This is a genomic window from Spirillospora sp. CA-128828, assembly GCF_050945415.1.
GTDB lineage: Bacteria > Actinomycetota > Actinomycetes > Streptosporangiales > Streptosporangiaceae > Spirillospora.
The window spans coordinates 2,166,025-2,280,204 of the sequence record NZ_CP191986.1 but is presented as its reverse complement, the minus strand read 5'-3'; the positions used below and the strand labels follow the sequence as shown (position 1 = coordinate 2,280,204).

Below are 114,180 nucleotides of genomic sequence, written 5' to 3'. Positions count from 1 at the left end.
ACCGCACCGACTTGACCGGGCTGAGCGCCTGGAACCCGAGCCGCGTCACCCATCCGGGCACCGCGAAGCCGCCCAGCAGCCAGTCGGGGACCCGCTCCACGCCCTCGGACGCGAGCCAGCCGGGCAGCCCGAACGGGAGCCCGACGCTCGTGTCGGCCGGGCTCCCGAAGGTCACGACGGACTCGATGCCCTCGCTGCGCCGGTACGCGGCGGCCTGGTAGACGAACATGCCGCCCTGCGAGTACCCGGCGAGGTGCACGTCCCGCCCGGTCAGGGTGCGGATCCGGTCCACGGCGTCGCTGACGGCCAGCACGTGGTCGGTGATCGTCCGCTCAAGGCCGCCCGGCTCCCGCTCGGGCGCCCCGAAGTCCACCACCCAGGGGTCGACGCCGCGTTCACGCAGCACCCGCACCGCGCTGACCCGCGAGGAGATGTCGTACACCTCCGCGGTGATCATCAGCGGCGGGACGAGCAGCATCACCGGCCCGCCGGCCGACTCGGGGAAGTAGTGCCGCAGCCGGTACACCCGCTGCTCGGTCACCACCTCGCACGGGGAGGCGTCCTCGTCGGTGTCGAAGCCCCCGAACCGGGCGACCTCCAGGGCGTTCTGGGCAGTGGACCCTAGGCGTGCACCCAGGCGGAACAGCGTTTTGGCAACCGGCATCGTCGACCTCTCGCAGCGTCAACGCCATGTTGTCCTGTTATCACTCGCTTTAGCAATCAGGGCACGATGCGCGCGCCCTCCAAGTGCCCGCCCTGTAGCCGCTCCCACATGTAGCGGCGGCGCGGCTTGCCGCTGGACGTGCGCTGGATCAGCCCGGTCCCCACGGCGACCGTCAGCTCCACGTCGTCCCCGACCCGCCGGCGCAGCATCTCCCGCACACCGCCGACCCAGGACTCGTCCTGGGTCTCGGCGAACAGGGCGAGCCCCTTCTGCCCGGCGCCCGGGACGCCGACCACGACGATGCGCCCCTTCCCGAGCCCGCTCACCTCGGCGATCTTCGATTCGAGGTCCTCGACGTAGACGGACCGTCCCCGCACCTTGATGCTGTCGCCCATCCGCCCGAGCACGAACAGCTGGCCCTCGTGGAAGAACCCGGCGTCCCCGGTGTAGACCTTCCCGTCCGCGAACCGGGTCGACTTGGCCTCGGCCCCCGCGAAGTACCCCGGGCAGGCCGACGGCCCCCCGACCACGATCTCCCCGAGGAGCCCGTCGGCCAGGGCGCCGCCCTCGTCGTCCACGATGGTGACGGGCACGTCGTCCTCGGGCTTCCCGCACCCGACGACCCAGCCCGCCTTCGCGCCGAGCGACTCGGGCCCGAGCAGGTGCTGATCCAGGATCCGGACGGGTTCCCCGAACGTCAGCGCCTCCGGATCGGGCCGGACCGCCAGCGGGTTGCTCAGCGCGTTGTCCATGGTGACCAGCAGGGTGGTCTCGGCCATCCCGTAGGCGGGCTTGAACATCGTCCGCGCGAACCCGAACGGCTCGACGAGCTGCGCGAAAACCTCCAGCGCATGCGGGTCGATGGGTTCGGCGCCGATCAGCGCCATCTTCCACCCCGACAGGTCGAGCCCTTCCAGCTGCTCCGGCTTGACCCGCCGCGCGCAGTACGCGTAGGCGAACGGCGGCGCCGCCGTGTGGGCCGCCTCCGCGAAGCACCGGATCCACCGTGCCGGGTCCCGGATGAAATGATCCGGCCGCATCAGCTTCAGCGACCCCTGCCGCACGATGGGCGTCAGGAAGCAGCCGATCAGCCCCATGTCGTGGTACAGCGGCAGCCAGGACGCCACCACGTCGTCATCGGCGAACCCGGCCATCCGCGAGATCAGCTCGATGTTGGCCGCCAGGTTCTCCCAGGTGACCATGACGCCGCGCGGCGCGCCGCTGGACCCGGACGTGAACTGCAGCAGCGCCAGTTCCCCGGCGGGCCGGACCTCGGCCTCCGCCGCGGCCTGCCGGGGCCGCCAGGGCCGCCCGCTCATCCCGGCCTCGCCCATGGCCCGTCCCGCGTACTCCGCGAGCCCCTCCGAGGCGACGACCAGCGCCGGGGACGCCTGCCGCAGGATCGCGGCGACGTGCGCGACGTAGTCGTCCCCGTCCTGGAACAGCGGCGGCGTGATCAGGCAGACGGTCGCCCCCGCCGCCCACACGGCGAAGTACGTCTCGATACAGGTGAAATCCGTGGGCAGGATGAGGCAGACGACATCGCCCGGCCGGACGCCCTCCTCGATCAGCGCCCCGGCGGTGCGTCGCGCGGCGGAGGCCAGCTCACCGTAGTCGCGGAACTCCCAGCCGCCGTCGTCGGCCGCCAGGTGAACGCCGCGTCCGGTGTTCGGCTTGTCCAGCCAGTCCCGCAGCGCAGATGGCATCGTGTCCCCTCCGAGGAATGACAGACGTGACTCGCCGGTAACTTCACCAGGACGGCGCGTTCCCCGTCAAATGACGTCTTCCCACAACAAGATGGTCACCGCTCAGCGCCCGACGACACCGCCCGAACCCCCACAAATCGGGCCACGAGCCGCCATCCGAGCAACGCCAGCCCCAGGAACACCGAAGCCACGATCACGAACGCGCCGGCCGTCCCCTGCCCGGAGACGGCCCGCAGCACCATCCCCAAGGCCACGGTGGTCACCCACACACCGACCCCGGCGGGCACCAGCTTTTCCGGCCGCCGCCAAACCCGCCAGGAAGCCCACCCGACAGCAAGCCCACCGAGGAACGGCCAGGCGGTAGTGGCGAACCCACCCAGACTGGCGGCCTCCTCATGCGAAGCCCGCCCGATGGCAACAAAGACGAGCACACAGCAACCATCGAGCACCGCACCCAAGGACCAACGCATCCCCCCAGGCTAAGCGCCACCCGGGGGTCTAGGGGCGGAGCCCCAGGGGCGGGCGGGTGGGGGATGGCGGAGGCACAGGGGGCTCCGGGGGATCGTCCCCCGGGCGAAACGCGAAGGGTCCGCGGGGAAGCCGCAAAGCGGCGACCACACGGACCCCAGACCAGTAGCGGGGGCAGGATTTGAACCTGCGACCTCTGGGTTATGAGCCCAGCGAGCTACCGAACTGCTCCACCCCGCGGTGATGACTCAACTGTATGGGGCTGGGGTGGGTTAGGCAAACCGGTTGGGGGTGGGGCTTGGAGGGCGGCGGTGAGCATGGCGGTGAGGTCGGCGGTGAAGGTGTCGTGGTCGAGGAGGGTGTGGTCGTTCGTGGCGGGGTCGATTCGTTCGGTGCGGTCGGCGAGCGCGGCGGTGAGGAAGGCGATGAGGAGGGAGATGCGTTCGAGGGCGATGGGTTCGGGGAGGGTGGCGCGGCAGGTGGTTTGGAGGTGGCGGAGTTGTTCGCCGAGTGCGGTGTCGTGGAGGAGGGCGGGGAGGCGGTGGTCGCGGATGCGGGCGTGTCCGGCGAGTTGGGCGGTGATGCGGAGGAAGTCGCGGCCTTGTTCGGTGCGGAGTTCGTCGGCGGTGGGCTGGACGATGGCGGCGGTGATGGTGTGGAGGTCGCCGTTGCGGAGGGTGGGGAGGGTGGCGGCGCGGGCGGGTTCCATGCGGGTGATGCCGGCGCGGAGGATGGCTTCGAGGAGGCCGGTGCGGGAGCCGAAGTGGTAGGTGATGGCGGAGTCGTTGGCCTGTCCGGCGAGGGCGACGATGTCGCGGGTGCGGGCGGCGTCGATGCCGTGGGCGGCGAAGAGGCGGGCGCCGGCGCGGATGAGGGCGTCGCGTGTGGCTCTTGCGTCTTTCGGCACCCGGTGATACTAACAGGGGGCGTTAATAACGGCGCCTGTTACAACCGGAGGCCGCGCCATGACGGATGTCTACGACCCGTTCGATCCCGCGTTCCAGGCCGACCCCTATCCGGCGTACAGGCGGCTTCGTGATGACGACCCGGTCCATCGCCATGACGATCCGCCGTTCTGGGCGCTGTCCCGGTTCGACGACATCTGGGCGGCGACGCGTGACGCGGAGGCGTTCTCGTCCGCGCAGGGCCTGACATTCCATCCGGACGAGATCGGCATGCTGGGTCTGGCCCCGACCATCGTGATGCTGGATCCGCCCAGGCACACGGTCCTGCGGCGGCTGATCAGCCACGGTTTCACTCCGCGCCGTATCGGCGCCCTGGAGGACCTTCTCCGCGAGTTCGTCCGCTCCCGGATCACCCTCATGGAACGCAAGGCGGCCGACGGCGTGGCACCGGACCTGCACCGGGACTTCTCCTCGCCCCTGCCGACGTTCGCGCTCGCGCATCTGCTCGGCGTCCCGGAGGCGGACCGGGCACGGTTCGACCCGTGGGTGAGCGCGCTGACGACCTTGCAGGACGACGGCTTCGAGCCGAAGGCGCTGAAGGACGACGCGGCCGCCGCGGTCGCGGAGATGTTCGCCTACTTCACCGACGTGATCGCCGCACGCCGCGCCGATCCGTCCGACGACCTGATCAGCGCTCTGACGGCGGCCGAGGTGGACGGGGAACGCCTCTCCGACTGGGACGTCCTCGGGTTCTGCTTCGTCATGGTCGCGGGCGGCAACGACACGACCGGCAACCTGATCTCGCACGGCGTGGCCCTCCTGGACGGGGATCACGCCCAGCGCGAGCGGCTGGCGGCCGACCCGTCTCTCATCCCGAACGCGCTGCTGGAGTTCTTGCGCATGGAGAGCTCGGTGCAGGCACTGGCCCGGACGACGACACGTCCGGTGACCGTCCACGGGACGGAGATCCCGGAGGGCGAGAAGGTGATGATGCTGTTCGGTTCGGCGAACCGGGACGAGCGCGAGTTCGGTCCGTCCGCCGGGGATCTGGACGTCACCCGGGACATCCCGCGGCATGTGGGCTTCTCCAGCGGCGTCCACTTCTGCATCGGCTCGCACCTGGCGAAGCTCCAGGCCCGCGTCGCGTTCGAAGAGCTGCTGGGCGCGCATCCGGGCATCGGCGTGGACCTGCCGAACGCGCGGCGGATCTCGTCCCCCTTCACCCGTGGCTGGGTCTCGCTCCCAGCCACGGGCATCGGGGCGTGACCGACCGGCCGGCTATCCCATGTGCGGGTACCGGTAGTCGGTCGGCGGCACGAACGTCTCCTTGATGGAGCGCGGCGACGTCCAGCGCAGCAGGTTGAACACGGACCCGGCCTTGTCGTTGGTGCCGGACGCCCGCGCGCCGCCGAACGGCTGCTGCCCGACGACGGCGCCGGTCGGCTTGTCGTTGATGTAGAAGTTGCCGGCGGCGTACCGGAGCACCTCGGCGGTGCGGGCGGCGGCCGCGCGGTCGGTCGCGATGACGGCGCCGGTCAGCGCGTAGTCCGCGATCGACTCCATCTGGGCGAGCATCTCGTCGTACCGGTCGTCCTCGTAGACGTGGACGCCAAGGATCGGCCCGAAGTACTCGGTCCGGAAGATGTCGTTCTCGGGGTCACCGGACACGAGCACGGTCGGCCGCACGAAGTACCCCGCCGAGTCGTCGTACGTCCCGCCGGCCACGACCTCGACGTCCGGGTCGGCCTGGGCGCGGTCGATCGCCGCCTTGCTCTTGGCGAAGGACCGCTCGTCGATGACGGCGCCAATGAAGTTGGACAGGTCGGCGACGTCCCCCATGGTGAGCCCGTCGACCTCGGCGGCCAACTCCTCCTTGAACCCGTCGTCCCAGATGGAGCGCGGGACGTAGGCGCGCGACGCGGCGGAGCACTTCTGTCCCTGGTACTCGAAGGCGCCCCGCACGAGCGCGGTCCTGAGCACGGCCCGGTCGGCGGAGGGGTGCGCGACGACGAAGTCCTTGCCGCCCGTCTCCCCCACGATCCGCGGGTAGCCGCGGAACTTCTCGATGTTGTTCCCGACCGTCTTCCACAGGTGCCGGAACGTCGCGGTCGAGCCGGTGAAATGGATCCCGGCCAGATCGGGATGCTGGAGAAGCACGTCCGACACGGCGAGCCCGTCGCCCGTCACCAGGTTGATGACGCCGGGGGGCAGCCCGGCCTCCTCCAGCAGCCGCATGAGGAGCACGGCCGAGTACGTCTGCGTGGGCGACGGCTTCCAGACCACCACGTTGCCCATCAGCGCGGGCGCGGTCGGCAGGTTCCCGGCGATCGCGGTGAAGTTGAACGGCGTGATCGCGTAGACGAACCCCTCCAGCGGCCGGTGGTCGGACCGGTTCCACACCCCCGGGTCGCTGATCGGCTGCTCGGCGAGGATCCGCCGGGCGAAGTGCACGTTGAACCGCCAGAAGTCGACGAGCTCGCACGGGCTGTCGATCTCCGCCTGCTGGACGGTCTTGGACTGCCCGAGCATCGTCGCGGCCAGCAGCGTCTCGCGCCACGGCCCGGCCAGCAGGTCGGCCGCCCGCAGGAAGATCGCGGCCCGGTCGTCGAAGGACAGCGCCCGCCACGCCGGTGCGGCCTCCAGCGCGGCCGCGACGGCGTCCCGCGCGTCGTCGCGCGTGGCGGTGCCGAACGTCCCGAGGACGGACGCGTGCCGGTGCGGCTGCACGACGGCGACCTTGGCGCCGCCGCCGAGCCGCCGCTCTCCGCCGATCGTCATGGGCAGGTCGATCGGGGCCGCGGCGGTGAGCTCGGCGAGTTTCGCCTCCAGCCGGGCACGCTCGGCGCTGCCCGGCGCATATCCGCGCACCGGCTCGTTCACCGGCGCCGGCACGTTGGTCACTGCGTCCATGGAAAGGGGACCCTCCTTAGCGGGAGACGAACGAACGGAGAAAAAAGACGAGGTTGGCGGGCCGCTCGGCCAGGCGCCGCATGAAGTAGCCGTACCAGTCGGCCCCGTACGGGACGTAGACGCGCATCCGGTGCCCCCCGGCGAGCCGCCTCTGTTCGGCGGCCCGGATCCCGTAGAGCATCTGGAACTCGTACGACGAGGGCGGCCTGTTCGCGGCAAGGGTCAGCGCGATCTCGATGACCCGCGGATCGTGGCTCCCGACCATCGGATACCCGTCCCCCCGCATGAGGAGACGCAGCCCCCGCACATAGGCCCGGTCGATCTCACCCCGGCTCTGGAAGGCCACCGACACGGGCTCCGCATAGGCACCCTTGACGAGACGCACCCGCGAGCCCTCACCCACCAGCTCCCGCAGATCGCCCTCACTGCGCCGCAGCATCGCCTGCACCGCGACCCCGACCCAGGGGAAGTCGCTCCGGAGCTTGCCGAGGCTCTCCAGCGTCGCGTCGACCGTCGTGTGGTCCTCCATGTCGAGCGTGACCGTCATCCCGGCACGTCCGGCGGCGGCGCAGATCTCCCGCGCGTGATCGAGGGCGAGCTCACCGGGCAACGCCTGTCCCAGGGCGGACAGCTTCACGGAGGCATCGGCGCCCTGCGCGAGCCCCTGCTCCTCAAGGGCCGCGAACAACCGCAGATAGGCGTCCCGGGTGGCGACCGCCTGGGCTGGCTCCCGGGTGTGCTCGCCAAGGTGGTCGAGAGTGACCTCAAGCCCTTCCGCCGCCAGCTCCCGCACCACGCCGAGGGCGGCGACGAGATCGTCACCGGCGACGAACCGGTCGACGACTCCCCTGGTCAGGGGCATGGAAGTGACCAGATCGCGCATCCGCCCGCTCCGCGCGGCGGCGAGCAGAAGAGGGCTGGGCATGAGCGCCTCCAACGTCGGGGAACACCTCGCACGTTAGGAGCAGAAACCCTCGCCCCATATAGTCAGATGCCACTTTGAAGACCCACTATCTTCATACAAACGTACGAAGGATTCTCATGGCACCCGACCTCCAGGAAATCGTGGAACAGGCGGCCGACCTCCTCCGCGCGCCGGCGACCCTGGAGGACCGCGACTTCCACCTCGTCGCCTACGCCGCCCACGGCGACACGATCGATCCCGTCCGGACGGCCTCGATCCTGCACCGCCGCGCCACCGAGGCGGTCCGCGCCCGCTTCGAACGGCACGGCATCGCCCGCGCGACGGGCCCCGTCCGCATCCCCGCCGACACGTCACTCGGCCAGCTCGGCCGGCTGTGTCTCCCCGTGCGCTGGAACAACGTCACCTACGGCTACCTGTGGCTCCTGGACGACCAGGAACGCATAACGGACACCCAGGCGACAGAGGCCATCCCCCTCTGCGAACGCGCCGGACTCCTCATGGCCCGCCAGGCCCGCGAACGCGACGACCTGGGCTACAAGGTGGCCGACCTGCTCTCCACCCACCCGGACGTCAGAACCCAGGCCGCCGACGACCTCACGGCTGCCGGAGCGGCCGACCCGCCGCTGACCGTGGCCGTCCTGCGAACCCCGAGCCACGAACCGCTCAACCCGTGGCTGCTCCCCCACTCGGTCCTCACCACCGTCTGGCAGCGGGACCACGTCCTGCTCATCCCCGCCAACGCGCCGGCCACCATCGCCCGCGCCCGCCGCCTCCTGGAGGAACGCAACGCCCCCGTCCAAGCAGGCGTCTACACACCCTGCCCAACGCTGGACGACGTCCACGAAGGCTGGCTCCGAGCCCGAGTAGCGGCCCGGACCGCAGCCCCCGGCGAAACCCGCGACTGGACGTCCCTGGGCGTCCTGCGCCTCCTCCGCACGGCAGGCGACGAAGCCCTGACCCAAACAACACAGACCAAGGGCACCGACCGCCTCCTAGAGCACAAGGACCTGGCCGAGACAGCCCGCACATACCTGGACCTGGCAGGCAACGTCCAGCAAACGGCCAAGACCCTGAACATCCACCGCCAAACCCTCTACCACCGCCTACGCCGCATAGAAGACCTGACGACCCTGATCCTCACTAACGGCCAAGACCGCCTGACCCTCCACCTAGCCCTGACCCTCGCCCAGCACCTGAAGCAGGAAGGAACCTAGGCGTCGGCCAGGCCGGCGTGCTGGGTGCGTAGGTCGCGCTTGAGGATCTTGCCGCTGGGGTTCTTCGGCAGCGAATCCGCCAGCACCACGTACTTGGGCCGCTTGTAGCCCGCGAGCCGCTCTCGCGCATGCGCGAGGACGTCGTCCACACTCAACGCGGTCCCCACCATGGGCACGACGACCGCGGTCACGGCCTCGATCCAGTGCGGGTGGCTGATCCCGAAGACGGCGACCTCGGCCACACCGTCCAGCTCGTAGATGACCTCTTCGACCTCGCGGCTGGCGACGTTCTCGCCACCCGTCTTGATCATGTCCTTCTTCCGGTCGACGACCGAAAGGTAGCCGTCCTCGGTCATGACCCCGAGGTCACCGGAGTGGAACCACCCACCTCGGAACGCCTCGGCGGTCTTCTCCTCGTCGCGGTAGTACCCGAGGGCCGCATGCGGGCTCCGATGGACGATCTCACCGACTTCACCGGGAGGGACGGGCTCGTCGTCGTCGTTCACGAGCATCGTCTCGACGTTGATGGCCGCGCGCCCGGCGCTTCCGGCCCGTTCGAGCTGCTCGTGGGGACGCAGGATGGTCGCGAGCGGCGCCATCTCCGTCTGCCCGTAGAAGTTCCACAACCGCACGTCCGGCAGCCGCCGCATCAGTTCCCGCAGGACCTCCACAGGCATGGCCGAAGCCCCGTAGTACCCCTTCTTCAAAGAGGACAGATCCCGCGTGTCGAAGTCGGGATGGCGCAGCAGCGAGATCCAGACGGTGGGCGGGCAGAACAGCTTGGTGACCTTCTCCCGCTCGATCGTCTCCAGCAACACCGCCGGATCGGGCCCCGGCAGGATGATGCTCGTGGCCCCGAGATAGACGTCGACGGAGAAGAAGCAGTCGAGCTGCGCGCAGTGGTACATCGGCAGCGTGTGCACTTCCACGTCGTCGGCGCTCATCTCGCCGTCGATCACGCAGCTGACGTACTGGCTGACCAGTGAGCGGCTGGACAGCATCACGCCCTTGGGCCGGGATTCGGTCCCCGACGTGTACATGAGCCGCAGTGGATCGTCGTCCCCGACGGGCACCTCGGGAGCCGCGGCGGGCCCTTCACGCCACCAGGCGCCGACGTCCTCCCACCCCTCCCCAGGGGAGGTTCCGGACAGCGGGATCCACCCGCGCACGCCCCCGGCGACATCCGCCGTGGCCAGCGCCTTCTCGGCGGTCGAAGCGAGCCCGTCCTCCGCGACGATCCCGGAAGCCCCGGAATGCCGGAGGATGTAGGCGATCTCCTCCGCGTTGAGCATGAAGTTGACGGGCACGAGCACCCCACCGAGCTTCGCCGTGGCGAAGGCCAGCAAAGCGAACTCCCAGCAGTTGTGGCTGAGCAGCGCCAGCCGGTCCCCCTTACGCAGCCCCCGCGCCGACAGCGCGTGCGCGGCCCGGTTCACAGCGACGTCGAACTCCGAGAACGTGACCCGCAGCTCCCCGCTGATTATGGCTACCTTCAACGGATACCGCCGCGCCGTCCGATGCAGCAGATCCCCAACAGAGTGCTGACGAGCACGAACAACCGACGAGGACATAACCCCACACCCCCACAAAACCCCAGGCAGGACGCGTAAGCCGCGATCCAACCACCCCCAACACCCCCAAACCACCCCCGAAAGGGGGCAAGGGAGTCCACGGCCGAAGCCCCAGGGGCGGACGAACGCCAACCGGAACCCCGCAACAACCCGGGGGTCTAGAGGCGGAGCCCCAGGGGCGGGCGGGCGGGGGATGGCGGCGGCACAGGGGGCTCCGGGGGATCGTCCCCCGGGCGAAATGCGAAGAGTCCCCCTGGAGAGCAGGCAAAGCCTGCGACCAGGAGGACCCTAGGACTAGTAGCGGGGGCAGGATTTGAACCTGCGACCTCTGGGTTATGAGCCCAGCGAGCTACCGAACTGCTCCACCCCGCGGTGATGTCTTAAGTCTATGGCATGGGGCGGAGTGGTCTGTACGGGCGGGGTCATTTGGTGCAGGCGGGGATGGTGCCTTTGCCGCTTGTGAGGGCGTTGAGGGACTGGACGGCGTCGTGGAGGGTGTCGGCGCGGATGAGGCGGAGGCCGTCGGGGCGGGCGCCGGCGGCGTCGGCGCAGTTGTCCTTGGGGGTGAGGAAGACGGTGGCGCCGGCGTTGCGGGCGGCGATCATCTTCTGCTGGATGCCGCCGATGGGGCCGACCTTGCCGTCGGGGGTGATGGTTCCGGTGCCGGCGATGAATTTGCCCTGGGTGATGGGGCCGGGGGTGAGTTTGTCGACGATGGCGAGGGAGAACATGAGGCCTGCGGAGGGGCCGCCGATGTCGCCGATGCTGATGTCGATCTTGAAGGGGAACTTGTACTGGTCGGCGAGGACGACGCCGACGACGGGGCGTTTGCCGGTGGGGTCGGCGACGGTCTTGAGGGTGGCCTTCTGCTCTTTGCCGTCGCGCGTGTAGGTGAGGGTGACCGAGTCGCCGATCTTGTGTTTGGCCATGGAGCCGGTGACCTGGGAGACGCTGGTGACCTTGGCGCCGTCGAGTGCGGTGACCTCGTCGCCGGGTTTGAGGGCGCCGTCGGCGGGGCGTCCTTTCTGGACGCCGTCGATGACGACGCGGGTGGTGACGGGGATGCCGAGTTCGTGGAGGGCGGCGGCTTCGGCGTTCTGCTGGGAGTCCTGCATCGCCCGGGTGTTCTCCTGGTCGACCTGCTTGGGCGACTCGTCCTTGGGGAAGATCGTGTCTTCGGGGACGACGGCGGTGTCGCCGGCGAGCCAGCCGCGCAGGGCGGTGAACAGGTCGATGCGGCCGCCGGGTCCGCCGCGGTAGGTGACGGTGGTGAAGTTGAGGTGGCCCTCGTCGGGGTAGGTCTTGCGGCCGTCGATCCTGATGAGGGGCTGTCCCTTGTCGTTCGTGCCGAGGGTGTTGCTCGTGGGTCCGGGCATGAGCGCCACGTAGGGCACCTGCATGACGGAGCCGATGAGGGCGAGCACGAGGACGAGCACGCTCGCGAGGCTGAGCGTGGCGGCACGACGAGACATGCCGGAAACTCTATGCGGTTCGGGCGGTCAGCAGGCTCCTACCCACTCGTCGCCGCCGTCGGCGAACGTCTGGTGCTTCCAGATGGGCACGGTCGCCTTGAGGTCGTCGATGAGCCGCCGGCAGGCGTCGAACGCTTCGCCGCGGTGGGGGCAGGACGCGGCGACGACGACGGCGATGTCGCCGATCCGCAGGTCACCGACGCGGTGCAGCGCGGCGAGGCCCAGCACGGGGAAGTCGGCGGCGACCTTTTCCATCACGGCGCGGAGTTCACGCTCGACGGTGGGGTGGGAGCTGTAGGAGAGGGCGGTGACGGCGCGGGCGTGGTCGGTGTCGCGGACGGTGCCGACGAAGACGGCGGTGCCGCCGGCGCCGGGGGCGCCGACGGCGGCGTACACCTCGTCCACGGACAGGGGCGTGTCGCGTACGCCGATCAGCCTGATGACGTCTCGGCCGCTTTCCGCAACGCTTTCGCTCACGTCCCGCAGGCTACCCGGCGGGACGGCTATCCCCGCGGCCCGGGTTCGTCGGGTTCGAAGGTGGCGGCGAGGGCTTCGGCGAGGGCGGGGACGAGGTCGGGCCCGGTGAGGACCTCGTCGTCGGCGTCGTGGCGGCGCAGCCGCAGGGCGGAGTGCCGGGCGCCGTCGCGCAGCACGCCGACGATCATGCGCACGTCCTCCCGCTTGGGGTGGGACGAGGCGTATTCGGCGGCCTCGGCCTCGTCTTCGGGGATGTTGTCCTCGGCTTCGGGCGGCAGGACGATCCGTTCCATGACGAGGGCGCAGCCTTCGACGGCGTCGGGCCAGGCGATGGTGGCGAGGGCGTCCTCGACGCTGGCCTGGTCGGGGAGGGACGGCTGTTCGAGTGCGGCGAGGGTGTCCGCGTCGGGGGGCAGGCCGAGCTGGTCGGCGAGGTCGGGTTCGGCGCGGCGCAGTTCGGTGCTGCGGACGAGGGCGTAGATGCGCGGTGCGCTGTCCCAGCCCTCCTGAGCCGAATGACGTTCAAGGTCCAGCACGACTTCTTCCAGAAGACTCACGCGCCCATCTTTCCCCCATTCAGCACGGGGAAATGCGGGAACCCGCGTCCCAGTCGGTAAGTTGCATCTACAGCACCGGCGGGCGGCCGGTGGGCGAGCTCTCGATCGGAGGGGCCACTTGACCTTCCGGACTCCCGGTTTCGGGCGCCGGCTCGGTACCGGACGGACACGGCTGCTGCTACCGGTGCTGGTGGCGCTGGCCGTGCTGCTGGTCGCTTTCATGGTCTTCACCTCGACGTACACGGACCTGCTCTGGTACCGCTCCATCGGATTCTCGTCGGTCTACACGACGCAACTGCAGGCGAAGCTGGTCCTTTTCTTCGGGGCGGGCCTGCTGATGGTGCTGGTGGTGGGCGCGAATGTGGTGGTCGCGTACCGCCTGCGCCCTGCGTACCGGCCGCTGTCGGTGGAGCAGCAGGGGCTGGAGCGGTACCGGGCGGTGATCGATCCGCGGCGGCGGCTGATCGCGGGTGCGCTGCTCGGGGCGCTGGGGGTGCTGACGGGGTCGTCGGTGGCGGGCCAGTGGCCGGTGTGGCTGGCGTTCCTGAACCGGACGCCGTTCGGGGTGAAGGACCCGCAGTTCCACAAGGACGTGTCGTTCTACGTCTTCACGTATCCGTTCCTCCGCCTCGTCCTCGGTGTGATCTTCGCGACGGTGATCCTGTCGATCCTGGCCGCGGTGATGGTGCACTACCTGTACGGGGGGCTTCGGCTGCAGGGGCCGGGCGACAAGGCGAGCCCGCCCGCGCGGGCCCATCTGTCGGTGCTGTTCGGGTTGTTCATCCTGCTGAAGGCGGTCGCGTACTGGTTCGACCGGTACGGGCTGGTCCATTCGGAGCGCGGGGTGGCGACCGGCGCGTCCTACACGGACGTCAACGCGCTGCTGCCCGCGAAGACGATCCTGGCCGTCATCGCGTTGCTGTGCGCCGCGATGTTCTTCAGCAACCTGCTCCGGCGCGGGATGATGCTGCCGGGCGTGGGGTTCACGCTGCTTGTGCTGTCGGCGATCCTGCTGGGCGGCGTGTACCCGCTGCTGATCCAGCAGTTCCAGGTGAAGCCGGACGAACTGGCTAAGGAGCGCCAGTACATCCAGCGCAACATTCAGTTCACGCGGCAGGCGTACGGGGTGGACGGGGCGAAGGTCGTCCCGTACGGGTCGCAGCCGGTGACCGACAAGAAGAAGCTGCAGGAGGAGGCCGACAGCCTGGGCGGCGTGCGCGTCCTAGACCCGAACGTGGTGGGCGAGACGTTCCAGCAACTGCAGCGTCGCCGCCCCTTCTACAGGTTCCCCGACACCCTGGACATCGATCGGTACCCGATCGACGGCAGGACGTATGACACGATCGTCGCGCTTCGCGAGTTGTCCGGGGCGCCGGCGGGGCAGCGCAGCTGGGTGAAGGACCACATGGTCTACACCCACGGCTACGGATTCGTGTCCGCGTTCGGCGACCGGTTCGCCTCCGGCGGGGAACCCCAGTTCGTCACCAACAGCATGCCGGTGTCCCAGACGCAGCAGATCAAGGTGGCGCAGCCGGAGATCTACTTCGGGGAGCGGTCGCCGCGGTACTCGGTCGTCGGCGGGAGCGGCCAGCAGGAGCTGAACTACCCCGACAACAGCCCGTCCGGGCAGCAGAGCAGCACCTATGACGGGCAGGGCGGCGTCTCCATCGACTCGTTCCTGCACAAGCTGCTGTACTCGGCGAAGTTCCAGGACAAGAACCTGCTGCTGTCCGGCGCGATCAACAAGAACGCCCGGATCCTGTACGACCGGTCGCCGCGGGAGATGGTGCACAAGGCCGCCCCGTGGCTGACGCTGGACGGCGACCCGTACCCGGCGGTGGTGAACGGCCGCATCCTGTGGATCGTGGACGGCTACACGACGTCCAACAGCTACCCGTACTCGGAGGAGATGAGCCTCGGGGAGGCCACCCACGACACGATCACCGACACGCGGTCGGCGGTGGCGCGGCAGGCCAACGACCACATCAACTATCTGCGCAACTCGGTGAAGGCCACGGTGGACGCCTACGACGGCACCGTCCACCTGTACCAGTGGGACGAGAACGACCCGATCACCAAGACGTGGATGAAGGTGTTCGACGGCACAGTGCAGCCGCGGACGTCGATCCCGCCGGAGCTGGAGTCCCACTTCCGCTACCCGCAGGACCAGTTCAAGGTGCAGCGGAAGATCCTCACGAAGTACCACGTGACGGACCCGTCGGCGTTCTACAACGGTGAGGGCTTCTGGGAGGTCCCGCAGGACCCGACGGTCAAGGGCAAGCGTCAGCCCCCCTACTACCAGAGCCTCCGCATGCCGGGCGAGGACGCCGCGTCGTTCTCGCTGACGACGGTGTTCAACCCGGTCAACAACCCGCAGCTCGCGGCGTTCATGGCGGTCGGGTCGACACCTGGACGCGACTACGGGCAGATCCAGATCCTGCAGATGCCGCGGAACGCGCAACCGACCGGGCCCGGGCAGGTGCAGAACTCGTTCGAGACGGACACGCAGGTGAAGGGTGACCTGTTCGCGCTGAGACAGGGCGGCACGAAGACCGTGCCGGGCAACCTGCTGACGATCCCCTTCGGGGGGGACCTGCTGTATGTGGAGCCGATGTACACGAAGGCGGCGGGCGGCAAGGAGCAGGAGCCGTACCCGATCCTCGGCAAGATCCTCGTCCGGTACCGCGAGAAGATCGTCGCCGCCGACACGTTCGGCGAGGCGCTGGAGCAGGTCCTCGGCGGGACGAGCACGCCGGCGTCGCCGTCCGGGACGCCGGGCGGTCAGCTGAGCGCGGCGGCGCAGAAGGCGATCAGCGACCTCAACAAGGCCGTGACGGATTACGAGAACGCCCAGAAGAAGGGCGACTACCCGGGCATGGGCGACGCCTGGAAGCGGATCAAGGACGCGCAGGCGGCGCTGACGGCGGCGGGCCAGGCGGCCCCGAAGACCACGCCGAGCCCGGCGCCGTCGGGGTCGCCGTCCCCCTCGGGATCGCCGTCCCCGTCCGGCTCGCCGAGCGCGACACCACCCTCCAGCTGAGGCCGCCGAGGGCTCACCTGCGGCGCTTGCGGGCGCGGCGGATGGCGGCGGCCGCGCCGATCGCGGCGACGGTGGCGCCCGCGGCGGTCGCCATGGTGGCCTCCTTGCCGCCGACGCGGCGGCCGACGACGGCGTGCCGTCCCGCGGTCTCGTCCATCACGGCGCGGAGGGCGGAGGCGTTGTCATAGAGCGGCTTCCAGCCGGCGGCCCGCAGCCGCGCGCAGTCGACGACCCACGGGTAGGCGACGTAGTGCAGGTCGGTGGCGGGCGCCGGGGTCATGCCGAGCCGGTGCAGGCGCTGCGCCATCCCGAAGGTGAGCGCGGCGGGCAGCTCGAAGGTGCGCTTCCCGGTGATCTCGGTGACCTCCTCGGGGCCGAGCCAGCCCTCGCAGCCGACCGCGACGGGCCCGGTCACGTCCTCGGTGACGACGACCTCCAGGGCGGACGCGAGGTCCTCGATATGGCAGAACTGCCAGCCGGGGGTGCTGCCCTTGACCGACAGCAGCCGGGGCGCCTCGAAATGCCGGGTGACGACGGTGTCGACGCCGGGCCCGACGAGCGCGGCGGGACGGACGACGGTGACGTCCAGCCCCGGGTGGGTGAGATGCGCGGTCGCCGCCAGCTCCTCGATCTCCAGGTAGTCGCCGGCGATGGAGGTGCTGGCCTCGGCGAGCAGCGGCGCGTCCTCGCCGAGCGGCACCTCGTTGCCCGGTCCGGCCCCGTACACCATCGCCGAGGTGATCAGGACCACGCGGCGGACGCGGGCGGCAGCGGCGGCGGTGACGACGGTCTGGGCGCCGCGGACGTTGTGGGTGCGCCGCTCGCGGGGGTCCGCGTCGGGCGACCGCTCGATGTCCAGATTGACGATCACGTCGACGTCGGAGAGCCGGTTGGACAGCAGCGGATCCCGGATGTCGACGACACGCCAGGTGACTCCGGGCACGTCCCCCCGGTGCCCGTCGATCGCGACGATCTTGCGGATCTCTTCCCGTTCGGCGAGCCGGGCGGCCAGCAGCCGCCCCGCCCCGATGGCCGCGCCGGTGACGGCGACGACCGGGCCCTTGCTACGCCGAGGGCGAACCTTGCCCGTTGCCACGGAGGTGCCCCCTTCCTTGTGTACGCGACCTTGCCGGGACCGGCTAACGTTGCGGATATGAGCCCATCATGCATCCCAGGGGCAAACCGATGAGTGACACTCCCTTCGGCTTCAACCGTCCCGGCAACGGCGACGACGACGACAAGCCCCAGGATCCGTTCAAGGGCATGGGCGGCGACATGGCGCAGTTCGCCGACATGCTGCACCGGTTCGCGGACATGATCGGTGCGCAGGGTGCGGGCGGCGAGGGCGGCGGCCCCCTGAACTGGGACCTGGCCAAGAACATCGCGCGGCACACGGTGGTGGAGCAGGGCGACCCGTCGGTGGTCGACACCGAGCGGCGCCAGGTCGTGGAGGCGCTCCGGCTGGCCGAGTTGTGGCTTGACGAGCGGACGACGCTGCCCGCCGGCATCCGGACGCCGCAGGCGTGGAGCCGGTCGGAGTGGATCGAGCAGACGCTGCCGGTGTGGGCGAAGGTGTGCGACCCGATCGCGGCCCGCATGGTCGAGTCGATGGGCGGGGCGCTCGGCGGCGGCGAGATCCCCGCCGACATGCAGGCGATGGCGGGCCCGCTGATCGGGATGGTCAAGCAGATGGCCGGGGCGATGGTCGGCGGCCAGGCCGGGCAGGCGCTCGGCGCGCTGGCCCGCGAGGTGACCGGCTCCGCCGACGTGGGGCTGCCGCTGGCGCCGGACGGCGTCGGCGCGCTGCTGCCCGCAGGCGTGGAGGCGTTCGGCGAGGGCTTGGAGGTCTCCGGCGACGAGGTCCGGCTTTATCTGGCGCTGCGGGAGGCGGCGCACCAGCGGCTGTTCGCGCACGTCCCGTGGCTGCGGTCGCACCTGCTGGGCGCGGTCGAGGAGTACGCGCGCGGCATCACGGTCGACCTGTCCGGCATCGAGCAGGCGGTTCAGGGGCTCGACCTGAGCAACCCGGAGGCGCTGCAGGAGGCGCTCGGCGGCGAGATCCAGCTGCAGCCGGAGGAGACGCCGCGGCAGAAGGCGGCGCTGGCCCGGCTGGAGACGACGCTGGCGCTGGTCGAGGGCTGGGTCGACACGGTCGTGAACGAGGCCGCGCAGGGGCGGCTGCCCGGCTCGGTGAAGCTGGCCGAGGCGGTGCGGCGCCGCCGCGCGACCGGCGGCCCGGCGGAGCGGACGTTCGCCACGCTCGTCGGCCTGGAGCTGCGGCCGCGCCGGCTGCGGGAGGCCGCAGCGCTGTGGCGGTCGCTGACCGAGGTGCGCGGCACCCAGGGCCGGGACGCGGTCTGGGACCACCCCGACCTGCTTCCGACGGCGAGCGATCTCGACGACCCGGAGGGCTTCGTCCACGGCCGCGACGAGATCGAGGGCCTGTCCGACCTTGACCTGTCCAACCTCACCAAGGCGCCGGACGAGGACGGCAAGCCGGGCGACGAGCCCGACGCCAAGCCCGGCGACGAGGGGCCCGGCGAGGGGTCCGGTCCGGACGACGGCGGGCGCGCATGAGCCGGTCACGCCGGTCGCGGGTGAGCGGCTGCCGCTACGAGCCGGGTTCGTCCACGAACGCGGTCAGGCGGCGGATCGAGCGCGCCGGCCTGTGCTGGCAGCGGCCGATCGACCAGGAACGCCGGCGCGGCCGGCCCGAGAACTCCCACTACCCGCGCGTCGGCCGCGCATGACGCGCCCGGACGGCGTGTGCGGGCGGCAGGCTTCCAGCACGCGGGTCCGCCCGTGAACGTCCGGCCGGTCGCATCGGAGTCGTTGTACGACGACGCGGTGCGGGTGCTGTCGTCCTGGCAGGCGCCCGATGAGGAGCAGGACAGGCTGCGCGTGGAGTTCCTGCGGCATCTCACGGAGCATCCGGCGGACGGGATGTGGCGGGAGTGCGCGGACGGGCACATCACCGCGAGCACCGCCGTGCTCGACGCGTCCCGGACCCGGGTGCTGCTGACCCTGCACGCGAAGGTCAAGGCGTGGCTTCAGCTGGGCGGGCACTGCGAGCCCGGCGATCTCACGCTCGCGGGCGCGGCGCTGCGGGAGGCGACGGAGGAGTCGGGCATCGCGGGCCTGCGACTGCTGCCCGGGCCCGCCAAGCTGGACCGGCACGCGGTCCGCTGCCACCCGCAGGGGACCTGGCATCTCGACGTCCAGTACGTGGCGATCGCGCCGGACGGGGCCCGGCACGCGGTGTCGGACGAATCGGACGACCTCGGCTGGTTCCCGGTGGACGATCTCCCTGAACCGACCGACGATGCCGTCCGGGACCTGGTGGCGCGGGCGGTCTCGGTAAGTGGCTGACACGCGGCCGGGTGCCCATGCGTGCAGGGCGCGGTGCTCTCTCAGTGGGTGAGAGGGTGGCCCTCCAGGAGGGCCCGGGTGTTCTCCCAGCCTTCCAGGCCCGGGTCGAGAAAGCGCAGGTCGTCGACGGTGCGGAGGCGGTGCCAGCCGGGGCCTTGCGGCATGAGTCCGGGCCGGGGGGCGGCGGCGCGCAGCCGGGCCAGCGCGTCCGGGGTGTCGAGATCGACGTCGTGCAGGGCGGTGGTGAGCCAGCCCGGCAGCGGGAGGCGCGCGGCGAGCGCGACGAGGCCGCGTCCGGCGTTCTCGGCCTGGCAGGCGGCGGAGGGGGCGGAGCCGAGGGCGCGGAAGAGCTTGCCGACCAGCAGCGGAGGCAGGTCGGGGGCGTCCGGCGCGATGATCGCGGCGGCCTCGGCGCCGAGCGCGTGCAGCGCCGCGAACACGCCGGTGAGGGACGGTTCCCGGACGATCGGCGTGCCCGGCCAGGTGACGGCCTCGGCGTCCGGCTGGTCCGGCGGGTCCAGGACGAGCGCGGACGTCACGAGTTCGAGCCCGGCCACGACCTCGTAGGTGTCCTCCAGCAGCGCAAGGCGGAAGTCGTCGGGATCGATCCCGGGCGGAACGTCCGGGGTTCGGGGAGGGCGCGACAGCACCGCGGCGAAGCGCGCCGAGGCGGCGGGCGTCCGGCCGGGGGCGTCGGTCACCCGGCGGCCTCGTGCGGGAACTCCTCGCCGGGGTGCAGGCCGTCGCCGTGGTGGATGCCCGTGACGTCGTCCCCGATGGTGTCCGCTTCGAGCGGCAGGTGGGCGGCGGCGGCGACGCCCTCCAGGTAGCCGCGGGCCCGGTCGGCCTTCGGGTAGTTGCCGACCAGCTCCCAGAAGTCGGCGCCGTGCCCCGGGATGAGCAGATGCGCCAGCTCGTGGACGAGCACGTAGTCGACGACCCAGCCGGGCATGCCGCGCAGCCGGGTGGACAGCCGGATGGTGCCGTCGTCGGGGGTGCAGGATCCCCAGCGGGTGCGCTGGTTGGCGACCCAGCGGACGCTGACCGGGTCGGCTCGGCCGTCCAGGTAGCGGCGGGACAGCTCGCGGGCGCGGGACTGGAGGTGGGCGTCGGTGGGGCGCCGGCGGCGCTCCCTCTCCTCAAGCCGTTCCAGGATGGTCGCGATCCACTGTTCCTCTTCGGCCTTGCTCAGCCTGGACGGAACCATCACCACCACCTTGTCGCCATCGCGGTAGGCGGACACGGTTCGCCGCCGTCGGGCGCTGCGGCGGACCTCAACATTAGGGGGCACGCCAGAACCGTACTCGAAATTTTGCGTCCTCCACAGGGGGTGTTTGACGTTATCGCAGGTCAACCCCTATGTTTTTCACAGTTCTCCAACGGTTTCCACAAACCCGGTGGAGCGTTGCGCGGTGCGCTCCGGCTTTACTCGCCGGTGAATTGCGGGCTGCGCTTCTCGCGTTGCGCGGCGAGCCCTTCGAGCATGTCCATGGACGACATCGTGACCGGCTGGGCGAGGGACTCCCACCGCAGCGCCGACTCCATGTCGGGGTGGCCCCCGTTCGACAGCGCGACCTTGGTGAGCCGGGTCGCGATCGGCGCCTGCGCGGCGATCTTCTCCGCGACGGCGACGGCCTCGGCCAGCACGGCCTCGCGCGGGACGGCCCGGTTGACCAGCCCGTGCTCCGCGGCCTCGGCGCCGGTGAGGACGCGTCCGGCCAGCAGCATCTCGCGGGCCAGCGGCAGCCCGGCCACCTCGGGGAACAGCCAGGTCGCGGCCATGCCGGGGTGCAGGCCGAGCGCGGTGAACGGGGCGAGCAGCTTGGCGTCCTCGGCCGCGTAGCGCAGGTCGCAGGCCAGCGCGAGGCACAGCCCGGCGCCGACGGCGTGGCCGTTGACGGCGGCGATCGTCGGCACCTCCAGGGCGCGGATCGTCAGCCACGTCCGGTAGAACTCCAGCATCCGGTCGCGCAGCGGCGGGACGGCGACGGAACCGGTGTCGGCGAGCCAGGACAGGTTGCCGCCGGAGCTGAACGCGCTGCCCGCGCCGGTCACCACGACGCAGCGCAGGCCCGCGTCGGCGCGGAGTTCCCCGATCGTCTTCTTCCACGCGGCGGTGAGCTCGTCCGACATGGCGTTGCGGCGGCCGGGGTCGTTCAGCGTGAGGACGGCGACGCCGTCGGGGCGGCGTTCCACCGGCAGTACATCGGCAGGCTCTGCGGGCATGGCTGGCACCGTATCGCGCCCGCCGTACCGCCCGCCGCCCGCCCCCGGATGCGTGAGAAAGCGCACACTTACAGCATTCGCCCTGGTCATGTGGCCGGGTTTGCGCGCGAGAAGGGCCTGACTTCCGGTTGGTTGTGGCGTGAACGACAGTCGATCACCGACAATGGTCCGCGTGAGCGATCTTCCCCGCCGCGCGGTGACGCGGTCAGCAAAGCTGGCGTCCCTCCCCATCGGCTTCGCGGGACGCACCGCCCTCGGCATGGGGAAGCGGACCTTCGGCAAGCCGGCCGAGGCCGTCGCGATGGAGATCCAGACCCGCACCGCCGAGCAGCTGTTCAAGGTGCTGGGCGAGCTCAAGGGCGGGGCGATGAAGCTCGGCCAGATGCTGTCGATCTTCGAGGCGGCGCTGCCGCCGGAGATCGCCGGCCCGTACCGCGCGACGCTCACCAGGCTGCAGGAGGCCGCTCCCCCGCTGCCGGCGTCGACCGTCCACACGGTGCTGGAGGAGTTCCTCGGCGAGGAGTGGCGCGACTACTTCGAGTCGTTCGACGACCGGCCGGCCGCCGCCGCGTCCATCGGGCAGGTGCACCGGGCCGTCTGGCACGACGGCCGGGCCGTCGCGGTGAAGGTGCAGTATCCGGGCGCGGGCAAGGCGCTGATCAGCGACTTCAACCAGCTGGCCCGGCTCGGCCGGCTCTTCGGCGTGCTCATGCCCGGCCTGGACGTCAAGGCGATGCTGGCCGAGCTGAAGGAGCGGGTGGCCGAGGAGCTCGACTACACGATCGAGGCCGAGTCGCAGACCCTCTTCCGGGACGCCTATCTGGACGACCCCGACTTCCACATCCCCGAGGTCATCGCCCAGTCCGGCAACATCCTGATCAGCGAGTGGATGGACGGCACCGCCCTCTCGAAGATCATCAGCGACGGGGACCAGGAGACCCGCGACCACGCGGCCCTGCTGTACTGCCGTTTCCTGCTGTCCGGGCCGAAGCGGTCGGGGATGCTGCACGGCGACCCGCATCCCGGCAATTTCCGGCTGCTGGCCGACGGCCGGCTCGGCGTCCTGGACTTCGGCGCCGTCGACCGCATCCCCGGCGGCTTCCAGCGGCGGCTCGGGCTGCTGCTGCGGATCGGCACGATGGCCGACATCGACGAGATCGAGGAGGCGCTGCGCCGGGAGGACTTCATCCGGGAGGGCGTCGAGATCGACGCCGAGTCGCTCCGCGCGTTCCTCGCCCCGATCACCGAGCCGTTCGTCACCGAGACGTTCAAGTTCAACCGGGAGTGGCTGCGGGACATGGCCGCCCGGGTCACCGACCTGCGGCCGTCCAATGTCGTCCGGCAGCTGAACCTGCCGCCCGAATACGTGATCATCCACCGGGTGCTGTCGGCGGGCACCGGCGTGCTGTGCCAGCTGGAGTGCGAGATCCCGGCCCGTGCCGAGTCGCTGAAGTGGGTGCCGGGCTTCGCCGACGACGAGGACGGGGAGCTCGTCACCGGCTGAGCCCCGGAAAGCTCAGCGGGGCCCGCGCACTGATGAGGTGCGCGGGCCCCGCTCTTCGCGCGTCCGGTGAAGTGGGCCACCGGTCGCGCTCCACATGCCCGCCGGGAGGCGTACCGTCCGCCAAACCATCCAAGAAAGGACGGACGGCGGCCTGCGACCGGGCGGACCGGAGGTTCAGTGTCGGTCAGGTTCAGTGCCGCTGCGGCTGCGTGTACGTCTCGCCGCCGGTGGTGGGCGCGAGCAGGACGCGGCGGACGCGCGACGCCCTGGTCCGGGCGTCCCGGCGGGCGCGACGCAGCGCGCGTACCCGTGCGGCCAGCTCGCCCGGCACGGTCTCGGGTATTCGTTCTCTGGACAGGTCCTGGCTGAGCAACGTCATCTCGTTCTCCCCGGCCGCCCGGAGGCGCGGTCCCCGCGCGGGGGCCGCGCCTCCGGGGTCGATTCGGCTGAGCGTGGTGGTCGGCATCGGTTCCTCACACCGCCACTTCGTCGGGACGCGGGTGCTTCCGCGGGCGGCCGCGGGGCCGCTTGCGCGGGACGATCACTCCGCGGACGAAGAGTTCGCCGCCCCAGACGCCCCAGGGCTCCCGGCGCTCGAGCGCCCCGGCGAGGCACTCCTTGCGGAGCGGGCACTCAAGGCACAGCGCCTTGGCGAGTTCGACGTCGGCGGGAGCCTCTGCGAAGAACAGCTCCGGGTCGGTCCGGCACGGAAGCGTGAGGTCCTCCTCGCTCACTGCGAGAGCCCCCTGCATCACAGTCACCCTTGTTCCTCTCGTTGGATCTCAACGGGCGTATCGGTGGGTTGTCTGGGCAAAGAAGAAGGCCGCGGATCCGGTCTGGATCCGCGGCCTGGGGGCTTGCCGGTCGTGGTGCTAAACCGGTCGCCTCCAGGGGTACGGACCCGACACGCCACCCTTGACGGTGACGCCCACGTGGGCCGTGGCCGGAGCCGGGACGCTCATGTCCTCGAGAAGGTGTTCGAAGACACTCCGCCCCTGGTCGTCCTGGATTCGCTGCTCGAAGCGCTGATCGCACGGATTCGTGCCATACCAGTCACGCTGTCGCAGCAGGGACGCCGTGCCTTGGGCGAGGAATTCGCCGGGCATCAGGACGCGGGTCGCCGATGCGCTGGAGATCGAGGCGCCAGGGCACGCGGCGGTCCAGGACGACGCGGATTTGATCAACGTGTTACTCACCGGACTGCACACCACCTTCCTGGCTCCTCGGGCCGGGGCCGGCGGATCCAAGATCCACACCGGTCGGCCGGTTGATTGCTCGCGACGAGCGTACGGGGATTCCGCCGAATCAAGCAAGATATTTTTGACCTGCGGTTTTGTGGGTGAGTTCACCCTCGTCCCGGAGAACCCGCGACGCCTGGCGAGCGTCGAAGCTCACGGGAGCCCCTGCGGAAACGATCATCTCACAGGCGACGGCTCAGCGCCCGTGTCCGGCGTCGGACACCCGGACCAGGCCCTCCTGCATGACGGAGACGACCAGCTCCCCCGCGTGGGTGAACACCTGGCCGCGGGCGAGGCCGCGCGCGCCGCCGGCGAACGGCGTGTCCTGGTAGTACAGCAGCCAGTCGTCGGCGCGGAACGGCCGGTGGAACCACATCGCGTGGTCGAGGCTGGCGCCCATCGTCCGCTTGTCGCCCCAGGCCAGGCCGTGGTTGAGCAGGACGGTGTCGAGCAGCGTCATGTCCGAGGCGTAGGTCATGAGGCAGACGTGCAGCAGCGGGTCGTCCGGCAGCTCGCCGTCCACTTTCAGCCACACCTTCGACTCGGGGGTGGCGAGGGAGGGGTCCTTGGCGGCCTCCCACGTCAGCGGCGTCGCGTGCCGGATGTCGAACGGGCGGCGGCCGACGAACTCGCGCGCGCCGACCTCCCCGAACAGCGGGGCGAGGCGGGTCTGGCCGTCCGGCAGCGTCTCGGGGCCGGGGGCGTCCGGCATCGGGGCCTGGTGGAACGGGCCGTCCTCGGCGATCTGGAACGACGCCGACAGCGTGAAGATCGCCTTGCCGTGCTGGACGGCGGTGACGCGGCGGGTGGTGAAGGACCGCCCGTCGCGGACCCGGTCGACGGTGTAGACGAGCGGGACGAGGGGGTCGCCGGGCCGGATGAAGTAGGCGTGCAGGGAGTGCACCGGCCGGTTCGCGGGGACGGTGCGCCCGGCGGCGACGAGCGCCTGCCCGGCCACCTGCCCCCCGAAGACGCGCTGCCGCCGCTCCTCGGGGCTGCGGCCGCGGAAGATGTCGTTCTCGATCTGTTCCAGGTCGAGCAGGTCCAGCAGTTCCTTCAGCGATTCCTTCACGGCCGCCAGTCTTCCCTATCGCGCGCAGTGAGCCAGGTCTCACCCCAGCACGCGTCAGTGGCCGCAGAGGGTCAGGACGGCGTCGCCGTAGCGGTCGAGTTTGACCTTTCCGACGCCCGGGATGCGGGCCAGCTCTTCCAGCGATTCGGGGCCGTGCTCGGCGATCGCCTGGAGGGTCGCGTCGGTGAACACCACGTACGCGGGGACCTTCTGCTCGGCGGACACCTGGGCCCGCCAGTCCTTGAGCGCGAGCAGGAGTTCCTCGTTCAGCTCGGAGGGGCAGTCCTCGCAGCGGCCGAGCTTGCGTTCGACGGCGGCGGTCAGCGGGCGCCCGCACACGCGGCACGGCTGCGGGCCCTTGGCGGGACGGCGTTTCGACCGGTCGACGGGGGCGGGCGTGTGCGTGGTGGTCTTGCCGGTCAGGCCGTCCAGGAAGCGGGACGGGCGGCGCATCTGCGCGCCGCCGGGTGAGCGGGACAGCGCCCACGACAGATTGAGGTGGACGCGGGCACGCGTCACCCCCACATAGAGCAGGCGGCGTTCTTCCTCGATCTGTTCGGGTGTCTTGGCGTAGATGATGGGCAGCGTGCCTTCGGCGAGCCCGACGAGGAACACCGCGTCCCATTCCAGGCCCTTGGCGGCGTGCAGCGACGCCAGCGTGACGCCCTCCAGCGGCGGCGCGTGCTGTGCGGCGGCGCGTTCCTCCAGTTCGGCGACGAAGTCGGAAAGGCCGGCCTTCGGGTTGTCGGCGGCCATGTCCTCAGCGAGCTGGGCAAGGGCCGCGAGCGACTCCCAGCGCGCGCGGGCCGCGCCCGCGCCCTCCGGCGGCCGGTCGGCGAACCCGGCTCCGGAGAGCACGTGCCGGACGGTCTGTATCAAGCCCATGCCGTCCGTCTCGGCGTCGCCGCCCGCCCGCGCGGCGCCGCGCAGCCGGACCACGGCCTCGCGCACTTCGGGCCGTTCGAAGAAACGCTCCGCGCCGCGCAGCACGTAGGGGACGCCCGCCGCCGCCAGCGCCGACTCGTACGTCTCGGACTGCGCGTTGATCCGGAACAGGATCGCGATCTCCCGCGCGGGGACGCCCTCCTCGATCAGCTTGCGGGCCCGCCGCGCCGCGTCGTCGGCCTCGGCGACCTCGTCGTCGTACTCGTTGAACAGGGGCTCGGGCCCCTGGTCGCGCTGGGCCACCAGCTCCAGCCGGTGCCGGACGCCCTGGGCCTGCCCGATCACCCCGTTCGCCAGCCGGACGACCTGCGGCGTCGACCGGTAGTCGCGGACGAGCTTGACGACCTTCGCGCCCGGGTGCTCGCGGGTGAAGTCGAGCAGGTGGGACGGGGACGCGCCGGTGAACGAGTAGATCGTCTGGTTGGGGTCGCCGACGACGCACAGGTCGTCGCGGTCGCCGAGCCAGGTGTCGAGCAGCATCTTCTGCAACGGGTTGACGTCCTGGAACTCGTCGACCACGAAGTACCGGTACTGCTCGCGGACCTGGCCCGCGACCTCGCGGTGCTCGGTGAGGACGGCCGCGGTCAGCTCCAGCATCCCCTCGAAGTCGAGCAGGTTGCGTTCCCGTCTGAGCTGCTCGTACATCGCGTAGACGCGGGCCACGTCCACGACCTCGGCGGGCGGCCTCCGGCCCGCCTTGACGACCGCGGCCGGGTAGTCCTCGGGGCGGTTCTGGGTGACCTTCGCCCACTCGATCTCGCCCGCGACGTCGCGCAGCTCCGTCCGGCCGAGCGACAGCCGGCACGCCCGCGCCGCGTCCGCCACCAGGCCGATCTTCGAATCGACGATTTTGGGCGGTTCGCCGCCGACGACGCGCGGCCAGAAGTAGGTCAGCTGCCGCAGCGCCGCCGCGTGGAACGTGCGGGCCTGCACGCCCGGCGCGCCGAGCTGCCGGAGCCGGCTGCGCAGCTCCCCCGCCGCCCGTGTGGTGAACGTCACGGCGAGCACCCGCTGCGGCGTCACGACGCCGGTCAGCGTGGCGTAGGCGATCCGGTGCGTGATGGCCCTGGTCTTCCCCGTCCCGGCGCCGGCCAGCACGCACACCGGCCCCTTCACCGCCTCGGCGACCGCCCGCTGCTCGGGGTCGAGTCCCTCCAGCACCGACTCTGCTGACATCCCCCCATACTCGCAGTCCGTCCCACCCGTCTCAGCCATCCCGCCACCTGTGGACAACTCCGGCCGGGAACCCGGCCCCCCGATCGCACGGCGGGCGACGCGGAATGAGAAGCCGGTGTCTACTGTTCTCGGGAGGGCACGGATCGTCCGAACGAACGAGGGAGACGCGGAAGCGATGGCGACGCCGACGACCGACCGGCCCAAGGGCACGGCCGGCCAGCTCACCATGTACACGACGTCCTGGTGCGGGTTCTGCCGCCGGCTGAAGAGCCAGCTGGCCCGCGACGGCATCGAGATGGTCGAGGTCGACATCGAGCGCGACCCCGAGGCCGCCGAATTCGTCATGAGCGTCAACGGCGGCAACCAGACGGTCCCGACGCTCGTCTTCCCCGACGGCACCGCCGCGACCAACCCCAGCGCCAAGGCGGTCAAGGCGAAGCTCGCCTCACTCGCCTGACCCCGCGCCGAGCCCGGCGTCCCCGAGGGGACGCCGGGCTCGCGCGTGTCAGAACGGGGGCATGCCGGGCAGGTCGCCGCCGTACCAGCGCATGATGAGCTGGGCCGCGATGGACAGCGGACCGGGGGAGACGATCTCCTTCGCCTCGATCGCCGTGCGCAGTTCGTCACGGGTGTACCAGGCCGCGTCCAGGATCTCCTCGGGGTCGGGGCGCAGCGGGACGCCGCCGTCCGTCTTCGCGGTGAAGCCGAGCATGAGGCTCTGCGGCAGCGGCCACGGCTGGCTGCCGAGGTAGCGGACGTCCCGGACGGGCAGCCCGACCTCCTCGTTCACCTCCCGCGCCACGGCCTGTTCGAGGGACTCCCCCGGTTCGACGAACCCGGCGAGGATCGAGCGGCGGTCGGCGGGCCACTGCGGGCCGCGGGCCAGCAGGATCCGGTCGGCCTCGTCGGTCACCAGCATGATCACGGCCGGGTCGACGCGCGGGAAGTGCTGCGATCCGTCCTCGGGGCAGACGCGCACGTGCCCGCCGGACGTCACGCGCGTCTCGGTGCCGCACCGCGAGCAGTACCGGTTGGTCGCGTGCCAGTGCTCCAGCGCCACGATGTGGGTGAGCAGGCCGGAGTCCCGGTCGCCGAGGAGGGCGCCGACGTGGCGGAGCCCGGCCGGCCGTGTCCCCTCGATGGCGGGCAGCGGGCCGGGCGCACCGAAGTAGGCGGTGCCGTCGTCGTCCACTCCGAGGAGCCAGCGGTCGCCGTCCGGCGCCTGTTCCGGCGGGACGAAGACGAGCGCGGGACTGGGCTCGTAGGTGACGAGCGACCGGCCGTCCTGGACGACCAGGACGCGCGTCCCAGGGTCGGCCCAGGCCTCGTCCAGCCAGGCGTCGTCGCGGCGGTTCAGCGCGACGCGGTCGAGCGTTCCACGCGCGAGCGCCAGCCATTCAAGGGGGCCGTCGTTCACTTTCATCCTCTCGTTCAGCGCAGCGCGGTGGCGAGTTCTTCCCACAGGTACGCGGCGGCCTCGGCGCCCTTGAGGAGCAGCGGGATCTCGACCTTCTCGTTGGGGGCGTGGATGCGGTCGCCGTCGAGCCCGACCGCCACGAAGATCAGCGGCGCCTCCAGGATGTCGGCGATGTCGGCCTCGGGGCCGCTGCCGCCTTCGCGGGTGAACAGCACGTCGGTGCCGAACGCCCGCTCCATGGCGCGCCGCGCGGCCTTGACGCCGGGCGAGTCGATCGGGGAGAAACAGGGCCGGACGCCGCCGCCCGGGACGCGGACCTCGGCCTCGACGCCGACCGGGACGCGCTCGGCGACCCATGCCCTGAACTGCTCCTGGACCTTGCGGGGGTCCTGGCCGGCGACGAGCCGGAACGAGATCTTGGCGTGCGCCTCGCGGGGGACGATCGTCTTGCCGCCCGGTCCGGTGTGCCCGCCCCACATGCCGTTGATCTCGGCGGTCGGCCGGGCCCAGACGCGTTCGAGGGTCGTGTAGCCCTTCTCTCCGTGCGGGGCGCGGCTGTTCCCGGCGGTGCGCAGCCACTCGTCCTCGTCGAACGGGAGGCGCGCGAACAGGGCCCGCTCCTCGTCCGTCAGCGGGACGACGTCGTCGTAGAAGCCGGGGAGGGTGACGCGCCCGTCGGCGTCGTGCAGGGAGGCGAGCAGGGCGGCCATCGCCTGCAACGGGTTCGCGACGGCACCGCCGAACGAGCCGGAATGCAGGTCGCCGTCCGGGCCGCGCAGGGTGACCTCGGCCTCGGCGAGCCCGCGCATGCCGGTGCACATGGACGGGACGTCGGCCGCCCACATGGTGGTGTCGCTGATGACGACGGCGTCGCAGCCGAGCCGGTCGCGGCGGCTGCGGAGCAGGTCGGCGAAGTGCACCGACCCCGACTCCTCCTCGCCCTCGACGAGCAGCCTGATGGTGACGGGCGGGGCCTGCCGCCCGGACGCGGCGAGCAGCGCGCGGATCCCGAGGGTGTGGAAGAAGATCTGGCCCTTGTCGTCGGACGTGCCGCGCCCGATGAGCCGGTCGCCCTTCTCGACGGGCTTGAACGGCTCGGTCTCCCACTCGTCCAGCGGCTCCACCGGCTGGACGTCGTGGTGGCCGTAGATGAGGACCGTGGGGGCGTCCGGGTCCTCGGAGGGCCATTCGGCGAAGACGGCCGGCAGTCCCGCCGTCTCCCAGACCTCGACGGTGGGGAAGCCCTGCCCGCGCAGGTACTCGGCGAGCCACCCGGCCGACCTGTGCACGTCGGCGGTGTGCGCCGGGTCCCCGGAGATGGACGGGATCGCCAGCCACTCCTTGAGGTCGGCGACGAACCGGTCGCGGTCCGCCTGGATGTAGGCGACTACGTCGTTCACCTGCATGCCCCTTCGCATGTCGTACTGTCGGGCTGAGTCTCTTCCATCCGGGTTCTCCGGACGCCCCCCGCAACGCGCCGGGTTTCGCGAGACAAGAAACTCACAGTAAGGGATCCCGTTGCCTGGTTCCTGGGAGTGGCCTTGATCCTCATCGATCCGCCGCTGTGGCCCGCGCGGGGACGCGTGTGGTCGCACATGGTCAGCGACGTGTCATACGAGGAGCTGCACGCGTTCGCGGCGTCGCTGGGAATGCCCGCGCGGGCGTTCGAGCGCGACCACTACGACGTCCCGTCCGAGTTGTATGAGGCGGCGTTGCTGCAGGGGGCCGAGGCGGTGGGCTGCCAGGAACTGCTTCTGCGGCTGACCAAGGCGGGTCTGCGCCGCCGCAAGGTCTACCGGCCTCGCGGCTAGGGCGGCCTTCCCTCATTCCAAGATCATCGACTGCATGTCGCCACGTCCACCACCTCTGTGGTCAGTACAGCTACGCGTTGAGGAGCAGCAGTTCCGTCCGGATGTTGTTGCGTGCACGTTCCTCGAACCGGTCGTGCGCAATGGACGTGTGGAAGAGCTTGGGCAGCGCCAGGAGGCCGTTGAGCACTTCGGCCCGTCCCGCTTGGAAGAACTCGTCCGGGACGAACGCGTACTCCTCACGGACGGCGGCCGCGTAGGCGGCGTACTGGCCGGGTTCCGCGCCGAGGATCGCGAGGTCGGCGTCGCAGAGGACCTGACCGTTCCGGTCGTCCTCGTCCGGCGCGTGCGTCGTGGTCAGTTCGACGAGCCGGACGACCTGCTCGACGTCCGCCTCCGGGAGGTCCGTGTCGGCGAGCATGCGTGCGGCCAGGCGAGCGCTGCGTTCCTCGTTGTCGGCGCGTTCCGGGTCGTAGACGGCGTCGTGGAACCAGGCGGCCAGCCGGACGACGTCCGGGTCGTCGGCGTGCCCTGCCAGTTCGTCCACGAGGTCGAGGACGGCGGTGAGGTGCTCGCGCGTGTGGTAGCGGCGGTGGGTCTCCCCGTAGCGCTCGTTGAGTTCCGTCCCGATGTGCCGGGTGTGCTTTCCCGCGAGCGCAGTCCACCGGTCGACGAGATCCATGGGCTCATTCTCTCGGATCGGGGCGTCGGTGACGAAGCCGCCGGGGAGGCGGCCCGGGACACGCGATGGCATCGTTCTTGCATGGGGCCCGTGCCCCCGCCACTATGCTGATCACTGCGAATTAGGCAAGGCTTACCTCACTCGCCGCCTGTTCGCCCTCTCGCATTTCCCGCTCACTCGTTGGCCGACTGGAAGGGCCGCTCGTGGCCGCCTCTCTGTACCTGGTCGCCGGGAAGGCCACCGACTCGGTGACCCACGGGTTCCTGCCCGCCGCGGCGCGCCTGGGTCTCGACGTAACGCTCCTGACGGACCGTGCGGAGGCGCATGAGTTCGACGGGCCGGTCGTCGAATGCGACGTCTCCGACTACCGGGAGATCGTCGCCCGCATCGACGGGGAGCCCGCGGCGGTCCTCTCCAACAGCGACTTCCTGCAAGCGCCCGCCGCGCTCGCGGCCGCCTACTTCGGGCTGCCGTCCAAGGACTGGCGCGCGGCGACGCGCGCGAAGAACAAGGCGCTCATGCGGCGGCACCTCGCGTCCATGGACCCGGTCTTCTCGGCGGACGCCGGCCGGGTGCCACCTGACGCGCCGTATCCGCTCGTCGTGAAGCCGCGCGAGGGTGTCGCAAGCGAGGACGTGTTCCTTGTCCGGGACGCTCTGGAACTCGCCACGCGCGTAAAGGAGATCGCAGCGCGCCGCAACGATCCCCTTGTGGCCGAGGAGTATCTGCCGGGCCGCCTCCACACGCTGGAAACGCTGGGCGATGGGCGAGAGCTACGGGTGCTGGGCTCGTTCAGCACGACGCTGTCCCCGCCGCCCTTCTTCGTCGAAGAGCGCCTTGAGTGGACGGCCCCTCCACCAGAGACGCCTCAGGTCCTGCGCCAGTTGGAAGCGCTGGGCATCGGATTCGGGGCGTGTCACACCGAGTTCGTCGTCCACGAGGGTCGCGCCCGCATCATCGAGGTCAACTACCGGCTCATCGGCGACCACTGTGACTTCCTCCTGGCCGACCTGCTTGGCATACCCCTCTTCGAGCAGATTCTGCGGGTCCATCTTGGGGAGAGCCTGCCTGGCTGGACGATTCCTCAGCCGCGTCATGCCGTCGCCGAGCCGGTCATAGCCGACCGCTCCGGCACGCTCACCGCCGCACCCGGGCCGCTGCAAATGGAGGACGGCCATGTCCGGCTCTCCTACCGACCTCAGCGCACAGTCGGCGACACCGTGGCCGTCACCCGCACCAACCGCGATTACCTGGGCACCGTTCGCGCCATTGGTCCCGGCCAGGAGGAGATCAACGCCGCGCTGACCCGGTTCCGCGCGGCCCACAACTGGACGATCACGTGACCGCTGACAGCACCGCGCTGACCCGGTTCCGGGCGGCCCACAACTGGACGATCACGTGACCGCTGACGACGTCGAAGGCCCGCTCGCGGCCGGCGTCCTGGACGCGCTTCTACGCGAGGACTACGCGGGTCTGAGGCGCTTCATCACGGACCGGACCCTGAAGCTTCCCGGCCGTCGTGTGCGCCTCGCCGAGGCGCGCCCGGCCTTTCTCTCCGAACTCGTCGTGGCTCCTGAGGAGCGGTTAAGGCTGAGCGACGTCTTCCACGCCGTCCGCATGGTGGCGGATCCTCGCGACGACACGGCCGCCTTCGAACGCGAATGCCTGGACGCGCTGGCGACGGCCAAGCTCCACGACGACGCGCGCCCGGCCGTGCACCGGCGGCTCGGACGGCTCCCGGACGAGCTGCGGACGGGCCCTGGCACGTTCTACGAGACGCTGGCGGCCTACAACGACCATCCGGTACACCCGACCGGCCGGAGCCGTGCCGGGCTGTCCATGACCGATCTGAGCCGCTACGCGCCGGAGTTCGCCCCGTCGTTCCCGCTGCGCTGGGCTTCGGTACGCCACGCGACCCTCGCCGGGACGCTTCCCGGTTGGTGGCCGACCCCGGCCGACGTGGGCCTGGCCTCGGCCGACGCGCTTTTCCCCGTCCATCCGCTCGCGGTGCGGCAGGTTCGTGCCCGGCCTGGCGTGGTCCTCGCATCCGGCCCGTACCTTCAGGTCACACCCACGCTGTCGATGCGGACCGTGGCCGCCGCGCCTCTCGGCCACCTGAAGATGCCGCTTCCGACCAGCACTCTCGGCCTCCGCAACAAGCGCACCATCATGCCGGGCACCCTCCCGGACGGCGCGCTCGTGGAACGCGTCCTGCGCCAGGTCCTTTTACAAGAACCAGTGCTTCCCGTGCTTCTCGCCGACGAACAGACTTATGGGCACGCCGACGACCCGCTTCTCGGTTACATGGTGCGGCGTTTCCCAGCCGACACTGCCCGCGCGCACGTCGTCCCTGTCGCAGCGCTACTTGCCGAGGCCCCGGACAACGGTTACGTGATCGAACGCTGGGACGTCGAAGCCCTCTTCGGCGCGTACCTGTCAGCGTTGTTCTCCTGGAACGTCACACTGTTCCGCTACGGCATCGCGCTAGAGGCTCACCAGCAGAACGTGGCCCTCGTCTTGGACGACTCGCCACTTCGCCTGCTCATCAAAGACAACGATGGCGCGATGATCGACCCGTCCCGGCTCCGCGAACGTCTCGCCCCGTCCCCCGGCACGGACCCGCGCGACCTCATCGACCGCCGGATGACGACCTCCGACCCCGAAACGCTCGCCCGTGTCTTCGTCACCATCACGCTGCACCTGTGCGCGGCCGCGCCCGCACTGGGCCTGGCCGAGCGTGGCCTGCTCCCGTGGCGCACCGGCCTGCGGATGATCCGGGAGCGGCTCGACGAGGCGCTCGGGCCGGAGGACGCGTTCCTGCGCAGCCGGACACTGGAGGCCGCCACGCTGCCAGGCAAGGCCATGCTCACCGCCGGGACTCTCGTCGACAAGGCGAGGACCGGCGCGGCCGACATCAACAAGCACTACGGCCCACCAGGGCCCAACTACCTACGGGACGCGACGTGCTTCTGACCGAACCCGCCGTCGGCGCCGACGACGCCACCTCCACCGCGCTGCTCAACTGCCTGGTCCGGGAGGTGTGCGCGCCCGAAGAGCAGACGTGGCCGGACGGCGCTCACCTTGTGGTCCGCCTCCCCCGGGCGGGTGTCGTGTTGCGTGCGGGCCTGGCTCGCCCCCCGTCGGGCCCTACCTACCGCCTGTCGCCGCCCTACGAGGAGCGTCGCGGGGACGACTGGATACCCGCTCCGTGGGACAGGCTGGCGAATCTGGTCGCAGGTGAACTGGAACTCGCGACCGGCCGCCCGAACCCCGAATTCCTCACCCAGGTGGACGACAGCCACCGTGCGCTGACCTCCATCATCGCCGGCCGCGCCGAACCCTCGGGCGATCCCTATATCGACTCAGAGCAGTCACTTGTCGCGGGGCACCGTTTCCACCCGTCCCCGAAGGCCCGCCAAGGGTTGCCTGCCGAATGGCTCCGGTACGCACCAGAGACCCGGGCCCGTTTTCGTCCATTGTGGCTGGGCGTCCCGGAGCACCTCATCGCCGAAGAAGGGGACCCGGACGCGTTCGCGGCTCTGGAGGCTCATGGGCCGGCCGCGCCTCGGGGTCGCCGGCTGCTCCCCGTCCATCCTTGGCAGTTCTCCTTGCTGGCGGACAATCCCGTTCTGCGGAAGGCCTTGGCAGACGGCTTGCTGCTCAACCTGGGCGCGTCCGAGACTGACGCGGTCCCCACCTCGTCCGTCCGCACCGCGTATCTGCCGGACGCCGACGTGTTCTGCAAGTTCAGCCTGGACGTGCGCATCACCAACTGCGTCCGCAAGAACGCCTGGTACGAACTGACCGGCGCGATAGCCCTCAATGAGCTACTGCACCCCATCTTCGGAAAGCTGAACTCGACTTTCCTCGCGGAACCCGCTTACCGCAGCCTCACCCTCCCCGACCGCCGCCTGTACGAGGGCCTTGGGGTGATTCTGCGGCAGGGCATCAAGTCTCTACCAGGCACTCCGCTTCTGGCGGGCGCCTTGGCCGACCCCTACAGCGCGTTCCTCGCAGACCTGCCCGCCTTGTCGACCCAGGACGGCGCCCAAGCCTGGTGGGACGCCTACGTAGCCCAAGTTGCGCCGCCCGTACTGAGCGCCTACCTCGACCACGGCATCGTCCTAGAGCCGCACCTTCAGAACGTACTCATCTGCGTGGACGCTGACGGAATGCCGATCCACGCCGCGTTCCGCGACCTGGAAGGCACCAAACTGACCGCAGGACGCTGGGACCTGACGCATCTCCCCGCCCGCGTGACCGATGCCCTCACCTACGGCCCCGAGCGAGGCTGGAACCGAGTCGTCTACTGCCTGCTCGTCAACCACCTCACCGAGATAGCCGCCGCAGTGGCCGACCTCCACCCGTCCCTGGAGGAAACGCTCTGGCGCAGAGCGAGAAAGCATTTCGCCGCCCACGACCACCATCCGCAGGTAAGGGCGTTGCTAGCCGGAGTCCCGCTGCCCGCCAAGGCGAACCTCCGCACCCGCTGGTCCCGGACGGCCGACCGAGGAGCGACCTACGTCCCCGTCCCGAACCCGCTGGCCGCGCCCAGACCGCTATGAACGAATACGCGCTGAACCTCGCCGGCTACCCGGCCTACCTCTACGACCTGCCAGGACTGGAAGCCCACATCCGCGCCGTTCGGGCCACCCTCCCGAACACCGAACTCTTCTACGCCGCCAAGGCCAACCCGGACGCCGAAATCCTCCGGACACTGGCTCCCCACGTGGACGGCATAGAGGTGTCATCCGGCGGCGAACTGGCTCACGTCAGGAAAACTCTGCCCGACATCCGCATCGCCTTCGGCGGCCCAGGCAAAACCCCCGAAGAACTACACCTGGCCGACACACTCAACGTCGACCGCATTCATGTGGAAAGCCCACGCGAACTTTCTCACATAGCCGGACCGGCCAGCGTGCTCCTCCGCGCCAACCTCCCCCTGAACACCCCGAACGCCGCCCTGACCATGAGCGGCCCCTTCGGCATGGATGAGGACGCACTCAACGAATGCGCCCGCCGCATATCGGAGATCCCGCACATCGACCTGCGAGGAGTTCACGCCCACCTGGCCTCCGGCCTGGACGCCCCCGCCATACTGGACCTGGCCGGCCAGATCGCCGATTGGGCGCTCCCCTGGCTGGAGGCCCAAGGCGTCGACGACCCCGAACTGAACATCGGCGGCGGAATGGCCGTCGACTACGCCGACCCCGACGCCCTCTTCGACTGGGCTGACTACGGGCAGAAGCTCCCCGCAAGCCCCACCATCCGCATCGAACCGGGCCGCGCCATAACCGCCTACCACGGCTGGTACGTCACCGACGTCCTAGACGTGAAAACGACCCGAGGCGAGACTTACGTCATCCTCAGAGGCGGCACGCACCACCTGAGAACCCCCGTAACAAAAGGCCACGACCAGCCCTTCAAGGTCCTCACAACAACAGGGCCAGAAAGCCCGGTCACCCTGGTGGGGCAGCTATGCACTCCCAAGGACGTCTTCGCCCGCAACGTCCCCGTCCCGCCCCTGGCCCCCGGCGACATCATCGCCTTCACCATGGCGGGCGCCTACGCGTGGAACATCTCCCACCACGACTTCCTCATGCACCCGAAGCCGAGTTTCCACTACCTCACGGGCGAGGACTGCCATACCAGCGCCAGGACGTAAGGCGCGGACGTCCGGGAAGCTCTCCACGCCCGGTGGCCCACAGCAATGTCGGCCACGGCTCCGTATCGTGCGGCGCGTCCGGAAACAGGCGTCCCAGCACGCGCGCGCAAAGGTCGGCGGGCGGCTTCCAGGGCAGCCCCAGCCCCTCCGCCAGGTCATGGGTGTGGACGACCGTCTCCAGGATTCCCATGGCTGCGAACCCCTCGGCGTCTGCGGCGCCGAAGACATGGTGGGCGCGGACGTCCGGGGAGACGGTGCGGACCATGGCGACCAGCAGCCCGCCGCACGCCTCAAGCACCTGCAGCAGGCCGGCGGGCCCGGCGTCACGGTTCGCATGGATCACGTTCGCGGGACCGCCGGGGCGCCGGCTCTCCCAGACGAACGGCACCTCACCGTCCATGGGCCGCGTCCCCGGCCCCAGCTGAGCGGCGTAGGCGAAGAGGTCGTCGCCGAGGTGCTCGACGGTCTCCCAGCACGTCCATTCGAGTGTCCCGGCCTTGGCGTCCCAGGCGTCGGCGGGGGCCTCGCGCAACGTGGCGACGGCAAGCCGAACGGCCAGGTCGAGATCGTCGGCGGTCACGGCGGCGGTCGGATGCGGCATGACACGACGCTACGCGACGAGTGATCGCCGGCGGTCCGTCAGCCGCCGATCGGGGCGGCCGTTCCGCTCACCTCGATCCCGCCGTCTCCGGGCGGGACGTCCACGAGCAGCCGGCTGGGCCTCCCCATGTCCTCCCCCTGGTGGATGGTGATCCGCGCCGGAGGCCGGACGAGGCCGAGCGAGCGCAGGTATCCGCCGAAGGCCGCCGCGGCGGCACCCGTGGCGGGGTCCTCGACGACTCCGCCGGGTGGGAACGGGTCGCGCGCGTGGAAGACCGTGCCGCCTTCCCGCCAGACGAGGTGGACGGTCGTCCAGCCGAGACGTGCCATGAGGTCGCCGAGCGCCTCCTGGTCGTAGTCGAGGTCGGCGAGCCGCGCACGGGAGGACGCGGCGAGGATCAGATGGTCGTTGCCCGCGTTGGCGATGCGCGGCGGAAGCGCGGCGTCGAGTTGCGCGGCGTCCCAGCGCAGGGCCTCCAGCGCAGCGGCGAGATCGGCTTCGCCGATGTCGCGAACGCTGGGGGTGACGCTGGTGAGGGTGGCGAGGATCCGGCCGTCCGCCTGCCGTGTCTCGACCCCGACCTCTCCGGCCGAGGTGACGAGCCGGAGCCGTCCGGTTCCCTGCCGCTCGGCCAGCGCGACGGCGGTGGCGATCGTCGCGTGCCCGCAGAAGGCGACCTCTGCCAGCGGACTGAAGTATCGGATTCTGTAGCGGCGCTCGCCCGCCTCCCCCTCGTCCAGCAGGAAGGCTGTCTCGGAGTATCCGATCTCGGCGGCGATCTTCTGCATCCGCGCGGCGTCCATCTCCCGTGCGTCCAGGACGACGCCGGCCGGGTTGCCGCCATCTCCGTCCACGTCGAAGGCGGTGTAGCGCAAAGCCGGGTTGTTCATGACGGCAGTCTGCCGCCGCGGCTACCATCGCGTCCAACGATGAATTTTGATGAATCACATCGGGATGATCGATGGAAACGCGTCTTCTGAACAGCTTCCTCACCGTCCTGCGGGCCGGGGGGATCACCGCCGCGGCCGCGGAACTGGGGTTCGTGCAGTCCACGGTCACGACGCACATCCAGACGCTGGAGCGCCTGGTCGGGACGCCGCTGCTCGACCGGCATCCCGCCGGGGTCTCCCCGACCCGCGCCGGTTCGCTGCTCGCCGAGCACGCCCGCCAGATCCTGGACCTGGAAGAGCGGATGCTCGCCGAACTCGCCGCCACCGAGCCGTCCGGCCCGATCCGGCTCTGGGCGCCGGAGTCGGTGTGCGCCTACTGGCTGGCACCGGCCCTGCCCGAGCTGCGCGCGAAGCTCCCGGACGTGAGCCTGTCGCTGTTCCCCGCCGCCACGCGGAAGGCGTTGGCCGCTCTCGCCGACCGCCGCGCCGACCTGGCGCTCGTCCTCGAACCTTCGCTGAACCCGCCGGGCGTCGATCTGGTGGATCTGGGCGTCCAGCAACTGTCTCTTGTCGCCGCGAGCACCAGCGACCTTCCACGGAACCGTCCCGTGACGCCGGCGGAACTGGCCACGACCGGCGTGCTGCTGCTGGAGGAGGGCTGTTCTTACAGCGACGAACTCGCCGGGCTGATCGCCTCGTCCGATCCCACGATGTCCCTGCCCCGCTTCGGCGGCATCGAGGTCGCGAAACGATGCGTCGCCGCAGGCCTCGGCGTGTCGCTGCTCCCGACGGTGACGGTCGCGGACGAACTCGCCGACGGCCGCCTTGTCGAACTGCGGCCACCGGCGGGGCTGGCCGAGCAGCACCTGTGGCTCGCGGAACCTTCGTCCAGATGGCGATCCCCCGCCGTCCAGGCCGTCCACGCGACCCTCACCGCATCGATCCCCCGCTTCTAGCTGACCAGGATCGGGCTCTTGCAGCTGCCCCGCTTGTGAATGGACACCACGACGTAGACCCGGAGGCCCTCCGGCAGGTCCCGGTCCTTCTTCGCGATCGAGGCGCCGCCATTCGGCGGCTTCGGGAGCTTGAGTTCCCAGTTCAGCTCGAAGACGTTCGGCTGGTGCTCGACGTACAGCTTGGCCGTGACCGAGGTGGACGTCGCGTTGAGAAGACCGAAATGCTCTCCCTTGGCGTTGAAGGCCGCGTTCGCGTAAGCGTCGGTCTTCTTCCATTGGCGGGCCACCCCGCCTGAGATACCGCCCGGGTCGCCGTCGTGCGAGTCGCTGTTCCTCACACAATGCCAGCCGCCGGCGGCCGACGCGGGCCCGGCCGTGGACACGACAGTGGCGAGACCGGACGCCGCCACCAATGCCGTGAGCGCAGCCGTGGTTCGCAACTTCATGGAATCTCCCCCATCAGAGAACGTGCCGGTTGTCCGACTAAAGGAGATTGAAATCGCTCCCGCTTCCGCACGGCACCCGCCTTTCAGGCACCGCTTAAACCTGAATGAAACCGGAGCCCGCCGGCACGCAGCCGCGCAACGGGGGCCGGACGTTCCGAGCAGCCCAGTTGGATGGCGCTGACGAAGCGCTGCCCGCACAACCCCGGCCCCGGCCGAACACCAAGCGGCCGCCTAGACGTGATCATTGGTGGACGTAAGCGGTTGTCCTTAGCGATCCTGTCGCCGGGACCGAGCATTCTCGTCGAACGACCCGGCAAGGAGGCCGTGTGACCGCCATCGGGCTACGACCGGCCGCGGCCACCGACAACGAGTTCTGCTTCCAGCTGCACAAGGCCGCCATGGGCGACTACGTCACCGCGCTCTGGGGATGGGACGAACAAGACCAGCGGGACTTTCATGCGCACGCGTTCGACCCCGGCCACTGGCAGATCATCACCGCCGATGGGGACGATGTCGGCGTTCTCAGCGTCGAACACCGTCCCGGCGAGATCTACCTTGGTCGGATCGAGATCCATCCCGCCCATCAAGGACGCGGCATCGGCACCCACCTCGTCACCGCACTGCTGCACCAGGCCGACCGGCAAGGTCAGGACCTGGTCCTGGACGTACTGGCGGTCAACCACCGCGCTTACGCCCTCTACCAGCGACTCGGCCTGCAGGAAGTAGCACGTCACGGCGACGACCAGACCAAGATCAGGATGCGCTACACCCGGCCGTGACCAGAAGTGATCCACAGGTATCGCCCATTGCGCACGGCGTCCTCGACCACGACACCAAGCATTTAACACGGGCTAGTTGGTCGTGGCGGTCGGATGAGTGGACGGGCCGGTGGGGTGGGGACAGGGGCGATCAGCGTCGGTCGGAGCGGACGATGTACCAGGCGCCGGATGGTGTGATCCAGAGAAGGATTCCGGGCCAGACCTGATGGAGTTTCCAGCCCGGTGTCTGCTTCAACCTGTGATGCCGTCTGCAGAGTGGAGCAAGGTTGCATCGGCAGGTGGTGCCGGGCCGCCAGGGAATGGTGTGGTCGATGTCGCATCGATGGACCGGCTGGTTGCAGGTGGGGAACACACAGGTGGCGTGCCGAGCCTCTATTTCCAGGCGCAGTGCGGCGGGCGGTCGATACCCGGGCCGCCCGTGCCGTTCATCGCGCCCTCGGCAGGCGTCGTCACGAGCTCCGGCGAGCTCCTGGTGGATGCGTTGCGCGGCCCGTCGAATGGCGATGGGCAGTCGCTCAGGCTGAACATGGTCACGCACGTGCGCAAGCCGCCGCTCGATCCGGTCGACCAACTCCGACACGAACACACCATCGCCCGCCACGGAACGCCCACCCGGTTCGGCGGCGTCAGCGATGCTCGGAGAGCTAGAAGCCGACTCCGCCGCATCGGTTCGTCCTTCACACCCATGCCCGACGGTGCGGTGGGCGGTCGGGAGGTCATCGGGTGGTGGGGTGAGGAGGGCACGTAGGGCGGCGGGGAGGTCGGCGCCGTACAGGAGTTGGGTGGCGAGGTCGGTGCGGATGAGGTTCAAGGGCCGGGGATCGCCGTCATGTTTGAGGCCTTGCGCGGCAGCAGTGATCTTGTTGAAGATCGCGTGGGCGTCCTCGGCGGCCAGGTCACACAGGGCCAGATCGGTGGTGCCGGACGGGGTGTCCCATATCTCCAGCCGCCGCTGCCGCACCGCTTCACGCTTGCGTTCCTCGACCGCCTCGGGCGCGAGCCGCTCCGCCAGCCGTTTGATCCGGCGGCGGAGTTGCCCGGTGGTCTGGGTGGACGCCTTCTCCAGAGCGGCCGCTTCGACCTTCTCGGCGGCCTCGTCGGGAAGGGTCTCGGTGGCGGCGCTGATAGCGCGGGCCTTGGACAGGTCGATTCGTCCGGCTTCAAGTGCGGCACCGGTGGCGGCCAGTGGGCCGACGAGGCGCTCGGCGAGGTGAACGAGGGTCGCGGCAGCGTTGCCGGTGACGCTCAGGGCCGCGCTGACCTCTTCGGTGACCGCCTCGTGCGCGGACAGAACGCGGTAATCGGGGTCGCCGTCTACTTCGGCGCCGGTACGACGCTGCTGAAGTTCGGCGATGGCGGCCAGTTCGCGGGCCTGGGCCCAGGACGTCTGACGGCGGGCGGCGGCAGCCACCTGGAGAAGTTCGTCGTCCGTGAGGTCGGCGAGGCGTTCCTTCCCGCCGGAAAGACAGATCGCCAATTGAGGGCCAGGCGGGAACCACGTTCGGTCTTGCCATTCACGCTGGCGATCAACGATTTCGCTCGACACTGACACGACGATTCACCCCCCCGACTTCAACTCCCCATAATTATAAGACAATGCAAGGACAATGACGATCCGGCAATCCGGACAAGCAACATTATCCTCACATCTTTTTTCTATAAAGACTAAAAAATCGTGCCTGGTTGCAGTTCCTGATCATCCACCGGTCAGCGCATGGCCGGGGACGGCTCTATCGGAGTAAGTGTGGTTGCTGCAGGTGGACGGCTGAGGTGACCTCTGCAGCACAGCGCGCATGTCTCCAATCCGCCCGGTTGCTGTCACGTTGGTTGCGGTCGTAGGCAGGCGTTTTGTGTCTGGGTGAAGGACAGCGCGGGGTACAGCGGCCAGCGCACGCCATCACCGACAACCCGAGCCACAATCCCTCCTCGCCGCCGCCTTTGCCGCGCGCAGCGCGGCACCGGCAGCAACCACGCACCCAACCGAAACAGAATCACCCATCACCAGCCGACCACCGCAACCAACGTGACAGCAACCGGCGACAAGGGAAACGAGCGCAGCAGCCTTCGGAAGGCCACCTCAGCCGTCCACCCACGGCAACCACACTAAAACCGATAGAAAAAGAGACCCCGGCCACGCACGCGCCGGAAAGGGGCGCGCCAGCCCCAAGGCGACAGCGGCCCTGAGCGCAAACGACACCGCACACCGGCAAATATCTCGCACGAAGCCGGGTATGCCAGACTCGTCCACGCGAGCCCGACACCCCCGAACAGGAGACGCGTGCAGTTGCTTGACCGGGTGCGTTCCGTCGCGAGTCTTGGAGTCAGAGCGACCCGTGCCATGCGGGACGCCGGGGTCATGCGCCCCGTCCGCCCCGATCGGGCTGCGCGGCTTCCGCTCCCCTACGTGCGGTTCGGACCGGTCCCGGCGACGATAGGCGCGATGTCCGCGCTGCGATTCCCCGACCGTACGGCGCTGATCGATGAACGCGGCGCGCTGTCCTACGCGGAACTCGAACAACGAGCAGCGGCGCTGGCCACAGCCCTGAGAAGCCGCCTCGCCGGCACACGAGGCAACGGCAGAGTCGGAGTTCTGTGCCGGAACCACCGGGGCTTTGTTGAGACACTTCTGGCCGCGTCCCGCCTGGGCAATGACGTCGTGTTGCTGAACACCGACTTCTCCGCCACCCAACTGGGACAGGTCGTCCAGCGTGAAGGCATCGAACTACTCGTCCACGACGAGGAATTCGGCCAGACAGTCGACACTTCGAAATTCACCGGAACCCGCCTGATCGCCTGGGCAGAAAACTCCGACACCACCAAGAACACCGGTTCCGAGACGATCGACATCCTGATCGCCGAGACCGACCCCGAACCGGCAAAGCCCGACCGCACGAGCAACGTCATCGTGATGACGTCGGGAACGACCGGCACTCCGAAGGGCGCTCGCCACGACCTGTCGGTCTCGTCGCTCCTCCCAGCGGCGCTCAGTCATCTGATGCGGGTCCCGGTCCGTTCCGGGGCGCCGATCGTCATCGCGCCGCCGCTTTTCCACATGCTCGGGTTCGCCTACACGACGGTCGGGCTCGGAATGGGCATGCCGCTCGTCCTGTCCCGCCGTTTCGACGCCCGGCGGACGTTGGAGAGGATCGCGGACTGCAAGGCGGAAACGCTGGTCGCGGTGCCCGTCATGTTGCAGCGCATTCTGGACGTGGAGGACGCGCCGCGAACACCGTCCCTCCGCGTCGTCGTTTGCGGCGGCTCAGCGCTGCATCCACACCTCTCCGATGCATTCATGGACGCGTTCGGCGACATGCTCATCAACGTGTACGGCGCGACCGAGACCGGGTGGGCGACGATCGCGACGCCGCAGGATCTGCGGGACGCGCCCGGCACGGTCGGGAAGCCGTCCTTCCGGCTCACGATCAAGATCCTCGGTGAGGACGGACGGGAACTGCCGCCGAGCGAGACCGGTGAGATCTACACCGGCGGCGGACTGCGGTTCGCCGGTTACACCGGTGGCGGCGGCAAGCGGGTGCGGGACGGCCTCACGGGCACCGGCGACCTCGGCCATTTCGACGGGGCGGGACGGCTGTTCATCGACGGCCGCGCCGACGACATGATCGTCTCGGGCGGGGAGAACGTGTTCCCCGGCGAGGTCGAGAACCTGCTCGGCGGCCACCCGGACGTGGCCGAGGTGTCGGTGACCGGGGTGGACGACGAGCGGTTCGGCCAGCGGCTCGCCGCCCACGTGGTCAGGAACGAGGGCGCGACGGTCACCGAAGACGATCTCAAGGCGTACGTGAAGGAGCGCCTGGCCCGGTACAAGGTCCCGCGGGACGTCCGGTTCGTCCGGGAGCTCCCCCGCACCAGCACCGGCAAGATCAAGACGCGCGCCCTCGGCCGCTGACGAAGGGAACGCCCGGGCCCAAGGCCGCGAGGTCCCGGGCGTGCCCGGTCACGGGGTCAGGCCGCGCCGGCCCGGTTCTTGGCGGCCATGCAGATGCGGGCGAGGTCGTTGAGCGCGTCGGCACGACGCTCGTCCAGCGTTCGCAGGTCGCCCGGCCCGGCCTCGGCGAGAGTGTCGATCACCAGGGAGAACACCGGCCATTCGGCGGGGCCGATGGCGCCCTGGAAGTCGACGCCGTCCGCGAGGTCGTCCAGGTCGAGGTTGCGGGCGAAGGTGGCGAGGGCGGCCTCGGCCGCGACGACGCCGATGCGCATCGCCAGCGCGGCAGGCTTGCGATCGAGGGAGCGCACGTTGCTAGAACCCATGTTCGACAACCTAGAACATGCGAGCGACCCACGTCGAACGTTTGCTCGAAACGAAACGAGAATCCAGCAGAACGAACCCGAGATGAGCCGACAAGCCGAACCAAGCGAGACGACCCAAGCGAGACGAGCCCAACGAGACCCAAACGGGACTCCCCGGGACGGGGCTCCCGTGCAGCGAGCCCCCGAACCGGGACTAGCCGGCGATCGCCTGCTGGAAAAGGTACGAATGCGTGAAATGAAGCACGCCGTCGCGCATGCTCGGACGCATGCCGGTGACCGGCCCGCCCGCCAGCTCGTCCTCCAGTTCCCGCCTGACCTGGGCGGCGACGTCCGCCGGGGTATGCGAGAAGTCCAGCCACGGGTCAAGCGGGCGGCTGTGGTCGAACCTCTCGGCGCGCTTGACCTCCGCCCCCGCCAAGGTGACGAGTTCCGCGATCCGCGACTCGGTGAGCGCGGTCCCGTGCGAGGGGTCGCGGAGCCGCTCGATGCGGTCGAGGTCCCCGTCCAGGCCAGCCGGACGGACGAGATCGGCGATGATCAGGGCGGCGCCGGGCCGGCTGACCCGGACCATCTCCTTCACGACGGCCTCCGGGTCGGCGACCTGGTGCAGCGAGAAGCGCGTGACGACCAGCGTGAACGACCGGTCGAGGTAGGGCATGGCGGTGGCGTCCCCGTGCGCGAAGGTGACGTTCGTGAGGCCGGCGTGGTCGGCGCTCCGCTTGCCTTCGGCGAGCATCGCGGGCGTGAGGTCGAGGGCCGTGACGTGCCGGACGCGGCGGGCGATCGCGCGGGACACGATGCCGGTGCCGGCGGCGACCTCCAGCACGACGTCCTCCTGGTCGAGTTCCGGGTCCATGAACCGGACAAGCCGGTCCAGGTGGCGGGTGAACGCGGCGTTCAGCCTTGGGTCAGCGAACCCGGCCGCCTGCTTGGAGAACTCCCGTACGACCTTCTCGTCATGGGTCACCGTCACGTCGCCTCCTCGGATGGTTGCACGGATCATCCCCGAAACCACGCACGGTGAACAGAGGCAGTGACAAACCCTTCAACAATCAGCAAACCCTTTAGGCGGCCGGGACGTTCTCCAGAAGGGCGGCGAGGCCGGACGCGTCCAGGAGATCCGCTGGCCGGACGGTGATATTGGCGCTGACGTAGTGGAATGCGGCGCTGACCTGTGAGACGTCCACTCCGGTCAATTCGGCCCACGCAAGCCGATATGCGGCGAGTTGCACCGAGACGAAGCGCGCCTCATCCCCGGACGGCGGGGAACCGGTCTTCCAGTCGACGACCTCGTATCCGCCGCCCGGCGACCGGAACACGGCGTCCATCCGGCCCCTGATCAGCCGGTCGCCGATGATGGTCTCGAACGGAACCTCGATGTCGAGCGGTTCCCGCGCCGCCCATTCCGACTCCTCGAAGCGGTCACGCAGCCGCGCGAGGTAGGAGTCGTCGGCGGCGCCCTCGTCGGCGGCGCCGGGCAGTTCGTCCGGGTCGAGGAGGCGCTGCTGCCCCCAGCGGCTCTCCAGCCAGGCGTGGAAGGCGGTGCCGCGCCGGGCGTACGGGGCGGGCGGACGCGGCATGGGCCGGCGGATCTGCCGGGCCAGCGCGGCCGGGTCGCGCGCGAGCGACACCAGCGACGACACCGACAGGTGCGCGGGCAGTTCGACGAGCAGCCCGTCGCCGCCGCGTCCCCGGTCGCGTTCGGCGAGCAGCAGTTCGACGTCGCGCGCCCACGCGGTCATGCGGCCCCGGTCGGCGTCGGACAGCCCGGCGTCCCCCGCCCAGTGCCGTGTCCGCCCGGCCATCTCGTCCTCGACCATGCGGGCGGCTTCGACGACCGCCTCATACCGTTCTCGGGCCGAGATGTCCGAATGGCCGCGTTCCCCGGGGGTAGCGGGCCAGTGCGCCTCGTCGGGGTCGGCGAGCAGCGGGTTCTCGGCGCCCTCCTCCGGAGGGGCGGCCCACATCGCGACGGACCCGGCCCCGGCGACGCAGACCGCCCGTACTTCTTCCAGGAACGGGGACGGCCCGAGCGGGCGTCCCGACGCACCCCACCAGTAGCCGGTCGTGATGAGCAGGCTGGACGCGCGCGTGACCGCCACGTAGGCGAGCCGCCGCTCCTCCCGGAGGTCGCGTTCGGAGCACGCCTGGTCGAACGTGGCGAGGTCGTCCTTCTCCAGCCCGTTCAGCGCGGGCAGGTCGGCGCGGTCGCCGCGCAGCATGAACGGCAGGACGCGCGGATTCGCCGTCCAGCGGGTCGCGTTCTGCGGCGGCGACGGGAAGATCGACCCTTTGGCGGGGGCGCCGTTCTTCTGCGGGACGTACGACAGGCCAGGGACGACGACGACCGGCCATTCCAGCCCTTTGGACGCGTGGACGGTCAGGAGCTTGACGCTGTCGGTCTCCCCGACCCGCCCCGCCTCCAGCCCGAACTCCTCGGTCTCGGCCGCCTTGAGGTAGGCGAGGAACGCGCCGAGCGTCGGGTCTTCGGCGTCGCCGGCGAACGTCGCGGCGGCGTCGATGAAGGCGTCGAGGTCGGCGCGGGCGGTGACCGGGTCGAGACCGGACCGCGCGGCGACCTCGATGTCGAGGCCGAGCGCGCGTTCCACCTCGTTGACGAGGTCGGGCAGCGGCAGGCCGACCTGGCTCCGCAGCATGCGCAGCTCGTCGCGCAGGCGCCGCAGCCGTCCGTATCCCTCGGGCGAGTACGCCTCGGGCGCGCCGAGGTCGTCGAGCGCGTCGACGAGGCTGCCGGTCTCCTGGTTCAGCTCACTGACGAGTGCCCGAAGCGGATCGGCGACAGGCCCCGCGCCCTCACCGGAAGGCCCCTCGGGCAGTTCCACGCCGGACACGGCCTCCACTGCGGCGACACCCCGCCCGGTCTCCGCTGGATCGTCACCCCGCGCCACCTCTGCCGGGGTGACATCCCGCGGGTTGCCCGGTGAAGCGACACCCTGCGCCACCTCCGGGGACGCGACACCCTGTGCCGCTTCTGGGGGGGTGACGTCGCGGGTCGTCTCCTGGGCCAGGGTGCGGGCTCGGCGGCCGAGGGCTACGAGGTCGCGGGGGCCGAGGCGCCAGCGGGGGCCGGTGAGCAGCCGGGCGAGGGACGCCCCGGCGGTCGGGTCGTGCATGACGCGCAGCGTGGCGACGACGTCCTGTACCTCGGGGACGGTGAGGAGCCCGCCGAGCCCGACGACCTCGACCGGGATGCCGCGGGCCTCCAGGGCCCGCCGGATCAGCGGGAACTGCGACCGTTTCCGTGCGAGGACGGCGACGTCGGAGTACTGGAGCGGTTCGGCCTGTGGCGCGCCGTCCGGGGAGGTCTCGGGGTCGGCGGACATGAGCGCGGCGATGCGCGCGGCGATGCGGTCGGCCTCGTCCTCGACGGTGGGGAGGAGCGCGCATTCGACGCGTCCGCGGCCCTCCCGTCCGGCGCCCGGAATGAGGCGGGGGACGGCTTTGGTCTCTGCCCGGAGCTCCTCCTGGACCCTGGCCGCCGCCTCCAGGATCTGCTCGCCGTTCCGGAACGACCGGCTCAGCTGGACGACCGGCGCGGGCACCGGGCGGCCGCCGGCGACCCCCGGCTGCGTGGGGAAGTCGTAGGCGAACCGCAGCAGGTTCCCGGCGCTCGCGCCGCGCCACCCGTAGATCGACTGGCACGGGTCGCCGACCGCCGTGACGGGGTGCCCGTCGGCGAACAGGGAGCGCAGCAGGACGAGCTGCGCCTGGCTGGTGTCCTGGTACTCGTCCAGGAGGACGACCGAGAACCGCGATCGCTCGATCATCCCGACCTCGGGATGCTTGTAGGCGATGCGGGCGGCGAGGGCCATCTGGTCGCCGTGGTCGATGACCTCACGGTCGGCCTTGGCGCGCCCGTACGCGTCGATGAGCGGCATGAGCTGTTCGCGGACGGCGTGCTTGGCGAGGATGTCGCGCTGCGCCTTGAGCGGCTTCTTCACCGCGGCGATCCGCTCGTCCAGCCATGTCCCGACCCTGCGGACGTCCTCGGCCGTTCGCAGGTGCTCCGCCAGGTCGCCGGCCAGTTCCATGACGGCCTTGGTGACGGTGTCGGGCTGCCAGTCGATGCGGTCCATAGGGCCGTTGTAGGTGTCGACCACCCGCGAGCAGATCTGCCAGGCGACGGCAGGCGAGACCAGCCGCATCGTGGGTTCGAGGGCCTCGCGCAAGGCGTGGTCACCGAAAAGCCGCGCCGCGTACGAATGGTAGGTGGACACCATCGGCTCGCCGTCGAACAGCGCTTCGCCGCCGAGCCGCTCCAGTTCGTCCCCGGGCAGGACCTCGCGGAGCTTGTCGAGCCGTTTCCGCACGCGCACGCCCAGTTCGGCCGCGGCCTTGCGGGTGAACGTCAGCCCGAGGACGCGCTCCGGCCGGACGAACCCGTTCGCGACCAGCCACACGACTCGTGCGGCCATCGTCTCGCTCTTCCCTGACCCGGCACCGGCGATCACCGCCATGGGCGCCATCGGCGCCTCGATCACCCGGGCCTGTTCATCCGTCGGCTCCGGGATCTCCAGCAGCCGGGCCAGCTCTCCCGGCGTGATCACCCCACTCCCCCCGAGCTAGCCGGTCACCAACCTGCCCGCGCCGTCATGGACTGGGCAGCAAGAGCGTACGGCAGCACCGCACCGGTCCCCTACCGCGCCGCTCTAGTCCCCCACCTGTCCACCCTCGTCGTGCACAGGGCAGCAGGAGCGTACGGGACAGGTGCGACACTTGTCGTTCGCCCGCGCCTGGAACACATCACTGGCCATGCCCGTCGCGACGATCTCGACGAGTTTCTTGGGCCAGTCGGGGTCCTCGTCGTCGGCGGGCGGCGGCTGCTCCTGTTCGCGCGCCTTCGCCGCGAACGCGGCCTTGCCGACCTGGACGAGCTTGGCCCCGCCCGGCTCGATCAGCCCGTGCCGCTCGAACGCGCCGAGCATCACCGCGTACTGGTAGACGCCGAGCTGCGGGTGGCGGGCCAGGTCGTCCTTCGGGACGGCGGTGGACGACGTCTTGATGTCGATGATGACCGCGCGGCCCTGCTCGTCGCGTTCGGCGCGGTCGATGCGGCCCTTGATGACGACGCGGCCGAGGTCGACCTTGAACGACTCTTCCAGCGCGACGACCTCGTTGGGGTTGTCGCGGTGCCACGTGAGGAACTTGTCGACCATCGTCGTGGCCTGCTCGCGCTGCTTCTCCGAGTACCAGGAGCTGCGGAACTCCAGGTCGTTCCAGATCTCGTCCAGCCGTTCGGCGACGTGGACCTCGTCGATGCCGTCGTCCGCGCCGGCCATCTCGGCGACCGCGTGGACGACCTTGCCCATGGTGCTGTACTCGTTGGGCCCGCCCTCCTGCGCGCCGACCGCCGACGCGAGCAGCCAGCGCAGCCCGCAGGTGGTGAACGCCTCGACCTGGGACGGAGAGATCGTGATGGGCTCGTCGTCGGCGAAGGCCGGTCCGGCGTCGGACAGCGCGGTGATGGCGTACCAGTTCTCCGGCTTCGCTCCGCGTACGCCCGCGCGCGCCAGGCGCGCCAGGTGCCCGGCCGCCGCGCGCCGCAGCGGTTCCGGACGGGACGGGTCCGCGACCGCGGAGCGCAGGTCGGCGACGAGCGCGGAGAGCGAGAGCCACCGGGTCTTCTCGTCCAGCTGCGACTGTTCGATCGCGCCGGGGAGCAGCTCGTTCAGGAACCGGGACGGCCGTTCCTCCGTGTCGTCGCCGCCGACGGCCGTCACGATGAGGCGCTTGCGGGCGCGCGTGACCGCGACGTAGAAGAGGCGCCGTTCCTCGTCGAGCATCTTGGCGGCCATCGAGGCGCCGGCCGCGGCGTCCCCTTCCGGCTCGGCGCCGGCCGCGTGCTCGATCATCTCCTCGACGCCGAGCAGGGACCCTCGCAGCCGCACATCGGGCCAGACGCCCTCCTGGACGCCGGCGACCACGACGACGTCCCACTCCAGTCCCTTGGAGCGGTGCGCGGTGAGGATCCTGACCGCCTCGCCTTCCGGCGCCTGCTCGGCGAGCGTGTCTCCGGCGATCTCCTGGGACGCGATGTTGTCGACGAACAGTTCGGGCCCCGCCTGGGGGAGCCGGTCGACGAACCGCGCGGCATGGTCGAACAGCGCCACGACGGCGTCGAGGTCGCGGTCGGCCGCCGCGCCGCGCGTCCCGCCCTTGACGCTCTGCCCAAGCAGGACGTCGGCCTTGCCGCTCTCCTGCCAGACGGCCCACAGCACGTCCTCGGCGGTGCCGCCGTCGTGGACGCTGCGCCGCGCCACTTCGAGCAGGTGCGCGATCCGTTCGGCGGGTGCACGGACCTTTTCGTGGACGAGGACAAGCTCGCGAGCGTCGTCCACGGCCGCGACCAGAAGCTCCCCCAGCGGACGCTGCCCACCCGACAGCTCCTCCAGGTCGCGCAAGGCGCGCTTGAGCCGGCGCATGGACAGCGCATCGGCACCGCCCAGCGGCCCTGTCAGCAGGTCTTCCGCTACGACCTCGTCCAGGAAGCCCTTCTTCAACGCCGCTCGCAGCAGAACAAGGAAAGGACGGACGGACGGCTCCGCGACCAACGGAACCTCGTCGCCCGCGACGACGACCGGCACACCGGCCTGCGCGAGAGCCCGACGCAGAACCGGGACTTGGCGCACGGCACTTCGCACCAGGACCGCCATACGCGACCAGGGGACGCCGTCGAGCAGATGGGCGCGACGCAGTTCGTCGGCGACCAACGCCGACTCCTGGCTTTCGGAGTCGGCGATCACCGCACGCACTTCGCCGTCCTCCAGCTCCTCCACCGGGTTCAGCGCGCGGTGCTCCGCGGCACCGGCCGACCCGGCGGGCAGCCGCCGGGCGATCCGGCGCGACGCCGAGAGGATCTCCGGCCCCATCCGCCGGCACGTCCGCAGCGCCACCACGGGCGCCGGATCACCGTCCAGAGTCAGGAAGCGGTCGGGGAACTCCTGGATGCCGCGCACGTCGGCGCCCCGGAACCCGTAGATGGACTGGTCAGGGTCGCCGACCACGACCAGGTCGCGTCCCTCCCCGGCCAGGTGGTGCAGGAGGGCTTCCTGCGCGGGGTCGGTGTCCTGGTACTCGTCCACGAAGACGATGTCGTAGGCGTCCCGTTCCCGGATCCGCACCTCCTCGTCCGCGAGCATGCCCGCGGCCATGTGAATCAGCTCGCCGTAGTCGTACGTGGGGACGGGGTCGAGGAGGAACCGGTCCACGTAGCGGTCCATGAACGCGCCGATGGCGGGCCAGTCGTCGCGCCCGCGCATGCGTCCCAGGGCGATGAGGTCTTCCGCGACGTACTGCCGCTCAATCGCGCGCAAGGTGAAGTCACGCAGCTCTTCGGCGAACCCACGCGTCGCCAGAGCGGCCCGGAGCCGCTCCGGCCAGTCACGCGCACCGTCCGCAAGCTCGCCCTCAAGCAGCCGCCGGACCTCCAGCAACTGCTCCGGCCCGGACAACAGCCGCGGAGCCGGCTCTTCGTTCAGCACGGCATCGCGCCGGATCAGGGCGTACGCGTAACTGTGGAAGGTGAGGGCGAGCGGTGTCCGCGTCGTCCGGTGCAGGCGGCCGGTGATGCGCTCCCGCAGTTCCCCCGCGGCCTTACGGCTGAACGTCAGGACGAGTACGCGCTCCGGGTCGACGCCCCGGTTCTCGATGCGGTCGACGACCGCCTCCACGATCGTGGTCGTCTTCCCGGTGCCCGGCCCGGCCAGGACCAGCATCGGCCCGCCGGCATGCTCGACGACCCGCCGCTGCCGCTCATCGAGCACAGGCGGGACGGCCCGCGCGGGACCCGCGCGGCGCACGAGACGGTAGGAAGCAGACGGCACAACAGTTCATTGGAACAGATCACCGGGGCTGTTCTGACCACAACGCACGCATGTCGCGGGAGGGAAAAACCACCGCCGGCCCGTCTCCGCAGGGGGACGATCGCCCACGCCCACCGCGGGCCCGGGCCGTCCGGCGCGGCGACAGCCTGCACAAACCGCGGTCCCCGCCATGTGCGGTTTCGTCATTGCTCCTGGCAGGAGTGATCGTGCACATTACGACGACCCTCGTGGACGGACGCGGACGCCCCGCGTCCCAGAGGTGGGAGGTAACGCGTTGTCCCCTGCCCACTGGATCTATCTCCTCGGCCTCGCCGCCCTCATCGCGACCGTGGTCGCGCGGAAGAACGTCGTCGGGCTCGCCATCGCCGGGACGTTCGTCACCGCGCTCGTCTACAGCGGCAGCGTCACGACCGGTCTCGGCGCCGTGTTCAACGCCGGCATCACCGCGGCGAAGGAGCTGCTGCCCATCTTCGTCATCATCGCGATCGTGACGGCGATGCTCGGCGCGATGCGCACGCTCGGCTCCGACCTGATGATGGTGCGGCCGCTGCAGCGGTTCGTCCGCAACGGGCACGTCGCCTATGTGGTGCTCGCCGTCGTCACCTACCTGCTGTCGATGTCGTTCTGGCCGACGCCGGTGCTGCCGCTGATCGCGGCGATCCTGCTGCCCGCCGCCGTCCGGGTGGGGCTGCCGCCGCTGGCCGCCGCCATCGCGATCGCCATCACCGGGCAGGGCATGGCGCTCAGCTCGGACTACGTCATGGGCGTGGCGTCCGGCCTGTCCGCGCAGGGCGCGAAGGCTCCCGCCGGAGCGATCGCCGACCGCGCGCTCATCATCTCGCTGATCGCCGGCGTGGTCGCGCTGGCCTTCTGTTACCTGCGCGACGTCCGCGGCAAGATGCTCGACCCCGCGGCGGCGGAGGCCGCCACCCTCGATCTGGCGGCGATCGGCGAGGGCGCGGCGCACGCGGTGACCGGGGACGGCGGCACCCGGGCGGTGGGCGGCGAGGAAAAGGGCGGCGGCACCGCGACCCTGACGGCGACCGGCCAGGGCGGCGGCGAGGAGACTCCCTCGGGGCGGGCCCGGTTCGTCGCCTTCGCGGTCCCGCTGGTGTTCGTCGCGCTGCTCGTGGTGATGCTGCTCGGGCGGTTCACCTCCCTCGTCCCCGATATCGACGACGGCGCGGGCGCGCCGCTCGTCGGCGGGACGGCCGCGCTGGCGCTCGTCCTCATCAGCGTCGTCGCGAACCGGCGGACCTGGCTGCAGGACTGCGCCGACCACTTCACCGAGGGCATCGCGTTCGCGTTCCGGACGATGGGGGTCGTCATCCCGATCGCCGGGTTCGTCTACGTCGGGCTGTCCGACTACTCGGGGGAGATCCTCGGGCTGCCGGACGGCACGACGGGTCCGGCGTTCCTGCTGGACGCGATCGCGCACGTCCAGCCGCACATCCCGCACGTCCCGGTGTTCGCCGCGTTCGCGATGCTGCTGGTCGGGATGGTGATCGGGCTGGACGGCAACGGCTGGCCGGGGCTGCCGTTCACCGGCTCGCTCGCCGGGGAGCTCGGCCACTCGGCGGGCGCGGACCCGGCGACGCTCGCCGCCATCGCGCAGAACGGCGCGAGCTGGACCGGCGGCGGGACGCTCGTCATCTGGTCCTCGCTGATCGTGGTGGCGGGACTCACCGGAGTCTCCGTCATCGACCTGGCAAGGCGCCTGTTCCTGCCGGTCGTGACGGGCCTGGTGGTGGCGACGGCGGTCGCGGCGGTGGCGCTGTGACCGCGGTGCGGCTGGCGGAGCAGGTCAGGGCCGGGCGGTGCTCCGCCCGCGAGGCGGTGACGGAGGCCCTCGAACGGATCGCGCGGCTGGACGGCGGGCTGGGCGCGTTCGTCCACGTCGACGCCGAGGGCGCGCTGGCCCGCGCCCGCGTGATCGACGCGATGGTGGTGCGGGGCGAGGATCCGGGGCCGCTGGCGGGGGTGCCGCTCGCGGTGAAGGAGCTGCACGCGGTGGCCGGGTGGCCGCATGCGATGGGCAGCGTCATCCACGCCGGACGGGTCGCGGACCACACGTCCACGATGGTGGCGCGGGCGATGGAGGCCGGCGCGGTCCCGGTCGGGCTCACCGCGTCGCCGGAGTTCGGGCGGGCGTCGTTCACCGCGTCCGTCCTGCACGGCGTGACCCGCAACCCGCACGCGCCGGAGCTGACGCCCGGCGGGTCGAGCGGCGGGTCGGCGGCGGCGGTCGCGGCCGGGATGGTCCCGCTCGGCACGGGCACGGACGGCGCCGGGTCGCTGCGCATCCCCGCCTCCTACTGCGGGCTGGTCGGGTTCAAGGGCACGTACGGGCGGGTGCCGCGCGGGCCCCGGCACCGTGGCACGGCCGAGAACGACCACTACGGCGTCCTCACCCGCACGGTCCGGGACACGGCGCGCTTCCTGGACTGCGTCTGCGGGACGGACGAGTACGACCGCGCGTCCCTGCCCGCCCCCGCCGAGCCCTTCGAGAGGTCCTTGACCACGATCGACCTGCGCGGCCTGCGGGTCGCCTGGTCGCCCGACCTCGGCTACGCGCCCTGCGATCCTGAGGTCGCCGCCGTTGTGGAGGACGCGGCGAAGGCGTTCATCGCCGGCACCGGGGCGCGCCAGGTGTCCGCCGATCTGAGTCTGGAATCGTGCGGGGCCGCGTTCCGGACGCTCTCGGTCCCGGACGTCCACGCCGAGCTCCGGAACGCTCCAGCGGACCGCCTGGACTCCGTCCACCCCACGGTTCGCCGCTACGGCGACGCGGCGCGGGCCCTGGACGCCGACGCGCTGGTCGACGCGCACGAGGCCCGCGCCCGGCTGGTGGCCACGCTGGCGGAGGGCTTCGGGCACTTCGACCTGCTGCTGACCCCGGCGACGCAGGCGCCCGCCTTCCCGGCGGAGGGCCCGATGCCGGCCGAGATCGCGGGCCGCCCCGTCGACCACTGGGGCGCCCTGGCCGTCACGTTCCCGTTCAACCTGTCGGGCCACCCGGCGGTCTCCGTCCCGGCGGGCCAAGCGGGCGGAGCACCCACCGGCCTCCAGATCGTCGCCCGCCGCCACGAGGACGCCCGCGTCCTCGCCGCCGCGGCAGCCTTCGAACACCTCCACCCCTGGCCCACCTGACCAGCGCCTTCGGGGGGTCCAGGGGGTCGCTACCCCTGGGCCGACACAGCCACTTTCTCCTTGAAGGCGCGGAGGGCGGCGGCGCCCACGGCCTTGTCCTGGTCGCCGTTGCCGCCGCTGACGCCGACGGCGCCGACGACCTCGCCCTCGTGGACGATCGGGAAGCCGCCGACGAAGATCGCGAACTTGCCCGGATGCATCTGGTCGATGCCGAACGCCTCGTTGCCGGGCAGCGCCGGCCCGTTCGGGGGCTCGTTGAACTTGTGGGTGTCGCGCTGGTGGCCGGCCGCCGTGAAGGCCTTGGCGATGGCGATCTCGACGCCGGTGAGGCGGGCGCCCGTCATCCGGTGCACCGCGATCGGGTGGGCACCGTCGTCGGCGATGCAGATCGTCTGCTTGACGCCGATCCGGCGCGCCTCCTCCTCGGCTGCGGTGAGCATGATCAGGGCGTCTTCCAGGGTGAGCCGGTGAACGGTGTGCACGGAGGGCCTCCAGTCGGGCACCACCCCCCAAAACAGAAAAGGGGTATTGCCGGATTTCGAACGGTAAAGCAGGATGTGGGGGACGGTCTTCCTCTCGCGCCGTCCGCCACGTACTCCTTCCACTCCCGTCAGTCTCGAAGGCCCGCGCGCATCGAGGCTATGTACACTCTGCCGAACGAACCGGACGGGATGTGGGCACATGGCACATCACCCTGCGACCGTGACGACCGCCGACGGGCATCTGCCGGTCGGCACACTGCTGGCCGAGCCGCTGCTGCGCGGCACCCTCCGCGCGGGCCGCGCCGGGCTCGAACGCGGCGTCGGCTGGTGTCTCCCGCTGTCGGAGACCCGCCGCTACACCGACGAGGCCGCCGGCGAACCCGACCTGACCGGGGTCGCCGTCCACCTGCCCGTGACCGCGCTGGCCGCGCCGGCCGACGCGGCCGCCGTGGTCGCCGACCTCGCCCGCCGGGACGCCGCCGCGCTGCTGGCCTGGACCCCGCCGGGCGCCGACTCCGACCTCGACGCGGCGGCCCGCGCCGCGGACTCCGCCGGGATCCCGCTGCTCGCCCTGCCCGGGGAGGCCGACTACCGGACCGTGAGCCGGCTCATCGGGCAGAAGGCGCTGGCCCAGTCCGCGCACATCCTGGAGTACGGGTCGCGGGTGCACCGGACGCTCGCGGAGGTCCTCGCGCGCGGCCCTGGCGTGCCCGCCATGGCCCGCGCGGTCGTCGGGCTGTCCCGGTGCGGCGTCCTCATCTGTGACGCGGACGGCGAGCGCCTCGCCTGGGAGGAGGCGCCGGGCGCCGAGCCCGCCGACCCCGACGCGATCCTCGCGGCCCTCCCCGAGGACGCCCACGACGACCATCCCGAGTTCACGGACGCGAACGCGCACGCCGCGGAGATGCGGCTGCGTCTCGCCCCCGACGACCGGCCCGTGCACGCGCTCGTGACGCCCGTCCTGGTGGGCGGCCAGGTGTTCGGGCGGATGGTGATGGTCGAGCCGGTCTGCCCGCCGGACCCGCATGACCTGGCGCAGCACCGCGTGGTCGCCGAGCACGGCGCGACGCTGATCGGGTCGGAGATGCTGCGGCAGCGGTCGGTGCGGGCGGCGGAGGAACGCGCCCGCGGCGACTTCGTGGAGGCGCTCGTCCACGGCAGGTTCGCCGACTCGCACGAGCTGGGCGCGCGGGCCCGCCACCACGGGTTCGACGTGGACGGGCACTTCGCCGTGCACGTGGTGGCGGCGGCGTCGCTGCTGCCCGTCGGCCGCGACTACCTGCGCCGGACGGTGTCGGCGACCCGCACCGCGCAGAACCTCGAGCCCGGCGGCTGCGCGCTGACCGCCGCGATCAGCTCGACGATCGTGGTGATCCAGCGGGTCGGCGCGGAGCACGACCCGATCCGGCAGCGGGCGGACGCCGCCCGGTTCGCCGAGCGGCTGCACCGCGCGCTGCGCCCGCAGCTGAGCGACGACCTGCGCGTCACGCACGGCCGTCCGGGGCAGGGCGCCGCCGGGGTCGCGGCCGGCTACCACGAGGCGCGGCTGACGATGGGCCTCGCCTGGCACACCGCCGCCGACCCCGTCTGCGGCTACGACGACCTGAGGGTCTTCGCCGCGCTGAAGGACGTGGCGCGCAACGCCGAGGCCAAGTCGTTCGCCCGCGAGACCCTCACGCCGCTGCGCCGCGCCAACGGCGGCGACCTGGAGCGGATCGTGCTCGCCTACATCAGGACGTCCGGGAACCTGAACGCGGCGGCCCGCGAACTCGGCATGCACCGCAACACGATGCTCTACAAGCTCGACCGGGCGTCCCGCGCCCTGCGCATGGACATCCGCTCGGCCGACGCCCAGTTCACGTTCTGGCTCGCGCACCACATCGACACCCTGACGACGGTCACCGGCACCCTCGACGAGGAGGTGGCCCCGCCCGCCGCCGCCCCGCGCTGAGGCGCGCTACACGGGATCGGGGCCGGCGAAGGACGCCAGGAGCCCCAGCGCGGCGGTCGCGGCGCAGACGGCGAACATCAGCCCGAAGGCGGGGCCCTGGTCGAGGACGGCGCCGACCCAGGCGGCGCCGAGGGCGGACCCGCCGAAGCGCAGCAGGTTGAACAGGCCGAGGCCGGCGCCGCGGCGTCCCGCGCCCGAGCGGGTGGCGCCGGTCGCGGCGGGCGTCTGGACGAACGCGACCCCCGCGCCGGTCAGGGCGAGGGCGGCGAGCAGCCACGGGACCGTCCCGGACACGGCGAGGACGGCGGCGACCAGCACCTGCCCGGCGATGAGGACGACGAGACCGCCGCGCAGCACGGCACGCGGCGACAGTCGCTCCATCAGGACGCCCGTGACCGGCCCCAGCAGCGACATGGCGACGGGCAGGCTCAGCAGGACCGCCCCCGCGTACAGGGTGCCGGTGTGCCGCTGCGTGGTCAGATAGACCGGGACCGCCAGGAGTGTCGCGCCCAGGCAGAACATCTGCGCCAGGACGCTGAGGCACGAGCGCAGGTAGCGGGCCTCAAGCAGCAGGCGCGGCGGGAGGAACGCGTCCGGGCGTCCGCGCGAGGACGCGACGTAGGCCGCGGCGGCGAGCACACCGGCGAGTGCGCCGCTCCAGACGAACGGCGAGGCGGCGCCCAGGGTCGCGGCGGCGGAGGTCGCGCCGAGACCGAGCCCGGCGGCGAGCGTCAGCAGGGCCGCGCCGCGCCAGTCCAGCGGCACGCGCCGCGGTCGCCCGGCCGGGACGAGCCGGACGGCCAGCGCGGCGGCGGCGAGGCACAGCGGCACGACCGGCCAGAACACCGCGTGCCAGCCGAACCAGGTGGCGAGGCCGCCGCCGAGCGTCGGCCCGGCGGCCTGCCCGACGCCGTTCGCCGCCGCCCACAGCCCGAGCGCCCGGCCGCGCCGCGCGCCGCCGAACCGCGAGGCGATCAGCGCCATGACGGCGGGCAGCATCGCCGCCGTCGCGACGCCCTGAACCGCGCGCAGGGCGACGAGCACAGCGAGGTCGCCGGCGAGCCCGGCACCCGCCGAGGCGAGCCCCAGGACCAGCATCGCGGCGACGAACACCCGCCGCGCGCCGCACCGGTCGCCGAGCCACCCCGACACCGGCAGCAGCACCGCGAACGGCAGCGTAAACCCGATGACGACCAGGGTTCCGGACGAGATCGACGCGCCCAGGTCGCGCAGGATCAGGGTCAGCGGGACGTTGACGATCGTGTTGGCGACGGTCCCGGTGAACGTGCCGAGCAGCAGCGGCACGAGCGCCGCCCACGATCCGCGCCCCGGGTCAGGCTCGGCCAACGGGCCGCCGCCGTCGGGGACCGCCGTTCGCGGCGTCCTCCGGGGGGACGTGCACGAGGATCCGCCCGTCCTCCTCCTTCACCGGATACACCTTGATCGGCTTGGTGGCCGGCGGTGTGATCGGCTCGCCGGACGCGAAGTCGAACACGCTGCCATGGCAGGAGCACAGCAGCCCGTCCTCGGTCACCCGGCCGGACGACAGCAGGCAGTCCAGGTGGGTGCAGTAGTTCGACATGGCGTGCACCTCGCCGTCCCAGCGGGCGACGGCGACCTCCGCCTCGCCCACGAAGAATCGGCGGACGACGCCCTCGGGCACCTGCCCGGAACGGGCCACGTGCTGGTATTCCATCGGTAGCTCCACGATGTCGGATGTCGGCTCCGTGCGCCGAACGGTCGGTCAGGTCGGCGGGATCGATCGGTCTGGGTCAGCCGAGCGTGTCGAACAGGTCGGCCAGATCGGCGTCCTCGTCGCGCAGGGCGTCGGGATCCAGGACGGCGTCGCAGGCGATCAGCTGCCGGGCGATCGCGAGGTCGCCGCCCCGGTCGACGGTGAACGCGGCCCGCAGCACGCCTCCGGCCAGGTAGAACGCGATGAAGTCGAAGTCCTCCACCCGGCCCCGGACGACGAGCCGGTCCGTGCCGTCGGCGTGGCCCGCGTGCTGGAGGCCGTGACCGAACTGGTCGGACCAGAACCACGGCGGCCCGTCGTGCGCCGCCTTCCCGCCGAGGATGTTCTTGGCCGCCGCCATGCCCTGCGAGTTGGCGTTGTCGAAATGCTCGGCGCGGACATGGCGGCCCAGGCTCGGCCGCCACTGGCAGGCGACGTCGCCTGCCGCGTAGACGCCGTCGACGCCCGTCCGGCAGTACGCGTCGACGGGGATGCCGCCCGCCGTCTCGATCCCGGCGCCGGTGACGGGCTCGACGTTCGGCACCATTCCGGCCCCGACCACCACAACGTCCGCCTCCAGGGACGTCCCGCCGCTGGTGGTGACGACGGCGCCGGACGCCGTCTCCTCGTACCGCTCGACCTTCTCTCCGGTGCGCAGGTCGACGCCGTTCGTGCGGAGCAGCGCCGCCATCACGTCGCCCATCAGGTCGCCGAGGACGTGCCCGAGCGGGCGGCCGGCCTGCTCCACGATCGTGACATGGGCGCCGCGGTCGAGGGCGGTGGAGGCGACCTCGCAGCCGATGAACCCGGCGCCGATCACCACGACCCGCGCACCCGGCCGCAGCTCGGCGCGGAGCCGGTCGGCGTCGGCGACGGTCCGCAGGTGGCGGACGCGGTCGCCCTCGACGCCGGGCAGCCGGCGGGGGCGTCCACCGGTCGCGATGAGCACGGCGTCGCCGCGCAGGCGCGTCCCGTCCGCCAGCTCCAGGGACCGCTCGGCGGGACGGATCGCGGCGGCCGCGACACCGAGCCGCAGCTCCACGTCGTTGGCCTCGCACCACTCCGGCGTGAGCAGGCACAGCTCGTCGCGGTCCTGCTCCCCCGCCAGGTACTCCTTCGACAGCGGCGGGCGCTGGTAGGGGGCGTCGTGCTCGGCGCCGACGAGCGTGACGCGGCCGTCGAAGCCGCGGCGGCGCAACGTGCGGGCGGCGACGGCGGCGGTCTGCCCCGCCCCGGCCACCACAACGGACTCGATCTGCGCTCCTTGTGGGGGGCGACCCCCCACACCCCCCGGTTCGCTACCGCTCATCATTGCTCCTCCATCAGGACTCGGGGCCGCGGGTCGACGTAGACGACGTCGCCGTCCACGCGCACGGCGTGCGTCGGCTGGCATTCGTCCTGGTCCTCCGCCTCGCCGGTGGCCGGGTCGAACACCCACTGGTGCCCGGGGCAGATCACCCGCCCGTTCAGGACGACGCCCCTGGACAGCGACCGCTGCTTGTGGACGCACACGTCGTCCAGCGCGTAGACGTCGTCGCCGACCAGGAAGAGCGCTATCCGCCGTCCCTCGACGGTGACGGCGAGGCGCCTGCGCCTGCGCACCTCCGCGAGCGTGGCGGCCCGCACCCACTCGCCCGTCTGCTGGTCCACGGTCGTACTCCCTGCGTAGGGGGCCGGCGGCGGGACGGGGCCCGCCCCGCCGCCTGGTCGGATTCGGATCAGGCGCCGACGAGGTCGGGCTTCACGTAGGTGTCGTAGAGGCCCTGCGTGTACGAGAACCGCATCTCCGCGCCCCACCGGCACAGCCGCAGGCAGCGCTCCTGCAGCTCCGGCGTGTCGGCGTGGTCGAGGACGATCTGGTAACCGCGCTCCCCGTGCACCACGTCGGAGGTGATGTGCAGGTCGAAGAACTCGATCTCGTCCTCGGTGAACCCGTACACCTCGCGCAGCGGCACGATCTGCTTCTTGTAGATGCTCGGGACCTGCGACTCCAGCCCGACCACGAGGGCGGCGGTGGCGACCACGAAGTGCTCGCGCATCGCGACCGCGTAGCACCACGCCTGGAGGCCGCGGGTGATGGCGTTCATGTTGGACGGGTCCTCGACGCGCTCCCGGGTGGTGCCGCACGCCTCGGCGAACCGGATGAGCAGGTCGGTGTGCCGGATGTCGGCCAGCTCCTCCTCGTACATGTTCTGGAGGGTGAAGTCCTTGGCGCCGGTGAACTCGTCGGGCGTGTTGGCGTAGACGTAGGCGAGGTAGTCGGCGAACGGCCCCACGTAGTGGTAGTGGTTCTCCGCCCAGCGGGCGAAATGCTCCCGCTTCAGCTCGCCGTCGGCCCACGCCTTGCTGAACGAGGCGTTCTTGGCCTCGCGGCCCTTGATCGCGTTCTGCAGCTCGGCGCGGAACGCGTCCTTGGACAGCGGCTCTGCCATTTCCTTGCTCCCTTCTGAGATCCTTACCGGGGTGACATGTAAACGCTTTTCTCTTGCGTGTAAAAGAGCATCATCGAAGGTCCGGCCTGCTCCTTGAAGGTCTGCGTGCTGGACTCCTTGAGCCCACCGAAAGGAACGGTCATCGCCATTCCGGAGGTCGGCTGGTTCACCTTCACGAGCCCGCTCTCGGACCGCCGCGCGAATTCCAGTGCCCGGTCGAGGTCCCGGGTGACGATCCCGGCGGACAGCCCGTAGCCGGTGCCGTTGGCCAGCTCGACGGCCTCGTCCGGGCCGGACGCCCGCAGGAACGCGAGCACCGGCCCGAAGATCTCCTCCCGCGCGATCCGCATGTCCGGCGTCACCCCGCCGAAGACCGCCGGCCGGACGAAGTACCCGTCGCCGGCCGCCCGGCGCCCGCCGGTGACCAGCTCGGCGCCCTCCTCCTCGCCGATCCGCACATAGTCGAGGACCTTCTCCAGCTGGAAGTCCGCGGCGAGCGGCCCCATGTCCACGCCGTCGCGCAGGCCGTCCCCGACGACCCGCGCCTCGGCGGCTCGGGCCACCCGTTCGAGCAGCTCGTCGTGGACGGCCTCGTGCGCGATCACCCGGCTCGTCCCCGTGCACGCCTGGCCGGACAGCCCGAACGCGCCCTTGACGATGATCTGCGTGGCGCGGTCCAGATCGGCGTCGTCCAGGACCACGACGGGGTTCTTGCCGCCCATCTCCAGCTGGGCGCGCCGCGACGGGCCGACCGCCGCGTGGACGGCCCGTCCCGCCCGGGTGGATCCGGTGAACGTCACGGCGCCGACCCGCCCGTCGGCCGCCAGCGCGGCCCCGGCCTCGGCGCCGCCGTGCACGAGCGCGACGACCCGCGCCGGCAGCCCGCCCGCCAGCAGCGCCTCCACGAGCCGCTGCGCGAGCAGCGGGGTCACCGGGCTCGGCTTGAACACCACCGCGTTCCCGGCCGCCAACGCCGGCCCGATCTTCCGGGACGGGATGTTCAGCGGAAAGTTCCAGGGTGTGACGGCCCCGACGACCCCGACGGGCTGCCGCCGCGTGTAGACGATCCCGCCGTCGTCCGCCGGATGGCTCTGCCCGGTGACGCGATGGGCCTCGCCCGCGTAGAACCGCAGGTTCCGCGGCGTGCGGGAGACTTCCATCGCCGCCTCGGCGCGGGTCTTCCCCTCTTCCCGCACCAGCTCGACGACGAGTTCGTCCGCGCGCTCCTCCAGCCACCGGGCCGCCGCCTCAAGGACGTCGGCGCGTTTCTCGGCTGACGTGGCCGCCCATTCCGCGGCCCCTTCGACGGCCCCCGCCACGGCCGCGTCCACATCGGCGGCCGACGACTCGGGGAACTCCCCCACGATGTCGTCCGGCCAGGCCGGGTTGTGCCGCCGGAACGTCACGCCGTCCGCCGCCGGGCGCCATTCGCCACCGACGAAGTTCAGTCCCTCATGCATGCTCACTCGTCCTCCGCACTCGGATGGGCCGCCGGTGATCCGCGCCCCGCGGCCGTCGTGGGCGCGGGGACCGCTCGTGCGACCGCGGTCAGTTCGACCTCGACCGGGGCGCCGCCGGGCAGGGCGCGGACGCCGATGGCGCCGCGTGCCGGGCGGGCGAGTCCCGGCGTCAGCTCGTCCAGGACGGCCGACGCGCCGTCCGCCACGGCGGAGAGGTCGGTGAACCCGTCCGCGCAGGCGATGTACACGGTCATCCGCATCCAGCGCCGGACCCGGCCGAGATCTCCGTCCGCGACGGCGGCCGCGGCGTTGCGGGCCGCCAGGGCGGCGGCCTCGCGGGCACCGGCCAGGGTCAGGTCGCGTCCGACGAGGCCCGTGACGGTCAGGCGGCCGTCCTGGCGCGGGGTCATGCCCGCGCTCGTGACGAGCACGTCGCCGGCGCGGAGCGGCTCGGCCACGGCGGGGACGTAGGCGCCCTGGGGGCGGGGCGTGGCGGGGAGTTCAGACACCGAGGGCCACCCCGTCCTGGCGCGGGTCGGAGGCGCCGAGGAGGGCGCCGTCCGCGACGGAGATGATCTGCGCGCTGCCGCCGGCGTCCCACGCGTCCTGCACGGTGACGTCGTGGCCGGACGAGCGGAGCGCGTCGATGCGGGCGGCGCCGAGACGCGACTCGACGCGGAGTTCGGGCGGGCGGCCGAGCACGTCGGCGTCGCTGCCCGGGTGCACGGTGAAGCGCGGCGCGGCGACGGCCGTCGCCGGGTCGTGACCGTGGTCGAGGAGGTGCGAGACGAGCTGGGTGTTCCACTGGACCTGGCCGTCCCCGCCGGGGGTGTTGCCGACGTGCAGGAGGCGGCCGGCAATGCCGGTGACTAGCCAGGCGTTCAGGGTGTGCAGCGGGCGGCGGCGCGGCCGGACCTCGTTGGGGTGCCCGTCGATCAGGTAGGCGCCGCGGCCGAGCCGGTTGTTGAGGACGATGCCCGTGCCGGGGACGGTCATCCGGGCGCCGAAGGTGAAGGCGAGCGAGTGGATGAGGCTGACCGCGCGTCCCTCCGCGTCCACGGCCACCATGGAGGTGGTGTCGCCGCCGGAGGGGACGGGCGGCGGGGCGGGGACGGGGAGGTCGCCGGCGTCGAGGCGGGCGCGGGCGGCCGCCAGCGCGGACGGCACGAGCAGCGAACGCCAGTGGCCGCTGTCGGCGCCGCATCCGGCGAACCGGTCGGCGAAGGCCGTCCGGGCGGCGGACGCCATCCGGTGGACGGCCTCCGCCGACAGCCACGGAAGGCCGTCGAGGACGCCGTCGCAGAGGCCGGCCTGCTGCGCGACCATCCAGCCGGGCGTGGGGGGCGGGGTCAGGTGGACGGTCGCCCCCCGGTAGGCGCAGGTCAGCGCCGGCTCGGCGGAGGAGTCGCCGCTCGCGATCCACTCGTAGCCGGAGAACGGCGCCCCGGCGTCCACGAGGGCGTCGACGGAACGTTCCGCGAGGTCACCCGAGTAGAGGTCGGCCGGGTCGGTGGCAAGGCGGCGGAGTGCGGCGCCCAGGGCGCGCTGGAAGATCGGCTCACCTACGCGGGGGACGCGGCCACCGGGCAGGAACACCTCGGCCGTGCCCGGGTCGCGGGCGAGCGCGTCGCGGCGCTCGACGATGTCCGCGCGGGTCTTGACGGTGCAGGGCAGGCCGTCCTCGGCGGCGGCGATCGCGGGCGCCCACAGTTCGGGCAGGCTCCGGGACGCGGAGTCGGCGTGCAGCGCGGCCAGGGCCGCCACCGCGCCCGGGGCGGCGACGGCGAGGGCGCCCTCCAGCGGGACGGCGGCCAGCCCGCGGTCGCGGTAGAAGGCGGGCTCGCCGCCGTCCGGGCCGAAGCCGCTGCCGCCGAACGCTGCGACGGAGCCGTCCGGGCGGCGCAGCAGCACGAACGCGTCACCGCCCACGCCGCACTGGCCGGGCAGCGCCAGCCATGACAGGGCGGCCATGGCCAGGGCGGCGTCCACGGCGTTCCCGCCGCCGGCCAGGACCCGGGCACCGAGCAGGCTCACCGCCGGATGGCTCGCGGCCACCATGCCGCCCGACGCGACCGTGGGCCCGCGGCCTGGGCGGCCGAATGCGTTCTCCGCTGACATGCCGCCAGTCTCGGCGGCCCCCGATCAGCGCCGATACGGGCCGATCGCCGAAGATCCGGCACATTCCTTGGGCAGCGTGCACAGGGACGCGGTGCCCCGCCGCTTCGCTCGCGGGACGCCCGACATGGTGCACAAAATGACCAGGCGCGTAGTGTGCACGTTCCTCATTGTTCACCTCGGACCGATCGAGCAGATTCTCTGCAACCGTTGCGCCCGACGACCTCGCGGAAGGCGCGTACAGGGAGGGAGCGTCCCTTGGGAGCCGCTCACTGGATCTATCTGTCCGGAATCATCGTCATCATCGCCGTCATGATCGCCCGCAAGAACGTCGTCATCCCCGCGATCGCGGCGACGTTCCTCACCGCCTGGGTGTTCACCGGCAGCTTCGTCACGGGACTGGAGTCGATCTTCAACGCCAGCCTCACCGCGGCGTCCGAGCTGTTCAGCATCTTCCTGATCATCGCGCTGGTCACCGCGCTGCTCGGGGCGCTGCGCGCGCTCGGCGCCGACCGCCGGATGGTGGAGCCGTTCCGCGTCGTCATGCGGTCCGGCCACTCGGCCTTCTGGGTGCTCGCCGCCGTCACCTACGTGATCAGCCTGTTCTTCTGGCCGACGCCGGCGGTGCCGCTGATGGGCGCCATCCTGCTGCCCGCCGCGATCGCCGCGGGACTGCCGCCGATCAGCTCGGGGGTCGCGATCGCGATCGCCGGGCAGGGCATGGCGCTGTCCAGCGACTACGTCATCCAGGTCGCGCCCGGCCTGTCCGCCAAGGCGGCCGGGGTGCCGACCGGCGCGGTCGCCGACCGCGCCATGGTGCTGTCCCTGATCACGGGCCTGGTCGCCCTCGGCCTCGGCTACCTGATGACCCGCGGCGAGTTCCGCAAGCCGGACCCGGCGCTCCTCGAACGCTGGGAGGCCGGCGAGTCGGAGGCCGCGGCGCCGCGGCGCTCGCTCATCCGGGTCCTACCGCGGCGCGTCCTGCGGCCGGAGACCGTCGCGACCGGTGGCGGGGACGGCGGAGTGGCCGTCCTCGACCACGGTCCCGGCGGGGACGGCGGGGACGGCGGCTCGTCCGACGCGATGGCGCAGCGGGCCCTGTCGTCGCTGAACGAGGACGAGCGGCCGGGCGCGGACTGCCCGAAGCGGTCGAAGGCGTTCGCCGCCATCGTCCCGCTGGCCCTCGTCGGGCTGGTCGGCTACATGCTGGTCGGCAAGTTCACCGGCCTCGTCCCCGAGGTCGTGGGCGGGGACGCGGCCGCGCTCGTCGGCGGCGTCGCCACGGTGCTGCTGCTGTCCGCCGCGATCGCGCGGGACGGCCGCCACAGCCTGGAGCGGTGCGCCGACCACATCGTGGACGGCCTGGTCTTCGCCATGAAGGCGATGGGCGTCGTGATCCCCATCGCCGGGTTCTTCTTCATCGGCAACGCCGACTTCGCCGGAAAGATCATGGGCATGGAGGAGGGGGCGAAGGCGCCCGGCTTCCTGTTCGACGTCGTCGTCCGGATGCAGGACGCCATCCCCGACAGCCAGTACGTGGTCGGCTTCGGCGTGCTGATCATCGGCATGATCACCGGGCTGGACGGCTCCGGGTTCTCCGGCCTGCCGCTCACCGGGTCGCTGGCCGGCACGCTCGGGCCGGCGTCCGGGGTGGACCCGGCGCTGCTCGCCGCGATCGGGCAGATGGGCTGCGTCTGGGCGGGCGGCGGCGTGCTGGTCGCCTGGTCCTCGCTGATCGCCGTGGCGGGGTTCGCCCGCGTGCCGGTGCTCGAACTCGTCCGCCGCTCGTTCCTGCCCGTGCTCGCCGGCCTGGTGGTGGCCACGGTCGCCGGGCTGATCATCTACTAGGGAGCACGGTGACCGCGTCGTCCGACCTCTCCGATCCGTCCCCCGCCGCCGCGCCCGCGGCGGCGGGGGACCCCTCCCGCTCCCCGCTCCGGCTCCGCGCCGTCCTGCTGGTGCTGCTCACGTTCGGCGCCGGGACGACCGATGTCGTCGGGTTCCTCGGCATGGAGAAGGTGTTCACCGCCAACATGACCGGCAACATCGTGCTGTTCGGGCTCGCCGCCGGCGAGGGGAACGGCGCAGACCTGGCCCGCTGCGGCGTCGCGACGCTCGCGTTCGCGCTCGGCCTGCTCGCCGGTTTCGGCATCGCCGGACGCTCCGGCCACGGCCGCGTCTGGCCGCCCCGCGTCACCGCCGTGCTCGGGTTCGTCCTGGCGCTGCAGACCGTCTTCCTCGCGGGCTGGGCCATGGCGGACGCCGAGCCGCGCGGCGGCGGGCTGCTCGCCCTCATCGCCCTGTCGTCCGTCGCGATGGGCGCGCAGACGGCGGCCGCCCGCAGCATGGCCGCCGACGGGATCACCACCACGTTCGTCACCGGGACGCTGACGTCGATGATGGGCGGGTTCGCGGCCGGGCAGGGCACGGCGGCCGGGCTCCGCACCGCCGTGATCCTCGCCCTCGGGGCCGGCGCGGCGGTCGCGGGCGCGCTGATGACGCATGCGCCCATCCTGGCCGCGGCCCTCAGCCCGCTCGTGCTGGCCGCCGTCATCGCCGGGGCGTTCCGCCTTCACCCGCGCTGATCCGGGCCCGTCCAGCGCGCTCGTGCCATGTCGACGCGGCGCCCGTCCGTGCTGAGCGGAGTGCCCTCGGCGCGGTAGTTCTCGTGGGCCTCGACCTCCAGGCCGCTCGGCGGATGGCCGTTCGCGCGGATCACCCGCCACCACGGGACGGCGCCCCCGTACAGCGACATCACGCGTCCGACCTGCCGGGGCCCGCCCGCTCCGATCAGCTCGGCGATGTCCCCATAGGACAGGACGCGGCCCGGCGGGATCCGCTCCACCGCGTCCAGCACCGCCTCGGCGTACTCGTCAGGTTCGGACCACATCCGCTCATTCCCCCGAACGCCCCGCCGGACGCGGGTGGCGCCGGCGGAAGGCGACGGCGATCGCGCCCGCCCCGGCCGTCCCGCCGAGGCCGAGCAGCAGGACCACCATGATCAGCGGGCGGACCCAGGCAGGATTCTCGATGACCTCCACCGGCCCGGGGTCCTCCTCGCCGAACCGCTGCCCGGCGGGCTTGGCCTTGGCCGGGCCCGGCTGCGCCGAGGCCAGCGAGTCCGCCGCCGACAGGGCGCGGGCGGCGTGCACCTCGCCGAACCCGACCTCCGGGTCGTAGCCGCCAGAGGGGCCGTGCCGGGTGCTCTGGATCAGCGCCTGCGCGACCAGCGCGGGCGCCATCTTCGGGTGCTTGGCCCGGACCAGCGCGGCGATCCCGGAGACGACCGCGCTGGAGTCGCTGGTGCCGTCGCTGACGAAATACTGCCCACCGGGCCCGGCGACGGGCAGGCCCGCGCCCGGCGCGGACAGCAGCACCGAGTAGTTGCGGTTGGAGAACGGCGCGCGGGCGTGCCCCGGCTCCGTCGCCGCGACCGCGATGACGCCCGGGTAGGAGGCCGGGTAGGAGTAGGGCGCGAACCCGTCCCCGTCCAGGGCGCCCGGGTCCTCGCCGTCGTTGCCGACCGCCGACACCACCACGACGCCCTTGCCGATGGCGTAGCCGATGGCCTCGCGCTCCTCCGGCACCTCCTCGTTCTTGCCCAGGGAGAGGTTGATGACGTCCGCGCCGTGGTCGGCGGCGTAGCGGATGCCGCGCGCCACCGCCGTGTCCGCCTTCTCGGACGTGCGGTAGCGGACGAAGCTCGCGTCCTCCTTCTCGCCGATCGACCGGATCGCGAGGATGCCCGCCTCGGGGGCCATCCCGATGACCCCGGATCCGCCGCCCGCGCCGTGGCCGCGCCCGGCGATCAGCGACGCCATGCCGGTGCCGTGCAGCCGCTTGGGCTGCGTCCCGGCGTCGATCTCGGCGAGCATGTTTGGGCCGGTGGTGACCTTGCCGCGCAGGTCCGGCTGCTGCGGGTCGACGCCCGAGTCGACGACCGCGACGGTCACGCCCGCACCCTTGGTGATCTTCCAGGCGGCGTCCATGCCGAGGAGGTTCAGGATCGGCTGCTGCCGGTCCCGGACCTCGTCCGCCCGCGCCTGGACGGGCATCAGCCAGGCGCCGGCCAGCGCCGCCACGCCCACGGCCGCAACGCCACGCCGTCTCATCCGCGCTCCCGTCAGCATCCCCACTCGGGTCAGCATCCCCACTCGGGTCAGCACCGCCACTCCGGTCAGCACCGCCACTCCGGTCAGCATCCCCACTCGGGTCAGCATCCCCACTCGGGTCAGCACCGCCGCTCGGGTCAGCATCGCCACTCCGGTCAGCATCGCCACTGCGGTCAACAACGTCGCTCGGGTCAGCACCGCCACTGCGGTCAGCACCGCCACTCGGGCCGGTCGCAGTCCGGCAGCGCCTTGGCCGACAGCGTCCGCGCGATCGCGTGGCCGACCTGCGGGGCCACCGCGAACGGCTCGCCCGGCCGCGCCTTCTTGATCGCGGACGCGGGACGGCCGTCCGCCTGGCCCGATGTCGTCAGCACCACGTACGGGCCGCCGCGGTCGATCGTCCGGTCCTGCCTGGCCGTGTCGGTGAAGCGGGCGGACGCCGTCCCCGGGAACGCGGCGGCGTGCAGCGCGGGACGCACCGAACCCGTCCCGTCCGGGCCCTGCGCGCCGGGCAGCTCCTTGAACGCCCGGTCCGCCTTCCAGGGGTCGGGGAACGCCACCACGCCGACGGTGACGACGACGCCCTGCAGCTGGTCGACGTAGGTGGCGCGCAGGACGGCGCGGCAGCCGTGCTTGCCGATCGTCGTCGCGATCTCCTCGTCGACGCCCTGGGCGCAGCTCGTGTCGGGGACGATTCCCGTCCTGGAGGCGTACTCGGTGTGGTCGCCCGTGGGCCGGTAGCTGATCTTCTCAGGGAAGATGCGCCGCGCGGGCCACGCCTGCCAGCGGCGGGCGACCTCCTTGTTGGCGGCGATCTGCAGCTCCGCGTTCGTGGGCTCGCGTCTGAGGGTGGTCCAGGCACCGGCGACGGACACTCCGGTGGAGACCAGGTAGCAGCACCCGACGACCAGCGCCACGATCATCCACTGGCGGCCGGTCAGCCCGAGCACCCTCGGCCGCCCGTACGGGCCCGCCGGCCCCGCGCCCATCGGACGGGGCGGCGGCGCGCCCATCGGACGGGGAGGCCCCGCGTGCGGGCCGCCGGGCATGCCGGGCGGACGGGCGGCACCGGGCATACCGGGAGGACCGGGCATGCCGGGGTGGTGCGGGGGCCGCGGCGGGGGCGGCTGCTGAGAGGGGGGCAGGAATGCCACAACAGTCAAGATTAACGGCGCTTCCCGAAATTCCGCCTGTCGTCCGGGTAAGGACCCCTCCCCGGGCGGCTCCCGGGCGGGTGGCCGCCGGGAATGCCGCAGCCCATGGCAAGGTTGTGCCGTGAGGACGACGAAGTCCCGCCTCCATAACGCCGAGCGTCAGCACAGGAGCATCCACCGTGTCGTTGCCACCTCTGGTCGAGCCCGCCTCGGAGCTCACCCGCGACGAGGTCAACCGCTACTCGCGGCACCTGATCATCCCCGACGTGGGCATGGCCGGGCAGAAGCGCCTCAAGAACGCCAAGGTCCTGGTCGTGGGCGCGGGCGGCCTCGGCTCCCCCGCCCTTCTCTACCTGGCCGCCGCCGGGGTGGGCACGCTCGGCGTCATCGACTTCGACGTCGTGGACGAGTCCAACCTGCAGCGCCAGATCATCCACCGGCAGTCGTCCCTCGGCAAGCCGAAGGTCGAGTCGGCCGCCGAGACCGTCCGCGAGATCAACCCGCTGATCGACGTGGTCGTGCACGACACCGCGCTCGACCGCGACAACATCATGGACATCTTCGGCGGCTACGACCTGATCGTGGACGGCACCGACAACTTCGCCACCCGCTACATGGTGAACGACGCGGCCGTCCTGCTCGGCAAGCCGTACGTGTGGGGCTCGATCTACCGGTTCGACGGCCAGGCGTCCGTCTTCTGGGCCGAGCACGGCCCCTGCTACCGCTGCCTCTACCCCGAGCCGCCGCCGCCCGGCATGGTGCCGTCCTGCGCGGAGGGCGGGGTGCTCGGCGTCCTGTGCGCGTCGATCGGCTCCATCCAGGTGAACGAGGCCATCAAGCTGCTGACCGGCATCGGCGAGCCGCTCGTCGGCCGCCTGATGATCTACGACGCCCTGGAGATGACCTACCGCTCGGTCAAGGTCCGCAAGGACCCCGAGTGCCCGCTGTGCGGCAAGAACCCGACGCAGACCGAGCTGCTGGAGGACTACGAGGCGTTCTGCGGCGCGGTGTCGGACGAGGCCGCCGAGGCCGCCAAGGAGTCCACGATCTCGGTGCGCGACCTCAAGGCCATGCAGGACCGGGACGAGGACATCTTCCTCGTGGACGTCCGCGAGCCCAACGAGTACGAGATCGTCTCGATCCCGGGCGCCACGCTCATCCCGAAGGGCGAGTTCCTGAACGGCTCCGCGCTGGAGCGCCTCCCGCAGGACAAGAAGATCGTCCTGCACTGCAAGTCGGGCGTCCGCTCCGCCGAGGCCCTCGCCGTCGTGAAGAACGCCGGCTTCGGCGACGCCGTCCACGTCGGCGGCGGCATCCTGGCCTGGGTCAACCAGATCGACCCCAGCCAGCCCAGCTACTGATCCGCTCCGCACCCGAAGGGCCCCGCGATCGCGGGGCCCTTCGGCGTTCCCGCCGGCCGGCGCCGCCGGCTCACTCCCCGGGCGGCGGGGTGTAGGTCAGGCCGAGCTCGGGGCCGACTTCGGAGAGCATCAGCTCGAACATGGGGGCGGCGTCGTCGAGCGCGAACTCCAGGTGCCCGAAGACGTCCAGGCTGACGCCGCCCTGGAGCCTGATCCAGCATTTGAGGAACTGGCGGATCACGCCGAGGGGCAGCTCGACGCCGAGGACGTCGTCGCGGTAGCGGCGAAGCTGCTCGCGCAGCGCGGGCTCGATCTCGTCGTCGGCCGGCACCGGGAACGGGGCCTTGCTCCACAGTTCGAGGAAGAGGGTCATGAACGTCCAGCCGAACTGGCGGGCGCACTCCTCGGCGAAGTCGACCTCCTCCTGGTGCCCGGCGCCGCGGACCGGCGAGCCGAAGAGCAGCGCGTACTCGCGGGGATGCGCCAGGGCCCAGCTGCGGAACTGGCGCGACACCGTCAGGAACTTGCCGCTCATGTCGCCGTCCGGCACCTCCTTCATGGCCGCGTGCAGCTGGCCGGTCAGCTCGGTGAAGACGTCGCCGACCAGATGCCGGAGCAGTTCGCCGTGGCTGCCGAAGTAGCGGTAGAGCGCCGGGGCGGTCATCCCCATGTCGCGGGCGATGGCCCGCAGGGTCACCGCCTCGGGGCCTTCGTCGACGAGGATCCGCCGGGCGGTCTCGGAGATCTCCTTGACCGTCGCCGCGCGCAGCCGATCACGTCGCGATTCCACTAGGCCGCCCTCTTTCCCTGGTCTCCGGCCGCGCCCGGCCGCCTTCGCATGATTCCCCAGAAACACCCTTGACGGAAGCTAACGCTGCATGCGAAGTTAACGGCGTTCGCGGTTTACGGTGTTCACGAAGCTTACTCCATGTAACAGGACGGGGGAACGCGCGATGTTCGATCGATGGGGAAGGTGGGTCCACCGGCGCAGACGGTGGGTTCTGGCGATCGCGGGCGCGGCGCTGGCCTTCGCCGCGGTGTGGGGGACGGGCGTGTTCGGCGCGCTGTCCTCGTCCGGCGGCTTCGACACGCCGGGCAGCGAGAGCGCGAAGGCGGTGCAGATCGCCGAGCGGGATCTCGGCCGGGACCAGGCGGACGTCGTGGTCCTCTACCAGGGCAGGACGACGGTGGACGACCCCTCCTATCGGGCGTCGGTCGAGCGGGCCCTGGCCGCGTTGCCGCAGGACAAGGTCGCCAAGGCGAGCACGTACTGGACGACCAAGGCACCGCAGTTCGTGAGCAACGACCGCACGGCGACCTACGCCGTCCTGCAGCTCGCCGGCTCCGACCAGGCCGCCAGGCACGACGGCTACGACGCGGTCAAGGACGACCTGGGCAAGGTCGGCGGCGGCCTCACCGCCAAGGTCGGCGGGGCGGTCGGCACCGAGGCGGCGATCAACGAGCGCGTCTCGTCCGACATCGGCAGAGCCGAGGGCATGGCGATGCCGATCCTCCTCGTTCTGCTGGTGGTCATCTTCGGCGGCCTGGTGTCGGCGAGCCTGCCGCTGCTGATCGGCGGCCTGGCGATCCTCGGCTCGTTCACCGCGCTGCACGCGCTGACGTACCTGACCGACGTGTCGATCTTCGCGGTGAACATCACGACGTTCCTCGGGCTCGGGCTCGCGATCGACTACGGGCTGTTCGTGGTGAGCCGGTACCGGGAGGAGATCGGCCGCGACGGCGCCACCGCCGAGGACGCGCTGGCCGCGACGATGGCCACGGCCGGCCGCACCGTCGCCGTCTCCGGCGTCACGGTCGCCGTCTCCCTGTCGGGCCTGCTGCTGTTCGACCAGAACTTCCTCGTCTCCATGGGTTACGGCGGCATCGCGACCGTCTTCGTCTGCATGGTCGGCGCGCTGACCGTGCTGCCCGCGCTGCTGGCCGTCCTCGGCCCGAAGGTGAACGCGCTGTCCGTCCGGCGGCGCAAGACGCCCGGGAGCCGGTTCGACGGCTGGTGGGGACGCGTCGCGCGCAGCGTGATGCGCCGGCCCGTCATCTACGCGGTCGCGACCGTGGCGCTGCTCCTCGCGCTCGGCGGGCCGTTTCTGCGCATCAACTGGGGCGGCGTGGACGCCAAGGTGCTGCCGGACGGCAGCGAGGCGCGGGTCGTGTCCGAGACGCTGGAGACCCGGTTCGCGCGCAACGCCACCAGCCCGATCGAGGCCGTGGTCACCGGAACGTCCGACCAGGCCGCCGTTCAGGCGTACGGGGCCCGCCTGGACGCCGTGCCGGGCATCACGGGCGCGACGGTGACCGGCTCCGAGGGGACCACGACGCGGATCGCGCTGCGCTACGACGCCGACCCCAACTCGGGCGCCGCGCGCGACCTCGTCCAGCAGGTGCGGGACGTCCCGCCGCCGCCCGGCGCGCACGCCTACGTGGGCGGCGTCACCGCCGACGTCGTCGACCAGCTCGACAGCCTCGGCGCGACCCTGCCGTGGCTGGCGGTGCTCGTCGGCGGTGCGACCTTCGTCCTGCTGTTCCTGGCGTTCGGGTCGGTGCTGCTGCCGCTCAAGGCGATCGTGATGAACATGCTGTCGCTGTCGGCCACGTTCGGCGCGGTCGTGCTGATCTTCCAGGACGGCCACTTGTCCGGGCCGCTGGGGTTCACCGCGACCGGCTCGATCTCCCCCGCGATGCCGATCCTGATGCTGGCCATGCTGTTCGGGATCTCGATGGACTACGAGGTGTTCCTGCTGTCGCGGGTCCGGGAGCAGTACGACCTGACCGGCTCCAACACGACGGCCGTCGCGTCCGGCGTGCAGCGCACCGGCGCCATCATCACGAGCGCCGCGCTGCTGTTCATCATCGTGATCGGCGCGTTCGCCACGTCCGGCATCACCTTCATCAAGATGACCGGCGTCGGGATGGCCATCGCGATCCTGGTGGACGCGACGATCGTGCGGGCGCTGCTCGTACCGGCGACGATGCGGCTGCTCGGCCGGGCGAACTGGTGGGCCCCCGGCCCGCTCGCCCGCCTCTACGGCCGGTTCGGGATCCGGGAGAGCGACTCCCCGGCCGAGCCGCCGTCGCGGCTTGAACCCGTGGGCTGACCGGGCATCCGGTGGCCGGCACGCCGAAGTGCCGGCCACCAATGCATCCAAACCGCTTGTGATCTCCCCCACCCGGCGGAAGACTGAACGTCGTTCCACCGGCCGCACCTCGCGTGACGCTCACCGCGACGGAGCCTCGCCCGGCGGACCCACACCACCATCACGGGATGTTCCTTGGGAGGCACCATGTCCGCGCAGGTGATCACCGAAGCCGAGACGGCGCTCGGGCACCTGGAACGCCTGACCGACGCGCTGCGCTCCGACGGCTGGACGGTCGAGGTCGCGGCGCCGGCCGACCGCCGGCCCTCCGCGCTCGTCGCCGACCCGCTGATGCGGGCGCTGAGCGAGAACGTCATCGCCGTCCGGGAACGGTCCGGCGACGACTGGGCCTACTTCTACGGCTGGGGCGAGCGGATCGCTCCGTGCACCGACCCGTCCGGCGCCGCCTCCGCCCTCGGCCGCGTCCTCGCCGCCCGCCGCGACAACTGACCCTGGCCTGGGGCGGGTCGCCACCCATCACGCGGACTTGCGGCTCCGGGACTTCGCTGCGGGTTCCTTCTTCGCGCCAGACCTCGACGACGTCTTGCGCGCCGCGGGCTTCTTCGCGGACGTCCCCTTGCCGGACGCGGCCTTGCCGTCCTTCTCTCCACGGCTCTTCTTGGCCGCCTCGACGCTGGCGCGCAGCGCGCTGAGCAGATCGGCGGCGGGCTCCTCCTCGGCCTCCTCGGCGGGCCGCGCGACCTCCTTGCCCTCGATCTTCGCGTCGATCACCGACTGGAGCGCCTCCCGGTAGGCGTCCTTGTGCTCCGCCGGGTCGAACTCCCCCTCCATCGACTCGATCAGCGACGTCGCCATCGACAGTTCCTGCTTGCGGACCTCGATGTCCTCGTCCAGGAACGGGAAGTCGGGGGCGCGGACCTCGTCCGGCCACAGCATGGTCTCCAGGACGAAGACGCCCTCGCGGACCCGCAGCGTCGCCAGCGACTCGCGCTGCCGCAGCGCGACCTTGACGATCGCGACCTGGCCGGAGCTCTCCAGCGCGTCCCGCAGCAGCACGTACGGCTTGGCGCCCTGCTGGTCCGGCTCCAGGTAGTACGACTTCGCGAAGTAGATCGGGTCGACCTCCTCCCGCTCCACGAACTGCAGGACGTCGATCCGGCGGCTGGACGACAGCGGCAGGTCGGCGAAGTCCTCGTCGGTGAGCACGACCATCTCGCCGCTCGGCAGCTCGTAGCCCTTGGCGATGTCGGAGTACGGCACCTCCTCGCCGTCGACCGTGCACACCCGCTTGTACTTGATGCGCCCCCCGTCCTCCCGGTGCACCTGGTGGAACGCGACGTCCCGCTGCTCGGTCGCCGAGTAGAGCTTCACCGGAATGGTCACCAGACCGAAGGAGATCGCGCCCTTCCAGATACTGCGCATGATCCGTCCTTACCCAGCACGTTCCCGCCCCTAGCGTCGCAACCGCGTTCGATTTGCGCCAGAACGGCCCCTTGATCCTTTTCCGTGAGCCGGGACCGGGTAAGACGCCCGTATGACCATGCCGTGGCCCGTTGAGCCGATGATGGCCTCCACCGGGAACCTCCCCTCCGACGGCGGGAAATGGGGTCTGGAGCTGAAGTGGGACGGCGTCCGCGTCTTGTCGCACGTCTCCGCCGACGGCGTCCGGGCCGTCGGGCGGCGCGGGAGCGAGGTGGCGAGCCGCTACCCGGAATTGTCCGCCCTCGCCGACCTGCTGCCCGACCACGACGTCGTCATGGACGGCGAGGTCGTCGCCTTCGAGGAGGGCCGGCCCAGCTTCGAGCGCCTCCAGCGCCGGATGCACGTGAGCCGTCCCGACCCCCGGCTGATCCGCGAGGTGCCCGTCCGGTACGTGGTCTTCGACGTCCTCTTCCTGGACGGCCGCCTCCTGTACGACCTCCCGTACGCCGACCGCCGCTCGGTGCTGGCCGAGCTGGACCTGGCCGGCACCGGACCGGTGGAGGTGCCCCCGTACCTCCACGCCGGCGACCAGTCGCAGGTGGACGAACTGCTCGCCTTCACCCGCGAACAGCAACTGGAAGGGCTGCTCGCCAAGCGTCTCGACTCCCCGTACCGCCCCGGCCGCCGCGTCGACTTCTGGCGCAAGGTGAAGAACTTCATGACGCGCGAGGTCATCGTCTGCGGATGGAAACCCGGCAAGGGGCGACGCGAAGGCGGAGTTGGATCGCTCTTACTAGGCGAATACGACGTGAAGGGCCTGCTGGGTTTCGTCGGCCACGTCGGTACGGGCTTCACAGACCGCGCACTGGACGAGCTGTACGAGATTCTGTGGCCACTGCGCCGTCCGACCAGCCCGTACGACGAGGTGGTACCGCGCGAGTTCTCCAGGGACGCGCAATGGGTTGAGCCGCAACTCGTCGGGGAGGTCGCCTACAGCGCCCGCACCAGGGACGGCCGTCTGCGTTTCCCTTCCTGGCGGGGCCTCCGTGACGACAAGGACCCCCTGGAGGTCACGAGTGAGCAGTGACACCCCGCCGGAGGTGGCGGCACGTGAGCGGTAAGAGGACCACCGTCGAGGTCGACGGGCAGCAGCTCTCCCTGTCCAACCTCGACAAGAACCTCTACCCGGAGTTCACCAAGGGCGAGGTCATCGACTACTACGCCCGCATAGCCCCGGTGATGCTGCCGCACCTGAAGGACCGCGCCGCGACCCGGATCCGCTGGCCGGACGGCGTCGACGGCGGCAAGTTCTTCGAGAAGAACGCGCCGTCCCACACCCCGGCCTGGATAAGGACGGCGACGATCCCCACGCCCGGCAGCTCGACGGGCCGCGACACGCTCGACTTCGTCGTCGTCGACGACCTGCCCACGCTCGTGTGGTGCGCGAACCTCGCCGCGCTGGAGCTGCACGTCCCGCAGTGGAAGGTCGGGCCGCGTGGCAAGGTGCACGGCCCCGACCTCGTCGTCTTCGACCTGGACCCCGGCCCGCCCGCCACGATCGTGGAGGCGTGCGAGGTCGCCGGCCTGCTCCGCGACCTGCTCGCCGAGGACGGCCTGGAGTCCTACCCGAAGACGAGCGGCAAGAAGGGCCTTCACCTGTACGTGCCGGTCAAGGAGCCCAAGGAGCCCGAGCGGACGTCCGAGTACGCCAAGTCCGCCGCGCAACGCCTCGCCGAGGAGCATCCGAAGCTCGTCGTCGCGAAGATGGAGAAGCGGTTGCGCAGGGGCAAGGTCTTCGTGGACTGGAGCCAGAACAACCCGGCGAAGACGACCGTCGCCCCGTACTCGCTGCGCGCCGCGAGCCGCCCGTCCGTCTCGACGCCCATCACCTGGGAGGAGCTGGAGGCGTGCCGGGACGCCGCCGACCTCGTGTTCGGCCCCGGCGACGTCCTCGCCCGCGTGGACGAGGACGGTGATCTTCTCAAGCCGCTACTCAAGGAGCATCAGCCGCTTCCCTGACAATTCGCGTGCCCTATGTGTTCGAACCTGCACGCTCCGGCACCGGATTCCGTCACCATGGTCAGGGGACACCACGCGTGGCGGAAGGAAGAACAGTTGGCGCAGAACCACCACTACGACGCCGTGGTGCTCGGCGGGGGAACGGCGGGAGAGCTGGTCGCGACCGGTCTCGCGCGCGCCGGCCGGGACGTCGCCCTCGTCGAGAACCGCCTGGTCGGCGGCGAGTCGACGTACTTCGCGTGCGTCCCGTCCAAGTCGCTGCTGCTGTCGGCGCGGCGCGGCGAGACCTGGGAGATGGCCGTCGCCCGCCGCGACGAGCTGGCCGGGGGGCGCAGCGACGCCCCGGCCGTCGCGCGGATGGCCGAGGCCGGCGTGACCGTGCTGCGCGGCCGCGGCCAGATCCTCGAACCCGGCCGGATCGAGGTGGACGGCACCGTGCACGGCTTCGGCGACCTCGTCGTCTGCACCGGCAGTGAGCCCGTGATCCCGGCCGTCGAGGGGCTCGCCGACGTCCCGCTGTGGACGAGCGGCGAGGCGCTGTCGGTCCCCGACCTGCCGCGCCGCCTGGTGATCCTCGGCGGCGGGCCGATCGGCTGCGAGCTGGCACAGGTGTACGCGGCGTTCGGGTCGCAGGTCGCGCTCGTCGAGGCGTCCGGGCGGCTGCTGACCGCGGAGGCGCCGTTCGCCGGGGAGGTGCTCGCCGACGCGCTGCGCCGGATGGGCGTCGATCTGCGGCTCGGCGTCGACGTCGGCAACGTGGAGCGCAAGGACGTCGGGCTGCGGCTCTGGCTGTCGGACGGCGGGACGCTCGACGCCGACCGCGTCCTCGCCGCCGCCGGGCGCCGTCCCCGCGTCGAGGGCCTCGGGCTGGAGAACCTCGGCGTCGAGATCACGCCCGGGCAAGGGCTGCCTGTGGACGAGACCTGCCAGGTGCAGTCCGCCACGGGGGGTGTGTGGGCGGCCGGTGACGTCACGGGTATCGCCCGTACCACGCATGCCGCCCGCTACCAGGCGCGAGTCGCGCTGTCGAACCTCCTCGGGCAGCGGCGCGAGGCCGACTACCGCGCGATCCCCCGCGTCGTCTACACGACCCCCACGGTCTACTCGGTCGGGATCTCCCCCAGGCAGGCGGGCGAACTCGGCATAGACCTCCTCACCGCCGGGTACGACCTCGCCGCGACGGCCCGGGCGGCGGTCGAGGCCGACGAGCGCGGCCGTGTGGAACTGTACGCCGACCGGTCCCGCGGACTGCTGGTCGGCGCCGCCGCGGCCGGACTCTACGCCGAGGAGTGGATGAGCGAGATCGCGCTGGCCATCCGCGCGGAGACGCCGCTGAGCCTGCTCGCCGACGTCGTCCACGCGTTCCCGACCTACGGCGAGTCCGTCGAGGAGCCGCTGCGGGACCTGGCCGGCCGGCTGTGAACGCTGAGGAGGACGCCTGATGAGCGAGATCGACGACCTGGAGCAGCCGCCGCCCGACGACGCCAACGAGGCCGACGCCGCCGAGCAGCGGACCGTGCTGGACGAGGCCGACGACCGCGTCGACCGGACCCCGATGCCGGACGACGCCAACGAGGCCGATGCCGCCGAGCAGCGGCGCGAGATACGGCTGGACGAGGACGACTACCGGTGACCCGTGCCGCCGGGACCACGGGCGCGGATACTGGAGGAAGAACCGGGGCCGGGTCGCTCCCGGTCCCGGCGGGAATACACTGACCTGCGCGAAGTAACGTCGGCGGGCGTCGCCCGTGACCAACGGAGTTACTCGCACGTAGGATAATGAGATTGTTTGCCGCGACGGACGCCCCCATCCGCCGCAACGATTCGGTGATCGGAGAGTGTGGTGACCGCGACCCCGGACGCCCGCCCCCGTGGCACGAGACTGCCGCGACTGGCGCGCCGCAGGCAACTGCTCGGCGCGGCCCAGGAGGTGTTCGTCGCGCAGGGGTACCACGCCGCGGCGATGGATGAGATCGCCGAGCGCGCAGGCGTCAGCAAGCCCGTGCTCTACCAGCACTTCCCGGGCAAGCTGGAGCTGTACCTGGCGCTCCTGGACGAGCACGCCGAGGCCCTCGTGAAGATCGTCCGCGAGGCGCTGGAGTCCACCACGGACAACAAGCTCCGCGTTCAGGCGTGCATGCAGGCCTTCTACGACTTCGTCGCCGGCGACGGCGAGGCGTACCGTCTCGTCTTCGAGTCCGACCTCCGCAACGTGGCGCCCGTCCGGGCCCGCGTCGACCGCGCCAACCAGCAGTGCGCCGAGATGATCGCCCAGGTCATCGCCGAGGACACCAACGCCCCCGCCGAGGAGGCGCACCTCCTCGGCATGGGATTGGTCGGCATGGCCGAGGTCAGTGCCCGCTTCTGGCTGTCCCAGCACCGTGCGATCCCGAAGGACACCGCCGAGAAGATCATCGCCCGCCTCGCCTGGCGCGGCATCTCCGGCTTCCCGCGTACCAACGACCAGGGCTGACCCGCCCGAATCGGCGGCCTTTGCCGGGGGCTGCGGGGGGGGCGCCCCCACAATGGATCGTCGCCCCTGCGTTCACCCTCGGCACAACCGTGTGACGGCGCCCTCGGCGATCTGCGTGCGAACATCGGAGACGGGCCCGCCGGCGGTCGGCGGGACGCCCGGACGACGGGAGCATCGCGTGCAGGTTCGCATCGGGGTCCAGAACGTGGCCAAGGAACTCGTGGTCGACACCGACCAGTCGGCCGACGAGGTGCAGGACGCACTCGCCGCGGCGCTCGCCGACCCGCAGGGCGTGCTGGCGCTCAAGGACCGCCGCGCCGGGCGGGTCGTCATCCCGGCCGGCCGGGTCGGCTACCTGGAGATCTCCGAGGACGAGCAGCGCAGCGTGGGCTTCGGCACCCAGTACACCTGAGCCGGCCGGACTTTACGTCGTTTCCACCGGCCTTGACCTGGGCTTTGTTTCAATCCGGCAGGACGGGCATATCGGTCTCCGACCACGGGCCACCCGGCCCACGGATATGGAATGGATGATCGACATGCTCACGACGATCCTCTGGTTCATCGTCGTCGGGGCCGTCATCGGAGCCCTCGCGCGGCTGCTCGTACCCGGCCGCAACCCGATCGGCATACTGCTGACGATCCTCATCGGGATCGCCGGCTCTATCGTCGGCGGCGTCATCGCCGACGCCCTCGGCGCGGGCGCGCTGATCGCGTTCGTGTTCGCGGTGGTGGTCGCCGCGCTCGGCGTGGCCGCCCTCACCTCACTGAACACCCGCGGCCACGGCGGCCGGCGGAGCGGCTGGCGGCCGCGCCGCCGCACCTTCTGACCCCGGGACGCCCCCGATGGAAGCCCCCGCCGCCCCCGCGCGCCGGGGGCTTCCCCCTTCGCGGATTGTCCGGATGTGGCCGTCCGCGCGCCGCCTTCCGTCCGCCCCGCGGGCCCCTGTCCCCGGGCCGCGTAACGCCTGGCGAACCTGGGACGGAATAGATGAAACCGTGGAAACGTTGCATACGAAGATCGGCTATTGGTGTATGCAATCAACGGTCGGTACACTGCGTCGCGGAGTGTGACCGCACGCAGCCACAGCGAGTGACTGCTTTCAACCCCTGACTGCGGTCGCCGAGAGATTTGAGCAACGGCTGGTCCCTCCCGTGCGAGCGCGCGGTCAAGGAACGGCGGACACGCCCGCCACGGCGGAGCCCCGCCGGCGAGCCGCGCCGCACCCGGGAGCGGAGACCCCGCATATTGGAGGCTGAAAGCCCTGACTACCTTTCGTGAACTCGGGGTCGTCCCCGAGATAGCAGACGCCCTCGAAGCCGAAGGCATCGTGGAGGCGTTCCCCATCCAAGAGCTCGCCCTGCCGATCGCGCTGGGCGGCCACGACATCATCGGCCAGGCCCGCACGGGCACCGGCAAGACGCTCGCGTTCGGTGTGTCGCTGCTGCAGCGCATCGAGCACGGCGGCCGCGAGCCGCGCGCCCTCGTGGTCGCGCCGACCCGCGAACTGGCCCTCCAGGTCACCGACGACCTGCTCGTCGCCGGCGGCAAGCTCGGCACCCGCGTCCTGTCGGTCTACGGCGGGCGCGCGTACGAGCCGCAGATCGAGGCGCTCCGGGACGGGGTCGACGTCGTCGTCGGCACCCCCGGCCGGCTCCTCGACCTGGTCAAGCAGAAGCACCTCGACCTGTCCAAGATCGGCATCCTGGTGCTGGACGAGGCGGACCGCATGCTCGACCTCGGGTTCCTGCCCGACATCGAGCGGATCATCGAGCGGATCCCGGCGCAGCGCCAGACGATGATGTTCTCGGCGACGATGCCGGGCGAGATCGTCGCCCTGTCCCGCCGGTACCTCACCCGCCCGACCAACGTCCGCGCCGAGTCGCACACCGAGTCGGACGCGACGCCGCAGGTCGTCCAGCACGTGTTCCAGGCCCACCAGATGGACAAGCCGGAGATGCTCGCGCGTCTCCTGCAGGCCGAGGGCCGCGGGCTGACGATGATCTTCTGCCAGACGAAGCGGGCCTGCGACCGGGTGGCCGCCGACCTCGCGCAGCGCGGCTTCGACGCCGCCGCCGTGCACGGCGACCTCGGGCAGAGCCAGCGGGAGCGGGCGCTGCGCGCGTTCCGCAACGGCAAGATCGGTGTGCTGGTGGCCACCGACGTGGCGGCCCGCGGCCTCGACGTCGACGACGTCACGCACGTCGTCAACTACGAGTGCCCCGACAGCGCCGACACCTACGTGCACCGCATCGGCCGGACCGGCCGCGCGGGCAAGGAGGGCGTCGCCGTCACGCTGGTCGACTGGTCCGACCTCACCCGGTGGAAGCTGATCAACGGCACGCTGGACCTGCCGTTCGCCAACCCGGAGGAGACCTACTCGACGTCCCCGCACTTCTTCGCGGCGCTCGGCATCCCCGAGGGCACGAAGGGGACGCTGCCCAAGGAGCAGCGGCACGGGCGCGCCGGGCTGGACGCCGAGGAGCTGGAGGACATCGGCGAGACCGGCAAGATCCGGAGCCATGTCCGCGACCGGGACCGGGACCGGGAACGTCCCCGGCCGCGCCGCCGCAAGGGCAACCGGACCCGCACCCGCGCCGGCAAGCCGGTCGAGGCGGCCGCGGCGGAGGCCGAGACCGCCGCGGACGGCAACGTCGTCGACGCGGTCGCCACCGAGCGCAAGCGCAGCCGCACCCGCCGCCGCACCCGCGCCGGCAAGCCCGCCGCGGCCGGCACCGAGCCCGCCGCCGAGCAGACGGCCTAGCGGGTTTCAGAGGCAGTAGGTCCGTCCCGCCGAACCAGCCGCGAGACTCCCGTTCAGTCTCGCGGTTGCGTTCCGGGCCGGCCTTCGTCGCGCCCAGGCGGAACCGACCGGTCGCCCCGCAGCCGCAGGGCGGTCTCCGGGTAGTCGGTGATGAGGACGGCGACGCGTGGGTCGCAGAGGAAGCGCCGCATCACCGGTTCCGCGTTGACCGTCCAGATCATCGCCGGTATCCCGGCGCGGCCGCACTGGCGCAGCACGCCGACGCGGGCGAGCCGGTGGTTGAGGGCGACCATGTCGGCGCCCGCCCGGCGGATCAGCCGGAGCGGGGCGAAGTCGTGCGCGGCGCCGCGCTGCCACAGGCTGCGTCCCACCGACAGGGCCGTCCGCACTCCCGGGAAGCTCTTCTTGATCTCCATGAGGGACGTCACCTCGCCGGTGGTCACCACGAAGTTCGCCGGCCCGAAGGCCTCCATCGCGAGGGCCACGGTCTCGTGCTCGCAGCCGCGCTCCTTGAGGTCGAGATGCCCCTGCGCGCGGCCGGCGATGATCTTCATGGCGTCGCCGACCAGCGGGACGGGCCGGGTCGCGAGCTCCTGGATCCGGTCGTAGCTGAGCCGGTTCAGCCGCAGCCCGCCGATCTCCGGGTCGTGGTGGACGACCAGCCGGCCGTCCCCCGTCCGCCTGATGTCGATCTCGACGTATTCGGCGCCGGACGCGACGGCCTCGCCGAGACCCGACAGGCCCGCTTCGTCACGGCGGTGCGCGGAGATGGCAGGCATCGGAAGCACGCTGGTGACGCTACCACCGAAACTTTTTCACCGAAGTCCGTTGCCGACCTTTGACTATGGTGGTCCCCCGTGAGTACGCCCCGGTTCGTGAGTCTGCCCCCCGGCGTCCGCCGGACGACCGTCGAGACCTCCCGCGGCCCGTTCGCCGCGCTGGAGGCCCTGCCGGGATCGGGCGTGCCCGAACGCTGCCCCGCGCTCCTCGTGCCCGGTCTCACCGGCAGCAAGGAGGACTTCCTCGCCGTCCTGCAGACCCTCGCCGCGTCCGGCCGCCGTGTCGTGGCGATCGACATGCGCGGACAGTACGAGTCCCTCGGGCCGGACGACGAGTCCGTCTACACCCGCGCCTCCCTGGGCGCCGACATCGCCGCCCTCCTGACGGCGCTCGGCCCGGAGCCCGTCCACCTGGTCGGCCACTCGTTCGGCGGGCTGGTGTGCCGCGAGGCCGTCCTCGCCGGGGCCCGGCCCGCGTCGCTCACGCTGATGAGCTCGGGCCCGTCCGCCGTCACCGGCCAGGCCGCCGCCAAGGCCCGCGCCCTCCGCGACGCGATCCCCGAGCTCGGCATGACGCAGATCTGGGAGATCAGCCTCGAACCCGACTATGTGGGGCGGGGCGTCCAGCGCGAGATCGTCGCCTTCCTCAAGGCCCGTACGCTCGGCAACTCCGAGAAGGGCCTCGCCCGCATGTCGGACGAGATCCTCACCGCCTCCGACCGCGTCGGCGAACTGGCCAAGCACTGCGCCGACACGGGCCTGCGCACCCTCGTCCTCTACGGCGAGGACGACGACGTGTGGGATCCTCGCGTCCAGGCGGCCATGGCGGAGCACCTCAACGCGCCCAAGGTCGTCATCCCCAGCGCCGCGCACTCCCCCGCCTGGGACGCCCCCGAGACGACGGCCGCCGCCCTCCGCGACCTCTGGTACGACACCGAACGCACCCTTCGCTCGTCCGCTTGACCTCCAGCGCGGTTGAGGTTCTACGTTCGCTCCGTGAGCGAATTTCTGGTGACCGGAGCAACGGGCCGGGTTGGTCGGCATGTCGTGAACGCGCTGGCCGAGGCAGGGCACGACGTCCGTGCACTGGTCCGCGAGCCGGGCAAGGCCGCGCTGCCGGACCAGGTGGAGATCTTTCAGGGTGACCTGGCGTCCCCCGATGCGGTGGAGCGTGCGGCGCGGGGCGTGGACGGCGTCTACCTGATGTGGCCCGGACTGCCGGTCGAACCCCGCGTGGTGGACGCGATCGCGCGGGGCGCCCGGCACGTCGTCTACCTGTCCACCGACGTGGCCGACCTCGCGGACGACGAGCCCGCCACGTCCTTCCACCAGGAGATCGAGCGGCAGATCAGGAGGTCAGGGGCCGGCTGGACGTTCGTCCGTGCGATCGACTTCGCCGCGAACACGCTCGCGTGGGCGGGCCAGATCAGGCGGGGCGTCGTCCGCTGGCCGTACGGGGACGCCGCACGGTCGCTGATCCACGAACGCGACATCGCCGACGTCGCCGTGCACGCGCTCACCACCCCCGGCCATGACGGGGCCGCCTACGTGATCACCGGACCGGAGTCGATCAACCACCGGGAGCAGGTTCGCGTCATCGGCGAGGTGATCGGACGCGAGGTGCGCTGGGAGGACCTCCCGGCGGAGATCGCCCGCGAGGAGCTGACGGCGGCCTGGGGTGACGCCGACTTCGTCCAGGCCAGGCTGGATGCATGGAAGCGGTTCGCGGACGAGCCGGAGCGCGTCACCGACACCGTGGAACGCCTGCTCGGCCGTCCCGCCCGCACGTTCCGCCAGTGGGCCGAGGACCATGCCGCCGACTTCCGCTGACCGCACCGCCCGCCGGGCGCGGACGGTGCGGGCGACCGGTCAGGCGGTCTGGAAGTAGTGGCCCTTGTCGAGGTCGTCGACGAGCCCTGGCTGCGTCGGCCGCCACCCCAGCAGCTCGCGGGTCATCGTGCTCGACGCCGGGGCGTCGGAGCCGATGAAGCCGCTCATCCAGCCGAAGTGCCCGGCGGCGTCCTCGGGGGCGACGGAGGCCACGGGGACATCGAGATGACGGCCGATCACCTCGGCGACGGTGCGGATCGGCACCCCCTCGTCGGCGGTCGCGTGCAGCGCCGCTCCCGCCGGAGCCTTCTCCAGCGCGAGCCGGAACAGGTGCGCGGCATCGAGTGCATGACCGGCGGGCCAGCGGTTGGCCCCGTCCCCGATGTGGCCGGAGACGCCCCTGTCGCGGGCGATGCCGACAAGGGACGCCAGGAAGCCCTTGTCGCCCTGGCCGTGCACCGTCGGCGGCAGCCGGACGACGGACGAGCGGACACCGCGGGACGCGAGCGAGAGCGTCAGCCGCGCGGTGGCCAGCCGGGTCTGCGGCCCCGGGCCCGGTTCCTCGGCCGGTTCGCGGTCGAGCCCGTCCCGTTCGGTCGCCACGCGCCCCGGGGCGAGGCCGAGCAGCCCTGAGGCGAGGACGAACGGCCGGTCGGAGCCGGCGAGCGCGTCGCCGAACGTCTCGACGGCACGGCGGTCCGCGTCGGCGGCGTCCTGGAAGCCGCCCGAGAACGCGATGTCGTGCTTGAACGCGAGGTGGACGACGCCGTCCGAGGCGGTGGCGGTACTGCCCAGAAGGTCGAGGTCGTCAAGGGTGCCGCGGCACACCTCGGCGCGGGCCGCGGTGAGGGCGGCGGCCGAGGCGTCCGAGCGTGCGAGCCCGGTGACCTGGTGGCCCGCCTGGACGAGTTCGGGGACGAGGGCCGAGCCGATCCAGCCGGACGCCCCGGTGACGAAAACGCGCATGAGAAACCTCCGGTGAAGCCGGCCGGGCATGGGGCGATGGGAGCCGAACGCGCGCGGCCGGCTCGAACGGGCGGCGCTGGACCTCTACGGCGAGCGAGGGTTCGAGAAGACCACGGTCGCGGAGATCGCCGGCCGGGCCGGGCTCACGGAGCGCACGTTCTTCCGGCACTTCGCCGACAAGCGCGAGGTCCTGTTCGGCGGCTCGGCCATGCTGCAGGAAATGCTCACGGGCGCCGTGGCCGACGCCCCCGCCGCCGCGACGCCACTCGACGCGACGGCCCACGCTCTCGCGACCACCGGTGCCGTGTTCGAGGGACGCCGCGAACACTCCCGCCAACGCCAGGCCGTCATAGACGCGAACGCGGAACTGCGCGAACGCGAGCTGATCAAACTCGCCGCCCTGGCCTCGGCCCTGGCCGAGGCCCTACGCCTTCGCGGCGTCCCGGACACGGCCGCGGCCCTGACCGCCGAGGCGGGAATCGCGGTCTTCAAGGTCGCCTTCGAACACTGGATCAACGAAACCGACGAGCGAGACCTGCCCCAGCACATCCGGGAGTCTCTGGACGAACTCAAGTCCGTGACCGCAGGCACCTGACCGCCCGCCGGATTGCGAGTCGTCTAACAGGCAGGTTCGGCCGTGGGGCCCGGTCAGTCGCCGAGCGGGTAGTCGTAGCGGATGAAACCGTGGAAGCGCGCCACCTTGTCGTACAGAGCGCGCGCGGGGACATTGTCCTGCTTGGTCGTCCAGTACAGGCGGGTGGCGCCCCGCTCCCGCGCCTCCTCGGCCACCTGCTCGATCAGCGCCCGCGCCGCACCCTGACCGCGCGCCGCCTCGTCAACGAACAGGTCCTGGAGATAGCAGGAATCGGCGGACCAGAAGGTGACGTGGAACAGATAGTGGGCGATGCCGACCAGCCGCCCGCTCGACCACGCACCGATGCCGTGCAACTCCGCGCCGCTCAGCAGCCGCTGCCAGGTCACCTCATACCCCTCATCGGGCACGACGGTGCGGTAGAACGCCTTGTAGCCGCGCGCCAGCACTTCCCAGGCGGCACGGTCCTCTGGACGCAACGGCCTGATATCGATCACGGCCACTCATCCTCGCACACGACCCTCCAGCCCAGCCGCAGAGGCGAAGTGTTGCGCGTCAGAGGAAAGTCCGGCCCCGCGTGAACGCCGCGGGGCCGGACTGTGTTGTAAGGACCGGCCGGATACCGTTCCTCAGGAGTGAATGCCGCCGATGCCTTCGCTAGAAGAGGGCGGTGATGTCAATGCCGCCGTCACCGCCACCGTCACCGTCGTCGTCGATGACGAAGACGACGACCACGATGCCGAGGGCGGCACCGATGACCCCACCCGTGGCCGCGCCGGCAACGCCGAAGAAATAGGCGCCGGCAAAGCCGCAGCTGAGACCGCCCAGGCCGCTGCCGATGGCGCAGCGGAGGCCGTCGAGGCAGCCGCCGACAATGAGTGCGATGAGGGTGATGGCGACGACCACGCCAATCTCGGTAGCGCTGAACATGGTGAGGGACCTCCGTTGTCGTCTGGCCCGCGCGCTTAGCGCGCGAGCGATTTTGCTTTGGATTTCGCCCGTAGTCCGTGGGCTTCAGGGTTTACCGTGCCTCAGTCCGCTCCTACCGCCACTGCGCGCCTCTGGGACGGTGGCGATTGGCGTCGCGTCCGGGACCGGCTCCTCACGGCCGACACCCTTGATGGAGGTTGCCACCGGGAGGCAGGTGAGGACGGTCCATCCTTGTGTCCGGCGCACGGGTGGTCTCCCGGTGGACGAGCACGGAAACCGCGTCTACCCCAACGACGCGAAGACCAGCACCATCGGCGGCCAGACGAGTGGCCTGCGCACCTACAGGGGCGCCGGCGGCCACTACTACGGCGGCTGAGGGGCCGGATATTCGCGGCGTAGCAGGCATCCTGCCGCCGCATGTACGTGAGTGGGCGGGAGGGGTTTCCCTCCCGCCTCACCTTTGGGATTCAGGAACGGCCCCCGTCCTGGGTTCTTTCTAGTTCTTGTGGGTCAACGCCCTGGTGCCGTAGAAGACGTCGTCGTACAGATCGTTGACGCAGACCATGGGCTGCTCTCCGGGCGACGACATGATGGTCACCGCCTCGCGGCTTGTCAGGGCCAGGTAGGGCTGGAGCACGGGCTGGGGATCGATGGAGCGGTAATTGATCTTGCCCCATCCCGTGTCGACAAGATGGTGCCAGGGTCCGTCGTCTTGGGCGATCGCCACGATCACACGGCCGAAATGCGCGTAGGTCCGGCAGCCGAGTTTCCAAGGGGCCTGTGCGAGGTCGAACTGGCCGGTGACCACAGGTTCAACGGCACCATCCCGCCAACTGTGGAGGTTCCACCAGCCCGTCCGGTTGGAAATGAAATGCAGCACCCCAGCCGGACTCCAGGAGGGCTGACAGACCGACTCCTCATCGCTTCCCGCGACCAAGGTCACGTTCTCGATCGTTTGATCTGAGCTCAGGTCGGCCACCCAGAGTCGGGAACCATCCCAAGGTTTGCGCGGTGCGTCCCACGAAACCCAGGCCAAGCGTCGCCCGTCGGGACTGGGCGCCGGGGATGTGTAGAAGTCTTGGCCCGAGACGATCACCTTCGGCAGAGCCGAACCATCCGCAGGCAGTGCCACCAATTCATTGACGACCTCGCCTCGTTCGTGGCGTTCCCGCACACAGATCAGGACGTTCGTCGCTCGGATGAGCTGTAGATCCGCATAGCGCAGTGACTGCGGGGACGGTGGTTCCGGCGTAATTGGTTGTGGTGTCGGTCCGGAATCGCCAAGGCGGGCCCGATAGATGCGCTGGTCGCCTGCGCGGCAGAACCAGATATCGTCCGCAGTGGCGAGATAGGCGCCCGCGTCATAATCATGCACGTTCGACGCAACACGGAATCCCGCCGGCAACACCTTTTCAGCGTCCCTTGAATCTGGCCATCGCGACTGCGGATCCTCATCTGGAACCGCGCTTCGCCGCACCAGCACATCGCCGTCAGGACCGCACTCCATCCAGTAGACCGTGTCCCCGACGGCCTGGACGGCCTTATAGGACACCGAAGCTCCTGCATCTGGTTCCGCTGAGGCCGACTCCACGCTCGCCACCCAACCACCGGAGATCACGAACCGCAACCGCCCGGTCCCGGAGATTCCCAGAGCCCAATTCCTCTGGCCTAGTTCCGGGGGGTGGTGATTCTTGGGGGAATCTTCGGTTACCGCGCCGGTACGTGTTCTTGAACAAATCGGCTCGGCGGCTCGTTTCGGTTGGTCGGGGCGGGTGGGGGGTGGACGGTTGCCGACGTAAGACGTCCGGCAATGCCGTGGGCCGGACGTGACCAAACGAGGAAGACGGAGTCGAAAATGAATTCGATCACGTGGTCACCGCTGTATCGGACCGTCAGGGCGTGCGTCGCCCAGGTCCTGTACACGCTCGCACAATTGGTGCTGCTGCTCGGGGGCCTGGAGGCCTGGAAGGAGCAGAGCACTCTGGAGACCTTCACGCTCCTGGCCCTGTGGGTGTTCATGTGCTGCATGAACATTCTCCGCTGGGGCGACAGGTCGGATCGCCTCTACAACCTCTGGGACCAGCGCGCCCAGAACCGGAGCGGCGTCTGGAAGAAACTCGGTGCGGGTATCGCCACCGCCATGGCGATCTCGCTGGCGATCTACGTCCTCGGGTTCTTCGCGATCATCGCCACTCTCTCGCAGCACTCGGCGGCCTGACACCGCCGGGTTCCCGACACCGCGGCCGCGGTCGGCGGGGTTGGTCCGACGCGACCACACCCCGGCGGCCGCGGCCGTTCCTGTCGGAAGCCCCGCCCTGCAGCGCCGCACGGATCAGCTCGTTGCCCGCCACACCAGCGCGCGAGTAGTCCATAGACCGAGGACGCGCTCCAGCGCGCGGTGGCGGTCGCCAAGGAGGCCGCGGACCTCGATCCCGACCCGACCGCCAGGCTGGCCAACCTCGTCCGGGCGCACGTCCGCGAGCAGGGGACGGGCGCCGAACTGTGGAACACCAGCGCCCGCGAGATGCCGAGGACGGACGCCGACGGAAGCTGGACGCCCGTCCGCGACCTGCGCGCCGTGTTCGGGCGCATCTGGAACGAGGTGCTGCGGGCCGGCGTGGAGGCGGGCCAGTTCGAGCTGCGCGACCTGTCGGTCACCCGCCTCTCGCTCCTCGCGATGTGCAACAGCGTCAGCACCTGGTACCACCCCGGCGGCCGGTTGTCCCTGGACGAGCTGGCCGACCTGATGGCCGAGATGGCCCTGGACCTCGTCCGGGGCCGGCGCGGCTAGGGCACGGGAGTGAGCTGGACGAGGATCATCCAGTTGCGGTCGTCCTGCCTGTAGGCGGCGCGGACGCGGTAGCGGGCGGCGGCCAGGTCGATGGTCAGGTGGTTGCCGGGCTCCGGGGTCGCGCCGGGCCAGGCCGAGTCGAAGAGGACGATCGGGCCGTCGACGCCCCAGGTGATCTCTTCGTCCCACGTGATGTCGTGGAGGGCCTGCCTGGCCGCGGACACGAGTCCGGCCTCCGAGTCCGCGGCGGCCCAGCGGAGGAAGAGTCGCTCGTCGGGCAGGTAGGTCGTCGTGGCGGGCTCGTCGCCGAGGACGAGGGCCTGCCCGGCGCCGATGTCGACCAGGCCGATGTAGCCCTCGACCGCGCACGCGCGCCCGTAGTCGCCCCACGTCTCGACGGGGCCTTCGTCGTCCGTGGCGCCCTCCCAGCGCGCGAGTTGGGACGCGGGCGCGGCCAGCAGCGGGCCCCCAGCGGACTCGACCCAGTCCATCGGCTCAGCCTCTCTTCAGCGGAGGCGTCACCGTACACCGCGCCTCCGACAGCTTCCCTCTGACATGGGCATATGTCACGATTGATAGGGAGTTGCCATGTGGTGGTGGTGTGGCGGGAACGGGCCTGGACGGCCGGCGCCGCGAAGCATGATCGCGACTCGCGCGCGCCGGGGCCGGGCGGCGAGGGGGAATCATGCGCAAGGTGGCCGACTGCAGGGAGATGCCGAGCGAGTCCGGCTGCACGCTCACCATCAGCGGCGAAGAGGACGAGGTCGTCCGCGCCGCCACCGAGCACGCGGTATCGGTGCACGGGCACGAGGACACTCCGGAGTTGCGTGAGGAGATCCGCACCCACCTCAAGGACGAGCGAGCGATGGCAGGAGGTTGAGACACATGAGCTTCGTACAGATCATCGAGTACGAGACCGACCGCCAGGCAGAGCTGGACGGGCTGTTCGACGAGTGGGCGTCCGCGACCGAAGGCAAGCGCACGGCGACGCACGAGTTCCACACCCGGGACCGCGAGAACCCGGCCCACTTCGTGGACATCGTCGAGTTCCCCTCCTACGAGGAGGCCATGCGGAACAGCGATCTGCCCGAGACCAGGCAGATCGCCGAGCAGATGCAGGCGCTGTGCCGCTCCGGCCCCCGGTTCATGAACCTGGACGTCATGCGGGACGACACCCTGTGAAACCTCCGGCGCGCCCGCGGACGCCGGAGTGCCCGCGGGCGCGGCGCGTCAGACCGTCGCGGTGAAGAGGTGGTTCATAGGGAAGCCGAGGGTGTCGCGGGGCAGCGGCGGCCACGGCCAGCGGCCGAACGAGGCACCGTCCTCGCCCGGCAGCCGCAGGTCGCCGGGCGTCCAGCCGCATGAGTTCAGGAACTCCTCGGGGCGGTCGGTGCCCCAGAGCCAGGGGCAGCCGTCCGCGCGCAGGCGCGCCAGGCCCTCCTGGGTGAACTCGCTGATCATCGACTGGTGCGCGATCAGGTCGCCGGCCAGGACGCTGCCGGGTGCCGAGCTTGCGGCGAGCCGCTCCAGCAGTGTCCGGGCGTCGGGTTCCGGCAGGTAGAACAGCAGCCCTTCGGCGATCCACAGGGTGGGGACGGACGGGTCCCAGCCGGCCGAACGGAGCGTCTCCTCCCACGGACCGGTCAGGTCGGTGCCGATGCCGCGCCTGTCGCAGCGGTGGACGGCGTCCAGTTCGGCGAGCCGTTTCTCCTTCCACTCCATGAGGCCGGCCTGGTCGAGTTCGTACAGGACGGTCGCGGACGCCCAGTCCAGCCGCACTGACCGGGTGTCGAGGCCCGCCGCGACCAGGACGACCTGGGTCCGCGCGGAGCGTCCGATTACCTCGTCGAGCCAGCGCGTCCGGATCGCGAGGAACTCGGTCGTGCCCGGATTGTCGTAGCGTTCGAAGCGGGCGAAACCCTCGGGACCGGCGAGCGCCTCGGCGAGGTCGTCGGTGAACAGGGCGTCGGGGCGGCGCGTCTCCACCGCGCGGGCGGCGGCCGTCCAGCGGGCCGTCGCGGATACGCCTTCCATGGTCGTCTCCTTCTTCAGCGGCCCGCCGACACGGCGTCCATCAGGCGGCGCATCGACTCGGGGATCCGGGCGGGGGCCATGTTGCCGTCGGCGTCCGCGCGGACGCAGGCGACGCGCTGCTCACCCGTGGCGACGAGTTCCTCACCGGACGAAACTTGCCTCCAGTACTCGAACTTCATCGTCAGCTGCGTCTGGCCGACCTCGCCGAGCGTCATCCGGACCGAGACCTCGTCGAAGATGGTCAGCTCCCGCAGGTAGTCGCACTGGCAGCTCACGGTGAGCAGCCGCACGCCGTCCCCGAAGCCGGCGACCACGTCCGGGGTGAACTCGCGCAAGCACAGTTCGCGGGCGCGTCCCTGCCAGCTGATGTAGTTGACGTAGTTGACGTTGCCGAGCAGGTCGGTGTCCTCGATGGTGACGATGTGCCGGTACTCGTAACCCTTCACAACGCGTCCTCCGTGAGGACGGCCAGGACGACGGGGTCGGCTACGCCGCGGAGGCCGGTGGCCATGGTCGCCACGCGATGGTCGCCGGCCGCCAGGACGGCCCATCCGTCCTCGTGGGTGGAGAGGAGCGTGAACGGGGTGCCGGCGGGCAGGCCAGCCTTGACCGCCGATTCGCCCGCCGCCCAGACGCGGGTCGCGGCCGTGTCGAAGTCCTCGTCCAGCGTCCCGGCCAGCGCGAGGCCGTCGGGACCGAGCAGGCCCGCCCAAGTCTCGCGGTCGCGGGCCGTGACCAGCTCCAGGTCGCAACCGGGCGTGCTGGTCGCGAGGGTGACGCCCGCGCAGTGCGAGATCGACACGGCCCGGCCGTCGCCCGCCTCCGGCTTGCCGTCCGGGCGGTGCCGCAGCCGGACGTCGCCGCCGAGCAGCCGCCGGACGGCGAGCTCCGCGGCCGCGCGCCGGGACGCGCCCTCCGGGTCGGTGTCCACGATCGCCCTTCCCGCGAGGCCGAACTCCACGAGGGCGTGCTCCACGTAGGGGCCGAGCAGCGTGGGCACCCAGCCCGCGGGCAGCGGGAACTTCTCGACCATCCGGGTCGTGAAGCCCTCCCAGGTCTCGATCAGCTCGCCGTCCTCGTCGGTGACGTCCATGTCCCAGCAGCCGTCCTCCACCCGGTGGCGGGCGTGGACGAAGGCGGCCGTCGCGCCGGCCGCCGGCCCGGGGACGAGCCGCCGCACCCCCGCCGGGATCGCCAGGACCGTCGGGGCGCACAGCGCGAGCGGCTGCATGTACGCGTCGCGGGCGGCGGGATCGCCGAGCAGCAGCCGGCCGGGCAGGTACCGGCCGAACCAGTCGACGCGCGTGTCGGGCAGCAGCCGGGCGGTGACGTGCTTGGCGTCCGCCCGCCGGATGTCGCCCATCAGCCGGAACCGGGGCCCGTGGAACAGCATCGGCCCGTACAGCTCGGTCTGCGGATCGATCGCCATCGGCGGCAGCGCCGCGTTCTCCGGCCGGACGAGCCCGCTGCCCTTCGGCTTCCCGCCGGGCGCCTCGCAGACCGCGCGGAAGTGGTCCATCTGGAAGTTCGTGGTGCTGCACCGGACGACGGCGCTGACGCTGCCGGGCGAGGTGCGCAGCACGGCGACCCGGACGGTGACCGTCGCGTCCGCCGGGACGGCGATCGCCCGCAGGAACTCCACGTCGGTGAGGACCGGCACCGTTTCGGACCCGAGCAGCGCCGCCGCGCCCTGCGCCATGATCTCCATCCCGACGGTCCCTGGCAGGACGGCCTCGGTGCCGCCGCCGAAGACGTGCTCGGCGAGATAGGGGTCGCTGCCCCAGCCGACGTCGGCGTCGGCGACCAGCTCGATGCTCGGATAGTTCACCCGGGGCCGTTCGAGGAAGCGCAGCAGCGGCAGCCGGCCCGCGCCGAACGACACCGTCGGCATCTCGCCGAACCGCCCGGTGACGACGGCGACGACGGGCGCGGCCGGGTCGGCGACGAGGTCGCGCAGCATCGCCACGCCCTGGTCGGGGGTGATCGTGGTGACGCCGGCGCGGGACAGGTTCTCGACCGAGCCGAGCCGCTCCCCCATGCCGACGCCCGACCACAGCGACCATTCGACGGCGCGGAACCGGCAGTGCGGATGCTCGGCGGCGAGCCGTTCGACCAGGTCGCTCTGCCATTCGTTGGCGACGGCGTAGTGGGCCTCGCCGCGCAGGCCGGCACGTCCGGTCATGCTGCCGAAGGTGACGACGAGCCGCAGCCGGGCGGTGTCGACGGCGCCGAGGACGGCCTCCAGCCCGGCGACCTTGGGGTCGATGGTGCGGGCGTAGTCGTCGTCGGTCAGCTCGTCCAGCAGCTTCGGGACGTTCCCGCCCGCGCCGTGCAGAACGGCGGTGACCGGGCCGAGGGCCGCCTCCGCCGCGGCGACGGCCGCGGCGACCCGGTCGGCGTCGGTGACGTCGGCGCGCAGGTAGCGGGCGGTGACGCCGGCGGCCTCCATCCGGTCGAGGTTGGCGGTCAGTTCCTCGTCGCCCGCCGGGTCGGAGCGTCCGACCAGGGCGAGCCTCGCGCCGCTCTCCCGCGCCAGCGCCAGGGCGCATTCGGCGGAGATGCCCTTGCCGCCGCCGGTGACGAGCAGCACGTCGTCCGGGCCGAGCGGCAGGTCGGTGCCGCGCGGCTCGACCGGCGCCAGCACGGGCTCGCGGCGGACGCCGTCGTGGATCACCTCGCGGAAGCGGCTCGTGGCGGCGGCCTCGGCGGCGACCCGGTCCGGGCGGCGGGGTCGTCCAGCGGGGCGGTCACGACGGTGGTCGCCACCCAGGGCGCCTCCAGGTGCAGCGTCTTGGCGAACCCGGCAGCGCCGGGGCCGTCCTCGACGAAGACGCAGCGCGTCACGTCCTTGCCGGCGAGGACGGCGGCGGCGCCGTTCCGCAGCGTGGCCAGCCGGTCTCCGCCGGACGGGACGATCACCAGCACGCCGTCGCCCAGCCGCGCGGACTCCAGCGCCGCGCGCAGCGAATCCGCGGCGGGATGGTCGCCGACGATCTGCCAGGCGCCGTCCGCCCGCGGCGCGGAGCGGCCGGGTACCGGGACCTCGCGGCGGTCCACCGCGAAGGCCCGCACCCACGGCCCCACGCCCGGCGGGACGATCTTCGCGGCGGCGGCCTCGGTGTTCTCCGCCCCGGCCGCCCCGCCCGCGACCAGCTCCTGCAGGGTCTCGGCGACCTGCCCGAGGGTCGCGGTCGCATAGCCGGTGGGAGCGGCGGGCTCGGCCAGCTCCAGCGTGCGCATCGCCTCGCCGACGAGCTCCGACACCACGATGGAGCTGAGGTGCAGGTCGTCCAGGAACTTGCTGTCCGCCTGGACGGCCTCCAGCGGGAACTCGGCGCGGCGCGCGACCAGCGTGCGCAGGAGCAGCAGCGGATCGTCGGTGTCCACGTCCTCCGGGACTCCCTCGTCGGACGCGGCGCCGGGCATGGCGGCACGCGCCGAGGCGCCGGCGAGCAGCGCGGCATCGACCTCGGGGACGATCTCGCAGAAGTTGCCGATGAACGCCGGCTCGCTGTCGGGGTCGAACGGCCGGATCAGCCGGTCGGCGAACAGTTCGGGCACACGCACGCCCGCGCCGACGGCGAACGCGGCGCCGAGCGCGGCGAGCAGCCCGGTCAGGGAGTCCTCGTCGGTGCGGGTCGCCACGGCCGGGACGCCGGTGATCTCGCCGGCCAGCTGGGTGAGGACCTGCCCGGGCCCGACCTCGATGAGCAGGTCGGCGCCCCCCGTGCCTGTCCTGTCCGAGGAGGGACGACCCCCCACACCCCCCGAAGCGCCTTCGGCGTTGTTGACCGCAGCAGTGAGGGCCTCGGCGAACAGGACGGGCGCGGTGATCTGCTCGCGCAGCAGGTCGCGCAGCTCGTCCGGCGTCAGCGCCGGGGACAGCGGCGCGCCGGTCACCGTGGAGAACACCCGGCGGCGCACGGGCGCGAGCGGCTCGCCGCGCAGCCGGCCCTCGAACGCCTCGGCGGCGGGAGCGACCAGCGGCGAGTGGAACGCGTGCGATACCGGCAGCCGGACCGCCCGCAGCCCGGCACGGGTGGCGCGGCCGATGACCCGCAGCAGCCCGTCCGCCGGCCCTGACACCACGGTCTGCCGGGGGCCGTTGTGGCCCGCGATGACGACCCCGTCATCCTCCTCGGCGAGCAGCGCGGCGACGGTTTCGGCGTCCGCGGTGATGCCGGCCATGGCGCCGTCGTCCTCGGCCAGCTCGCTCATCGTCGCGCCGCGCGCCGCCGCGATCCGCAGCAGCGCGTCCTCGTCGAGGGCGTCGGCCCAGTGCAGCGCGGTGATCTCGCCGAGGCTGTGCCCGACGGCGGCGCGGCCCTCCACGCCCAGCGCGGTGAGCACCCGCAGCCCCGCCGCGGACGCGGTCGCGATGCGCGGCTGGGCGACCGCGGTCTCCACCTGGTCAGCGCCGGCGGGCAGCGCGGCCGTCTTGTACAGCTCGTCCACCGACTCGAAACGGCGGCGCAGCGCCCCGCCGTCCGAGCGGGTCCCCGAGCCCTGGCCGGGGAACAGGAACACGATGCCGGCCGGATCGGCCGGGCCACCGACGAACACCCCGGACGCCGGTCGATGTGGCGGGGCGTATCCTCGGCGGCCAGCTCGGCGACGCGGCGGAGGGCGTCCGCGAGCTTCGCCGGGGTGCTCGCGACGACGGCGGCGCGCCACGGCCGCCGGTCCAGCCGCCCGGCCAGGTGGGCGGCGAGGTCGGGCAGCTCCGACCGGGCCGCCGCCTCCGCCGCGGCGGCCAGCGCGGTCGCGCGTTCGGCGAGCTCCGCGGGCGTGCCGGCGTCCAGGGTGAACAGCTCCGCGTCCTGCGGCGAGTTGATCAGCGTCCGGGCGCGGGTGCCGACCCGGACGCGCCGGGACGGCCGCGGCGCCTCGACCACCAGGTGGGTGTTGATGCCGCCGAAGCCCATGGCGCTGACGCCCGCGCGGAGCGGCGCGCCGTCCGGCCACGCCTCGCCCTTGCGCAGGACGCGCAGCGCGTCGCGGCCCTCGTCCAGCAGCGGGTGCGGACGCTCGCAGCCGGTCGTCGGCGGCAGCACGCCCGCGCCCACCGACAGGACGCTCTTGATCAGCCCGGCGACGCCCGCGGCGGCCTTGGTGTGCCCGATGTTGGCCTTGATCGAGCCGACCGCGGCGGGCGGCGCGGACCCGCCGGCCGCGCGGCGCGCCTCGATCAGCGTCTCCAGCTCGGCCGCGTCGCCGACGGCCGTGCCGGTCCCGTGCCCCTCGAAGTAGGCGACCTCGTCCGGGCCGAACCCGGCGCGCCGGTAGGCGCGGTCCAGCGCCAGCCGCTGGCCGTCGGTCTCCGGACGGGTGATGCCGCCCGCCCCGTCGGACGACACGCCCCACCCGTCGATGAACCCGTGCACGCGGTGGCCCTTCGCGACCGCGTCCTCCTCGCGCATCAGCACGACCATGCCGCAGCCCTCGCCGGGCCAGAACCCGGCGGACCGCTGGTCGTAGACGCGCATCTCCTCGACGGCCAGTGCGCCGGCCCGGGAGAAGCCGATCAGCTCGGTGGCGTCGACGCTGATGTCCACGCCGCCCGCGACCGCGAGGTCCATGTCGCCGGTCAGCAGCGAGTTGCAGGCGGTGATGACCGACAGCAGCGACGACGCGCACGCGCCGTCCACCACGTAGCCGCCGCCGTTGAAGTCGAAGTGGTTGCAGATGCGGCCGGCGATCGTGTTGGACAGGCCGCCCGCCAGCGAGTCGCCGTCCGGGACGGGGAAGGGCGCCTTGTAGGAGTGCTCCAGGTCGGCGAGCAGCGTCGCGAGCCGGTCGGTCTCGACGTCGCCCTTCAGCGCGTCCGCCACCACGCGGCGGACGTACGGCCAGCGCAGCCGCATCTGCGCGGCGCGGATGCCCTCGCCGGTGAGGGAGTTGCCGACGAGCACGCCGGTGGTCTCGCCGGGCGCGCCGCGGCCCTCGGGGAATCCGGCGTCGGCCAGCGCCTCGGCCGCCGTCTCCAGCGCGAGCCAGTGGGTCAGGTCGGCGTTCCGGTAGGTGGAACCGGCGACCTTGAAGCGGACCCGGTCGAACTCCCAGTCGCGCAGCAGCGCCGCCTCGGTGATGTAGATGTGGTCGGCGGAACTCCGGTCGGCGTTGTAGTAGTCCTCCAGCCTGACCCGCTGGGACGGGATGCGGCGGAACGACCGCCGCCCGGCCAGGACGTTGTCCCACAGCTCTTCGGGAGACGAGGCGTCCGGGAACCGGCACGCCATGCCGACGATCGCTATTCGAGAACTCACATGCACCCAATGCGCCTGCGCATTCCCACGGACCCCCGTTTCGGGCATGCCGGAACAAACATCGGTGTCCCGAGGGTGAGAAAATGCGGCAAAGCCGTGACCGACCATTCTCGGAGCGTGCGGAACCCATGCCGGAGACCGCACCCGTTCCAAGATCAATCGCTAAGTTACTCGACTGTAGGAAGTCGGCTCAGCCTCCGTCAAGGGCCCAGGAGCAGCATTTAGAACGGACTTCTAGACCATGGACGCCCCCTGTCTGCCGCACTGTCCTCGGTCTTGCTCACTTACGCCCTGCCGTCCTGCGGCGTGCCCTGTTGACCGTTTCACGGGCCATTCTCCATACACGCCGCGACCACAAGAAAGCCGAGTGTAATAACATGGCCATTAATGCTCGTCGTGCCATCCCGATTCGGCGGCGCGTCCGGAGAAATCCGATTGCAGAATGGGCGATCCGGCCGGCCGGGGGACCCGTGGCACAGGCCGGAGCCCACCGCTGACACGAGAGATCATCGGGTCGGCGGTGCGGCCGTGTTGCCGGGTTGACCCCGTGCGACACGGGGGTCATCGTGGGTTGTATGACGAGTGCCGACTTCACGGCGATCGTCGATGCGCGGGGGATCGTGACCGGATGGAGCGATGCGGCCCTACGGTTGACGGGATACTCGGCTGAGGACGTCGTGGGCCGCCCGGCGACCGGACTGTTCGCCGGAGACTCCCTCGAAGCGTGGACGGCGGGCGCGCTCCCCCGGGTGGTCGTCCTGCGCCACCGGGACGGGCATCCCGTCGAACTGGCCCTGCGGGCCTGCCCCGTCCTGGGCGGGGACGGCGAACCGCAGGGATTCGTGGTCACCGCCACCGCCCCCGGCGGGCCGGAACCGACGGTGGCCGAGCGGGTGTTCCAGCAGGCGTCCGTCTCGATGTCCGCCTTCGACACCGGCCAGCGCTATCTGCGGCTCAATGACGTGGCCTGCCAGGTCATGGGGGTCTGCGAGGATTCGCTGACTGGCCGGTTCTACGGGCACACGGTTCCGGAGGACCAGACCAGCCTGGGTTTCCTCCGGCATCTGCGCGAGGTGGCCGAATCCGGGACCCCCTCCCACTACGAGAGCTACACGCACGCGCCCTCGGGGACCCGGGAGCACGCCTGGAACATCGAGATGTGGCCGGTCCGGGACGGCTCGGGCGAGGTCGCCGCGGTCGGCCTGGCCGCTTTCGACAGCAGCGAGCAGCACTGGGCCCGGCAGCGGCTGGCCCTGCTGAACGAGGCCTCGGCGACCATCGGCACCACCCTGGACGTGGTCCGGACCACTGAGGAACTGGTGGGGCTGGCCGTTCCGCGCTTCGCCGACTTCGCCAGCGTCGATCTGCTCGACTGGGTGCTGGCACCGGACATACCGGACCCTCCCGAGGCGGCGGCGGCGGCGCGTGCCGGCCTCGCGCTGCGCCGGGTCGCGCACCTGTCCGGAACCGCGGGAACGCCGGAGGCCGTCATCGGGCTGGGCGAGATGGACGCCTACCCGCCGTTCTCACCGCCCGCCCGGTCGCTGGCGGGCGGGCACCCCGTGCTCAGCGGGGCGGGGGAACCGGATTTCGACCGGTGGATGGCAGAGCACGCCGCGCGGGCGGCCAAGATCCACGAGCTCGACGTTCCCGTCCACTCGCTGCTGGCGGTGCCGCTGCGGGCCCGTGGGACCACGCTCGGAGTCGCGGTCTTCGTCCGCGCTCTGCGCCCGGAGTCCTTCGCCCGCGACGATGTCGCGCTCGCGGAGGAACTGGCGAGCCGGGCCGCCGTATGCGTGGACAACGCCCGGAGATTCACCCGTGAGCGGTCGACCGCGCTGACGCTCCAGCACAGCCTGCTGCCGCAGCGACTGCCCGGACAGGCCGCGGTGGAGGTGGCCCACCGGTATCTCCCGGCCGGTTCCCTGGCGGGCATCGGCGGCGACTGGTTCGACGTCATACCGCTGTCGGGATGCCGGGTCGCCCTGGTCGTCGGTGACGTGGTGGGGCACGGCATCCACTCCTCGGCGACCATGGGGCGACTGCGCACGGCGGTGCGGACCCTCGCCGACGTCGACCTGCCGCCGGACGAACTCCTCACCTACGTCGACGACCTGGTGGTCCACCTGGCGACGGACGAGAACCGTGACGATGACGTCGCGGAAATGGGCGCGACCTGCCTGTACGCGATCTACGACCCCATCTCGCGCGGCCTCGCCCTGGCCGGTGCCGGGCACCCCCCGCCCGCCCTGCTGCTGCCCGACGGCACCGTGCGGCTCGTCGAGATGTCCCCCGGACCCCCGCTCGGCATCGGCGGCCTGCCCTTCGAGTCGACGCGGCTCGAACTGCCCGAGGGCTCCATGCTCGCCCTCTACACCGACGGGCTCGTCGAGGGCCGTGACCGGGACCTCGACCGTGGCATCGAAGACCTGTGCGGGGCACTGGCCGCTTCCGGCGGCTCGCTGGAGGACGTGTGCGACACCGTGCTGGGCTCGCTGCCGGAACGGTCCGGTGACGACGTGGCGCTGCTGCTCGCCCGGACCCGCGCCCTGGGCGCCGACCAGGTCGCCACCTGGGATGTTCCGCCCGATCCCGCGGAGGTCGGCGCCGTCCGCAAGAACGTCCTCGCGCAGCTGGAGGACTGGGGGCTGGTCGAGACCGGGTTCGTCACCGAGCTGATCGTCAGCGAGCTGGTCACGAACGCGATCCGGTACGGCGATCCGCCCATCCGGCTGCGGCTGATCCGCGACCGCACGCTGATATGCGAGGTGTCGGACGCCAACACCACCTCGCCGCACCTGCGCCGTGCGCACGTCTACGACGAGGGCGGCCGCGGCCTGCTGCTCGTCGCCCAGCTCACCCAGCGATGGGGGACGCGGCAGACCACCACGGGCAAGACGATCTGGGCCGAGCAGTCGTTGCTGGAGCCGGGCGTTGCGTCCCATGGAACCTGACGCAGGTGAACTGGGGCGCGCCCCGCGCGCGCCACCGGCCGCCGCACCCTGCTGATCGCGTCCGGAGGCGCCGCCGATCTGCGCCGGGGCGACCCGGCTCTCCTGCACCCCGCCGACCGCCTGGTCCTCAACGACGTCGCCCCCGATGCCCTCCAGCACGCCCTCACACACCTGCCCGAGCCGGGGTGATCCCGCAGTCGGCATCGTGTTCCTCCCTGACGCGGCATCGGTCGTCAGTCGAGGCCTTCGATGATGCGGAGGTCGCGCTCGACGCCGTCGGCAAGTACGGCCAGCGCTTCCTGGTAGGCCGCAGTCTCGTATGCGGCGACCGCCTGTTCGAAGCTGTCGAACTCGATCAGGATGGTGCGCTCGGCGATTCCGGCGTCGCGTGCGACGACCCGGCTGCCGCGGGAGAGCAGCCGTCCGCCCGCGGCCTTGATGGCTGGACCGGCCAGCTTGTCGTAGGCAGCGACCTTCTCAGGGTCTGCGATGGTGCGGTAGGCGCTGACCCAGTAGCCCTTGGCCACGGTACCTCCTGTGTTCGGAATCGATGCTCGGAAGTATGCCCAGATCCATGATCGGCGCGCGAGGACGAGGCTGGTCATCGTCGTGATCGCCATCGCGGCGACGCCGACCAGCGCCGCGGTGGTGTAGGCGCCGTCGTCCGGGAAGAGGCGGCCGGTGTCGGTGCCGGCGGCCAGGACCAGACCGCCGATGGCGCTGCCCAGGGAGTACCCGACGCTGCGGACGATGTAGTTGAAGCTCATGGCGCTCGACGTCTCGCTCTTGGGCGTGACGGCCAGGATGACGCCGGGCATGGCGGCCGAGAAGCTGCCGACGCCGAAGCCCAGCATGCCCATGGCCACGAGCAGTTCGGCCAGGTTGGACCGGGCCGCCGCGAACAGGACGAACCCGCCGCCGACGATGGCGGCGCTGCCGGCCAGGAGGAGGGGGCCGTCGATCCGTTCGCGGAGCCGGGGCGTGAGCTTGCCGGCGACGAACCCCAGCACGGAAAACGGGATGAGGACCAGCCCCGCCACGAAGGTGGTCAGCCCGAAGCCGTAGCCGGCGCTGTGCGGCGTCTGCGCGTAGCGGGTGATGAGCGTGAGCAGGAGGTACATGCCGCTCCCGCCGACGAACATGGCGATGTTCGCCCCGGCGACCGCCGGGTGCCGTACCGCCCGGACGTCGACCAGAGGCGTCGTGCTGCGCAGCTCGGAGGCGGTCCAGACGCACAGCAGGAACACGGCGGCAACGGCAAGGGGCACCGCCACGGCGAGGTGTCGGCTCCACAGGCTCCTCTCGCCGGCCAGGAACAGGACGAGGAGCAGTCCGCCCGCCAGGACGAGCGCACCGGCCACGTTCACGTGAGCGGAGCGGCCTTCGGGAGCTGCGGGCATGGAGCGCCAAGCGGTCAGGAATGCGATGGCGGTGACGAGCAGGCCGAAGCCGTAGGCGGCCCGCAGTCCGCCGAACTCGGCGAGCAGCGCGGCCAGCGGGTAGCCGACGCCGGCTCCGATGATGGAGACCACTGAGATCAGGGCGATCGTGGCCGCGCCGCGCTCCTCGGGAAGATGGTCGCGGGCCACGCCCATCATCAGCGCCGTGAGACCGAGTCCGACGCCTTGGGCCGCTCTGCCGGCGAGCAGCCAGGCGAACGGCAGCGGCAGCACGGTGAGCGCGCTGCCGACGACGACGATCGCCAGCGTGGCGAGAATCGTGGCCCGTCGGTGCGGACCGGCGCCGAGCCGGCCGAGGACGGGTGTGGCGACGGCGCCGCTGAGCAAGGCGATGGTCAGCGTCCACTGCGCGCTGTCGAGGGAGACGTGGAACGTGGTCGCCACGCTGGTGATGAGCGGCGCCCCGAGGCTGGCGACCGCCGCCACGACCAGGGCGATGAACATCAGGGCGGGGACCAGCAGACGTGCCTCGGAACGTATCAGGGCAGTACTCATGGGCTGGTCATGAGCCTGGGCCGCGGTCACCGGTCCGACTCCTCTCGGGCGTGGCTTTCGAGCTCTGCCAGATGCAGCAGGGCCGGAAGGGCCGCTGCCAAGGCCTCGACCTCGTCACCGGTGAGTTCGTCGATCAACCGCGCGTACGCGTCGACGCCCGCCTGGCGCCGTGCCCGGACGTACGACGCGCCGGCCTCGGTCAGGCACACCAGCGTGACCCGCTTGTCGGACGGATCGCCCGTCCGCTCGACCAGCCCGGATTCCTCCATCACCCGGACCAGGACGGTCATCGCGGGCTGGGTGACGCCCTCGGCCACCGCCAGATCGGTGATCCGTCGCGGGCCGGTCTTGTCCAGGGTCGCCAAGGTGGCGGCGGACGTCAGGCTCATGTCGCGGGGAAGGCGTCTCACGGCCCTGGTGGCCAGACCGTAGAGGGCTGACCCGATGGCATCGGAAGCGCCGTGCACGACCCCTTGGCGACTCATGCCTGAAGCATAGCAGCTTTATATACATCCTTTATGCATCTCACTGCCGACCAACCTCCACAGACCGAACACGGGGGTCGATCTGGCGGCCGCCTTCATGTAATGAGACACTTACTCCAGTTTGTTGCACGACGACTGGTGAGGTGTGAGATTTGCCCGCGACCGTCCAGCCCCCCGAGAGCGTCACGTGGCGCGTGCACATCGACCGGTCCATGTGGGTCGGTGGGGTGCGCAGCCTCATGCTTCAGGCGCTGCACCCCATGGCCATGTGGGGTGTCTGGCAGAACTCCAACTTCCGCGAGGACCCGTTCGGCCGGCTCCAGCGCACCTCCGACTTCGTCGGCCTGGGGACGTTTGGCAGCCCCGAGGAGGTCGAGGAGGCCGCCTACCGGGTGCGGGAGATCCACCGGAGCCTGCGCATCCTGAACCACGACACCGGCAGGAAGGAACGGCTCGACCAGCCTGAGCTGCTGCTCTGGGTGCACTGCGCCGAGGTCTACTCCTACCTGGAGGTGGCGCGCCGGGCAGGGCTACCGCTGACCGGCGCCATGGCCGACCGGTACCTGGACGAGCAGCGCTGGTCGGCGACGCTCGTCGGGCTCCACGCCGAGGACGTCCCGGGCAGCGTCGCGGACATGGAGGCGTTCTTCGCCGACATGCGTCCCCGGCTGCGGGTCACCGAGGAGGCGGCGGAGACCGTCCGGTTCCTGATGTGGCCCACCATGCCGGAGAACCTGCGGTTCCTCGCGCCGGGAAAGCCGGGCTACTTCCCGTTCGGGGCGCTCTGCTACTACACCCTGCCGGACTGGGCCCGCCGCATGTACGGGGTGCTCCCCGAGGTGCCGCGGCCGGCGGTGACGGCGGCGCTGAGGTCGTTCCGGCTCGCGCTGAACTCCGTGCCGGAGCGGCTGCACGACTACGCGTTCGCCAAGAACACCCGCGACATGCTCGAACGGTCGAGGCAGCGGCTCGCGGCGGAGGGATACGACCTCGGCAAGGGGCTCTACGGCCTGCGCGACCCGCGCCGCTGGCCCGATCAGCGGGCCCTCGCCCCGGCCTAGACGACGTCGACGGGAAGGGCCGCCCAGGGCTCCTTGCGGGGGGCGGCCTCCCGGCCCTCCGGGCAGTGGCGGGCGAAGTCGCACCACGAGCACAGGTTGCCCGGACGCGGCGGGAACAACTCGTCGTACCGGGCGTGGTCGACGCCGCCGTCCTGGGGTTCCGCCACGCGAGGCTTCGGAACACCGCCCCCCGGAAGGGCTTTGTAAGCCTCGTCCGCCGCGGACGCCTCGGCGGCGATCTGTTCGGCGCGGCGCATGTGCCGGGCGAGCGACTCGTCGGTGTGCTCCCACACCGCGACCTCGCCCGACGGCAGGTGGTGCAGCTCGACGCGGCGGCACGGGCGGCGCAGGACGCGGGACGACGCCACCGCGTAGATCGCCAGGGCGAGCGAGCCGCGCGCGTCGTCGGCGGTCAGGACGTGCCGTCCCGTCTTGTAGTCGACGACGACGAGCTCGGGGCCGCGCGCGTCCAGCCGGTCGATGCGCCCAGAGACGGCGATCCGGTCGGTGCGGGTCGCGACCGTGCGTTCGACGCCGAGCGGCTCGTCGTGGGGATCGAGACCGGCGGCGTACCGTTCGGTCATCTCGCGGGCGCGCTCGCGCCACTCGGCGGACTGGGCCTCGTCCCGGAACCCGTCCGTCAGCCAGCCGCGGGCCAGCAGGGTCCCGGCGGCCTCGGGCGTGCGCTCGCGGACGGGCAGCCGCCACCAGCCGGCGAGCGCGTTGTGCACGCTCACGCCGACGCTGTTGTGCGCCCACCGCGGCCCCTTCGGCGGCATCGGACGATCGAGGTAGGTCATCCGGTAGCGGCGCGGGCAGTCCAGCCAGGTGTTCAGCCTCGACGGCGTGCACGCGTACAGCCGCTGGGGCATACCGTCGAAGCCCAGCTGCTCAGCACCCACGCCCAGCGTCCCCGGTCAGTCTTCCTGCGCCAGGGAGCCCCAGCTCTCCCAGCGGGAGTCCTCGTCGCCGACCGTGGTCTCGTCGCCCTGGGCGGGGAGGATCCGCAGGTCCTTCGGCAGCGGGGTCAGCAGCGCGCCGATCGAGTTGAGCTGCTTGCGCAGGTCCTCGTAGACGCCGCCGATGGAGCCGGGACGGCCGCGGTGCAGGGTGTCGCCGGAGAACAGCAGGCCGAGCTGCTCGCTGATCACGCACACGCTGCCGGGCGTGTTGCCCGGGGTGTGCAGGATCTCCAGCTGCGCCTCGCCGATCTCGAAGATGCCGCCGTCCTCCAGCCAGATGTCGGGTTCGAGGGACCGCAGCGCCTTGGCGTCGTCCTCGTCCTCCTCCTCCTTGGCGAGGCGGCCGAAATAGTCGCGCCACAGCAGCCGGTCGGCGCGGTGCAGCGCGATCGGCGCCCAGTTCTCCTCGTCCTCCTCGCCGGCGGCGGCGACCTCCAAGACCACGTTGAGGTGGTGCTCGTTGCCGTCGGTCAGCAGGACGGCCATGACCTCGCGGTCACCGACCTCCTTGAGGATGGCCTCGGCGTCGTACGCCGGGTCGATCACGATGACCTCGTCGTCGTCGCCGACGATGTAGGTGTTGCTCTCGACGTCGTACTCGGTGTCGTCGAGGGTCAGCGTCCCCGACGTCACCACCTGTTCGATGCGCGCGTCCACACTTCGCACCCTACCGTGATTCTCGGCGCCCATCGGGCAGACGGAGATCACCGCCCGTCGCGGCCGCGAGCAGCGTCTCGAAGGCGTCCGGAGCGGTCGTCTCGGCGCCGATCCGGTCGCCGGTCAGCGCCCCGTGGTCGTCGCTGGACCCGGTCCCGACCAGGCCGAGCCCGGCGGCGAGGTCGCGCAGCCGGGCGCGGTCCTCGGGGGCGTGGTCGGGGTGGTCGATCTCGACCCCGGCGAGCCCGGCGGCGGCGAGACCCTCGATCACCTCGTCCCCGAAGACGTATCCGCGGCGGCGCGCACGCGGGTGCGCCAGCACGCACACTCCTCCGGCCGCGCGGACCAGCTCGACCGCCCGTGCCGGGTCGAGCGCGTACCGCTCGACGTGGGCGCGGCCGCCCTGCGCGATCCACTGCTGCGTGAACGCCTCCTCCGGCGCCTCGATCGCACCGGCCTCGACCATGGCCCGCGCGATGTGCGGGCGTCCGACCGCCTCGCCCCTGGCCAGCGCGCGGACCATGCCCCACGTGACGTCCACGCCCAGTTCACGGAGCCGGTCCACCATGCCCCGCGCCCTGATCACCCGGTCGTCGCGGACCCGGGCCAGCTCGGCGGCCAGCGCGGGCTCGGCGGGGTCGAACAGGTAGCCGAGGAGGTGGAGGCTCCGGCCGTCCTGCTTGCACGACAGCTCGATGCCGGGGACGAGCGTCAGGCCGTCCGGCAGCGCGTCGGCGGCCTCGTCCCATCCGGTGACGGTGTCGTGGTCGGTGAGGGCGAGGACGTCCACCCCGTTCCGCCGCGCCCGCCGGACGACCTCCGCGGGCGGACGGGTGCCGTCGGACGCGTGGCTGTGGCAGTGCAGATCGATCCGCATGGCCCCTTCATATCAAGCGGCCCTGGCCGTCAAGGGGCCACAGAGTCAAGGGGCGGTCACGCGTCGAGGCGCGGGCTGTGGGCGCCGTAGGGGAGATCGAGTTCCATTCCCGGCTCGCGGAGGTCGAGGAGGGTCAGCCGTTCCAGCAGGAGCACCCCGGCGTCGGCGGGCCACAGGATCGTCCACAGCCAGTTGCCCATCGCCTCCCCCGCGTAGACGGCCCGGTCGGGGCGGGCGCCGACCGCCCACATCGGCACGGACTGGCCGCACGTCGCGGCCGGGCCGCTGACGTCGAGCTTCACGTGCGGCGGGCTCCCGTTGAACGCCTCGCCGGGGTCGGCGCCCGCCAGCCCGGCGAAGTGGGCGCCGAGCCCGATGCCGGGCTCCTCGGCGATCAGCACCATGTCGGCGGGACCGCGCAGAAGGCCCGGCCCGGACACGGCGACGGCCGTCGCCCGCGCGCCGGAACGATCGTCCCCGACCGTGGTGAACCCCGTGACGAGCCAGGCCGGCGGAAGAGGCCAGGGCGTCCAGACGGGGACTCTCGCGTCGCGCAGCACGGCGGCCAGCCCGTCCGGGCCGGGACGCTTGGACGGCTGCCTCGGCAGTACGGCGCCGTGCACGCCGCAGCTCCAGTCGCTGGACCAGAGGCTCGGCGCGCTGAGAGGGCCCGCGCATCGCGGGCATGTGGGCTCCGCCCTCATGAGTACCCACCCTGCGCGGCGACATCGCGGCTCGTCAAGCGCGGGCCGCTCACCGCCTGGAAAACAGGCGGAAAAATGGGGTCATGCGAGTGCGTTGCGTGGGCGGGATCGTGCGGGACGGCGACGGGCGGCTGCTCCTGGTGCGGCGCGGGCGCCCGCCCGGCGAAGGCCTGTGGTCCATTCCGGGCGGACGCGTCGAACCCGGCGAGGACGACCCGGCGGCGGTCGCCCGCGAACTGAGGGAGGAGACCGGCCTGGACGTTCTCGTCGGCCCGCTGGCCGGGACCGTGGAGCGTCCCGGGCCCGGCGGCGTCACCTACGAGATCCACGACTACACGGCGACCGTGGCCGGCGGGACGCTCCGGGCGGGGGACGACGCGTCCGACGTGCGCTGGGCGTCCCCGGACGACCTGCGCGACCTCCCGGTCACCCCTGGGCTGCTCGACGCCCTCGCGCTGTGGGGCGTCCTATGAGACGGGTTCCGGCTCCGAGGCGGCCGCCACCGGCACCTCGTCCTCGGCCGTGACCCTCTGGATCCGCATCCGGCGCGCCACCAGCACGACGACCCCCGCGTACAGCGCCATCGGGACGATGTCCGCCACGACGACCTGCCACGGGACGCCACCCTGCTCGATGTCGAGTTGGCCGACCGCCGCCGGGCCGAGGAACGCCATCAGGTTGTTGAACACGTGCAGGGCGATGCCCGACTCCAGGCCGCCCGTGCGCACCGCGAGCCACGCCGCGATCGCGCCGAAGGCGAAGATGTCGAGGATCCCCCAGCCCGTATAGCCGTGCCCGGCCGTGAACAGCGCGGAACCGACGACGATCCCCGGCCACGGCGTGCGGAAGACGACGCTGAACGCGCGTCCGGCGCGTCCCCTGGCGTTCTCCAGCGTGCAGGCGCCCACGGCCTGGAGCATCCAGCCGCGGAACGCGTACTCCTCCGCCGCCGACTGGAACGGCACGAGCAGGATGATGACGATGGCAGGGGCGAGGAACCGCCCCCACCCCACCCAGTGGTCGTCGCCGCCGGACTGGTCGTCCAGCGTGGCGGCCGCGATGAGCGACGCCCCGTAGGACACGGCGCAGAACAGGATCGCGAGGCCGGAGCAGACCAGCATCCAGCGCCAGCGCAGCCGCCCGGCGACCGAGGACAGCGTCCCCGGCCGCCGCCGCTGGACGCCCCACGCCGCGAGCAGCACCACCGGCAGGAACAGCGCCAGCGACCCGAGGTTGAACGCCAGGTCGGCGGTCTCGTCGCCGAAGATCGAGTCGACGTCGGTGCCGGACGTGTCCGGGACGTCGCCGGTGACCACCAGCCGGATGATGGTCCCGATGACCATCACGCCGATCGCCAGGGCCATCCCCACGACGACGATCCCGAGGCTCCCGACCAGCGGCCGCCACCACCGGTGCACCTCGTTGCGCGCCAGCCGGTGGAACGGGACCCCCTTCGGCGACTCCACCGTCCACGGCCGCTTGACGGGCGGCGTCCCGTACCCGCCGCCATAAGGCCCCGGCCCGTACGGCCCCGGAGGGTGCCCATGACCATGCGCCGGGTCGTACGGCCGCCGCTCCCCGTAAGGCTGCTGACCGTAGGACTGCGGCTGACCGTAAGGCTGCGGCTGACCGTAGGGCTGGGCGTATCCCTGCGGACTACCGTAGAGCTGCGCCTGGCCGGAAGGTTGCGGCTCGCCATAGGGCTGCCGCCGGCCGTAAGGCTGCTGCTCGCCGTAGGGGTGCGGCTGGCCGTAGGGGTGTCCGGGGGCGCCGGGGCGTGGTGGGGCGGGCGGGGGCGGGTCCGCCGGCGGCTCGCGGTCGAGATCAGGGTCCAGCGGAGCCCAGCCGTTGGTTTCCCCTGGCTCTGACACGTGTGACCCCTCCCGGAAACGTTCGCGTAGGTGGTACGAATCGTAAGGGGCGTTCAGTTCCCGGACGCGTCGAAGCGCTTCGTGCGCGTCAACCCCGCGGCGCGGCCCTTGGCGGCGATGACGAGCGCCATCTTGCGGGACGCCTCGTCGATCATCTCGTCGCCGAGGCGGGCTGCGCCGCGGCCCTCGCCCAGGGAGTGCTCGTAGGCGTCCAGGATCAGCTCGGCGTGGTCGTAGTCGTCCTGGGACGGGGAGAACACCGCGTTCCCCGCCTCGATCTGGGACGGGTGCAGCACCCACTTGCCGTCGAAGCCGAGCGCGGCGGAGCGCCGCGCGACGCGGGTGAAGGCGTCCACGTCGCGGACGTTGAAGTAGGGGCCGTCGATCGCCTGCAGGTCGTTGGCGCGGGCGGCCATCAGGATCCGCATCAGGATGTAGTGGTAGGCGTCGCCCTCGGTGTAGCCGGGCGGCTGCTCGCCGACCACCAGGGTCTTCATGTTGAGCGAGGCCATGAGGTCGCCGGGGCCGAGGACGAGGGTCTCCAGCCGGGGCGAGGACGCGGCGATCGCGTCGATGTTCACCATGCCGCGGGCGTCCTCGATCTGCGCCTCGATGCCGATCCGGCCGGCGGGGAGGCCCGTCGCCCGCTCGATCTGGGTGAGGAGCCGGTCGAGCCACTGGACGTGGGTCGCGTCCGGCACCTTGGGCAGCATGATCGCGTCGAGCCGGGCCCCGGCGCCCTCGACGACCTCGATCACGTCCCGGTAGGCCCATGGGGTCTCCAGGTCGTTGACGCGCACCACCCGGGTCTTGCCCGTCCAGTCGCCGTCGTTGAGCGCGGCGACGACGGTCCCGCGCGCGTCCTCCTTGGCGGACGGCGCGACGGCGTCCTCCAGGTCGAGGAAGATCTCGTCGGCGGGGAGCCCCTGCGCCTTCTCGATGAAGCGGGGATTGCTGCCCGGGACGGCGAGGGTGGTACGTCGAGAGCGCATGGCCCGGATGCTATCCAGCGGGTGTGAGACCCTCGGGGCATGGGTCTGAACAGGGCGCTGGTGGAGGAGGCGGCCAAGAAGTCGGGGCTGCTGTGGCTGGACCTGCCCGGCCTGCCGCAGCCGCGCGCCGCCTGGCACGTGTGGCACGACGGTTCCGCCTATGTGCTGACCGGCGGGGAGGGCGAGCAGCCGCTTCCCGGGCTGCCGGAGTCCGCGCACGTGACGGTGATCCTGCGCAGCAAGGACAAGGGCGGCCGGCTCGTCTCGTTCGTCGCCGAGGCCGAGCAGGTCGAGCCCGGCACCGAGCTGTGGGACGAGGTCACGCCGATCCTCGCCAAGGAGCGCCTCAACGCGGCCACCCACGAGGGCCAGGTGGAGGCGTGGGCCACCGATTCGTGGATCATCCGGCTCACCCCCACCGACGAGGTGGTCGAGGCGTCGGAGGGGTACGCGACCGTCCGGCCCGTGCCGACCCCCGCGACGACGGCGGGCCCTCCCCCGCGCCTGTACGGCGGCAAGCGCCGCGCCGTCGACCGGTAGCCGTCACATCGGGAGTTCGCGCCCCTCGGCGATGGAGCGGAGCTTGTCGGGGTTGGCGACGAGGTGGATCGCCTGGACGCGGCCCGTGTCGTCCAGATCCACGGTGACCGTGCTGATCGGGCCGTTCGGGCCGTCCACGACGAGGGCCGGCTCGCCGTTGATGTCGACCCGCCGGATCAGCATGTCGGCCGGCTCGACGCCCGCGTAGGGCTGGCGGGCGATGCCGGTGAGCCAGCGGACGACCTTGTCGGAGCCGTGGATGATCCGCCGCGCCGCCCTGACCTTGCCGCCGCCGTCCGTCCAGAGCGCGACGTCGGGGGCGAGGACCTCCATGAGCCGGTTGATGTCGCCGCCGAGGACCGCGTCCAGGAACCGGTCGGTGACCTCGCGCCGC

106 protein-coding genes, 2 tRNA genes and 1 pseudogene (2 of these 109 cut by a window edge) are annotated in these 114,180 nt (G+C 71.5%); 43 read left to right on the top strand and 66 right to left on the bottom strand.

Translation table 11 applies throughout. From position 1 onward, the window contains the following. From ACQPXG_RS11440 to ACQPXG_RS11420, 5 genes are all read right to left on the bottom strand, one after another. Positions 1-664 carry the 5' end (the start) of an AMP-binding protein gene (locus ACQPXG_RS11440; protein WP_433467624.1) on the bottom strand. It extends 2,288 nt beyond the left edge of the window, so the window shows 664 of its 2,952 coding nt (coding positions 1-664); the start codon lies at positions 662-664; its stop codon lies off the left edge, out of view. A gap of 56 nt (positions 665-720) precedes the next feature. Further along, positions 721-2,370: an AMP-binding protein gene (locus tag ACQPXG_RS11435; RefSeq protein WP_433467623.1), complete on the bottom strand. Its 1,650-nt coding sequence runs from the start codon at positions 2,368-2,370 to the stop codon at positions 721-723. Between the two features lie 95 nt (positions 2,371-2,465). Further along, a complete protein-coding gene (locus ACQPXG_RS11430) occupies positions 2,466-2,840 on the bottom strand; it encodes a DUF3054 domain-containing protein (protein WP_433467622.1) in 375 nt (124 codons plus the stop codon). 164 nt (positions 2,841-3,004) lie between these two features. Beyond that, a tRNA-Met gene (locus tag ACQPXG_RS11425) sits at positions 3,005-3,078 on the bottom strand. Next, a complete protein-coding gene (locus tag ACQPXG_RS11420; RefSeq protein ID WP_433467621.1) occupies positions 3,056-3,745 on the bottom strand; it encodes a TetR/AcrR family transcriptional regulator in 690 nt (229 codons plus the stop codon). Before ACQPXG_RS11420 ends, ACQPXG_RS11425 begins: the two co-directional genes overlap by 23 nt. Positions 3,746-3,803: 58 nt before the next feature. On the opposite strand from ACQPXG_RS11420, the gene ACQPXG_RS11415 reads away from it, so the two are divergent. After that, complete coding sequence (locus tag ACQPXG_RS11415; protein WP_433467620.1) at positions 3,804-5,009, top strand: cytochrome P450; 1,206 nt, start codon at positions 3,804-3,806, stop codon at positions 5,007-5,009. A 12-nt stretch (positions 5,010-5,021) separates the two neighbouring features. On the opposite strand, the gene pruA is transcribed toward ACQPXG_RS11415, so the two are convergent. Both pruA and ACQPXG_RS11405 read right to left on the bottom strand, forming a co-directional pair. Then, a complete protein-coding gene (gene pruA, locus ACQPXG_RS11410) occupies positions 5,022-6,653 on the bottom strand; it encodes an L-glutamate gamma-semialdehyde dehydrogenase (protein WP_433467619.1) in 1,632 nt (543 codons plus the stop codon). 16 nt (positions 6,654-6,669) lie between these two features. Then, positions 6,670-7,578: a proline dehydrogenase family protein gene (locus ACQPXG_RS11405; RefSeq protein WP_433467618.1), complete on the bottom strand. Its 909-nt coding sequence runs from the start codon at positions 7,576-7,578 to the stop codon at positions 6,670-6,672. A gap of 116 nt (positions 7,579-7,694) precedes the next feature. Between ACQPXG_RS11405 and ACQPXG_RS11400 the strand changes: the two genes are divergently transcribed. Continuing rightward, complete coding sequence (locus ACQPXG_RS11400) at positions 7,695-8,792, top strand: PucR family transcriptional regulator (protein WP_433467617.1); 1,098 nt, start codon at positions 7,695-7,697, stop codon at positions 8,790-8,792. Here the strand turns inward: ACQPXG_RS11400 and ACQPXG_RS11395 are convergent. From ACQPXG_RS11395 to ACQPXG_RS11375, 5 genes are all read right to left on the bottom strand, one after another. After that, a complete protein-coding gene (locus ACQPXG_RS11395; RefSeq protein WP_433467616.1) occupies positions 8,789-10,363 on the bottom strand; it encodes an acyl-CoA synthetase in 1,575 nt (524 codons plus the stop codon). The two genes, ACQPXG_RS11400 and ACQPXG_RS11395, sit on opposite strands and share 4 nt — an antisense overlap. Positions 10,364-10,661: 298 nt before the next feature. Continuing rightward, a tRNA-Met gene (locus tag ACQPXG_RS11390) sits at positions 10,662-10,735 on the bottom strand. A 50-nt stretch (positions 10,736-10,785) separates the two neighbouring features. Continuing rightward, positions 10,786-11,835 carry a YlbL family protein gene (locus tag ACQPXG_RS11385; protein WP_433467615.1) on the bottom strand — a complete coding sequence of 350 codons (1,050 nt, stop codon included), beginning with the start codon at positions 11,833-11,835 and terminating at the stop codon, positions 10,786-10,788. A 27-nt stretch (positions 11,836-11,862) separates the two neighbouring features. Next, on the bottom strand, positions 11,863-12,312 hold the full coding sequence (locus ACQPXG_RS11380) for a molybdenum cofactor biosynthesis protein MoaE (protein WP_433467614.1): 450 nt from the start codon (positions 12,310-12,312) through the stop codon (positions 11,863-11,865). Positions 12,313-12,338: 26 nt separating this feature from the next. Continuing rightward, complete coding sequence (locus ACQPXG_RS11375) at positions 12,339-12,869, bottom strand: PPA1309 family protein (RefSeq protein ID WP_433467613.1); 531 nt, start codon at positions 12,867-12,869, stop codon at positions 12,339-12,341. 118 nt (positions 12,870-12,987) lie between these two features. Here ACQPXG_RS11375 and ACQPXG_RS11370 point away from each other — a divergent pair, with 118 nt between their 5' ends. Continuing rightward, positions 12,988-15,909 (top strand): UPF0182 family membrane protein, encoded by a 2,922-nt coding sequence (locus ACQPXG_RS11370; protein WP_433467612.1) that lies wholly within the window; start codon positions 12,988-12,990, stop codon positions 15,907-15,909. Between the two features lie 13 nt (positions 15,910-15,922). On the opposite strand, the gene ACQPXG_RS11365 is transcribed toward ACQPXG_RS11370, so the two are convergent. Beyond that, on the bottom strand, positions 15,923-17,005 hold the full coding sequence (locus tag ACQPXG_RS11365; protein WP_433467611.1) for an NAD-dependent epimerase/dehydratase family protein: 1,083 nt from the start codon (positions 17,003-17,005) through the stop codon (positions 15,923-15,925). A gap of 89 nt (positions 17,006-17,094) precedes the next feature. On the opposite strand from ACQPXG_RS11365, the gene ACQPXG_RS11360 reads away from it, so the two are divergent. From ACQPXG_RS11360 to ACQPXG_RS11350, 3 genes are read left to right on the top strand one after another with little or no spacing between them, the layout of a single operon-like run. After that, positions 17,095-18,486 carry a zinc-dependent metalloprotease gene (locus ACQPXG_RS11360; RefSeq protein WP_433467610.1) on the top strand — a complete coding sequence of 464 codons (1,392 nt, stop codon included), beginning with the start codon at positions 17,095-17,097 and terminating at the stop codon, positions 18,484-18,486. Continuing rightward, a complete protein-coding gene (locus ACQPXG_RS11355) occupies positions 18,483-18,659 on the top strand; it encodes a hypothetical protein (RefSeq protein WP_433467609.1) in 177 nt (58 codons plus the stop codon). Before ACQPXG_RS11360 ends, ACQPXG_RS11355 begins: the two co-directional genes overlap by 4 nt. 52 nt (positions 18,660-18,711) lie before the next feature. Beyond that, a complete protein-coding gene (locus tag ACQPXG_RS11350; protein ID WP_433467608.1) occupies positions 18,712-19,278 on the top strand; it encodes an NUDIX hydrolase in 567 nt (188 codons plus the stop codon). Between the two features lie 41 nt (positions 19,279-19,319). On the opposite strand, the gene ACQPXG_RS11345 is transcribed toward ACQPXG_RS11350, so the two are convergent. The 3 genes from ACQPXG_RS11345 to ACQPXG_RS11335 form a co-directional block, all read right to left on the bottom strand. Then, complete coding sequence (locus ACQPXG_RS11345) at positions 19,320-19,979, bottom strand: DUF2064 domain-containing protein (RefSeq protein ID WP_433467607.1); 660 nt, start codon at positions 19,977-19,979, stop codon at positions 19,320-19,322. After that, a complete protein-coding gene (locus tag ACQPXG_RS11340; RefSeq protein ID WP_433469942.1) occupies positions 19,976-20,521 on the bottom strand; it encodes a M48 metallopeptidase family protein in 546 nt (181 codons plus the stop codon). The genes ACQPXG_RS11345 and ACQPXG_RS11340 overlap by 4 nt, the downstream gene beginning before the upstream one ends. Before the next feature lie 182 nt (positions 20,522-20,703). Next, on the bottom strand, positions 20,704-21,504 hold the full coding sequence (locus ACQPXG_RS11335; RefSeq protein ID WP_433467606.1) for an enoyl-CoA hydratase/isomerase family protein: 801 nt from the start codon (positions 21,502-21,504) through the stop codon (positions 20,704-20,706). A 172-nt stretch (positions 21,505-21,676) separates the two neighbouring features. Here ACQPXG_RS11335 and ACQPXG_RS11330 point away from each other — a divergent pair, with 172 nt between their 5' ends. Further along, positions 21,677-23,008, top strand: coding sequence for an ABC1 kinase family protein (locus ACQPXG_RS11330; RefSeq protein ID WP_433467605.1), 1,332 nt, complete (start codon positions 21,677-21,679; stop codon positions 23,006-23,008). Positions 23,009-23,198: 190 nt separating this feature from the next. Here ACQPXG_RS11330 and ACQPXG_RS11325 read toward each other — a convergent pair whose 3' ends face one another. The 5 genes from ACQPXG_RS11325 to ACQPXG_RS11305 form a co-directional block, all read right to left on the bottom strand. Next, positions 23,199-23,387, bottom strand: a complete 189-nt coding sequence (locus tag ACQPXG_RS11325; protein ID WP_433467604.1) for a hypothetical protein — start codon at positions 23,385-23,387, stop codon at positions 23,199-23,201. Between the two features lie 94 nt (positions 23,388-23,481). Further along, on the bottom strand, positions 23,482-23,760 hold the full coding sequence (locus ACQPXG_RS11320; RefSeq protein ID WP_433469941.1) for a WhiB family transcriptional regulator: 279 nt from the start codon (positions 23,758-23,760) through the stop codon (positions 23,482-23,484). Positions 23,761-23,880: 120 nt separating this feature from the next. Further along, a complete protein-coding gene (locus ACQPXG_RS11315) occupies positions 23,881-24,204 on the bottom strand; it encodes a hypothetical protein (protein WP_433467603.1) in 324 nt (107 codons plus the stop codon). Positions 24,205-24,442: 238 nt separating this feature from the next. Next, positions 24,443-25,318 (bottom strand): acyl-CoA thioesterase, encoded by an 876-nt coding sequence (locus tag ACQPXG_RS11310; protein WP_433467602.1) that lies wholly within the window; start codon positions 25,316-25,318, stop codon positions 24,443-24,445. 54 nt (positions 25,319-25,372) lie between these two features. Then, a complete protein-coding gene (locus ACQPXG_RS11305) occupies positions 25,373-27,439 on the bottom strand; it encodes an ATP-dependent DNA helicase UvrD2 (RefSeq protein WP_433467601.1) in 2,067 nt (688 codons plus the stop codon). Between the two features lie 175 nt (positions 27,440-27,614). Here ACQPXG_RS11305 and ACQPXG_RS11300 point away from each other — a divergent pair, with 175 nt between their 5' ends. After that, on the top strand, positions 27,615-27,896 hold the full coding sequence (locus ACQPXG_RS11300; protein WP_433467600.1) for a mycoredoxin: 282 nt from the start codon (positions 27,615-27,617) through the stop codon (positions 27,894-27,896). A 48-nt stretch (positions 27,897-27,944) separates the two neighbouring features. On the opposite strand, the gene nudC is transcribed toward ACQPXG_RS11300, so the two are convergent. Then, on the bottom strand, positions 27,945-28,862 hold the full coding sequence (gene nudC, locus ACQPXG_RS11295) for an NAD(+) diphosphatase (RefSeq protein ID WP_433467599.1): 918 nt from the start codon (positions 28,860-28,862) through the stop codon (positions 27,945-27,947). An 8-nt stretch (positions 28,863-28,870) separates the two neighbouring features. Beyond that, complete coding sequence (locus ACQPXG_RS11290; protein ID WP_433467598.1) at positions 28,871-30,262, bottom strand: dipeptidase; 1,392 nt, start codon at positions 30,260-30,262, stop codon at positions 28,871-28,873. A 135-nt stretch (positions 30,263-30,397) separates the two neighbouring features. On the opposite strand from ACQPXG_RS11290, the gene ACQPXG_RS11285 reads away from it, so the two are divergent. Beyond that, on the top strand, positions 30,398-30,667 hold the full coding sequence (locus ACQPXG_RS11285; RefSeq protein WP_433467597.1) for a DUF4031 domain-containing protein: 270 nt from the start codon (positions 30,398-30,400) through the stop codon (positions 30,665-30,667). A gap of 70 nt (positions 30,668-30,737) precedes the next feature. On the opposite strand, the gene ACQPXG_RS11280 is transcribed toward ACQPXG_RS11285, so the two are convergent. Beyond that, positions 30,738-31,346 (bottom strand): HD domain-containing protein, encoded by a 609-nt coding sequence (locus tag ACQPXG_RS11280; protein ID WP_433467596.1) that lies wholly within the window; start codon positions 31,344-31,346, stop codon positions 30,738-30,740. Positions 31,347-31,594: 248 nt separating this feature from the next. Between ACQPXG_RS11280 and ACQPXG_RS11275 the strand changes: the two genes are divergently transcribed. Genes ACQPXG_RS11275 through ACQPXG_RS11260 form a run of 4 tightly spaced genes read left to right on the top strand, consistent with a single transcriptional unit; the run spans position 31,595 to position 37,011 of the window. Next, positions 31,595-32,689, top strand: coding sequence for an ATP-grasp domain-containing protein (locus ACQPXG_RS11275; RefSeq protein WP_433467595.1), 1,095 nt, complete (start codon positions 31,595-31,597; stop codon positions 32,687-32,689). Positions 32,690-32,744: 55 nt separating this feature from the next. After that, positions 32,745-34,319, top strand: a complete 1,575-nt coding sequence (locus tag ACQPXG_RS11270; RefSeq protein WP_433467594.1) for an IucA/IucC family protein — start codon at positions 32,745-32,747, stop codon at positions 34,317-34,319. Then, positions 34,310-35,911, top strand: a complete 1,602-nt coding sequence (locus ACQPXG_RS11265) for an IucA/IucC family protein (RefSeq protein WP_433467593.1) — start codon at positions 34,310-34,312, stop codon at positions 35,909-35,911. The genes ACQPXG_RS11270 and ACQPXG_RS11265 overlap by 10 nt, the downstream gene beginning before the upstream one ends. Continuing rightward, a complete protein-coding gene (locus ACQPXG_RS11260; protein ID WP_433467592.1) occupies positions 35,908-37,011 on the top strand; it encodes a type III PLP-dependent enzyme in 1,104 nt (367 codons plus the stop codon). Before ACQPXG_RS11265 ends, ACQPXG_RS11260 begins: the two co-directional genes overlap by 4 nt. On the opposite strand, the gene ACQPXG_RS11255 is transcribed toward ACQPXG_RS11260, so the two are convergent. Both ACQPXG_RS11255 and ACQPXG_RS11250 read right to left on the bottom strand, forming a co-directional pair. After that, positions 36,974-37,612 carry a maleylpyruvate isomerase N-terminal domain-containing protein gene (locus ACQPXG_RS11255; RefSeq protein WP_433467591.1) on the bottom strand — a complete coding sequence of 213 codons (639 nt, stop codon included), beginning with the start codon at positions 37,610-37,612 and terminating at the stop codon, positions 36,974-36,976. The genes ACQPXG_RS11260 and ACQPXG_RS11255 overlap by 38 nt on opposite strands. Positions 37,613-37,650: 38 nt before the next feature. Beyond that, complete coding sequence (locus ACQPXG_RS11250; RefSeq protein WP_433467590.1) at positions 37,651-38,502, bottom strand: PhzF family phenazine biosynthesis protein; 852 nt, start codon at positions 38,500-38,502, stop codon at positions 37,651-37,653. A gap of 71 nt (positions 38,503-38,573) precedes the next feature. Between ACQPXG_RS11250 and ACQPXG_RS11245 the strand changes: the two genes are divergently transcribed. Further along, entirely contained in the window at positions 38,574-39,458 is an 885-nt protein-coding gene (locus ACQPXG_RS11245; RefSeq protein ID WP_433467589.1) for a LysR family transcriptional regulator, read from the top strand. Here the strand turns inward: ACQPXG_RS11245 and ACQPXG_RS11240 are convergent. After that, positions 39,455-39,904: a hypothetical protein gene (locus ACQPXG_RS11240; RefSeq protein ID WP_433467588.1), complete on the bottom strand. Its 450-nt coding sequence runs from the start codon at positions 39,902-39,904 to the stop codon at positions 39,455-39,457. The genes ACQPXG_RS11245 and ACQPXG_RS11240 overlap by 4 nt on opposite strands. Before the next feature lie 326 nt (positions 39,905-40,230). Here ACQPXG_RS11240 and ACQPXG_RS11235 point away from each other — a divergent pair, with 326 nt between their 5' ends. Then, positions 40,231-40,683 (top strand): GNAT family N-acetyltransferase, encoded by a 453-nt coding sequence (locus ACQPXG_RS11235; protein ID WP_433467587.1) that lies wholly within the window; start codon positions 40,231-40,233, stop codon positions 40,681-40,683. 130 nt (positions 40,684-40,813) lie between these two features. Here the strand turns inward: ACQPXG_RS11235 and ACQPXG_RS11230 are convergent, their stop codons facing one another. Next, positions 40,814-42,229, bottom strand: a complete 1,416-nt coding sequence (locus ACQPXG_RS11230) for a DUF222 domain-containing protein (RefSeq protein WP_433467586.1) — start codon at positions 42,227-42,229, stop codon at positions 40,814-40,816. Between the two features lie 894 nt (positions 42,230-43,123). Between ACQPXG_RS11230 and ACQPXG_RS11225 the strand changes: the two genes are divergently transcribed. After that, positions 43,124-44,590: an AMP-binding protein gene (locus ACQPXG_RS11225; RefSeq protein WP_433467585.1), complete on the top strand. Its 1,467-nt coding sequence runs from the start codon at positions 43,124-43,126 to the stop codon at positions 44,588-44,590. A 56-nt stretch (positions 44,591-44,646) separates the two neighbouring features. Here the strand turns inward: ACQPXG_RS11225 and ACQPXG_RS11220 are convergent, their stop codons facing one another. From ACQPXG_RS11220 to ACQPXG_RS11205, 4 genes are all read right to left on the bottom strand, one after another. Next, positions 44,647-44,955, bottom strand: coding sequence for a hypothetical protein (locus ACQPXG_RS11220; protein ID WP_433467584.1), 309 nt, complete (start codon positions 44,953-44,955; stop codon positions 44,647-44,649). A 193-nt stretch (positions 44,956-45,148) separates the two neighbouring features. Then, positions 45,149-45,928 carry a class I SAM-dependent methyltransferase gene (locus ACQPXG_RS11215; RefSeq protein ID WP_433467583.1) on the bottom strand — a complete coding sequence of 260 codons (780 nt, stop codon included), beginning with the start codon at positions 45,926-45,928 and terminating at the stop codon, positions 45,149-45,151. A gap of 91 nt (positions 45,929-46,019) precedes the next feature. Continuing rightward, complete coding sequence (locus ACQPXG_RS11210) at positions 46,020-49,523, bottom strand: ATP-dependent helicase (protein ID WP_433467582.1); 3,504 nt, start codon at positions 49,521-49,523, stop codon at positions 46,020-46,022. Positions 49,524-49,625: 102 nt separating this feature from the next. Then, positions 49,626-52,799 (bottom strand): ATP-dependent helicase, encoded by a 3,174-nt coding sequence (locus ACQPXG_RS11205; protein WP_433467581.1) that lies wholly within the window; start codon positions 52,797-52,799, stop codon positions 49,626-49,628. A gap of 274 nt (positions 52,800-53,073) precedes the next feature. On the opposite strand from ACQPXG_RS11205, the gene ACQPXG_RS11200 reads away from it, so the two are divergent. Further along, entirely contained in the window at positions 53,074-54,579 is a 1,506-nt protein-coding gene (locus ACQPXG_RS11200) for a hypothetical protein (RefSeq protein ID WP_433467580.1), read from the top strand. Beyond that, positions 54,576-55,949 carry an amidase gene (locus tag ACQPXG_RS11195; protein WP_433467579.1) on the top strand — a complete coding sequence of 458 codons (1,374 nt, stop codon included), beginning with the start codon at positions 54,576-54,578 and terminating at the stop codon, positions 55,947-55,949. The genes ACQPXG_RS11200 and ACQPXG_RS11195 overlap by 4 nt, the downstream gene beginning before the upstream one ends. Before the next feature lie 29 nt (positions 55,950-55,978). On the opposite strand, the gene ACQPXG_RS11190 is transcribed toward ACQPXG_RS11195, so the two are convergent. Then, positions 55,979-56,431: a GlcG/HbpS family heme-binding protein gene (locus ACQPXG_RS11190; RefSeq protein WP_433467578.1), complete on the bottom strand. Its 453-nt coding sequence runs from the start codon at positions 56,429-56,431 to the stop codon at positions 55,979-55,981. Positions 56,432-56,651: 220 nt separating this feature from the next. Here ACQPXG_RS11190 and ACQPXG_RS11185 point away from each other — a divergent pair, with 220 nt between their 5' ends. Next, the gene (locus tag ACQPXG_RS11185) at positions 56,652-58,382 is read left to right on the top strand and encodes a PucR family transcriptional regulator (protein ID WP_433467577.1); all 1,731 of its coding nucleotides are present in this window, start codon (positions 56,652-56,654) and stop codon (positions 58,380-58,382) included. 6 nt (positions 58,383-58,388) lie between these two features. Here the strand turns inward: ACQPXG_RS11185 and ACQPXG_RS11180 are convergent, their stop codons facing one another. From ACQPXG_RS11180 to ACQPXG_RS11145, 8 genes are all read right to left on the bottom strand, one after another. Next, positions 58,389-59,729 (bottom strand): MFS transporter, encoded by a 1,341-nt coding sequence (locus ACQPXG_RS11180; RefSeq protein ID WP_433467576.1) that lies wholly within the window; start codon positions 59,727-59,729, stop codon positions 58,389-58,391. Then, the gene (locus ACQPXG_RS11175; protein WP_433467575.1) at positions 59,716-60,078 is read right to left on the bottom strand and encodes a Rieske (2Fe-2S) protein; all 363 of its coding nucleotides are present in this window, start codon (positions 60,076-60,078) and stop codon (positions 59,716-59,718) included. The genes ACQPXG_RS11180 and ACQPXG_RS11175 overlap by 14 nt, the downstream gene beginning before the upstream one ends. A 76-nt stretch (positions 60,079-60,154) precedes the next feature. Further along, positions 60,155-61,357: an NAD(P)/FAD-dependent oxidoreductase gene (locus tag ACQPXG_RS11170; RefSeq protein ID WP_433467574.1), complete on the bottom strand. Its 1,203-nt coding sequence runs from the start codon at positions 61,355-61,357 to the stop codon at positions 60,155-60,157. A gap of 68 nt (positions 61,358-61,425) precedes the next feature. Beyond that, positions 61,426-61,767 carry a Rieske (2Fe-2S) protein gene (locus ACQPXG_RS11165; protein WP_433467573.1) on the bottom strand — a complete coding sequence of 114 codons (342 nt, stop codon included), beginning with the start codon at positions 61,765-61,767 and terminating at the stop codon, positions 61,426-61,428. A gap of 68 nt (positions 61,768-61,835) precedes the next feature. Beyond that, complete coding sequence (locus ACQPXG_RS11160; protein ID WP_433467572.1) at positions 61,836-62,549, bottom strand: TenA family transcriptional regulator; 714 nt, start codon at positions 62,547-62,549, stop codon at positions 61,836-61,838. 23 nt (positions 62,550-62,572) lie between these two features. Continuing rightward, the gene (locus tag ACQPXG_RS11155) at positions 62,573-64,009 is read right to left on the bottom strand and encodes an aldehyde dehydrogenase family protein (protein WP_433467571.1); all 1,437 of its coding nucleotides are present in this window, start codon (positions 64,007-64,009) and stop codon (positions 62,573-62,575) included. A gap of 2 nt (positions 64,010-64,011) precedes the next feature. Beyond that, positions 64,012-64,518 (bottom strand): RidA family protein, encoded by a 507-nt coding sequence (locus ACQPXG_RS11150; RefSeq protein ID WP_433467570.1) that lies wholly within the window; start codon positions 64,516-64,518, stop codon positions 64,012-64,014. Further along, positions 64,511-66,127 carry a gamma-glutamyltransferase gene (locus tag ACQPXG_RS11145; protein ID WP_433467569.1) on the bottom strand — a complete coding sequence of 539 codons (1,617 nt, stop codon included), beginning with the start codon at positions 66,125-66,127 and terminating at the stop codon, positions 64,511-64,513. The genes ACQPXG_RS11150 and ACQPXG_RS11145 overlap by 8 nt, the downstream gene beginning before the upstream one ends. 255 nt (positions 66,128-66,382) lie before the next feature. On the opposite strand from ACQPXG_RS11145, the gene ACQPXG_RS11140 reads away from it, so the two are divergent. Continuing rightward, positions 66,383-67,972: a hypothetical protein gene (locus ACQPXG_RS11140; RefSeq protein WP_433467568.1), complete on the top strand. Its 1,590-nt coding sequence runs from the start codon at positions 66,383-66,385 to the stop codon at positions 67,970-67,972. 8 nt (positions 67,973-67,980) lie between these two features. Next, the gene (locus ACQPXG_RS11135; protein ID WP_433467567.1) at positions 67,981-68,709 is read left to right on the top strand and encodes a YoaK family protein; all 729 of its coding nucleotides are present in this window, start codon (positions 67,981-67,983) and stop codon (positions 68,707-68,709) included. On the opposite strand, the gene ACQPXG_RS11130 is transcribed toward ACQPXG_RS11135, so the two are convergent. Genes ACQPXG_RS11130 through ACQPXG_RS11120 form a run of 3 tightly spaced genes read right to left on the bottom strand, consistent with a single transcriptional unit; the run spans position 68,697 to position 71,330 of the window. Continuing rightward, positions 68,697-69,014: an MGMT family protein gene (locus ACQPXG_RS11130; protein ID WP_433467566.1), complete on the bottom strand. Its 318-nt coding sequence runs from the start codon at positions 69,012-69,014 to the stop codon at positions 68,697-68,699. The two genes, ACQPXG_RS11135 and ACQPXG_RS11130, sit on opposite strands and share 13 nt — an antisense overlap. 4 nt (positions 69,015-69,018) lie before the next feature. Continuing rightward, positions 69,019-70,452, bottom strand: a complete 1,434-nt coding sequence (locus ACQPXG_RS11125) for a S8 family serine peptidase (protein WP_433467565.1) — start codon at positions 70,450-70,452, stop codon at positions 69,019-69,021. After that, the gene (locus tag ACQPXG_RS11120) at positions 70,446-71,330 is read right to left on the bottom strand and encodes a hypothetical protein (RefSeq protein ID WP_433467564.1); all 885 of its coding nucleotides are present in this window, start codon (positions 71,328-71,330) and stop codon (positions 70,446-70,448) included. The genes ACQPXG_RS11125 and ACQPXG_RS11120 overlap by 7 nt, the downstream gene beginning before the upstream one ends. A 239-nt stretch (positions 71,331-71,569) precedes the next feature. Here ACQPXG_RS11120 and moeZ point away from each other — a divergent pair, with 239 nt between their 5' ends. Next, positions 71,570-72,751, top strand: coding sequence for an adenylyltransferase/sulfurtransferase MoeZ (gene moeZ, locus ACQPXG_RS11115; protein ID WP_433467563.1), 1,182 nt, complete (start codon positions 71,570-71,572; stop codon positions 72,749-72,751). Between the two features lie 70 nt (positions 72,752-72,821). On the opposite strand, the gene ACQPXG_RS11110 is transcribed toward moeZ, so the two are convergent. Continuing rightward, complete coding sequence (locus ACQPXG_RS11110; protein WP_433467562.1) at positions 72,822-73,541, bottom strand: TetR/AcrR family transcriptional regulator; 720 nt, start codon at positions 73,539-73,541, stop codon at positions 72,822-72,824. A gap of 163 nt (positions 73,542-73,704) precedes the next feature. Between ACQPXG_RS11110 and ACQPXG_RS11105 the strand changes: the two genes are divergently transcribed. Together ACQPXG_RS11105 and ACQPXG_RS11100 are read left to right on the top strand one after the other, a co-directional pair. Further along, positions 73,705-75,864 carry an MMPL family transporter gene (locus ACQPXG_RS11105; protein WP_433467561.1) on the top strand — a complete coding sequence of 720 codons (2,160 nt, stop codon included), beginning with the start codon at positions 73,705-73,707 and terminating at the stop codon, positions 75,862-75,864. Between the two features lie 186 nt (positions 75,865-76,050). Continuing rightward, positions 76,051-76,353 (top strand): hypothetical protein, encoded by a 303-nt coding sequence (locus tag ACQPXG_RS11100; RefSeq protein ID WP_433467560.1) that lies wholly within the window; start codon positions 76,051-76,053, stop codon positions 76,351-76,353. A gap of 27 nt (positions 76,354-76,380) precedes the next feature. On the opposite strand, the gene ACQPXG_RS11095 is transcribed toward ACQPXG_RS11100, so the two are convergent. Beyond that, positions 76,381-77,286 (bottom strand): Ku protein, encoded by a 906-nt coding sequence (locus tag ACQPXG_RS11095; RefSeq protein ID WP_433467559.1) that lies wholly within the window; start codon positions 77,284-77,286, stop codon positions 76,381-76,383. A 112-nt stretch (positions 77,287-77,398) separates the two neighbouring features. Here ACQPXG_RS11095 and ligD (ACQPXG_RS11090) point away from each other — a divergent pair, with 112 nt between their 5' ends. The 8 genes from ligD (ACQPXG_RS11090) (at position 77,399) to ACQPXG_RS11055 (ending at position 84,540) form a co-directional block, all read left to right on the top strand. Next, positions 77,399-78,373 carry a non-homologous end-joining DNA ligase gene (ligD, locus tag ACQPXG_RS11090; protein ID WP_433467558.1) on the top strand — a complete coding sequence of 325 codons (975 nt, stop codon included), beginning with the start codon at positions 77,399-77,401 and terminating at the stop codon, positions 78,371-78,373. A 23-nt stretch (positions 78,374-78,396) separates the two neighbouring features. Next, positions 78,397-79,305, top strand: a complete 909-nt coding sequence (gene ligD / locus ACQPXG_RS11085) for a non-homologous end-joining DNA ligase (protein WP_433467557.1) — start codon at positions 78,397-78,399, stop codon at positions 79,303-79,305. A 96-nt stretch (positions 79,306-79,401) separates the two neighbouring features. Then, positions 79,402-80,727: a dihydrolipoyl dehydrogenase family protein gene (locus ACQPXG_RS11080; RefSeq protein WP_433467556.1), complete on the top strand. Its 1,326-nt coding sequence runs from the start codon at positions 79,402-79,404 to the stop codon at positions 80,725-80,727. Between the two features lie 19 nt (positions 80,728-80,746). Beyond that, positions 80,747-80,938, top strand: coding sequence for a hypothetical protein (locus ACQPXG_RS11075; RefSeq protein ID WP_433467555.1), 192 nt, complete (start codon positions 80,747-80,749; stop codon positions 80,936-80,938). 210 nt (positions 80,939-81,148) lie between these two features. Further along, complete coding sequence (locus ACQPXG_RS11070) at positions 81,149-81,778, top strand: TetR/AcrR family transcriptional regulator (RefSeq protein ID WP_433467554.1); 630 nt, start codon at positions 81,149-81,151, stop codon at positions 81,776-81,778. Positions 81,779-81,956: 178 nt separating this feature from the next. Next, positions 81,957-82,190 carry a DUF3107 domain-containing protein gene (locus tag ACQPXG_RS11065; RefSeq protein WP_433467553.1) on the top strand — a complete coding sequence of 78 codons (234 nt, stop codon included), beginning with the start codon at positions 81,957-81,959 and terminating at the stop codon, positions 82,188-82,190. Positions 82,191-82,314: 124 nt separating this feature from the next. Continuing rightward, positions 82,315-82,605, top strand: coding sequence for a GlsB/YeaQ/YmgE family stress response membrane protein (locus ACQPXG_RS11060; protein WP_433467552.1), 291 nt, complete (start codon positions 82,315-82,317; stop codon positions 82,603-82,605). 501 nt (positions 82,606-83,106) lie between these two features. Beyond that, positions 83,107-84,540: a DEAD/DEAH box helicase gene (locus tag ACQPXG_RS11055; RefSeq protein ID WP_433467551.1), complete on the top strand. Its 1,434-nt coding sequence runs from the start codon at positions 83,107-83,109 to the stop codon at positions 84,538-84,540. Between the two features lie 53 nt (positions 84,541-84,593). On the opposite strand, the gene ACQPXG_RS11050 is transcribed toward ACQPXG_RS11055, so the two are convergent. Then, positions 84,594-85,319: a glycerophosphodiester phosphodiesterase gene (locus ACQPXG_RS11050; RefSeq protein ID WP_433469940.1), complete on the bottom strand. Its 726-nt coding sequence runs from the start codon at positions 85,317-85,319 to the stop codon at positions 84,594-84,596. Positions 85,320-85,397: 78 nt separating this feature from the next. Here ACQPXG_RS11050 and ACQPXG_RS11045 point away from each other — a divergent pair, with 78 nt between their 5' ends. Both ACQPXG_RS11045 and ACQPXG_RS11040 read left to right on the top strand, forming a co-directional pair. Continuing rightward, a complete protein-coding gene (locus tag ACQPXG_RS11045) occupies positions 85,398-86,282 on the top strand; it encodes an alpha/beta fold hydrolase (protein WP_433467550.1) in 885 nt (294 codons plus the stop codon). Between the two features lie 33 nt (positions 86,283-86,315). Beyond that, positions 86,316-87,149, top strand: coding sequence for an NmrA family NAD(P)-binding protein (locus ACQPXG_RS11040; RefSeq protein ID WP_433467549.1), 834 nt, complete (start codon positions 86,316-86,318; stop codon positions 87,147-87,149). 39 nt (positions 87,150-87,188) lie between these two features. Here the strand turns inward: ACQPXG_RS11040 and ACQPXG_RS11035 are convergent, their stop codons facing one another. After that, on the bottom strand, positions 87,189-88,115 hold the full coding sequence (locus ACQPXG_RS11035) for an SDR family oxidoreductase (RefSeq protein WP_433467548.1): 927 nt from the start codon (positions 88,113-88,115) through the stop codon (positions 87,189-87,191). Between the two features lie 28 nt (positions 88,116-88,143). Between ACQPXG_RS11035 and ACQPXG_RS11030 the strand changes: the two genes are divergently transcribed. After that, positions 88,144-88,710 (top strand): TetR family transcriptional regulator, encoded by a 567-nt coding sequence (locus ACQPXG_RS11030; protein ID WP_433467547.1) that lies wholly within the window; start codon positions 88,144-88,146, stop codon positions 88,708-88,710. A gap of 53 nt (positions 88,711-88,763) precedes the next feature. On the opposite strand, the gene ACQPXG_RS11025 is transcribed toward ACQPXG_RS11030, so the two are convergent. From ACQPXG_RS11025 to ACQPXG_RS11015, 3 genes are all read right to left on the bottom strand, one after another. Beyond that, on the bottom strand, positions 88,764-89,204 hold the full coding sequence (locus tag ACQPXG_RS11025) for an N-acetyltransferase family protein (RefSeq protein WP_433467546.1): 441 nt from the start codon (positions 89,202-89,204) through the stop codon (positions 88,764-88,766). A 160-nt stretch (positions 89,205-89,364) separates the two neighbouring features. Then, the gene (locus ACQPXG_RS11020) at positions 89,365-89,637 is read right to left on the bottom strand and encodes a hypothetical protein (protein ID WP_433467545.1); all 273 of its coding nucleotides are present in this window, start codon (positions 89,635-89,637) and stop codon (positions 89,365-89,367) included. A 496-nt stretch (positions 89,638-90,133) separates the two neighbouring features. Continuing rightward, positions 90,134-91,189, bottom strand: a complete 1,056-nt coding sequence (locus ACQPXG_RS11015; protein ID WP_433467544.1) for a TolB family protein — start codon at positions 91,187-91,189, stop codon at positions 90,134-90,136. Positions 91,190-91,492: 303 nt separating this feature from the next. Between ACQPXG_RS11015 and ACQPXG_RS11010 the strand changes: the two genes are divergently transcribed. Next, positions 91,493-91,855 (top strand): hypothetical protein, encoded by a 363-nt coding sequence (locus ACQPXG_RS11010; RefSeq protein WP_433467543.1) that lies wholly within the window; start codon positions 91,493-91,495, stop codon positions 91,853-91,855. 180 nt (positions 91,856-92,035) lie between these two features. Further along, positions 92,036-92,428, top strand: a complete 393-nt coding sequence (locus tag ACQPXG_RS11005; RefSeq protein WP_433467542.1) for a hypothetical protein — start codon at positions 92,036-92,038, stop codon at positions 92,426-92,428. On the opposite strand, the gene ACQPXG_RS11000 is transcribed toward ACQPXG_RS11005, so the two are convergent. Beyond that, on the bottom strand, positions 92,425-92,919 hold the full coding sequence (locus ACQPXG_RS11000) for an Imm21 family immunity protein (protein WP_433467541.1): 495 nt from the start codon (positions 92,917-92,919) through the stop codon (positions 92,425-92,427). The genes ACQPXG_RS11005 and ACQPXG_RS11000 overlap by 4 nt on opposite strands. Before the next feature lie 194 nt (positions 92,920-93,113). On the opposite strand from ACQPXG_RS11000, the gene ACQPXG_RS10995 reads away from it, so the two are divergent. Then, entirely contained in the window at positions 93,114-93,308 is a 195-nt protein-coding gene (locus ACQPXG_RS10995) for a DUF1059 domain-containing protein (protein WP_433467540.1), read from the top strand. A 5-nt stretch (positions 93,309-93,313) separates the two neighbouring features. Further along, positions 93,314-93,610 carry a hypothetical protein gene (locus tag ACQPXG_RS10990; protein ID WP_433467539.1) on the top strand — a complete coding sequence of 99 codons (297 nt, stop codon included), beginning with the start codon at positions 93,314-93,316 and terminating at the stop codon, positions 93,608-93,610. A gap of 48 nt (positions 93,611-93,658) precedes the next feature. Here ACQPXG_RS10990 and ACQPXG_RS10985 read toward each other — a convergent pair whose 3' ends face one another. From ACQPXG_RS10985 to ACQPXG_RS10965, 5 genes and pseudogenes are all read right to left on the bottom strand, one after another. Further along, positions 93,659-94,462 carry a class I SAM-dependent methyltransferase gene (locus ACQPXG_RS10985; RefSeq protein WP_433467538.1) on the bottom strand — a complete coding sequence of 268 codons (804 nt, stop codon included), beginning with the start codon at positions 94,460-94,462 and terminating at the stop codon, positions 93,659-93,661. A 14-nt stretch (positions 94,463-94,476) separates the two neighbouring features. Continuing rightward, complete coding sequence (locus ACQPXG_RS10980; protein WP_433467537.1) at positions 94,477-94,908, bottom strand: acyl-CoA thioesterase; 432 nt, start codon at positions 94,906-94,908, stop codon at positions 94,477-94,479. Continuing rightward, on the bottom strand, positions 94,905-97,136 hold the full coding sequence (locus ACQPXG_RS10975; protein WP_433467536.1) for an SDR family NAD(P)-dependent oxidoreductase: 2,232 nt from the start codon (positions 97,134-97,136) through the stop codon (positions 94,905-94,907). The genes ACQPXG_RS10980 and ACQPXG_RS10975 overlap by 4 nt, the downstream gene beginning before the upstream one ends. After that, positions 97,133-98,869, bottom strand: a complete 1,737-nt coding sequence (locus ACQPXG_RS10970; protein ID WP_433467535.1) for an ACP S-malonyltransferase — start codon at positions 98,867-98,869, stop codon at positions 97,133-97,135. The genes ACQPXG_RS10975 and ACQPXG_RS10970 overlap by 4 nt, the downstream gene beginning before the upstream one ends. A 683-nt stretch (positions 98,870-99,552) precedes the next feature. Continuing rightward, a pseudogene (locus ACQPXG_RS10965) lies at positions 99,553-100,701 on the bottom strand (beta-ketoacyl synthase N-terminal-like domain-containing protein); the annotation flags it as partial. Between the two features lie 602 nt (positions 100,702-101,303). Here ACQPXG_RS10965 and ACQPXG_RS10960 point away from each other — a divergent pair. Beyond that, positions 101,304-103,682, top strand: a complete 2,379-nt coding sequence (locus tag ACQPXG_RS10960) for a SpoIIE family protein phosphatase (RefSeq protein WP_433467534.1) — start codon at positions 101,304-101,306, stop codon at positions 103,680-103,682. A gap of 233 nt (positions 103,683-103,915) precedes the next feature. Here the strand turns inward: ACQPXG_RS10960 and ACQPXG_RS10955 are convergent, their stop codons facing one another. Then, positions 103,916-105,637 (bottom strand): MFS transporter, encoded by a 1,722-nt coding sequence (locus ACQPXG_RS10955; protein WP_433467533.1) that lies wholly within the window; start codon positions 105,635-105,637, stop codon positions 103,916-103,918. 26 nt (positions 105,638-105,663) lie between these two features. Continuing rightward, a complete protein-coding gene (locus ACQPXG_RS10950; protein WP_433467532.1) occupies positions 105,664-106,122 on the bottom strand; it encodes a MarR family winged helix-turn-helix transcriptional regulator in 459 nt (152 codons plus the stop codon). Between the two features lie 152 nt (positions 106,123-106,274). Here ACQPXG_RS10950 and ACQPXG_RS10945 point away from each other — a divergent pair, with 152 nt between their 5' ends. Beyond that, positions 106,275-107,183 carry an oxygenase MpaB family protein gene (locus ACQPXG_RS10945; protein ID WP_433467531.1) on the top strand — a complete coding sequence of 303 codons (909 nt, stop codon included), beginning with the start codon at positions 106,275-106,277 and terminating at the stop codon, positions 107,181-107,183. Here the strand turns inward: ACQPXG_RS10945 and ACQPXG_RS10940 are convergent. Genes ACQPXG_RS10940 through ACQPXG_RS10925 form a run of 4 tightly spaced genes read right to left on the bottom strand, consistent with a single transcriptional unit; the run spans position 107,180 to position 110,383 of the window. After that, positions 107,180-108,085 carry a RecB family exonuclease gene (locus tag ACQPXG_RS10940; protein ID WP_433467530.1) on the bottom strand — a complete coding sequence of 302 codons (906 nt, stop codon included), beginning with the start codon at positions 108,083-108,085 and terminating at the stop codon, positions 107,180-107,182. The genes ACQPXG_RS10945 and ACQPXG_RS10940 overlap by 4 nt on opposite strands. Before the next feature lie 15 nt (positions 108,086-108,100). Continuing rightward, complete coding sequence (locus ACQPXG_RS10935; RefSeq protein ID WP_433467529.1) at positions 108,101-108,802, bottom strand: MBL fold metallo-hydrolase; 702 nt, start codon at positions 108,800-108,802, stop codon at positions 108,101-108,103. Positions 108,803-108,812: 10 nt separating this feature from the next. After that, entirely contained in the window at positions 108,813-109,679 is an 867-nt protein-coding gene (locus ACQPXG_RS10930) for a PHP domain-containing protein (protein WP_433467528.1), read from the bottom strand. 56 nt (positions 109,680-109,735) lie between these two features. Continuing rightward, on the bottom strand, positions 109,736-110,383 hold the full coding sequence (locus tag ACQPXG_RS10925) for a DUF6758 family protein (RefSeq protein ID WP_433467527.1): 648 nt from the start codon (positions 110,381-110,383) through the stop codon (positions 109,736-109,738). 83 nt (positions 110,384-110,466) lie between these two features. Between ACQPXG_RS10925 and ACQPXG_RS10920 the strand changes: the two genes are divergently transcribed. Beyond that, the gene (locus ACQPXG_RS10920) at positions 110,467-110,856 is read left to right on the top strand and encodes an NUDIX hydrolase (protein WP_433467526.1); all 390 of its coding nucleotides are present in this window, start codon (positions 110,467-110,469) and stop codon (positions 110,854-110,856) included. On the opposite strand, the gene ACQPXG_RS10915 is transcribed toward ACQPXG_RS10920, so the two are convergent. Together ACQPXG_RS10915 and ACQPXG_RS10910 are read right to left on the bottom strand one after the other, a co-directional pair. Beyond that, the gene (locus ACQPXG_RS10915) at positions 110,851-112,254 is read right to left on the bottom strand and encodes a CPBP family glutamic-type intramembrane protease (RefSeq protein WP_433467525.1); all 1,404 of its coding nucleotides are present in this window, start codon (positions 112,252-112,254) and stop codon (positions 110,851-110,853) included. The genes ACQPXG_RS10920 and ACQPXG_RS10915 overlap by 6 nt on opposite strands. A gap of 53 nt (positions 112,255-112,307) precedes the next feature. Further along, positions 112,308-113,246 carry an HpcH/HpaI aldolase/citrate lyase family protein gene (locus ACQPXG_RS10910; protein WP_433467524.1) on the bottom strand — a complete coding sequence of 313 codons (939 nt, stop codon included), beginning with the start codon at positions 113,244-113,246 and terminating at the stop codon, positions 112,308-112,310. Between the two features lie 39 nt (positions 113,247-113,285). Here ACQPXG_RS10910 and ACQPXG_RS10905 point away from each other — a divergent pair, with 39 nt between their 5' ends. Next, complete coding sequence (locus ACQPXG_RS10905; protein WP_433467523.1) at positions 113,286-113,786, top strand: hypothetical protein; 501 nt, start codon at positions 113,286-113,288, stop codon at positions 113,784-113,786. 3 nt (positions 113,787-113,789) lie between these two features. Here ACQPXG_RS10905 and ACQPXG_RS10900 read toward each other — a convergent pair whose 3' ends face one another. Further along, a protein-coding gene (locus ACQPXG_RS10900; RefSeq protein ID WP_433467522.1) for an RNA polymerase sigma-70 factor crosses the window boundary here: on the bottom strand, positions 113,790-114,180 show its final stretch. 515 nt of this gene lie beyond the right edge of the window; 391 of the gene's 906 nt are visible here — the last part of the coding sequence; the start codon falls outside the window, past its right edge; it ends in the stop codon at positions 113,790-113,792.

Coding starts and splice junctions, on each gene's coding strand:
- ACQPXG_RS11435 (WP_433467623.1), bottom strand. CDS start 2,370: ATGCCATCTGCGCTGCGGGACTGGCTGGACAAGCCGAACACCGGACGC.
- ACQPXG_RS11430 (WP_433467622.1), bottom strand. CDS start 2,840: ATGCGTTGGTCCTTGGGTGCGGTGCTCGATGGTTGCTGTGTGCTCGTC.
- ACQPXG_RS11415 (WP_433467620.1), top strand. CDS start 3,804: ATGACGGATGTCTACGACCCGTTCGATCCCGCGTTCCAGGCCGACCCC.
- pruA (WP_433467619.1), bottom strand. CDS start 6,653: ATGGACGCAGTGACCAACGTGCCGGCGCCGGTGAACGAGCCGGTGCGC.
- ACQPXG_RS11405 (WP_433467618.1), bottom strand. CDS start 7,578: ATGCCCAGCCCTCTTCTGCTCGCCGCCGCGCGGAGCGGGCGGATGCGC.
- ACQPXG_RS11400 (WP_433467617.1), top strand. CDS start 7,695: ATGGCACCCGACCTCCAGGAAATCGTGGAACAGGCGGCCGACCTCCTC.
- ACQPXG_RS11395 (WP_433467616.1), bottom strand. CDS start 10,363: ATGTCCTCGTCGGTTGTTCGTGCTCGTCAGCACTCTGTTGGGGATCTG.
- ACQPXG_RS11385 (WP_433467615.1), bottom strand. CDS start 11,835: ATGTCTCGTCGTGCCGCCACGCTCAGCCTCGCGAGCGTGCTCGTCCTC.
- ACQPXG_RS11360 (WP_433467610.1), top strand. CDS start 17,095: ATGAGTGACACTCCCTTCGGCTTCAACCGTCCCGGCAACGGCGACGAC.
- ACQPXG_RS11355 (WP_433467609.1), top strand. CDS start 18,483: ATGAGCCGGTCACGCCGGTCGCGGGTGAGCGGCTGCCGCTACGAGCCG.
- ACQPXG_RS11335 (WP_433467606.1), bottom strand. CDS start 21,504: ATGCCCGCAGAGCCTGCCGATGTACTGCCGGTGGAACGCCGCCCCGAC.
- ACQPXG_RS11325 (WP_433467604.1), bottom strand. CDS start 23,387: ATGACGTTGCTCAGCCAGGACCTGTCCAGAGAACGAATACCCGAGACC.
- ACQPXG_RS11320 (WP_433469941.1), bottom strand. CDS start 23,760: ATGCAGGGGGCTCTCGCAGTGAGCGAGGAGGACCTCACGCTTCCGTGC.
- ACQPXG_RS11305 (WP_433467601.1), bottom strand. CDS start 27,439: ATGTCAGCAGAGTCGGTGCTGGAGGGACTCGACCCCGAGCAGCGGGCG.
- ACQPXG_RS11300 (WP_433467600.1), top strand. CDS start 27,615: ATGGCGACGCCGACGACCGACCGGCCCAAGGGCACGGCCGGCCAGCTC.
- nudC (WP_433467599.1), bottom strand. CDS start 28,862: ATGAAAGTGAACGACGGCCCCCTTGAATGGCTGGCGCTCGCGCGTGGA.
- ACQPXG_RS11290 (WP_433467598.1), bottom strand. CDS start 30,262: ATGCAGGTGAACGACGTAGTCGCCTACATCCAGGCGGACCGCGACCGG.
- ACQPXG_RS11280 (WP_433467596.1), bottom strand. CDS start 31,346: ATGGATCTCGTCGACCGGTGGACTGCGCTCGCGGGAAAGCACACCCGG.
- ACQPXG_RS11260 (WP_433467592.1), top strand. CDS start 35,908: ATGAACGAATACGCGCTGAACCTCGCCGGCTACCCGGCCTACCTCTAC.
- ACQPXG_RS11255 (WP_433467591.1), bottom strand. CDS start 37,612: ATGCCGCATCCGACCGCCGCCGTGACCGCCGACGATCTCGACCTGGCC.
- ACQPXG_RS11250 (WP_433467590.1), bottom strand. CDS start 38,502: ATGAACAACCCGGCTTTGCGCTACACCGCCTTCGACGTGGACGGAGAT.
- ACQPXG_RS11245 (WP_433467589.1), top strand. CDS start 38,574: ATGGAAACGCGTCTTCTGAACAGCTTCCTCACCGTCCTGCGGGCCGGG.
- ACQPXG_RS11240 (WP_433467588.1), bottom strand. CDS start 39,904: ATGAAGTTGCGAACCACGGCTGCGCTCACGGCATTGGTGGCGGCGTCC.
- ACQPXG_RS11225 (WP_433467585.1), top strand. CDS start 43,124: ATGTCCGCGCTGCGATTCCCCGACCGTACGGCGCTGATCGATGAACGC.
- ACQPXG_RS11220 (WP_433467584.1), bottom strand. CDS start 44,955: ATGGGTTCTAGCAACGTGCGCTCCCTCGATCGCAAGCCTGCCGCGCTG.
- ACQPXG_RS11175 (WP_433467575.1), bottom strand. CDS start 60,078: ATGGAATACCAGCACGTGGCCCGTTCCGGGCAGGTGCCCGAGGGCGTC.
- ACQPXG_RS11160 (WP_433467572.1), bottom strand. CDS start 62,549: ATGGCAGAGCCGCTGTCCAAGGACGCGTTCCGCGCCGAGCTGCAGAAC.
- ACQPXG_RS11155 (WP_433467571.1), bottom strand. CDS start 64,009: ATGCATGAGGGACTGAACTTCGTCGGTGGCGAATGGCGCCCGGCGGCG.
- ACQPXG_RS11145 (WP_433467569.1), bottom strand. CDS start 66,127: ATGTCAGCGGAGAACGCATTCGGCCGCCCAGGCCGCGGGCCCACGGTC.
- ACQPXG_RS11130 (WP_433467566.1), bottom strand. CDS start 69,014: ATGTGGTCCGAACCTGACGAGTACGCCGAGGCGGTGCTGGACGCGGTG.
- ACQPXG_RS11120 (WP_433467564.1), bottom strand. CDS start 71,330: ATGCCCGGTCCTCCCGGTATGCCCGGTGCCGCCCGTCCGCCCGGCATG.
- ACQPXG_RS11105 (WP_433467561.1), top strand. CDS start 73,705: ATGTTCGATCGATGGGGAAGGTGGGTCCACCGGCGCAGACGGTGGGTT.
- ACQPXG_RS11100 (WP_433467560.1), top strand. CDS start 76,051: ATGTCCGCGCAGGTGATCACCGAAGCCGAGACGGCGCTCGGGCACCTG.
- ACQPXG_RS11095 (WP_433467559.1), bottom strand. CDS start 77,286: ATGCGCAGTATCTGGAAGGGCGCGATCTCCTTCGGTCTGGTGACCATT.
- ligD (WP_433467558.1), top strand. CDS start 77,399: ATGACCATGCCGTGGCCCGTTGAGCCGATGATGGCCTCCACCGGGAAC.
- ACQPXG_RS11075 (WP_433467555.1), top strand. CDS start 80,747: ATGAGCGAGATCGACGACCTGGAGCAGCCGCCGCCCGACGACGCCAAC.
- ACQPXG_RS11060 (WP_433467552.1), top strand. CDS start 82,315: ATGCTCACGACGATCCTCTGGTTCATCGTCGTCGGGGCCGTCATCGGA.
- ACQPXG_RS11050 (WP_433469940.1), bottom strand. CDS start 85,319: ATGCCTGCCATCTCCGCGCACCGCCGTGACGAAGCGGGCCTGTCGGGT.
- ACQPXG_RS11035 (WP_433467548.1), bottom strand. CDS start 88,115: ATGCGCGTTTTCGTCACCGGGGCGTCCGGCTGGATCGGCTCGGCCCTC.
- ACQPXG_RS11030 (WP_433467547.1), top strand. CDS start 88,144: ATGGGGCGATGGGAGCCGAACGCGCGCGGCCGGCTCGAACGGGCGGCG.
- ACQPXG_RS11020 (WP_433467545.1), bottom strand. CDS start 89,637: ATGTTCAGCGCTACCGAGATTGGCGTGGTCGTCGCCATCACCCTCATC.
- ACQPXG_RS11010 (WP_433467543.1), top strand. CDS start 91,493: ATGAATTCGATCACGTGGTCACCGCTGTATCGGACCGTCAGGGCGTGC.
- ACQPXG_RS11000 (WP_433467541.1), bottom strand. CDS start 92,919: ATGGACTGGGTCGAGTCCGCTGGGGGCCCGCTGCTGGCCGCGCCCGCG.
- ACQPXG_RS10995 (WP_433467540.1), top strand. CDS start 93,114: ATGCGCAAGGTGGCCGACTGCAGGGAGATGCCGAGCGAGTCCGGCTGC.
- ACQPXG_RS10990 (WP_433467539.1), top strand. CDS start 93,314: ATGAGCTTCGTACAGATCATCGAGTACGAGACCGACCGCCAGGCAGAG.
- ACQPXG_RS10985 (WP_433467538.1), bottom strand. CDS start 94,462: ATGGAAGGCGTATCCGCGACGGCCCGCTGGACGGCCGCCGCCCGCGCG.
- ACQPXG_RS10960 (WP_433467534.1), top strand. CDS start 101,304: ATGACGAGTGCCGACTTCACGGCGATCGTCGATGCGCGGGGGATCGTG.
- ACQPXG_RS10955 (WP_433467533.1), bottom strand. CDS start 105,637: ATGAGTACTGCCCTGATACGTTCCGAGGCACGTCTGCTGGTCCCCGCC.
- ACQPXG_RS10950 (WP_433467532.1), bottom strand. CDS start 106,122: ATGAGTCGCCAAGGGGTCGTGCACGGCGCTTCCGATGCCATCGGGTCA.
- ACQPXG_RS10930 (WP_433467528.1), bottom strand. CDS start 109,679: ATGCGGATCGATCTGCACTGCCACAGCCACGCGTCCGACGGCACCCGT.
- ACQPXG_RS10925 (WP_433467527.1), bottom strand. CDS start 110,383: ATGAGGGCGGAGCCCACATGCCCGCGATGCGCGGGCCCTCTCAGCGCG.
- ACQPXG_RS10920 (WP_433467526.1), top strand. CDS start 110,467: ATGCGAGTGCGTTGCGTGGGCGGGATCGTGCGGGACGGCGACGGGCGG.
- ACQPXG_RS10910 (WP_433467524.1), bottom strand. CDS start 113,246: ATGCGCTCTCGACGTACCACCCTCGCCGTCCCGGGCAGCAATCCCCGC.
- ACQPXG_RS10905 (WP_433467523.1), top strand. CDS start 113,286: ATGGGTCTGAACAGGGCGCTGGTGGAGGAGGCGGCCAAGAAGTCGGGG.